The organism is Azospira restricta (assembly GCF_016858125.1).
GTDB lineage: Bacteria > Pseudomonadota > Gammaproteobacteria > Burkholderiales > Rhodocyclaceae > Proximibacter > Proximibacter restrictus.
Genome location: NZ_CP064781.1, coordinates 1663785 through 1774454 on the forward strand (window position 1 = coordinate 1663785; position 110670 = coordinate 1774454).

Here is a 110670-nt window from a genome sequence, read left to right on the forward strand (position 1 = left end):
TCGCCGATCCAGGAGGGGGCGACGATCAGGGCTTTCATCGGGCGGGGGCGGGGCGGTGCGACGTCAATGCAAACGGCCGCCCGTGGGCGGCCGCGCGGGGCTCAGTGATGGCCCTTGGGCAGTTCGCCCTTGAACACGTAACGGGCGCTGCAGTACGGGCAGGTGACTTCGCCGTTGTGCGTCACGTCGAGGAAGACGCGCGGGTGCCGCGACCACAGCGGTGCGTTCGGCTGCGGGCAGTGCAGCGGCAGGTCCTGGGCGGTGACTTCGACGGTGGTTTGCTGCTTCTCGGACATTCCCTTATCTCCCTGGGCGTTGCTCAAACGTAGGCCAGCCAGTCGGCGTATTCGGGCAGGCGGCCGTTCACCAGGTCGAAGAAGCGGGCCTGCAGCTTGGTCGTGATCGGGCCGCGCTTGCCTTCGCCGATGACGCGGTTGTCGAGTTCGCGGATCGGCGTCACTTCTGCGGCGGTGCCGGTGAAGAAGGCCTCGTCGGCGATGTAGATGTCGTCGCGCGTGATCGGCCTGGAGACGACCTGGTAGCCGAGGTCGGCGGCGAGCTTCATCACCGTCTCGCGGGTGATGCCGCACAGGCCGGAGGTGATCTGCGGTTCGTAGATGGTGCCGTTCTTGATCACGAACAGGTTCTCGCCGGCGCCTTCGGCGACGAAGCCCATGGTGTCGAGCAGCAGCGCCTCGTCGTAGCCGTCCTGCGTCGCTTCGAGGTTGGCGAGGATCGAGTTGGCGTAGGTGGTGGCGACCTTGGCGCGCGGCATCGTCACGTTCACGTGGTGGCGGGCGAAGGACGCGGTCTTGACGCGGATGCCCTTCTCCAGGCCTTCCTCGCCGAGGTAGGCGCCCCACGGCCAGGCGGCGATGGCGACGTGCACCTTGGCGCCGCGCGGCGAGACGCCCATCTTCTCCGAGCCGTAGAAGGCGATCGGGCGCAGGTAGCAGGATTCCAGCTTGTTCGCGCGCACGACTTCCTTCTGCGCTTCCGCCAGCTGTTCGCGGCTGAACGGGATCTGCATCATGTAGATGTGCGCCGAGTTGAACAGGCGGTCGGTGTGCTCCTTGAGGCGGAAGATCGCCGTGCCCTTGTCGGTCTTGTAGGCGCGGACGCCCTCGAAGACGGACAGGCCGTAGTGCAGCGAGTGCGTCAGCACGTGCGTGGTCGCCTCGCGCCAGGGCACCAGTTCGCCATCCATCCAGATGAAGCCGTCGCGGTCGGACATCGACATGATCTTGTCTCCTGTGATTCTGTTGCCAGAGGTCAATCGAAAGGGTCGATTTTAGCCGATTTCGCCCCCTTCCGTCGTGCCGCCGCCGGTCGGCGGCTGACGCGGTTTTGTCTTGCCGGCGCGGAATCCGGGCTTGCAGGCGGTAAAATGCCGGTTTTGCTTCCGCCCCGTTTGCCATGTCCAACGCCGCCATCTGGAAACCCAACGTCACCGTCGCCGCCGTCATCGAGCGCGACGGCCGCTTCCTGCTGGTCGAGGAAGCGACCGACGACGGCCTGCGTTTCAACCAGCCGGCCGGCCACCTCGAATGCCGCGAGGCGCTGGTCGACGCCGTCGTCCGCGAGGCGCTCGAGGAAACCGGCTACCACTTCGTGCCGCGCTTCCTGGTCGGCGTCTACAGCTGGCGCAACGAGGCCAGGGACGTCACCTACCTGCGCTTCGCCTTCGGCGGCGAGATCGTCGGCCACGAACCGGAGCGCCGGCTGGACGAAGGCATCGTCGCCGCGCGCTGGCTGACGCCGGAGGAAATCCGCGCCTCGGCCGACCGCCACCGCAGCCCGTTGATCGTGCGCTGCGTCGACGACTGGCTGGCCGGTCGGCGCTATCCGCTGGAACTGCTGACGCACTACGGATGAGGCGCGCGGCGCTGCTCTGCGGCCTCGCGCTGGTCTGCGCCGCCGCCGGCGCGCAGGAGAAGGTCGAGGTCTGCTACAACTACGGCTGCCTGAACACGGCGACCGTCAAGTTCGGCAAGCGCCAGCTGGCGGAAGTGCGCGACCTGCTCGACGACGCGGTCGATGCCGCGCACGAACGCGCGCTGGTCGGCGTCGCGATCGGCCGCCTGCTCGGCTGGGCCGGCCGGCAGTCGCCGATCCATGCCGACCGCGGCGGCAACTACGCCGACGACGGGGCGTATGGCCGCATGGACTGCATCGACCACGCGACGACGACCACGCGCCTGCTGCAGATGCTCGAGCGGCGCGGCTGGCTGCGCTGGCACCACGTGCGCGAACCCGAGGTGCGCACGCGGCTGGTCATCTTCGACCACTGGTCGGCGGTGATCGAGGAAGCGCCGAAGGCGCCGTACCGCGATGCGCATCCGCTGTCGCGGGCGCGCTACGCGGTCGATAGCTGGTTTTACGATAACGGCCTGCCGGCGGTGGTGATGCCGCTGGATGCCTGGATGGATTGGGAGGGACCCCGTGTCGAATGAAAACAATACCGTCGTCGTCGGCCTGTCCGGCGGCGTCGATTCGTCGGTGGCGGCGCTGCTGCTGAAACAGCAGGGCTACAAGGTCGTCGGCCTGTTCATGAAGAACTGGGAGGACGACGACAGCGACGAGTACTGCTCGTCGCGCCAGGACCTGGTCGACGTGATGAGCGTCGCCGACAAGATCGGCATCGACGTCGAGGTGGTGAACTTCGCGAAGGAGTACAAGGAGCGCGTCTTCGCCGAGTTCCTCAAGGAATACCAGGCCGGCCGCACGCCGAACCCGGACGTGCTGTGCAACTCGGAGATCAAGTTCCGCGCCTTCCTCGACCACGCGCTGAAGATGGGCGCGGCGAAGATCGCCACCGGCCACTATGCCGGCGTACGCGAGGTGGCCTCGCCCTCCGGAGTCGGCGTCGAGTACCAGCTCTTGAAGGCCGAGGACGGCACCAAGGACCAGAGCTACTTCCTGCACCGGCTGAACCAGGCGCAGCTCGCCAAGACGATCTTCCCGCTGGCCGAGCTGTACAAGCGCGACGTGCGCAAGATCGCCCTTGATGCCGGACTGCACGTCGCCGCGAAGAAGGACTCGACCGGCATCTGCTTCATCGGCGAGCGGCCGTTCAAGGATTTCCTGATGCGCTACCTGCCGCCGCAGAAGGGCGAGATCCGCGAGCTCGACTCCGGGCGCGTGCTCGGCGAGCACGACGGCATGACCTATCACACCATCGGCCAGCGCAAGGGGCTGCTGATCGGCGGCGTCAAGGGCGGCAAGGGCGCCGATTCCGGCGAGCACGACGCCTGGTTCGTCGCGAAGAAGGATGTCGCCGCCAACGTGCTCTACGTCGTGCAGGGGCACGACCACCCGGCGCTGCTCTCCGACACGCTGGTCGCCGCCGACCTGTCCTGGGTGTCCGGCCGGGCGCCGCATACGCACTGGGTCTATTGCGCGAAGACGCGCTACCGCCAGGAAGATGCCGCCTGCGAGGTCGAGCAGGTCGACGGCGAGCGCTGCGAGATCCGCTTCGCCGCGCCGCAGTGGGCGGTGACGCCGGGGCAGTCGGTGGTGCTCTACGAATCCCGCGTCTGCCTCGGCGGCGGCGTCATCCAGTAATTCCGTGTCCGCCGCTCCCGCCGAAACTACGGAAACCGCCGTCGCGCCGGCGCGCCTGCACCGGGCAGTGCGCGCGGTGCTGTGGAGCGTCGTCGTCGCCGCCGTCGGCTACCTCGGCCTGTCGCTGTGGGCCGGCTGGCGCGAGGTCGTCGCCGCCGTCGTCCAGGTCGGGCCGTGGGTGCTGCTCGGCCTCTTGGCGCTGTCGCTGGCCAACTACCTGCTGCGCTTCGTGCGCTGGGGGCGCTACCTGACGCTGCTCGATGCGCCGGTGCCGTGGCGCGTGAATCTCGACGCCTACTTCGCCGGCTTCGCGCTGACCACCAGCCCGGGCAAGCTCGGCGAGACGCTGCGCTCGGTGCTGCTGAAGCCGCACGGCGTACCGCCGGCGGCAAGCCTCGCCGCCTTCTTCGCCGAACGGGCCAGCGACCTCCTTTCCATCCTCGTGCTGGCCGCGATCGGCCTGTGGTCGTACGCGCCGGCGCGGCCGGTGGTCGGCTTCGCGCTCGCCTTCGTCGCCGTCGCGCTGCTGCTCGTGCAATGGACCGCGCTGATCGCAGCCGTCGACCGCTGGGCGCTGGCGAGGGCCGGGCAGGGCGCGCGCTGGGCGAAGCTGCTGTCGCAGCTGTGCGAGATCGTGCTGCACTTCCGCCGCTGCTTCTCGCTGCCGGCGCTCTCCATGGGGCTCGGCCTCGGCGTCGTCGCCTGGTTGGCCGAGGGCGTCGGCTTCTGGTGGCTGCTCGCCGCACTCGGCCATCCGCTCGACCTCTCCACCGCGGTCTTCGTCTACGCCTTCGCGATGCTGATCGGCGGCCTCTCCTTCCTGCCCGGCGGGCTGGGCAGCAGCGAGGCGGTGATGATCGCGCTGCTCTCGCTGCACGGCCTGCCGGAGGCGAGCGCGGTGACGGCGACGCTGATCTGCCGGCTGGCGACGCTGTGGTTCGCGGTCGCACTCGGCGCGCTGTTCATGCTGCGGGTGCGCAAGTGAGCGCCGCGCAGGCGTCCGCCTGGGGCAACCTCGGCTGGCCGCCGGCGGCGGAAATCCGCCGCGTCGACACGCGCGACGCCGACCTGCCGGCGGTCGCCGGCACGCTGCTGCCCTACGGCAACGGCCGCAGCTACGGCGACAGCTGCCTCAACCCCGGCGGCACGCTGCTGGCGACGCGCGGGCTCGACCGCTTCATCGCCTTCGACGCCGACACCGGGGTGCTCGCCTGCGAGGCCGGTGTGCTGCTCGCCGAGATCCTCGACCTGGTGGTGCCGCGCGGCTGGTTCCTGCCGGTGACGCCGGGCACCCGCTACGTCACCGTCGCCGGCGCCATCGCCAACGACGTGCACGGCAAGAACCACCATGCCGGCGGCGCCTTCGGCGCGCATGTGCGTTCGTTCGAGCTCTTGCGCTCGGACGGTTCGCGCCGGCGCTGCTCGCCCGCGGAAAACGCCGACTGGTTTGCGGCGACCGTCGGCGGCCTCGGCCTGACCGGCCTCGTCACGCAGGCCGAGCTGCAGCTGAAGCGCATCGCCGGCAATGCGATCGCCGTGCGCAACGTGCGCTTTTCCGGCCTCGACGAGTTCTTCGCGCTGAATGCCGAGGCCGAGCGCGAGCACGAATACGCGGTGGCCTGGATCGACTGCCTGGCGAAGACGCCGCGCGGCGTGCTGATGGGCGGCGACCATGCCGACGCCGACCTGCCGGCGCCGCGCGGCGGCAGGAACGTACCGCTGACGCCGCCGCTGTCGCTGATCAACCACGCCAGCCTCGCCGCCTTCAACGCCGCCTATTACGGCAAGCCGTGGCCGGCGGCGCAGACGGTGCATTACCGGCCGTACTTCTACCCGCTCGATGCGGTCGGCCACTGGAACCGGATCTACGGGCCGCGCGGCTTCTACCAGTACCAGTCGGTGGTGCCGCCGGCGGCGGCGCGCGCGGCGACCGGCGAGATGCTGGCGGCGATCGCAGGGAGCGGCCAGGGGTCCTTCCTCGCCGTGCTGAAGAACTTCGGCGCGCGGTCCTCGTCCGGCCTGCTCTCGTTCCCGATGGCCGGGACCACGCTGGCGCTCGACTTCCCCAACCACGGCGCGGCGACGCTCGACCTGTTCGCGCGCCTCGACGCGATCGTGCGTGCCGCCGGCGGCCGCCTCTACCCGGCCAAGGATGCGCGCATGCCGGCGGCGATGTTCCGCGCCGGCTATCCGCGGCTGGCCGAATTCACGTCCTACGTCGACCCGAAGTTCTCGTCCGGCTTCTGGCGGCGCGTCATGGAGAACAACTAGAAAATGCAGAAGATCCTGATCGTCGGCGCCGCCTCGGCCATCGCCGAAGCGGCGGCCCGCCAGTGGGCCGGCCGCGGCGCCGCGCTGTTCCTCGTCGCGCGCAATGCGGCGAAGCTCGAGGCGATCGCCGCCGACCTCAAGGTGCGCGGCGCGGCGGCGGTGTCCACCCACGTCATGGACGCCACCGACACCGCCGCGCACGCGGCGATGCTCGATGCCGCGCTCGCCGCCCTCGGCGGCCTCGACGTGGCGCTGATCGCGCACGGCACGCTGCCCGACCAGAAGGCCTGCGAGGCCTCGGTCGAGCTGACGCTGAGGGAGATCGACAACAACGGCCTGTCGGTGATCGCGCTGGCGACGCGGCTGGCCAACCTGCTCGAGGCGCAGGGCCGCGGCACGATCGCAGTGATCGGCTCGGTCGCCGGCGATCGCGGCCGGCAGAGCAACTACGTCTATGGCGCCGCCAAGGGACTGGTCGCGCGCTTCTTCGAGGGACTGCGCAACCGGCTGGCGAAGGCGGGCGTGCAGGTGCTGACGGTGAAGCCCGGCTTCGTCGATACGCCGATGACCGCGGCCTTCCCGAAGGGCGCGTTGTGGGCGCAGCCGGAACAGGTCGCGCGCGGCATCGTCGCCGCCATCGACCGCCGCAAGGACGAGGTCTACCTGCCCGGCTTCTGGCGGCTGATCATGCTGGTCATCCGCCACATCCCGGAGCGGATCTTCAAGCGCCTGTCGCTGTAAGCGGCACGCCGCCGCGTTCGTCGTTGGCGGCGACGCCGAGGCGGCGCACCAGCTGGCCGAGCTCGCCGTCGCGCATCGGGCGGCCGGTGAGGTAGCCCTGGACGACGTCGCAGCGCTCGCGGCGCAGGAATTCGAGCTGGAAGTCGTGCTCGACGCCCTCGGCGACCGTCGCCAGGTTCAGGCTGCGCGCCAGCCCGATGATCGCGCGCACGATCGCGCCGTTGTCCTGCCCGCCATCGAGGTCGTCGATGAACGAGCGGTCGATCTTCAGCTTGTCCACCGGCAGCCGGCGCAGGTAGCTGAGCGAGGAATAGCCGGTGCCGAAGTCGTCGATCGAGATCTGTACGCCGATCGCGCGCAGCTCCTGCAGGCGCTCGATCGCCGCCGACGCCTTCATGATCACCGACTCGGTGATCTCCAGCTCGATGCAGTGCGCCGGTACGCCCGAGGCGCGGATCGTGTCGCCGACCGCGGCGGCGAAGCCGGGGTGCTCCAGCTGGCGCACCGAGATGTTGATCGCCATCTTCGGCGGCGCCTCGCCGGCGGCGATCAGCCGCGCCATCGTCGCGCAGGCTTCCTTCAGCACCCATTCGCCGACCTCGACGATGGCGCCGCATTCCTCGGCCAGCGGGATGAAGCGGGTCGGCGCGACGGCGCCGTGCGCCGGCCGCGTCCAGCGCACCAGCGCCTCGACGCCGACCAGCTCGCCGCTGGCGATGTCGAACTGCGGCTGGTATTCGAGGAACAGCTCCTTCTGCAGCACCGCGTCGCGCAGCAGCGCCTCCAGCATCAGCCGTTCGCGCGCCTGCTCGGTCAGCTCCGGCTGGTAGAAGTGGTAGCCCTTGCGCCCCTGCGCCTTGGCCTGGTACATCGCGGCGTCGGCGTTGCGCAGCAGCGTGTCGCCGTCGCGGCCGTCGGCCGGGAACAGCGCGATGCCGATGCTGGCCGAGATCAGCAGCTCGTGCTCCTCGACCATGTAGCTGCGCGACAGCGTATTGACGATCTTGCGCGCGACGCCGGCGGCGTCCGGTGCCGTCGACGAGGGCTCGAGGATGACCACGAACTCGTCGCCGCCGAGGCGGGCGACGGTGTCGGTGGCGCGCACGGTGCCGTCGAGGAGGCGCGCGACCATCACCAGCAGCTGGTCGCCGACGGCGTGGCCGAGGGTGTCGTTCACGTGCTTGAAGTTGTCGAGGTCGATGAACAGCAGCGCCCCCTGCAGCGGCGCGTCGGCGCAGCGCTGGAGCGTCTGCGCCAGGCGCGCGGTGAGCAGCGTGCGGTTGGGCAGGCCGGTCAGCGGGTCGTGGTGGGCCAGGTACTCGAGCTGGCGCTGCGAGGCGCGCACCTCCGAAATGTCGGCGAAAACGCCGACGTAGTGGGTCAGTTCCCCCTGGCCGTTGCGGATCGCCGAGATGCTCAGCCATTCCGGGTATTCCTCGCCGTCCTTGCGCCGGTTCCAGATCTCGCCGCGCCAGTTGCCGCTCTGCTCGATCGTCCGCCACATCTGGCCGTAGAACTCATCGTCGTGGCGCCCCGACTTCAGCACCGCAGGCGTCCTGCCCAGCACCTCGGCCTCGCTGTAGCCGGTGATTTCCTGGAAGGCGCGGTTGACGGCGAGGATGCGGCGCTCGGCATCGGTCACGGTGATCCCCTCGCCCGAGCTCTCGAACACCTTCGACGACAGGCGCAGCTTCTCCTGCGCGCGCTCCAGCTCCTCGATGTGGTGGGTGAGCTGGGCGTTGGCCTCGCTCAGCTGCTGCGTGCGTTCCTCGACGCGCGATTCCAGCGTGCGGTTGGCGTCCTCGAGCGCCGCCTTCTGCTGCGTGATCAGCCGGTCGGCCTTGCGCACCGAGAAGAACAGCAGCAGGTAAATCGCCAGCGTCGGCAGCGCGACGTTCATGATCACCAGGCGCTGCGTGTCCTCCATCTGGTGGATCAGCGCGGTGACGTCGCTGTAGATCTCGACGACGCCCTCGATGCCGAAACGGGGATTGCGTACCGGCACGTAGGTGGACAGCAGGTCGCGGTCCTCGATCACACCCTCGAAGGCGTCGAAACTGTCGCGGTGCGTCAGCTCGCTGATCGTGTCGCCCTGGCGCGCGCTGCGGAAGCCGGCATTCGCCGAATGGTCGGCGCCGATCTGGCGGGCGTCGGAGGAGAAAATCACGCGGCCGGCGAGGTCGTAGATCTTCACCTTGGCGATCGTCGTGCCGGCGGCGAAGGCGGCGATCTCGCGCTGGATCGCCGCGGTGCGCGGATCGGCGCGCAGCGCTTCGGCCGGCAGTTCGCCCGCCGTCATCATGAAGTCGCGGTGGCGGGGCCAGACGACGTTGCCGAGCAGCTGCGTCGACACGGCGTTCTGCGTCTCCGCCGCCGTCTGCAGCACGCCGGCGTTGTGCTTGCCGAAGACCCAGGTCATCAGCAGCGCGGCGACGGTCAGGCAGGCCAGGCTGACCAGCGCGAAGTGGCGGGTGAGGGCGATGCGCCGGGGCGGCGTACGTCGGGCAAGGTCGAGTCCGTGGGTCGTCATGATGTTGTGCTTATTGGGGACAACGGAACTTCGTCGATGTCGGCGGGCTAGGTCAATGCCATAAATCAAAAACCTTACAACTTTTGTGGTTATTGCGCCGAAGGCATGAAAAAAGCCGCCCGCGGGCGGCTTGGTCGTCGGCCGGAGCGGCTCAGGCCTGCGGCACCGTTTCCGCGAAGGACGGACGCTGCAACAGCTTGTCGTACAGCCGGGCGAGGTTGGGGTGGGTTTCCTGCCAGCCGATGTCGGCGAAGCGGAAGGCCAGGTAGCCGAGCGCGGTGCCGACGGCGATATCGGCCAGCGAGAAATGGGTGCCCATGCAGTGGGCGTTCTCGCCGAGCTCCTCGGCCATGAATTCGAGACCCTTCACGATCTTGCCGCGCTGGCGCTCGACGGTGGCCTTGTCCTGCAGCTTGGCCGGGCGCTTGCCCTCGAGGAAGGCGGCCGAGGCGGCGTCGCAGATGCCGTCGGCCAGCGCCTCCCAGCGCTTGACCAGGATGCGCTCGCGGTTCGGCGCCGGCATCAGCTTGTTGTTCGGGGTGACGTTGTCGAGGTACTCGACGATCACGCGCGAGTCGAAAAGCACCGTCTCGTCATCGAGGATGAGCACCGGAATCTTGCCCAGCGGATTGTAGTTGGCTACCTGACTGTCGGCATTCCACGGCGAGTCGAGTTCGAAGTCATACTCGATCTTCTTTTCGGCCAGGACGATGCGTGCCTTGCGCACGTATGGACTGGTCAATGATCCGATCAGTTTCATCTAGTTCTCGTACGGTGTTGGGAGGCGAATTATAGCATCGCCCCCGGGGGCGGTTTGCGGCCGCATTTCAGGGAGCGGTAAAATGGCGCCCTTCTCGCAACAGGATGTTCCCCATGTCTTTCACGATGCTTACGGCGCTTTCGCCGCTGGACGGGCGCTATGCGTCCAAGGTCGACGCGCTGCGTCCGCAATTCTCGGAATACGGCCTGATCCGCCGCCGCCTGCAGGTGGAGATCGAGTGGCTGAAGGCGCTCGCCGCCGAGCCGCACTTCGCCGAGATCCCGGCCTTCTCGCCGGCGACCGTCGCCGCGCTCGACGCGCTGGTCGCCAACTTCCAGCCGGAGCACGCGGCCGAGGTGAAGGACATCGAGGCCGTCACCAACCACGACGTCAAGGCGCTCGAATACTGGATCAAGAAGAAGCTCGCCGACAACGCCGAGGTGATGCAGGTCTCCGAGTTCATCCACTTCGCCTGCACCTCGGAGGACATCAACAACCTGTCGCACGCGCTGATGCTCAAGGCGGCGCGCGAGGAAGCGCTGCTGCCGACGCTGGACAAGGTCATCGCCCGCCTGCGCGAACTGGCGCACCAGCTGGCCGAGGTGCCGATGATGAGCCGCACGCACGGCCAGCCGGCGACGCCGACGACGATGGGCAAGGAAATGGCCAACGCCGTCTATCGCCTGACCCGCGCCCGCGAGCGCATCGCCGCGGTCAGCCTGCTCGGCAAGATCAACGGCGCCGTCGGCAACTACAACGCGCACCTCGCCGCCTACCCCGGCTACGACTGGGAAGGCTTCGCCAGGCGCTTCGTCGAATCGCTCGGGCTGGAGTTCAACCCCTACACCATCCAGATCGAACCGCACGACGCGATGGCCGAGCTGTTCGACGCCTTCGCCCGCGCCAACACGATCCTGATCGACCTCGACCGCGACGTCTGGGGCTACATCTCGCTCGGCTTCTTCAAGCAGAAGGTCAAGGCCGGCGAGATCGGCTCGTCGACGATGCCGCACAAGGTCAACCCGATCGACTTCGAGAACTCGGAAGGCAACCTCGGCCTCGCCAACGCGGTGTTGAAGCACCTCGCCGAGAAGCTGCCGATCTCGCGCTGGCAGCGCGACCTGACCGACTCGACGGTGCTGCGCAACATGGGCGTCGGCCTCGGCTACGCGCTGCTCGGCTACGACTCGCTGCTGCGCGGCCTCGGCAAGCTCGAAGCCAACGCCCAGTGCATGCTGGACGACCTCGACGCCAACTGGGAGCTGCTCGCCGAGCCGATCCAGACGGTGATGCGCCGCTACGGCATCGCCAACCCCTACGAGAAGCTGAAGGAACTCACGCGCGGCCAGCGCGTCTCGCGCGAGGGCATGCAGGCCTTCGTCGCCGGGCTGGAGATTCCGGAAGCGGCCAAGGCCGAACTGCTCAAGCTGACGCCGTGGGACTACACCGGCAAGGCCGCGGAACTGGCCAAGCGCATCTGAGGGGAACCGACATGTCGCAATTCCAGGCCAACCTGAAGAAGCTGCCGGGCATCTCGCACCTGGCGGCGCTGAACCTGCTCGACGCCGCCGGCAACGTCGTCGCCACGATCGAGAACAAGGCCGGCAGCCAGGGCTCGCTGTCGGTCTACAACCACCTCGGCCAGACCTACGGCGCGATCACGCCGGACGCGGCGAAGAAGGGGCTCGAACTCTACGCCGAGCACACCGAGGACGCGCGCCTGCATCCGGGCAAGCACCCGAACATCGACCGGCTGTTCGAGGTCGCCGAGCAGAAGGCGACGCTGCGCGTGAAGCACGTTTTCGCGGTCTGATCGGCCGCAGGCAGGAGAAAGCCCCCGGCGCTCGCGGTGCCGGGGGCTTTCTTTTTCTCGGGTTAGTCGCCGTTACACGCCTGCTGACAAGCCATAATCGGCCGATCTGGTGAGGGGCTGGAGGCGGAGTCCGGCGTAAAGGGGACGGTCGGAGATTCGAAAAGCGGATGGTCAACGGTTGAAACCACCATCCTGCGCGGCTTTTCGCGTAGGTCCGGTGGAATGATGGGTCGCGCTAGTATTTATCAATTTCCAACGTCTTGTTGCAATGCTGCCCGGCTCCATACAGATCGGGGAAGAGAGTAATGTGGTTGATGTTCATCTTGTTGAGTGTCCTTAGGCACTCACCACGCTCTTTTTCCGGGAAAACCAATTTTAATAGCACGCCTGATCTATCACCGGAAAAATGCTGTTGAATCCAGCCGTCGACGGTCATGCCTAGCGGCGCTCGGGTAAAAAGGCCGCTTTGGCTTACCAATCGCGCATTTTCATCTTGGTGCGGTCGGACTACTTCAAGTAGCGGAGGTCGTCCCTCGCCTTTATGCGCCTCTCGAAGCTCCTGATTCTTCTTAGTGCTGGGATTCAGGGCCCAGACCGCACGTTTTCCTGAAGTAGGCTTCTGAGGCTTCTCGAATGCAAAGTACAGCGCTACGAAAGGTGACTCAGTCCAATCCAAGAGAGGGGTAGCTAGCCCATGATGTTGCCCAAGAGCCCACCATTCGTTTTCGTCCTCAATGCGCGAAGGGTTGGCACCTCGACGGCCCCGCACGGCATATTTAAAGTTATGCAAATGAGATGTTGCAAGCCGCGGGCGGTGGGAGGGGGGTTTTGCTCGAAGGAGGCGATCTAGGCTTGACTCTAACCTCCATGCAGAGTCGCGCTGACCTCTCCACACGTAGTGAGCGTAGTCAAGCATCTCTTGGCGAACATAGTCATGGAAGTACTTCCATGACGAGAATTCCACCTCCCAGAGGCCATCACCTATATGTTGTTCTATCCAGCGTGGAGTTTTAGACATACGTATCCCGATTGCGAGTCAAAAATTATAGGGGCCAGACTCGGAATTTCGCACTACGCCGCCACCGGAGCACCAACTGCCGGACTTTTGAGTCGAGCCTAGACTGCCCGCTTGTCGATCACCCGCCGCGCCTTCCCCTCCGGCCGCGGCAGATGCCCCGGGTCGAGGATGCTGACGCGCGTGGTGACGCCGAGCCAGCCCTTGATCTCGTGCTGCAGGCCCTTCGCCGTTGCCTGCTTCATCTCGCCGCTGGCGTGCGCGAATTCCGGCTTCACCTCGACCAGCACCTCCATCTGGTCGAGCGGTCCCTCGCGGAAGACTTCGAGCAGGTAGTGGCCGGAGAGCTGCGGCTGCTTCAGGATCAGTTCCTCGATGTGGCCGGGGAAGAGGTTCACGCCGCGGATGATCAGCATGTCGTCGGAACGCGCGGCGACCTTGCTCATGCGGCGGAACGCGCGCGCCGTCGGCGGCAGCAGGCGGGCGAGGTCGCGCGTGCGGTAGCGGATCACCGGCAGCGCTTCCTTGGTCAGCGAGGTGAACACCAGCTCGCCGGCCTCGCCGTCGGGCAGCACCCGGCCACTTTCCGGGTCGATGATCTCGGGGTAGAAGTGGTCCTCCCAGATCACCGGGCCGTCCTTCGCTTCGATGCACTCGCAGGCGACGCCCGGGCCGACCACTTCCGAGAGGCCGTAGAGGTCCATCGCGTCGATGCCCAGGCGCGTCTGGATCTCGCTGCGCATGCCTTCGCCCCACGGTTCGGCGCCGAAGCAGCCGAGGCGCAGGCTGCACGCCGCCGGGTCGAGGCCCTGGCGGACGAATTCGTCGGCGACGTTGAGCGCATACGACGGGGTGGCGACGATCATCGTCGGCTTGAAGTCGCGGATCAGCTGCACCTGCTTCGCGGTCTGCCCGCCACCCATCGGGATCACCGTGCAGCCGAGGCGCTCGGCGCCGTAATGGACGCCGAAGCCGCCGGTAAAGAGGCCGTAGGCGTGGGCGATCTGCACGATGTCGTCGGGGCCGGCGCCGGCGGCCCGGAGGGAACGGGCCATGACGCCGGCCCACATGTCGAGGTCGTTCCTCGTGTAGCCGACGACCGTCTGCTTGCCGGTGGTGCCGCTGGAGGCGTGGATGCGCACGACCTCCTTCAGCGGCACCGCGAACATCCCGTAGGGGTAGTGGTCGCGCAGGTCCTGCTTGGTCGTGAACGGGAAGCGGGCGAGGTCGGCGAGCGTCTTCAGGTCGTCGGGATGCACGCCGGCGGCGTCGAACTTGGCGCGGTAGGCCGGGACCTTGGCGTAGGCGTGCGCCAGCGTCTGCTTCAGCCGCGCCGTCTGCAGCGCGACGATCTCGTCGCGGCTGGCGCGCTCGATGGGTTCAAGTGTCGTGTTCGGACCGGCCGTCATGCAGGGCTCCCGCAAATCCGGGCAAGACCTTGCCCGCGAAAGGGGTAATCCTAGCCGCTGGCGCCGGCGCGGTGTTTGAGGCGGATCAAGTCGCGAAAACGACGAAGGCGGGCAGTGGGAGCTGCCCGCCTTCGCGGCATGCCGGGAGTCGGGGGGCGGATCAGACCACCGCGCCGTCCTCGTTGGCGCCCTCGACCTGCTTCTTCGGCTTGACGAACTGCTCGCGCGAGACGCCCAGCCACATCACCAGCGGCGCCGCGACCAGCACCGACGAGTAGATGCCGAAGCAGATGCCGATGGTCAGCGCCAGCGCGAAGTAGTACAGCGTCTCGCCGCCGAAGATCAGCATCGACAGCACCATCATCTGCGTCGAGCCGTGCGTGATGATGGTGCGGCTGATCGTGCTGGTGATCGCGTGGTCGAGCACCTGCGGCGTGGACAGGCCGCGCACCTTCCTGAAGGTCTCGCGGACGCGGTCGAAGACGACCACCGATTCGTTCACCGAGTAGCCGAGCACGGCCAGTACCGCCGCCAGCACCGACAGCGAGAACTCCCACTGGAAGAAGGCGAAGAAGCCGAGGATGATGATCACGTCGTGCAGGTTGGCGATGATCGCCGATACCGAGAAGCGCCATTCGAAGCGGAAGGCGAGGTAGATCATGATGCCGACGATGACCAGCAGCAGCGCCAGCGCGCCGTTCTCGGCGAGCTCCTTGCCGACCTGCGGGCCGACGAACTCGACGCGCGACAGCGTCGCCCCCGGCGCGCCCTCGTTGAGCGCGGCCATCACCGCCTCGCCCATGCGCGCGGTGTTCTGCTCGGCCTTCAGCGGCAGCCGGATCAGCACGTCGCGCGAGGAGCCGAAGTTCTGCACCGCGAAGTCGCTGTGCCCGGCCTTGCCGAGCGCGCCGCGGATCTTGCCGAGGTCGGCCGCCTGCTGGTAGCTGACCTCGATCAGCGTGCCGCCGGTGAATTCGACCGACAGGTGCAGGCCGCGCGTGGCGAGGAAGAACACCGCCAGCAGGAAGGTGAGCAACGAAATGACGTTGAACACCAGCGCATGGCGCATGAAGGGGATGTCTTTACGGATGCGGAAGAATTCCATGGTGCGTTCCCCTTATTGGCCGGCAGCGGCGGCTGCGCTGTTGCCGGGTTTCCAGACCTGGCCGATGGCCAGCGAGGCGAGCTTCTTGCGGCGGCCGTAGATCAGGTTCACCAGCGCGCGCGAGACGACCACCGCCGAGAAGATCGAGGTCAGGATGCCGAGGCAGTGCACCACCGCGAAGCCGCGCACCGGGCCGGAGCCGAAGATCAGCAGCGCCAGGCCGGCGATCAGCGTCGTGATGTTCGAGTCGAGGATGGTGTCGAAGGCGCGCTCGTAGCCGGCGGCGATCGCCGCCTGCGGCGTCGCGCCGTTCCTCAGCTCCTCGCGGATGCGCTCGTTGATCAGCACGTTGGCGTCGATCGCCATGCCCAGCGTCAGCGCGATCGCGGCGATGCCGGGCAGCGTCAGCGTCGCCTGCAGCATCGACAGCAGCGCGACCAGGAAGAGCAGGTTGGCCGACAGCGCGACCACCGAGATGAAGCCGAACAGCATGTAGTAGGCGATCATGAAGGCGGCGATCGCGGCGAAGCCCCACAGCGTCGAATCGAAGCCCTTCTTGATGTTCTCGGCGCCGAGCGACGGACCGATCGTGCGTTCCTCGATGATCTCCATCGGTGCGGCGAGCGAACCCGCGCGCAGCAGCAGCGCGGTGTCGTTGGCCTCGACCGTGCTCATGCGGCCGGAGATCTGCACGCGGCCGCCGCCGATCTCGGTGCGGATCACCGGCGCGGTGATGACCTCGCCCTTGCCCTTCTCGATCAGCAGGATCGCCATCCGCTTGCCGACGCTCTCGCGCGTGATGTCCTTGAAGATGCGGGCGCCGGCGGAGTCGAGCGTCAGGTGCACGGCCGGCTCCTGCGTCTGGCTGTCGAAGCCGGGCTGGGCGTCGGTGAGGCGGTCGCCGGTCAGCACCACCTGCTTCTTGACCAGGAGCGGCGCGCCGCCGCGCTCGACGTAGAGCTCGGTGCCGAACGGCACCTGGCCGGCCTGCGCCGCTTCCAGCGCGCCCGGGGTGTCGTCGACCATGCGGATCTCGAGGGTGGCGGTGCGGCCGAGGATGTCCTTGGCCTTGGCCGTGTCCTGCACGCCGGGCAGCTGCACGACGATGCGGTCGGCGCCCTGCTGCTGGATCACCGGCTCGGCGACGCCGAGTTCGTTGATCCGGTTGTGCAGCGTGGTGATGTTCTGCTTGAGCGCGAATTCCTGGATGCGCTTGATCGCCTCCGGCTTCAGCGTCGCCACCAGGCGCAGCTCGCCGCCGTCGCCCTGCTCGGTCAGCTGCAGGTCGGGCTGGTTGTCGGTCAGTACGTTGCGGCCCTTGTCGCGGATGTCCGCCTCGCGGAAACGGATGGTGATGCGGTCGCCGTCGCGGCTGATGCCGGCGTGGCGGACGTTCTTGTCGCGGAACAGCGTGCGCAGGTCGGCGGCGGTGGCGTCGAGGCGCTTGACGGTGGCGCCCTTCATGTCCACCTGCAGCAGGAAGTGCACGCCGCCGCGCAGGTCGAGGCCGAGGTACATCGGCAGCGCGCCCATCCCGGTCAGCCACTTCGGCGACGCCGACAGCAGGTTCAGCGCGACCACGTACTGCGGATCCTGCGCGTCCGGGTTGAACTGCTTCTCGAGCGCGTCCTTGGCCTGCAGCTGCGTATCGGTGTCCTTCAGGCGGACCTTGACGCCGTTGGTGTCGAGGAAGAGGCCGTCGTGCGCCACCCCGGCGCCCTTCAGCGTCGTCTCGACGCGTTCGAGCGTCCTGGTGTCGACCTTGATCGTGGCCTTGACGCTGGATACCTGGACGGCGGGAGATTCGCCGAAGAAGTTCGGCAGCGTGTAGATGAAGCCGATCACCAGGGCCACGGCCACGGTGATGTACTTCCAGAGCGGGTATCGGTTCATGGTGGCGAGTCGAGAGTGACGGGCGGCGCGGCGGACGGCCCCGGAGGCGGCGGACGGCCCCCGGTTGCCGGCATCCGACGCGGGGGGTTACAGGCTTTTCAGCGTGCCCTTGGGCAGCACCAGCGCGATCGCCGGCTTCTGCACCTGGATTTCGACGCCTTCGGCGATCTCGACGGCGACGTAGCTTTCGCCGATCTTGACGACGCGGCCGGCGATACCGCCGCCGGTGACGACCTCGTCGCCCTTGGCCAGCGCGTCGAGCATCGCCTGGTGTTCCTTGGCGCGCTTCTGCTGCGGCCGGATCATCAGGAACCAGAGCACGACGAACATCAGGACGATGGGCAGGAACTGCATCATGCTGCCGGCGGCGTCGGGGGCGCCGGCAGCGGCCTGGGCGTATGCGGAGCTAATCAGCACGGGTGTCTCCTAATTCAAGATTTGGGGGGCGTTGCAAAGCCGGGGATTGTACCACCTCAGCCCGGCCGGCCGTCCCGCGTCCGGTCGGCGCGGAAGCGGGCGGCGTGCGCCGCCAGCGTGCCGCTTTCGATCGCCGCGCGCAGCTCGCGCATCAGCGTCTGGTAGTAGTGCAGGTTGTGGATGGTGTTCAGCATGCTGCCGAGGATCTCGCCGGCGCGGAACAGGTGGTGCAGGTAGGCGCGGCTGAAGTTCGTGCAGGTGTAGCAGGTGCAGGATTCGTCGAGCGGCCGGGTGTCGTGGCGGTGCGCGGCGTTCTTGATCTTGAGGTCGCCGTAGCGGGTGAACAGGTGGCCGTTGCGCGCGTTGCGCGTCGGCATCACGCAGTCGAACATGTCGATGCCGGCCTGCACTGCGTTCACCAGGTCCTCCGGGGTGCCGACCCCCATCAGGTAGCGCGGCTTCCCCGTCGGCAGGCGCGGCGCGGTGTGCGCGAGGATGCGCGCCATGTCGTCCTTCGGCTCGCCGACCGAGAGGCCGCCGATGGCCATGCCGTCGAAGCCGATCGCATCGAGCCCGGCCAGCGACTCGTCGCGCAGGTCCTCGTACATGCCGCCCTGGACGATGCCGAACAGCGCGTTGCCGTTTTCCAGCCGGTCGTGCTCGTCGCGCGAGCGCTGCGCCCAGCGCATGCTCAAGCGCATCGACTTCGCCGCCTCGTCGCGGGTGGCCGGGTAGGGCGTGCATTCGTCGAAGATCATGACGATGTCGGAGTTCAGCGCGTGCTGGATGCGCATCGACTCCTCCGGCGTCAGGAACAGCTTGGCGCCGTCGATCGGCGACGAGAACTTGACGCCTTCCTCGGTGATCTTGCGCAGCTCGCCGAGCGAGAAGACCTGGAAGCCGCCGGAGTCGGTCAGGATCGGCTTGTCCCAGCCCATGAACTTGTGCAGCCCGCCGAACTCGCGGATCACCTCGAGCCCCGGGCGCAGCCACAGGTGGAAGGTGTTGCCGAGGCAGATCTGGGCGCCGATCTCGGCGAGGCCCTGCGGCGTCATCGCCTTCACCGTGCCGTAGGTGCCGACCGGCATGAACACCGGCGTGTCGACGACGCCGTGGGCGAGCGTCAGGCGGCCGCGGCGGGCGGCGCCGTCGGTGGCGAGCAGTTCGTATTTCATCGTTGTCTTTCCAGGAGCATCGCGTCGCCGTAGCTGAAGAAGCGGTAGCGTTCGGCGACCGCGTGGGCGTAGGCGGCGCGGATGGTGTCGAGGCCGGCGAAGGCCGAGACCAGCATCAGCAGCGTCGATTTCGGCAGGTGGAAGTTGGTGATCAGCCGGTCGACGACGCGGAATGCGTAGCCGGGCGTGATGAAGATCTCGGTCTCGGCGGCGCCGGCCTTCAGCTCGCCCGACTGCGCCGCCGATTCCAGCGCGCGCAGCGAGGTGGTGCCGACGGCGACGACGCGGCCGCCGCGCGCGCGCGTCGCGGCGATGGCGTCCACCGTGGTTTGCGGGATCTCGAAGCGTTCCGAATGCATGCGGTGCTCGGCGATGTTGTTCACGCGCACCGGCAGGAAGGTGCCGGCGCCGACGTGCAGCGTCAGCCAGGCCTGCGCGATGCCCTGCTCGCGCAGCCGGGCGAGCATCGGCTCGTCGAAGTGCAGGCCGGCGGTCGGCGCGGCGACGGCGCCGGGTTCGCGCGCGAACACCGTCTGGTAGCGCGACTCGTCCTCGCTGCCGGCGGCGTGCGTGATGTACGGCGGCAGCGGCAGGCGGCCGTGCGCCTCGGTCAGCTGCCAGAAGTCGCCGCCCTCCGGCAGCTCGAGCGCGAAGAATTCGTCGCCGGCGCCGGCGCGGCCGGTGACGGTGACCTCGAAGGCGTCGGCCAGGCGCAGCCGCGTTCCCGGCTTCGGCGACTTGCTGGCGCGCACCTGCGCCAGCGCGTGGCGGGCGTCGACGATGCGCTCGACCAGCACCTCGACCTGGCCGCCCGAGTCCTTCTGCCCGAACAGCCGGGCGCGGATGACGCGGGTGTCGTTGAACACGAGCAGGTCGCCCGGCGCCAGCAGCGACGGCAGATCGGCGAAGCGCAGGTCGGTAAGCCGCGCGCCGGCGACGTGCAGCAGCCGGCTGCCGCTGCGTTCGGCGGCGGGATGCTGCGCGATCAGCTCGGGCGGCAGCGGGAAATCGAAGTCGTCGACGGTCAGCATGATGACGTTCGCCAGGGCGTTCCGGCTTGTCCGGGGCCGGTGAATCGGGGATAATCCGCGCTCCTCAGGCCTGCATCCAGCAGGCCCGGGCCGGGATGGCGGAATCGGTAGACGCAGCGGATTCAAAATCCGCCGCCGAAAGGCGTAAGGGTTCGAGTCCCTTTCCCGGCACCACGAGCAGCGAAAAGCGCGGAAGTATACCATGCCCGACCCGCTTCCCCCGGCTGCGGCGCCCGCCGTCAGGCCCTCGCCGCGGCAAGCCTGGTGGCTCGCGCTGCGCCCGAAAACCCTCTCCGTCTCGATCGCCCCGGTCCTCGTCGGCAGCGCGCTGGCGTTCGCCGAAACGGCTGCCTGGCTGGCCTGGCCGGCACTGCTCGCGGCGCTGTCGGCGGTGCTCATCCAGATCGGCACCAACCTCTACAACGACGTCGCCGACTTCGAGCGCGGCGCCGACACGCCCGACCGCCTCGGCCCGCCGCGGGCGACCGCGATGGGCTGGCTGCCGGGCGCGGCGGTGCGCCGCGCCGCCTGGCTGGCCTTCGCGCTGGCCTTCCTGCTCGGCGTCGCGCTGGTCGTCCGCGGCGGCTGGCCGATCGTCGCCATCGGCCTCGCCTCGCTCGCCGCCGGCTGGGCCTATACCGGCGGCCCGCGGCCGATCGCCTACACGCCGTTCGGGGAGGGCTTCGTGCTCGCCTTCTTCGGGTTGGCCGCGGTCGGCGGCAGCTACTACCTGCAGACGCTGTCGCTGTCGCCGGCGGCGCTGGTCGCCGCGCTGATGCTCGGCGCCTTCGCGGCGGCGGTGATCAGCGTCAACAACACGCGCGACCTCGCCACCGACGCGCGCGCCGGCAAGCGCACGCTGGCCGTGCATCTCGGGCGGGTGGGGATGAACCGGGTGTTCGCGGCGGAGCTGGCGCTGCCTTTCCTGCTGCTGCCGCTGCTGGCGGCACTGAGCGGCCGCGGCGCCTGGCTGGCGCTGCCCGGCCTGGCGGTGCTGCCGGCGTTCCGTCTGTGCCGCCGCTTCCGCGGCGAGCCGCCGGGGCCCGGCTTCAACGCGCTGCTGGCGGCGACGGCCTGCCTGCAGGCTATCTTCGCCGGACTACTCGGTCTCGGTCTGGTGCTCTGAGACGGCGTGCTTGTTGAACCACGCCAGCTTGCTCTGCAGGCTGACGACGGTGCCGATGATGATCAGCGCCGGCGGCCGGATGCCGGCTTCGGCGATGCGTTCGGCGAGCGTGCCGAGGTCGGCGGTGACGACGCGCTGGCGGCGCGAGGTGCCGTGCTGGACGACCGCCGCCGGATGGCTGGCCGGCAGGCCGTGCGCCATCAGCTGCTGGCAAATCTCGCCGGCGCCACCGATCCCCATGTAGAAGACGACGGTCTGTCCCGGCCGTGCCAGCGCGTGCCAGTCCAGGTTGATGCTGCCGTCCTTGAGGTGGCCGGTGGCGAAGACGCAGATCTGCGAATGGTCGCGGTGCGTCAGCGGAATGCCGGCGTAGGAGCCGCAGCCGGAGGCGGCGGTGACGCCGGGGACGACCTCGAACGGAATGCCGTTCTCGGCCAGCGTCTCGATCTCCTCGCCGCCGCGGCCGAAGATGAACGGGTCGCCACCCTTCAGGCGGACGACGCGCTTGCCCTGCTTGGCCAGGCGGACCAGCAGGTCGTTGATCTCTTCCTGCGGCAGCGTGTGGTTCGAGGCCTCCTTGCCGGCATAAATTTTCTCCGCGTCGGGGCGGGCGAGGTCGAGGACGCCTTCGGCGCCGAGATGGTCATAAACGATGACGTCGGCGGCGCCGACCAGGCGGGCGGCCTTCAGGGTCATCAGCTCGGGGTCGCCGGGGCCGCTGCCGACGAGATAGACGGTACCGGGGGTGCAACTGGGACGGGGCTGGTTCATGGGGTGTCTTCGTGGGTTGCGGCAAGGGCCGGGCGCAAGGATAAGTGCCCGCCGTGCAATCGTTCAATGGGCTTCGTTTGGGGCTGCGTTCGATGCCCAGCACTTTAGTAATAACCTTGCTAAGAATAGTTGATTTGAGTCAAAGATTGGGGGGATCAAGAGGAGCACATTTACGACCAGCGTTGGTGTCCGATTGCGACCGTGCGCGCCGCTTTTCAATAAGAGGAGAGGAAATATGAAGAAACTCGTACGCAACACCCTGATGCTGGCTGCCCTGCCGCTGGCTGTTTCCGCTGCATTCACCGGCTCCGCCGCCGCCCAGACGCCGAACCTGTCGGCCGAGGACAAGGCCGAGGCCGGCAAGCTGTACTTCGAGCGCTGCGCCGGCTGCCACGGCATGCTGCGCAAGGGCGCCACCGGCAAGAACCTGGAGCCGGCCAACACCGCCAAGCTCGGCACCTCCCGCCTGGAAAAGATTCTCTCCTACGGCACCGAAGGCGGCATGCCGAACTTCGACGACATCCTGTCGAAGAAGCAGATCTCGAACCTCGCCGCCTATCTGCAAATGCCGGCCGAAGCGCCGCCCGAGTACGGCCTGAAGCAGATGAAGGCCGACTGGAAGCTGGTCGTGCCGGTCAAGGATCGCCCGACGAAGAAGATGAACAACGTGAACATCGAGAACGTGTTCTCGGTGACGCTGCGTGACTCCGGCGAAGTGGCGCTGATCGACGGCGACACCAAGCAGATCTGGGGCATCGTGAAGACCGGCTACGCCGTCCACATCTCCCGCGTTTCGGCTTCCGGTCGCTACATGCACGTCATCGGCCGCGACGGTCGCTATGACCTGATCGACATGTGGACCGAGAAGCCCACCACCGTTGCCACGATGAAGTCGGGCTACGAGGCGCGCTCGATCGACACGTCGAAGTACAAGGGCTTCGAAGACAAGTACGCCATCGTTGGCGCCTACTGGCCGCCCCACTACGCCGTTCTGGATGGCGAAACGCTCGAGCCGCTGAAGGTCGTGTCGACCCGTGGCCAGACCGTCGATGGCGAATACCACCCCGAGCCGCGCGTCGCATCGATCGTGGCCTCGCACGACAAGCCCGAGTGGGTCGTCAACGTCAAGGAAACCGGCATGATCAAGCTGGTTGACTACTCGGACCTCGCCAACCTGAAGGAAACGACGATCAACTCCGCCAAGTTCCTGCACGACGGCGGCTGGGATTCGTCGAAGCGCTACTTCCTGGTTGCCGCCAACGCGTCGAACAAGATCGCCGCGGTCGACACCAAGACCGGCAAGCTCGCCGCGCTGGTTGACACCGCCAAGATCCCGCACCCGGGCCGTGGCGCCAACATCAACCATCCGAAGTACGGCAAGGTCTGGGCGACCTCGCACCTCGGCGCCGACGTGATCACCTTCATCGGTACCGATCCGGAAGGCAACAAGGACTACGCCTGGAAGGTCGTTCAGGAAGTGAAGAACCACGGCGCGAACTCGCTGTTCGTCAAGTCGCATCCGAAGTCCAAGAACATCTGGGCGGATGCCCCGCTGAACCCGGATCCCAAGCTGGCCGGCTCGGTCACGGTGTACACCATCGCCGACCTCGCCAACCCCGATCCGAAGCCGGAAGTGATCGACATCGCCGCCGCTGCCAACCTGGGCAAGACCAAGGGTCTGCAGCGCGTCGTGCATGGCGAGTACAACAAGGACGGCGACGAGATCTGGTTCTCCGTCTGGACCGGCAACAAGACCGAGCCGTCGGCGATCGTCGTGATGGACGACAAGACCCGCAAGGTCAAGACCGTGATCAAGGACAAGCGCCTCGTCACGCCGACCGGCAAGTTCAACGTCTACAACACCCAGCACGACATCTACTGATCGTCGGGTCGTTCGCAGCGTTCGACTGCACCCCCGAAAACCGGGAGCTTCGGCTCCCGGTTTTTTATTTGAACAAGCCCCTATAATTCCCGGTCGAAGGATCATTCCACCCGAGTGAAAGGAACGACCATGCGCCGGCTGTCGATCGCCCTGCTGTTCGCGCTTCCGTTCGGGACCGCGACCGCCGAAACGGTCGAAGTCCGCATCGAGAAGTACAAGTTCGTGCCGGAGGAGATCAAGATCAAAGCCGGCGACACGGTGGTCTGGAAGAGTTACGAGAAGCGCGGCTACCACACCGTGTGGTTCAAGGAGCGGGGACTCCCCGAATCCGAGCCGATGTTCCCGGACGAGAGCTGGCAGATGAAATTCGAAACCCAGGGCGAGCACCCCTATGTGTGCGGTCCGCACCCGGAAATGACCGGGCGCGTGATCGTCGAGTGACGGAAGCAGATGAAGCGAGTCGTTTGTGTTTTCCTGGCGGCGCTGTCGGTCGGCGCCGCCGCGGTGCCGGCCGCCGAGCCGACGCCCGAGCGCGCCCGCGAGCTGGTGCGCATGGTCCGCCAGGACTGCGGTTCCTGCCACGGCATGACGCTGAACGGCGGCCTCGGCCCGGCGCTCACCGCCGCGGCGCTGAAGGCGCGCGACGTGCCGAAGGCGGCGCTGGTCGCCACCATCGTCGGCGGCCGCCCGGGCACGCCGATGCCGCCGTGGCACCGCTTCCTCAGCGAGCCGGAGGCGGAATGGATCGTCGACCGGCTGATCGAGGGCTTCCCCGAGCAGTGACCGCGCGCTGATCCAGCCTGCGCCAAAACCCGCCCCCCAAGCGCGCTGTTTCGTAATGCGCGAAGCGCATTGCTGAGGCACGGCGGCGGTTTTTTTCCTTCCGATCGCAGCGCCGCGGGAACTATTTTCCGCGGATTTGACGGTCGTCAAATTTGCCCGCCGACAAACCGCGAATCTGCGTCGATATGTCGCAGGGGCGCGGCTTTTGCGCGCACTAGAATCCGTTCCTGATTTCTCTCGGCGAACTTTCTGGCGCGTATCGGCGATGCTTCGACACTATCCGGCCCGGCTCTCGCGAGCCCTCGTCCTCTTCCTCTCCGGCATGCTCCTGTCGCTCGGCGCGGGCGCCGCCGAGCAGCCCGTCCGCCCCTTCGTCGCCGGCACGCTGCAGAAGATCGTCGCCGAGCGCCAGGGCAAGCCCTTCATCCTCGCGCTGTGGTCGGTCTCGTGCACGCACTGCCCGGAGGAGCTGAAGACCCTCGCTCGCCTGAAGCAGGCGAACCCGGCGCTCGACGTCGTGCTGGTGTCGACCGACGACGCCGACGAGTCGCCGCGCGTGCGCGAACTCGCGCAGCGCTTCGGGCTGGCGGCGGTGCCGCAGTGGGTGTTCGCCGATCCGGCACCGGAGCGCCTGCGCTTCGAGATCGACCGCCGCTGGTACGGCGAGCTGCCGCGTACGCTGTTCTTCGACCGCCAGCACAGGGTCGAGGCGGTGTCGGGCCTGGTGCCGCCCGAGCGCCTGGCACGCTGGATTGCGGAGCACGTGCGGTGAGCGCTGCGGCCGAGCGCGTCGCGGCGCCTGCCTACTACGCGCCGCCGGCGCCGCCGGCCGCCGGCTGGCGGCGAGGCGCCGCCGCGACGGCGGTGCTCGCGCTGCACGCGCTGCTGCTGGCGGTGCTCGCCGCCGCGGCGCTGCGCCCGGACCTGCCGGCGCCGGTGCAGGCGCTCGCCGTGCGCCTGATCGAGCCGGCGCCGCCGACGCCGGCCCGGGTCGAACCGCCGAAGCCGCTGCCGCCCAAGGCCGCGCCGAAGCCGATCGCGCCGCCGCCGGTGCTCGCCGCGGCGGCAAGCGCGCCGGCCGCGCCGGCAAGCTTCGCCGTCGCCCCGCAGCCGGAACCGGTCGCCGCGGCGCCGGTGGCCGCGCCGGCGCCGCAGCCGATCACCGCGGCCCGCTTCGACGCCGATTACCTGCAGAACCCGAAGCCCGTCTATCCGCCGCTGTCCCGCCGCCAGGGCGAGGAGGGCAAGGTCGTGCTGCGCGTCGCGGTCAGCCGCGACGGCCGGCCGCTGGCGGTCGAGATCAGGCAGTCGAGCGGCTTCCCCCGCCTCGACGACGCGGCGAAGCGCGCCGTCGAAGGCTGGCGCTTCGTCCCCGCCCGCCAGGGCGAACAGGCCATCGAATCGTCGGTGCTGGTGCCGCTGAACTTCACCTTGAGCCACTAAAGGAAACGCACATGAAAATGGAAATCGGACTGGCGCACTTCTGGGCGCAGGGCGATGCGGTGACGCATTTCGCCGCGATCGTGCTGCTCGCGCTCTCGCTCGTCAGCTGGACGGTGATCGCCGGCAAGCTGCATGCGCTGTGGCTGGCGCGCCGCTGCCACGCGAAGGCGCTCGCCGCCTTCTGGGGCGCCGAGTCGCTGCCGGCGGCGATCGACGCGATCCGCGCCGGCGACCGGACCGGCGTCCTCGCCGGGCTGGCCGTCGCCGGCGCCAATGCCGCCGAACTGCACCGCCAGCACGCCGCGCGCGGCATCGGCGCCGGCGTCTCGGCGAGCGAATTCGTCACCCGCGCCGTGCGTTGCCAGATCGTCGAGGCGCAGGCCAAGATCGAGTCGGGGCTGACCTTCCTCGCCTCGGTCGGCTCGACCGCGCCCTTCATCGGCCTGTTCGGCACCGTCTGGGGCATCTACCACGCGCTGGTCGGCCTCTCCGGCGCGACGCAGGTGGTCCTCGACAAGGTCGCCGGCCCGGTCGGCGAGGCGCTGATCATGACCGCCGCCGGCCTCTTCGTCGCCATTCCCGCGGTGCTCGCCTACAACGCCTTCACCCGCGCCAACCGGCTGACGCTGGCGCGGCTCGACGGTTTCGCGCACGACCTGCACGCCTACCTGACCACCGGCCTGCGCGGCCGCCCCGGCGACAAGCTGGTCGACCTCGCCGCCGCGCGCTCGGCGAAGTCGGCGTAAGGAGGCGGCGATGTCCTTCGGTTCCTTCGACGGCGGCGGCACGGCGCAGCCGATGGCCGAGATCAACACGACGCCGCTGGTCGACGTGATGCTCGTGCTGCTGGTCATCTTCATCATCACCGCGCCGCTGTTCCAGCAGGCGGTGCCGGTCGATCTGCCGCAGGTGGCGGCGACCAAGCTCGACGACAGGCCGCGGCTGATCGCGGTGGCGATCGACGGCGACGGCAAGGTCTTCGTCGATGGCGTCGTGCAGCACCGCAGCGCGCTGCCCGAGGTGTTCGCCGCGGCGCTGGTCAATGGCCGCGACCCCGAGCTGCACCTGCGCGCCGACCGCGGCACGCGCTACGAGCGCGTCACCGAAGTGCTCGCCGACGCGCAGCGGGCGGGGATCGTGAAGATCGCCTTCGTCACCGAGCCGGCGCGCTAGTCCGGGCGCCGGCAACAACCGAATCAACCGAAAGAAACGAGAAGAGCATGAATCAAAACCCTCCCGGCGGCCTGCGGCCGCTCGCCCTCATCCTCGCCGCGCTGTCGCTTCCTGCCGTGCCGGCGTCCGCCAGCGAGCGTGAGCTGTCCGAGATCACGATCGAGAATACCCGGCCGACGGTGGCCGCCGGCAGCCCGGCGCCGCAGGCCGAGGTGAGCGGCGAGCAGGTGCGCGAATTCAACGCGGTCAACGTCGAGGATGCGGTGAAGTACCTGCCCAGCCTGCAGATCCGCAAGCGCTTCATCGGCGACCGCAACGCGATCGTCGCCTCGCGCACCGCCGGCACCGTGCAGAGCGCACGTTCGCTGGTCTATGCCGACGGCCTGCTGCTGTCGAACCTGCTCGGCAACAGCTGGGGCTTCGCGCCGCGCTGGAACATCGTCGGCACCGAGGAAATCGACACCGTCAACGTCCTCTACGGGCCGTACTCGGCAACGCTGCCGGGAAACTCCGCCGGCGCGACGATCCTGATGACGACGAAGCGGCCGCAGCAGCCCGAGCTGCACGCGCGCGCGCAGGCCTTCCGCTCGCACTTCAAGCTCTACGGCACCGACGAGACCTTCGACGGCCATCAGGAGCAGGCCAGCGCCGGCGCCCGCTTCGGTAATCTGACCGTCTCTCTGTTCGGCAACCACCTCGACAGCAAGGGGCAGCCGATGAGCTTCGGCACCGCGACGCGCGATCCCGGCGTCGGCGGCACCGCGGTCACCGGCTACCACCGCGACAAGGACCCGACCGGCGCCGACCGCGTGATCGTCAGCGCCTACGGCATGGACCACACGATCCAGGACGTCGGCAAGCTGCGCCTGGCCTACGATTTCAGCCGCGATACCCGGCTGGCGCTGACGCTCGCCGAATGGCGCAACGATTCCGCCACCTCGGTCGACAACTACCTGCGCAACGCGGCGACCGGTGCCGCGGTCAGCAGCGGCAACATCCTCGTCGACGGCGTCCGCTACAAGCTGAGCGCTGCGCATTTCGCGCCCGGCAGCAGCGACACCGTGAACCGCCTCTACGGCGTCAGCTTCGACAGCCAGCTCTCGCCCGACTGGCGCCTCGAAGCCGCGGGCTCGATCTACCGCACGCCGACCGACGTCTCGCGTTCCGCCAGCAGCGCGACCTCCGCCGGCGGGTCGGTGACCCTAGGCGACGGCACCGGTTGGCGCAACCTCGACCTGCGCGCGGTATGGAAGCCGCAGCGCGGCCAGGCCGGACACACCGTGACCTTCGGCGTCCACCGCGACGATTACGAGTACCTGAGCCGGACGTACAACGCGACCAGCTGGCGAGACGAGGACACGCGGACGACGCTCACCGGCCGCAACGAAGGCAGGACGCAGACCGACGCCGTCTATGTCCAGGACGAGTGGAAGTTCGCGCCGCGCTGGCTGCTCACCGCGGGCGTCCGCCAGGAACGCTGGCAGGCCGTCGACGGCAGCATCTATTCGACGGCGCTCGGCAACAACCGCTTCGCCGAGCGCGAGGAGAAGGCCACCTCGCCCAAGCTGTCGCTGGCCTACGACCTCTCCGGCGACTGGCTGCTGCGCGCTTCGTTCGGCAAGGCCTACCGCTTTCCGACGGTGACCGAGCTGTTCCAGACCGAAAAGCAGGGTGCGACGACGCGCATCAGCGATCCGTCGCTGCAGCCGGAGAAGATCGTCGCCAGCGAGCTCGCCGCCGAAGGCAGCGCGCTCGGCGGCAGCCTGCGCGCGGCGTGGTTCCAGGAAACGATCCGCGACGCGCTGTACAGCTTCACCGACTACACCAACACGACGCGCAACCAGAACGTCGACAAGCTGCGCGCGCGCGGCGTCGAGCTCGCCTACCAGGCGCCGGGCGTGCTGCGCGGGCTCGATCTCGGCGGCAGCGTCACCTACGTGCATTCGCGCGTCCTCGAAAACGACCGCGATCCGGCCTCGGTCGGAAAACGCATGATCCGCGTCCCCGACTGGCGCGCGACGCTGTTCGCCAGCTACCATTTCGACGAGAAGTGGACCGGCTTCGTCGGCGTCAAGTACAGCGGCACGCAGTACAACAACACGAACAACTCCGACACCCATGCCGACCGGTACGGCGGCAACAGCAAGTTCCTCACCGTCGACGCCAAGCTCAGCTACCGCATCGCCAGGCAGGTCGCCGCCGCTGTCGGCGTCGACAACCTGGGCAACGACAAGCACTACGCCTTCCACCCCTATCCGCAGCGCACCTACCATGCCGAAGTCCGTTTCGATCTGTGAGCGCGGCCGGCGTCTGCTCGCCGCGCTGCTGGCGGCGGCGCTGCTGCCAGCAGCAGCGGCTGCCGCCGACGCGATGCCGGCGATGAAGAAGGCGGCGCGCCCCGAGCTCGGCACCTCCGCGGCATTCGCGCCGGACGGCACGCTGTACGCAGTGGCGAAACAGGGCGAACACGTCGTCCTCTACCGCAGCGCCGACGAGGGCGCCAGCTGGTCGGCGCCGGCGCTCGTCAATGCGCAGCCGGAAGCGATCGCCGCCGACGGCGAGGGCCGCCCGAAGCTGGCGTTCGCCGCCGACGGCGCGCTGCTGGTGTCGTGGACGCGGCCGCTGGGCAAACCCTACAGCGGCGAAATCCGCCTCGCCCGCGCCGCCGACGGCGATACGTTCTTGCCACCGATCTCCGTCCATCGCGACCGCGCCGAGATCACGCACCGCTTCGAGTCGCTGCTGGTTGTCCCCGACGGCCGGGTCGTCGTCGCCTGGATCGACAAGCGCGACCTGGAGGCGGCGAAGGCCGCCGCCACCGCCTACCGCGGCGCCGCGGTCTACGCGGCGGTCTCGGCCGACGGCGGGAAGAGCTTCCAGCCGGAGACGAAGCTGGCCGACCATTCGTGCGAGTGCTGCCGCATCGCCGCCGCCGTCGACCGCGACGGGACGCCGCTGTTCATGTGGCGGCACGTCTTCGCCCCGAACGAGCGCGACCACGCGCTGGTCCGGCTCGCCGCCGGCACGCCGTCGCCGCAGCGGGTCACCTTCGACCGCTGGCGGCTCGACGGCTGCCCGCACCACGGCCCGTCGCTGGCGGTCGATGCCGCCGGCCGGCGGCACGCGGTGTGGTTCAACCAGATCGACGGCGAAGGCCAGGTGTCCTACGGCCGCCTGCCGGCAGCCGGGGAGGCGGCGGTGTCCGGGCAGCGCCGCGTCGGCGGCGCCGGTGCCGCGCATGCCGACCTCGCCGTCGCCGGCACGCAGGTCGGCATCGTCTGGAAGGAGTTCGACGGCGAGCGGACGCGCTTGCGGGCCGAGATCTCGGCGGACGGCGGCGCCAGCTTCCGTCCGCTCGAACTGGCCGTCAGCGAAGGTGCCTCCGACCAGCCGCGCGCGCTGCACCGCGGCGGCGAACTGTTCGCCTTCTGGCGCACCGAGCGCGAGGGGATGCGCCTCTTCCCGCTGCGCTGAAGGCCGGGCGGCCGGCGCCCGCTAGCCCTCGATCTCGAAGCGGAACGGCGCGGCGACCAGCGCCCCCGCCGTTTCCACGATCACCGTCGCTTCCCACTGCATCCTGCCGGTGATGCACACCGGCAGGTTGGCCTGGCCGACGAAGCGGCCGTCGCCCATCGGCTGCAGCTGCGGCCGGTTGAATCCCATCTTCATGTCGACGCCGGCGAAGTCGATCTCCACCTTGCGCACCTCGCTGCCGCTGCTCACCGCCAGCAGCTTCAGCGGCTTCAGCGCCGGGATCGGGCGCGGATCGATCGCCACCTCGACGCGGCCGCCGCCGGGCAGTTCGATCGCGCACGGCGTCTTGCCGAGGTCGCAGTCCGACAGCGGCAGCGCGACGTCGCTCTTCGGCGTCAGCAGCGGCGCCAGCCGGTAGCCGGCGAAGCCCAGTCCCGCGAGTGCGGCGAGCACGAGCAGGTCGACGAGCAGCTTGCTGCGGGCGGGTCTTGCGGAAGGGGCGGTGTCGTTCATCTGGGGCGGCGGAGGGGCGGTTCGCGGTGCTGCGGCCGGGATTGGCTGGTCATTGTAGTGCAGCGCGTCCAGTCGGCATTCTGTTGTCTTGTTTGGCCGTCAAACTTGACCTGAATCAAAGTGTGGGTATCTCCCAATCCGGATCATGTGCGACATATTGCCGCAGGAGCCTCCGCCGCCTATGGCAATCCGGCCAGCAAGCCCTACCAATAAGATGGGAGAGTCAACAATGATGAAGACCCGTATGAAGCAAGCCGTATCCATGCTGCTCGCAGCTGGCGTCGGCTTCGCAGCGTCCGGCGCCGCGTACTCTGCAGAATCCCTGCAGGACGTGATGAAGCGCCGCAACCTGTCGCAGCAGGATCTGCTCGCGGCGGCCAAGACCTACGTTCCGACCGGCAAGCGCGACGAATTCGTCGTCTTCAGCTCCGGCGGCCAGTCGGGTCAGGTGATCGTGTATGGCATCCCGTCGATGCGCATCCTCAAGTACATCGGCGTGTTCACGCCGGAACCCTGGCAGGGCTACGGCTTCGACGCCAACTCCAAGGCCGTCCTCGACCAGGGCAAGATCGACGGCAAGGAAATCACCTGGGGCGACACGCACCACCCGGCGATCTCGGAAACCGACGGCAAGTACGACGGCCAGTTCCTGTTCATCAACGACAAGGCCAACCCGCGCCTCGCCGTGATCGACCTGCGCGACTTCGAGACCAAGCAGATCGTGGTCAACCCGATCTACAAGTCCGAGCACGGCGGCGCCTTCGTCACGCCGAACACCGAATACGTCATCGAGGCCGCGCAGTATGCGTCGCCGCTGGCCAACAAGAAGTTCGAGCCGCTCGAGGAGTTCAACGAGAAGTACCGCGGCGGCGTCACCTACTGGAAGTTCGACCGCAAGGAAGGCCGCCTCGATCCGAAGCAGTCGTTCTCGCTCGAACTGCCGCCGTACTCGCAGGACCTGTCCGACGCCGGCAAGGGCCCGTCGAACGGCTGGTCGTTCACCAACTCGTTCTGCACCGAGCGCTACGTCGGCGGCATCGAGAAGGGCCGTCCGCCGTACGAAGCCGGCTGCTCGGCGAAGGACACCGACTACCTGCACGTCGTGAACTGGAAGAAGGCCGCCGAGCTGGTCGCCGCCGGCAAGGCGAAGAAGATCAACGGCCACAACGTGCTGCCGATGGAAGTCTCGATCAAGGAAGGCATCCTCTTCCTCGTTCCCGAGCCGAAGTCGCCGCACGGCGTCGACGTCACCCCGGACGGCAAGTTCATCACCGTCTCCGGCAAGCTCGACACGCACGTCTCGGTCTACTCGTTCGAGAAGATCCAGGCCGCGATCCAGGCCGGCAAGTTCGAGTCCAAGGACCCGTACGGCATCCCGGTGATCGGCATGAAGGATGCGCTGCACGCGCAGGTCCAGCTCGGCCTCGGCCCGCTGCACACCCAGTACGACGCCAAGCAGTGCGTGGCCTACACCTCGCTCTACGTCGACTCGCAGGTCGTCAAGTGGAACTACTGCGAAGGCAAGGTCCTCGACAAGATCTCGGTGCACTACAACATCGGCCACCTGATGGCGATGGAAGGTGACTCGGTCGATCCGAAGGGCCGCTACCTGGTCGCGCTGAACAAGCTGGCGATCGACCGCTTCGTCCCGGTCGGCCCGCTGCATCCGCAGAACCACCAGCTGATCGACATCAGCAACGACAAGATGCAGCTCCTCTACGACATGCCGCTGCCGCTCGGCGAGCCGCACTACGCCGTCGCCATCGAGGCCAGCAAGCTGAAGCCGGGCGTCCGCTACAAGGTCGGCACCGACTCGCGCACCGACAAGCCGCATCCGGGCATGGTCCGCGCGGGTGAGGAGCGCACCGAGAAGAAGGGCAACAAGATCACGGTCTACGGCACGCTGATCCGCTCGCACATCACGCCGGAAACGATCGAGGCGGACGTCGGCGACGAAGTCACGGTGCACCTGACCAACCTCGAGCGCGCCCAGGACGAGACGCACGGCTTCACCGTGTCGACCTACAACGTGCATGCCTCGGTCGAGCCGGGCAAGACGGTCACCGTCAAGTTCAAGGCCGACAAGGAAGGCGTCTATCCGTACTACTGCACGGAGTTCTGCTCGGCGCTGCACCTCGAGATGCAGGGCTACCTGCTGGTCAAGCCGAAGGGCTGGAAGCCGACCAAGACCGCCGGTGCCGAGAAGGCCGTCTATTCGGAAGACGACTACAAGAAGCAGCTGAAGAAGGTCGCCGACACGCAGGCCGTCATCGACCAGGTCGTCGGCTACATCACCAGCGTCAACTTCAAGGACTTCCCGGATGTCGTGGCGATGGTGGACGACGCCACCGACCAGCTGAACAAGATCAAGGACGCCAAGCAGAAGCACGAGGAAGCCGCCAAGAAGAAGGACTGGAACCAGGCGACCCTGTGGGCCGAGCAGGTCTGGCAGTACCAGGTCAAGGCCGCCGACCTCGGTCTGCGCGCGAAGACCTACCTGGAGCAGAACGGCGCCAAGAAGGTCAAGTAAGACCGACTTGATCTGAAGCAAGGCCAACCCGCGGGGAGCAGCGCTAGTCTGCTCCCCGTTTTCTTGTGAGAAAGGAATACCCATGAAAAAACTGATGGCATTCGCCGCCCTCGCCGCTGTCGTCGCCGTGCCCGCATTCGCCGCCGACGGCGCCAAGCTGTACACCGAAAAGACCTGCAACGCCTGCCACGGCCCGGAGGGCAAGAAGCCGCTGATGCCGAACTATCCGAAGCTGGCCGGGCAGAACGCCGCCTACGCCGAGCAGCAGATGAAGGACATCAAGAGCGGCGCGCGCAACAACGGCCAGACCGCCGCGATGAAAGGCGTCATGCACCTCGTCAACGACGAGGAGATCAAGGCGATCGCCGACTACCTGTCGAAGCTCAAGCCCTGAGCCCGGCCGCGGGCGGGCTTCGCTCCGCCCGCCCCGTTGATTCACGTCAAATACACCATTCGTCGTGCCTGCTAACGTAGCACCGCGTGACTAATTACCAACCAGGGGGTTGTCTGATGAAGAAGCTGATCATTGCCGCGTCGCTGTCGATCTTCGCGCTCGGCATTGCCCATGCCGCGCCGCCGGCGCCGAAGAAGGAAGGCATCGAAGGCAAGGACTACAAGTGGAACGCCCAGGAGGGCGAAAAGGTCGAGGCGCTGCAGAAGAAGGGCGACAAGAAGAACGGCCAGGAAGCCTACGAGGTCTGCGGCGCCTGCCACCTGCCGTCCGGCGCCGGCCGTCCCGACGGCACCTTCCCGCAGCTCGCCGGCCAGCACACCACCGTGCTGATCAAGCAGATGGCCGACATCCGCGCCGGCCTGCGCGACAACCCGACGATGTACCCGTTCGCCGCGACGCTGACCGATCCGCAGGAGCTGGCCGACGTCGCCGCCTACATCGAGGGCCTGTGCATCCCGGTCGAGCACGGCAAGTACGAGGGCGCCGACGCGTCGCTGCAGGTCGCCAAGGGCAAGGATCTCTACGAGAAGCAGTGCCTCGAGTGCCACGGCAAGAACGGCGAGGGCAACAAGGAGAAGTTCTACCCGGTGATCGCCGGCCAGCACTACAAGTACCTGCTGCGCCAGATGACCGAGATCCGCGACGGGCATCGCCGCAACGCCAACCCGGACATGGTCAAGGTCATCAAGCCCTACACCAACGAGCAGCTGGTGGCGATCTCCGCCTACCAGGCCAGCCTGACGATGCCGGGCTCGATGTGCAAGCCGAAGGCCGCCGCGCCGGCGAAGAAGAAGTAAGTTCCGCCTGCGGCACACGGAAAGCCCGCCATTCCCGGATGGCGGGCTTTACTCCCGAGGCTGTATCAGCAATTAAGCATATGCTGTGAGCGCGACCGCAGGCAGCGCGCTCCTGCAGGTTCCCCCAAGCCGGCCCGACCGATGGCCGCAGTCCCTGCACCCGGCAGCAACGCAACGAGGACAGCACCATGAGCGCAGCACCCAACAAACAGAACCTGATCGTCGCCGCCCTCTCGCTCTTCGCGCTGGCGATGATCGTCGCCGCCTACTTCTCGCCGATCTGGTGGGTCTCGCTGACCGCGCCGAACTACCCGCAGGACGCCTTCCCCGACGGCATCCGCATCCACTTCCACTTCGACGGCGTCTACAACGGCTGCAAGGCCGCGGCCAAGGGCTCGCGGATGGCGACCGAGATCATCGAGAAGGACATCGACCACACCACCGAGCGCTACAACCCGATCACCGACGCCAAGCAGGACGTCAACAAGGGCGCGCAGGGCCTCGACTGCGTGCACGAAATGAACACCATCAACCACTACGTCGGCATGTTCCCGATCGCCACCGGGGCGCCGGTCGAGAAGCCGCTGGCCAAGTTCTTCTTCGCCTTCTTCGCGGTGATGCTGCTCGCCTTCGCGATCCCGAAGAAGAAGCCGCGCCTCGCGCTGCTCGCCGCCGGCTTCACCGCGGTCGCCGCCTGGATGCTGGTCAACCAGTACGGCATGGGCGCGCTGGACAAGCACGTCGCCGACTACGTCAAGGAAACCGGCACCTTCTTCAAGGAGCCGGAGAAGATCGCCGTCTGGGGCGACAACGTGCGCAACATCACGCACCTGGTGATCGCCGGCCTGATCGTCGCCATGCTGGTCGTCGTCGCCGGCGTCGCCAAGCTGCGCCAGTTCACGCTGCTGCTGGCGCTGGTGCCGGCCATGCTGCCGGTCTTCTTCGTCGTCACCTACGCCGGCTGGCTGTGGTTCTTCGGCCACAACCTGCACCCCTGGGGCGCGTTCACGGTGAAGCCGTTCATGCCGACGGTGTTCGGCGAAGGCAAGGTCGCGCAGTTCTCGACCTTCTCCTACCCGTACTGGGGCTACGGCCTGCTGGTGCTGGCGATGCTCGCGCTGCTCTTCGCCGTGCTGATCCGCCGCAAGCAGATCCGGGAGGGCGCGGTCGAATAGAATACGGGCCTTTCGACCTCCGCACGGCTCCATGAAATTCGCCGCCTCGCTTCCCTCGCTTTCCCTGCGCGGTGCCGCCCTCGCGCTGTCGCTGGCTGCCGGCGTCGCCGCCGGCGCCGCGCTGATCGACGATGACCCGGCGCCGGTCCGGGGTGGGCAGGGCATGGGCCAGCCCGCCAACTGGGGCAGCGCCGACCAGGCGACGCCGCGTCCGGCGGCGCCCCACCGCGGTGACATCCCCTGGTTCCAGGACCTGGTCGACCGCGCTCCCGCCGGTTCGGTGCTGAAGCCGCCGGCCGGCACCTACGCCGGCCCGGTGGTGATCGACAAGCCGCTCACCATCGACGGCGGCAACGGCGTCGTCATCGACGGCGGCGGCAAGGGCACGGTGCTGGTCATGGAAGGCGGCGAATCGACGCTGCGCGACATCCGCCTGACCAACTCCGGCGCCTCGCACGACAGCGACGACGCCTGTCTCAACCTGCGCAAGCACAACAACACGGTCGAGCGGGTGACGATCGACAACTGCCTGTTCGGCATCGACTTGAAGCTCGCCAACGGCAACGTCGTCCGCGACAACCGCATCTCCTCGAAACCCTTCGACCTCGGTACCCGCGGCGATGCGCTGCGCCTCTGGTACAGCAGCAACAACCGCATCGAGGGCAACCAGATCGTCGATTCGCGCGACATGGTCGCCTGGTACTCGAACGACAACCTCTACCTGAACAACGTCGGCCGCCGCAGCCGCTACTCGATCCACTTCATGTTCGCCGCGCGCAACATCGTCGAGGGCAACCGCTTCTACGACAACGCCGTCGGCGTCTACGTCATGTACTCCGGCGGCGGCGCCATCCGCAACAACGTCTTCTCGCACGCCACCGGCGCCACCGGCATGGCGATCGGCTTCAAGGAAGCCTCCGACGTCGTCGTCGAGGGCAACGAGATCATCTACTGCGGCACCGGCATCACCAGCGACATCTCGCCGTTCGAGCCGGGCAGCACGCTGGTCATCCGCAACAACCGCATCGCCTTCAACGTCATCGGCATCCGCTTCGTTTCCGACCGCGAAGGGCACGTCATCGAGGGCAACAGCTTCGAGGGCAACATGAGCCACGTCGCCGTCGACGGCGCCGCCGGCGCGATGAGCAACCGCTGGCGCGGCAACTACTGGGACGACTACCAGGGCTTCGACCGCAACCGCGACAATGTCGGCGACCGCGCGCACGAGCACTACGCCTACGCCGACCAGATCTGGATGGAATTCCCCGCGGCGCGCTTCTTCCGCAACTCGCCGGTGCTCGAGTCGCTCGACTTCCTCGAGCGGCTGGCGCCGTTCTCGACGCCGACGCTGATCCTGCGCGACGAGGCGCCGATCTTCAACAAGCCGGCCGGAGCCAAATCATGAGCGAGCTGCCCGAACGCAGCGACGACGAGGAACTGCAGCCGCCGCCCGGCGCGCAGCGGCCGAAAGCGCCGGTCAGGAAGGAGGCGGCTCGGCGCCGCTTCATCCGTACCGCCGCGCTCGCCTGCGGCGTCGTCGGCGTCTCGCTGGCTGGCTGGATTCCGGTGGCGAGCGCGCAGAAGACGCGGCTGCGCCCGCCCGGCGCGCTCGAGGAGCACGACTTCCTGTCCTCCTGCATCAAGTGCGGGCAGTGCGTGCAGGTCTGCCCGGTGGCGGCGATCAAGCTCGGCGATCTCGACGAGGGCTTCGGCATCGGCGTCCCCTACATCGACGCGCGCAACCAGGCCTGCGACTTCTCGTGCGACGCGGTGCAGTGCATCCTCGCCTGCCCGACCGGCGCGCTGACCTACAAGAAGCCGGAATTCGCGCAGAAGCGCGCCGGCATGAAGCTGTCCCGCGATCCGGTGCTGAAGGCCAAGGCCAAGGACGCCGAGCCGACGCTGAACCTCAAGGAGCGCATCGGCGTCGCCCGCCTGGCGCATCCCGAGGCCTGCCTCGCGGTGCAGGGCAAGGGCTTCAAGGGGCAGGCGCGCGGCGCGAACTTCAAGGGCACGATGCGCTACATGGAGGTCGACCGCTGGAAGCCGGTGCCGGTCAGGGACCATCCCTACGAGCGCGCGGTCTGCGACCTCTGCGTCAGCGAATGCCCGATCCAGGACGCGATCAAGCTCGAGGAATTCACCGGCGCGGACGGCAGCAAGCGCCATCGCCCGGTGGTGCTCGAACAATGCGTCGGCTGCGGCGTCTGCGAGATGATCTGCCCGGTCGAGCCGGCGGCGATCGTCGTCGACGAGCGCCAGGAATGGAAAGCCTGAGATGGCCTCGATGAGCGAACGCATCCGGGTGATGCTCGGCGCCGAGCCGCAGAAGCCGGCCGTGATCAGCCCGGAAGCGCGCGAGTGGCACGCCATGAAGCGCGTGAACAAGGAAGACTTCCTGGCGATGAAGGAGCACGCGCGCCAGCACGGCGTCGTCTCGCACAAGTGGCGCAACCGCCGCTGGGCGGTGCTGCTCTTCTGCAACCTCTTGTTCACCTTCTCCTTCTGGCTCGACATCCAGCTGCTCGAAGGCGCGCTGACCGCCTCGCGCTTCGCCGGCTTCCACCTGATCGACCTCAATTCCGCGCTGCAGGTGATGCTCGCGCACAAGCACATCATCGTGAACCTGTTCATCGGCACGGCGACGGTGTTCTTCCTGTGGGTGCTGCTCGGCGGCCGCTCGTTCTGCTCCTGGGTCTGCCCCTACCACCTGGTCGCCGAATGGTTCGAGTGGCTGCACCTGAAGCTGGTCGACAAGAAGCTGGTCAGCGACCACCAGTTCCACCGCGGCGCGCGCACGCTGTTCTGGCTGCTCTTCTCGGCGCTGGCACTGGTCACCGGCTACACCCTCTTCGAGACGCTGTCGCCGACCGGCATCCTGTCGCGGGCGCTGATCTACGGCCCGTCGCTGGCGCTCGGCTGGGTCCTGCTGCTGCTGATGTTCGAGGTCTTCTACTCGCGCCGCGCCTGGTGCCGCTACGTCTGCCCGATCGGACTGACCTATGGTATGGTGGGCACCCTTTCGCCGGTGCGCGTCATGTACCGCCTCGAGCACTGCTTCCACGAGGGCGACTGCAAGAAGGTCTGCCTCGTCCCGCACGTGCTCGACATGGTGGTCAAGGGCCGCGCCGAGCACACCGAAGTGCCGGTCGGCCCGGACTGCACGCGCTGCGGCCTGTGCGTGGACGTCTGCCCCTCGGGCGCGCTGCAGTTCGACGTCAAGGGCCTCAGCCGCATGCTCTGAGCGTCGCGGCCTTACTGAACGAACAAGCCATGATCCGTTTCCAAGGCGTCACCAAGCTCTTCAAGCGCCACCGCGTGCTCGACGGCATTGACCTCGGCATCGAACTGGGCGAGCGCATCGCGCTGATCGGTTCCAACGGCGCCGGCAAGACCACGCTGATCCGCTGCCTGCTCGGCGAATACACGCACGGCGGCGAGGTCACGATCGCCGGCGGCAGCCCGCGCCGCGAGCGCACCGCGGTGCTCGGCAAGATCGGCTTCGTGCCGCAGCTGCCGCCGCCCTTGAAGATGCCGGTCGGCCAGCTGGTCGACTTCGCCGCTTCGCTGTGCGGCACCGACCCCCGGCGCATGCACGAGATCGCCGCGCGCCTCGGCCTCGACATGCAGGACATCCTCGCCCGCCCGTTCAACCGCCTGTCCGGCGGCATGAAGCAGAAGCTCCTGATCGCCGTTGCACTGGGCCGCGACGCGAAGGTGCTGGTGATGGACGAGCCGGCCGCCAACCTCGACCCGGAGGCGCGCCACATCTTCTTCCAGCTCCTCGCCGAGCGGCTCGAGGACACGACGATGCTGATCTCCAGCCACCGCCTCGACGAGGTGGCGCCGCTGGTCAATCGCGTGATCGAGATGGACATGGGCAGGGTCGTCCTCGACGACCGCGTCGCCGACGACACCGGGCTGGCCTCGATGTACAACGTGCACCTGTCGCTGACCCGCGCCGACGCCGCGATCGCCAAGGCGCTCGCCGGCTGGTCCTTCGCCGACCGCCGCGACGGCATCGACTGGCACGGCCAGGTGCCCGGGCCGGACCGCCTGCGCTTCCTCGGCATGATCTCGCGCTACGTCGGCCTCGTCGCGCGCATCGAGATGGCCGAGATTCCCGACGACCTGGTGCTGCAATGAGCATAGCCCGACGGAAATTCGTCGCCGCGCTGCCGGCGCTCGCCGCCGGCCCGTATCTGGGCACCCTTCTCGCCGGCTGCAGCAGCGAGCCGCTGACCGGCCCCGCCGAGATCAAGTGGGACCGCGACACCTGCGAGCGCTGCAGCATGGTGATCAGCGAGCGTCCCTACGCCGTCCAGATTCGCGACCCGATGAAGAAGGTGCACAAGTTCGACGACTTCGGCTGCGCCGTCGTCTGGAAAGAGCACCAGACCTTCAGCGATGCCGAGATCGAATTCTGGGCCGTCGACGCGCGCGCCGAACCGGCCGGCAGCAAGTGGCTCGACGCGCGCCAGGCTGCCTATCTCGGCGGCAAGCATTCGCCGATGGGTTACGGCTTCGTTGCCGTCGCCGCCGGCGCGGCCGCCGCCGTGCCGTTCGCCGAGGCGCGCAAGGCGGTGCTGGCCAAGGGCAAGTAGCCGCGGAACAGAGACAGGATCAACCGCATGAAACACCTCTGGCTCACCGCCAAACTGGACATCGTCGAATCGCTCAGGGCGCGCTGGTTCCTGATCTACAGCGTCGTCTTCGGCGGCATCGTCGCGCTGCTCTTCGCCTTCGGCCTGACCGAATCGCGCGTGCTCGGCTTCATCGGCCTGTCCCGGCTGCTGGTCACCTATATCCAGCTGACGATGGCGATCCTGCCGATCTTCGTGCTGATCACCACCGTCCGCTCGGTCGCCGGCGACCGCGAGGCGGGCGTCTTCGAATACCTGCTCTCCTTGCCGGTCGGCCTCGCTGCGTGGTTCTGGGGCAAGATCGTCGGCCGCTACGTGACCATCTTCCTGCCGGTCTTCGTCGCCATGGCGGGCGCCGTGCTGTGGGCGCTGGTGCAGGGGATCGAGGTGCCGTGGGGCATGTTCGTCTACTACACCGGGCTGCTCGCGGCGATGGGCTGGTGCTTCCTCGGCATCGGCATGCTGGTGTCCACGCTGGCGCGCTCGACCGACGTCGCGCAGGGCTCGGCCTTCATGGTCTGGCTGGCGATGCTGCTGTTCCTCGACCTGATCCTGCTCGGCGTGATGATCCAGGGCCGCGTCTCGCCGGAACTCGCGGTCACGCTGGCGCTGGCCAACCCGCTGCAGGTCTTCCGCACCGCCGCGCTGGCGCTGTTCGACCCGCAGCTGATCGTGCTCGGCCCGTCGGCCTACGTCATCCTCGACCTCTTCGGCGTCGCCGGCTTCAAGGCCTACGCGCTCGCCTACCCGGTCGCGCTCGGCACGCTCGCCGCCGCGATCGGCTTCTTCACCTTCAAGAAGAGCGACCTGCCATGATGCTATCGCGCCGTCTGCTCCTTTCCCTCGCACTGCTGCTGCCGCTGCCGGCGCTGGCCGAGCTGCCCTCGGCGGCGCCGCTGTTCGCCGCCGCCGCCGTCGACGCCGACAACAAGCCGGTCGCGCTCGAGACGCTGCGCGGCAAGCCGCTGGTGATCAACTTCTGGGCGCGCTGGTGCGGCCCGTGCCGCAAGGAAATCCCCGACCTCGTCGAGATGCACGCCAGGTACAAGGGCAAGGGCCTGGTCATCGTCGGGCTGGCCGTCGAGGACGCCGACAGCCGCGAGGCGGTGCGCGACTTCGCCAAGGCCTACGAGGTCGACTACCGCGTGCTGCTCGCCGGCGTCGGCAAGGGCGTCGAGCTGATGAAGGCGCTCGGCAACGACAAGGCCGGCCTGCCGTTCACCGTCGTCATCGACCGCCACGGGAAAATGACGGTCAAGAAGCTGGGGGCGATGTCGAAAGCCGAGATGGAAGCGGCGATCAAGCAGATTCTTTGACGTAAACCAAACCTTCTTCCCGCGAGACAGCGCATCCTTCGCGCTACACTGAAACCTGTTCACGGGATTGCCATGCGCCGCACCTTCGCCTTCCTCGCCGCGACCCTCGCCGCCGTCCTCCTCGCCGCCTGTGCCGGCCAGCCGCTCAAGGGTACCGGCGACCTCGGCCTGGTCATCGAGCGCGCCAGCGGCCACCTGACGCTGGTCAACACCACGACGAAGAGCGCCTACGCGCGCATCGAAGGCCTCGGCGACCTCTCGCACGCCTCCGCCGTCTATTCGCGCGACGGCCGCTACGCCTACATCTTCGGCCGCGACGGCGGGTTGACCAAGGTCGACCTGCTCGAGGCGCGCATCGTCAAGCGCGTGATCCAGGCCGGCAACGCCATCGGCGGCTCGATCTCGCAGGACGGGCGCATCGTCGTCGCGCAGAACTACACGCCGGGCGGCATCAAGGCCTTCGACGCGGAGACGCTGGAGCTGCTGTCCGAGGTGCCGGCCGAGTACGCGCCGGGCAAGTTCTCCAAGGTCGTCGGGCTGGCCGACGCGCAGGGCGGCAAGTTCGCCTACGCGCTGTTCGAGGGCGGAGAGATCTGGGTCACCGACTTCGCCAACCCGCGCGCGCCGAAGACGCAGCGCTTCCCCGCCGGCAGCCAGCCCTACGACGGCCTGGTGACCCCGGGCGGCCGCCACTTCCTGGCCGGCCTCTACGGCGAGGACGGCATTGCGCTGCTCGACCTGTGGCAGCCGGAGCAGGGCTCGCGGAAGATCCTCTCCGGCTACGGCCGCGGCGAGGAGAAGCTGCCGGTCTACAAGATGCCGCACCTGCGCGGCTGGGCGGTCGCGCAGGGCAAGGCCTACCTGCCGGCGATCGGCCGCCACGAGGTGCTGGTCGTCGACGCGACGAGCTGGCAGGAAGTCGGCCGCATCCCGGTCAAGGGCCAGCCGGTGTTCGTCATGGCGCGCCCCGACGGCCGCCAGGTGTGGGTCAACTTCTCGTTCCCCGACTACTCCGAGGTGCAGGTCATCGACACGCTCAGCGGCCGCGTGGTGAAGACGCTCGCGCCGGGCAAGGCCGTGCTGCACATGGAATTCACGCCGCGCGGCGAGCACGTCTGGCTCTCCGCGCGCGACGACAACAAGGTCGTCGTCTACGACACGGCCAGCTTCGAGAAGCTGACCGAGCTGCCGGCGCAGGCGCCGTCCGGCATCTTCTTCACCAGCCGCGCCGCGCGCATCGGCCTGTGAGCGCCATGGACCACACGCTCGACGCCAACCCGCAGGCGCTGGACTTCCGGCTGCTCAACGATTTCCAGCGCGACTTCCCGCTGTGCCCGGCGCCCTTCGCCGAGCTCGCCGCGCGCCTCGGCGTCGCCGAAACGGTAGTCATCCGCCACCTCGAGGAACTGCGCCGCGTCGGCAAGATCGCGCGCGTCGGCCCGGTGTTCGCGCCCAAGCGCATCGGCGCCTCGACGCTCGCCGCGATGGCGGTGCCGCCGGAGAAGCTGGAGGCGGTGGCCGAGGCGGTCAACCGCTTCCCCGAGGTGAACCACAACTACGAGCGCGAGCACCGCTTCAACCTCTGGTTCGTCGTCACCGCCGGCTCCGAAGGCCGGCTGCAGGCGGCGCTCGGCGCGATCGAGCAGAGCGCCGGCTACCCGGTGCTGCGCCTGCCGCTGGAGCAGGAATTCCACATCGACCTCGGCTTCTGCCTGAACGGCGGCGACAAGAAGCGGCCGGCGGTGGTCGCCCAGTCCTTCGCCGCGCCGCGCCCGCTGGAAGAGCTCGAGCGCCGGCTGGTGATGGCGCTGCAGGAAGGGCTGCCCTTCTTCATCCGCCCCTTCCAGGTGCTCGCCGCGCGCGTCGGCTGCGAGGAGATCGAGGTGCTCGAACGCATCCGCCGCTGGTGCGCGGAGGGCATCATCAAGCGCTTCGGCGTCGTCGTCCGCCACCACGAGCTCGGCTTCAAGGCCAACGCGATGCTGGTGCACGACATCCCCGACGGCGAGGTCGAGCGCGTCGGCAACGCGCTGGCGCAGGCCGACGGCGTCACCCTCTGCTACCGCCGCCCGCGCGTGCTGCCGGACTGGCCGTACAACCTGTTCTGCATGATCCACGGCCAGGCGCGCGACGAGGTCGAGGCGCGCATCGCCGCGCTGCGCGAGGAGCTCGGGCTGGAACGGTACGCCCACGAAACCCTGTTCTCGCTGACCCGCTTCAAGCAGACCGGGGCGCGCTATGCGTGAGGCCGCGCCCGCCATCGACGCCGTCGACCGCCGCATCATCGACGCGCTGCAGGGCGGCTTCCCGATCTGCGAGCGCCCCTACGCGGCCGCCGCCGAGGCCCTCGGCATCGCCGAGGACGAACTGCTGGCCCGCCTGCAATCCATGCTCGAACGGAAAGTGCTCACTCGCTTCGGGCCGATGTTCCAGATCGAGCGCATGGGCGGCGCCTTCGTGCTCGCCGCGCTGGCCGTGCCCGAGGCCGACTGGGCGCGGGTGAACGACGCGGTCAACGCGCTGCCGGAAGTCGCCCACAATTACCGCCGCGAGAGCGACCTCAATACGCCGCTGAACATGTGGTTCGTGCTCGCCACCGAAACGAAGGAAGGGATCGCCGCCGCCATCGACGAGATCGAGGCGGCGACCGGCCTCCCGGTCTATGCCTTCCCCAAGCTCAAGGAATTCTTCGTCGAGATGAAGCTCGCCGTGAGGAGCGCCGCATGAGCGCCGACGACGCAAGCGAACAACTCGACCGCCGCCTGATCGTCGCCACCCAGGCCGGCCTGCCGCTGGTGCCGCGCCCCTACCACGCGCTCGCCGAACAGCTCGGCGTCAGCGCCGGGGAGGTCATGGCGCGGCTGAACGCGATGCTCGAACGCGGCACCATCCGCCGCATCGGCGCCGTGCCCAACCACTACGCGATCGGCTACACCGCCAACGGCATGAGCGTCTGGGACGTCCCCGACGAGCGTGTCGAGGAACTCGGCGCGCGCATCGGCGCGCTCGACTTCGTCACCCATGCCTACCACCGGCCGCGCGCGCTGCCGCTCTGGCCCTACAACCTGTTCGCGATGGTGCATGGCAGCTCGCGCGAGGAAGTGCTCACCAAGGTGGCGCAGATCCGCGAGCTGCTCGGCGCCGACTGCCGCGCCAGCGACGTCCTCTTCTCGACGCAGATCCTCAAGAAGACCGGCCTGCGCATCGCCGGCTGAGATACCCCCAACCCAGGAACAACCATGGAAAGATGGATCACCCGCAGCGTCGCGCTGCTCTGCGCCGCCGGCGGCCTCGGCCTGTTCTGGGCCTTCGGCGCGTTCACCGCGATCCCGGTGCGCGACGGGCGCCTCCTCGCGATGAGCGGCATCGAACTGCAGCTCGCCGGCATCCCGCTGGTCGCCGGCGGCCTCGTCGCCTGGGGCGCGCTGCACCTGTTCGCGCTCGCCGACCGCGAGCCGGCGCCGGGCGCCTACCGCCTCCTGCGCCTGGTCTATTTCGGTGCGCTGCTCGCCGCCGCGGTCGCCGGCGCCGTCTGGTCGACCGGCCGCGTGCTCGCCTCGTGACGCCGGTGCCGCGCAGCAAGCGTGGCCTCGGCGCCTCCCCGGTCGCTAGCCGCCGAGGCCGCCGCCGCGTACGGCGCGGCCCATGAACGCCGGATCGGCGACGCAGTCCTCGATGGATTCTCCCGGCGCCCCGCCGGCGGCCAGCTGGCCGCACATCGCCCGCTTGTAGTGCGCCTTCGCGGCGCAGGCCGACGGGAAGCGGCGGGCCAGGTGCTCGCCGATGCAGTCGGCGGCGGCGATCTCGTCGTCGGTCTGCAGCGCGAGCAGGCAATAGTCGGCGATCCACTGCACGACCTCGCCCGGCAGGTCACAGCCCGGCTCGGGCGTCTCCGACCGGGCCGGCGTGCCGGCGAGCAGCGCGGTGCAGGCGGCGATCCGGATGGCGCGCGCCATCGGCGTCGAGACGGCGCGCGCGGGGCCGGGTTTCCGCCGCTCGCCGGCGCTCATGGCGTCGGGGAATGCGGCGTGGGGTTGCCAGCGGCCGCCTTCATTCGAACACGGGGCGGAAGAAGCTGCGCTCGTAGCTGACGATGCAGCGCGTCTCCTCGGCGTACCTGAACGCGGCCTGACATTCCGGGTCGGCGAGCGACCGGGTCCGGTACTCCTCGTAGGCCGCCAGGCTCGGGAACGTAAACATCGCCAGCGCGACGTTGTTGGCGCCCTCGGCGGGCAGGAAGTAGCCGTGGTGCGTGCCGCCGAACTTCTCGACGAGCGGAATCCAGGTCCTGCCGTAGTGCTCGAACTCCGCGAGCTTGTACGGATCGACGATGTAGCGCAGATAGCAGGTGATCATGAGTCCTCCCGACGGGTTCGTGTTCGCTGGCGGCGCGGCGGGAACGGAAGCGCGGCGGCGCGCAACGTCGCCCGTCCGGGCCGAGCTTATCTATCGATTCGGCGTACCGCTTGATTGTCGCCTGTAGCGGCTTCAGTTTAAGGCTTTGGCGTGTCGGCTTGGGACGGGGGGATTCAACCCCTGCGCCGACGCCAACGGCACGGCCATTGCAATCACGCAGCTGGGAGGGCGGTGCGGTTATTGGCTCTCTTTTCTCTTGTCTGTAGCCACCCAGATAACCCAAGCAGCGATCTCGAAAAAGACGCCGAATATCGCTACGCCGTACGCTACGTTCGACCACGCAAACGAGTAGAAGAAGAAAGCCAACAAGAAGCAGACGGCGGCGCCAATGTGCATGGGTTGATGCGCTCTAACGTTCAACATCACAGGCCTGCGCGGCTTTTCGCGCAGGTCAGGTGCATTGCAGCGCGTGCTCATCGAGAGACGGCTACGACGCCGGCTTCGCTGACCGACAGAGAGGTTGTTAACTCCAGAACGTCAATTGACTCTCGCAGTTCGGGCGGCAATGGCGGAAGCGGGCTAGCCGCGCGAACTAGACCAAGAGCCGCTATATCAAGCGACGAATTGCCAGAAGATTTGAGGACACCAACTTCCCCTACTTGTCCGTTTGCCTTTACAACAACGCGAAGTGACACAGTGCCGCTCTGATGCACAGGGAACGTGCGAGTGCTAACCGCTTGTTCGATCTGCCTTGCTGCCGACTCAATGTATGACCGAACGATCGGAACCTCGGCTACCGGCCGATACGTGGATGTACTGGTTCGGATGTGGAATGCTCCCCACGCAATCAGTGTAACAACGGCGAGCAGTAGCCCGACCGACACCCATTTCGCCGCCTTCGCCTTTTGTCGCTCCTCTCGTTGCCATTCATCCACCATCACTCGGAGAAGTTGCAACGCTCGGATGCCAGTCCTGCGGCTCACGGCGGCTTGAACAATTTCATTCACGTCCGAATCAGTCTGCGCCATATTGCGATGCCCAACGTGTAGCTAACCGGCCTGCGCGGCTTTTCGCGCAGGTCCGGTTGAGCGTAGGGTTGGAGATCATGGCTTGGGACAGTCCTCGCCGCCGCGACCGGGCGAGCGAGTGTAAGTGGTCCAGCCATCGTTTCCCCGGACGCGAAGAGTTTCCGACGAGATGACTTGGTAGCTTTCATCGCCAACTATGGGCGTGTTGGGGCGATACGAACCCGGCTTGAAGCAGCCACCAGGGCCGCAAAATGACACCGAGTAAAGGCTGCCTTCTGCCGGGGCGATTGCGAGACCAAAGTTATCACTTGGGTCGGTCTTCCAGAATCCCGCTAGAGGATGTGATGCGGATGGTATAGCTGTCTTCTCCGCGATGCGTTCCGGATCGTGCGTTGGATCGTTGCCTGATTTGATGGCGATTAACGTGGCCGCAATAGTAACGATCCCGACTATGGGCAAGAGCGTAGTAACCGCCGCAACTCCTCTAGCCCCATACTTGAACAGCCTATGGCCAGTGTATGTTGCGGCGCTTCTCCATACCGGAATAACAGCAGCCAGCGTATAGATGGCTACGAGCGCGACAGCAATGTAGAAGGCGATTAGCCCGATGTGATTGATGACCCACCAAGCGCCGACTGAGAGCAGGACATTTCCCCCAACCACCGGGACGGCCCAGCCCAGCCAAAATGTCTTACTCAGCGGGAAACGACCTTGCCAAAACTGCGCTAGGCGCGTCATTGTCATGATCTCCAACGTGCAAAGTAAATGGCGTGCCGCTTGCGGCACGTCCAAGCGCCTGAAAGGCGCGGTTTGACTGGAATGTTAGACATCGATTTTGAAGCGGTTATCGAAGTTCATTTGTTTCAGAACGGCCAATGCCTCATTGATTTCGTCAGGGGCTACGGACGAAACATCAAGCGCGTAGGTTTTTGCCGTTGACTGAATGTGCACCGAATTGCCTTGCCATCGGACTGCGACAAGAAAGCATGGAGTGTCAGCGCTTGAGGATTTGTCGTTGACTGAAACCCCGCGTTCGGTGGGTGGAAGTAAATGCTCGAACTTTGGTGTTCTGAGTAAGGTGAGGCTCGTTGCGGCATGCGGCCCCAAACCGAAGGAGACAATCAAGTCGTCGCCAGTTTCAGCCGTGATGAAGGGTACGTGCTCGGTCATGATGTCTAACGTGAAGGTAACCGGCAACCGCGCGAGGCGGTCCGTTCGGAGAGGCGCCCCGCTTTCGGTTGTCCGGTTGACTGATGGGATGGACTCCCCCGTCTTTTCAGCGCCCAATGGACGCAACCGGTGCTCACGTGGGGACGGGGTATCGGTCTTCGACGAGAGGAGTCCGAAATGCATGCTACTACCGTTGCAGTTGACCTGGCCAAGAGTGTATTCCAAATCGCCGTGGCCGATGACAAATGGAAGGTTGTCGAGCAGCACCGACTGACCCGGACGCAGTTCGAACATTGGTTCCAGAACCGCTCTATCGGCTTAGTGATCATGGAAGCCTGCGGCTCGGCGCACCACTGGGGGCGTTGGCTCAATGCTTTGGGCATCGAGGTGAAGCTGCTTCCTGCCGCCTATATTCGCGCCTACGTGAAGCGCAACAAGACCGATGCCGCCGACGCCTGCGCACTGCTCGAAGCGGCACGCTGCGCGGACATTGTTCCAGTGCAGGTCAAGAGCGTCGAGCAGCAGGCCTTGCAGGGGCTGCATCGCATTCGCTCGCGCTGGATGACCACCCGCACTTCCCGCATCAATACCCTGCGCGGCTTCTGCCGCGAGTTTGGCCTGGTCGTGCCGACTGGCGCGCGTACCGGCATCGAAGCGATGAGCCGGGGATTGGCCGATCCGAAGTCGGCTGTTCCGCTGTTGATCCGCGAATCGATGAAGCTGCTGATCGAAGAAATCCGTCTGCTGGAACTGCGTATCGCCCAACTGGAAAAGGAGCTGGCTTCGCTGGCTCGGCAAAGTCCGGCCTGCACCGAGTTGCTCACTATTCCCGGCATCGGCCTATTGACCGCCACAGCGATGGTTGCTGCTACGGGCGGCAGTGTCAGCCATTTCAAGGATGCCCGGCACTTCGCCAGCTGGTTCGGCCTGACGCCGAAGGAGTATTCATCGGGAAACAGCCGCAAGTTGGGCCGCATCTCAAAGCGGGGCGATCGCTACCTGCGCATGTTGCTCACGCACGGCGCCCGAGCATTGCTGCGGGCTGCCGAACTGGCACGACGAGCCGGACGACAACTGGATGGACTGCGAACTTGGGCCACTGAAGTTCAGGCGCGTACGCACCACAACAAGGCTGCGTGTGCCCTGGCCAACAAGTTGGCCAGGGTTTGTTATGCGGTCCTCAGGGACCATACGGCCTACGGAAATCCTCAGCCGCGCCAGGAGAAGAAACTGACCCGCACAGCATTTGCGATTGCTGCCTGAAAGGAGAAACCGTGTTCCTGCTTCACCCCCACCTGCGTTTGCTTTGAGACTGATCGCCCATCATGGCTATCGGGTTCGCACCCACACGGATTGACGCCGATAACTCTTCCGGCAGCTTGCGTGCCGCTTGGAACGATTGGCGCACCGTGGGCAGATTCCATGTCGGCACGGGCCAACGAGAGCCCACTATCGATGCCGGATATACGACTGCATGCGCTTCCCCGTGGCCACGCCTATCGATCAGTTTCCTTGTGTTCCGGGGGAGTCCATATACGCCATGTTAGGTTTTGGTTTCCTTGGGAAACGAGAGACTAATCATGTGGCACCAATGATTTACCAATGCATGCAAAACAGTAGCCACATATTCCTTAGATTCGTTTTGATAAACCACAGGAGGAAACCAGTCAGTCAGGCCTCCCATGCCATGGGGCTTCACCATTTTTGCGTATTCGACTGCACGCTCGATTGCTCCTTTTTCTAGGGCATCGAGGCACTTGCTCAAGTCAGCATCTACATCACCACGATGCTCGGTTATGAACTTGATAAGAGCTCGGGTGGCGTCGATTTGCATTCGAGTGTGATGGCTCATGCTTCAAAACCTAACGTGCAAAGTAAATGGCGTGCCGCTTGCGGCACGTCCAAGCGCCCGCAGGGCGCGGTTTGACTGGGATGTTAGCCATTGGGCTATTGTGGGCGGCAATTGAAGCGTGCATGTATTCCCCCTCCACTCTCTGCGTATCCAATGCTATTAGGCACGAGATCGTAGCCATGTGCACAGATGCCACGTGCGCGAGCTTCACTTGCGAATACCTTCTCTAGTGCTGCTGGGACATCAGTTGAGAATTGATTCAGATGTGACCGGGTTGTGAAAAGCGAGTACTGGGTATGACCTGCCCGGCGATTTTCGGACCAGCTGAAACTTGAGAAGATGGCTTCCTTGAAGAAAGGGAGTCATGAGAAAGAGCCGATTTACGGAAGCGCAGACCGTCGCGATCCTGCGTGAAGCGGACAAGAGTTCGGTTGCCGAAGTAGCGAAGAAACACGGCATCAGCGAACAAACGATCTACAGCTGGCGGCAGCGCTTCGGTTCGATGAATGCCGATGAAGTGAAACGGCTGCGGCAGCTTGAGCAGGAAAATGCCCGGCTGAAGAAGCTGCTGGCCGAACGTGATCTCGAAGTCGAGATCATGAAGGAGATCAACGCAAAAAAATGGTGAGCGCACCCGCCCGGCGCCGGCAGGCAGAGTACGCCAAGGGGCGTGGCCTGTCGGAGCGGAAAGCGTGTGCGCTGACCCGTACGGCGAGATCGGCGCTCCGTTACGAATCACGCATGCAGAAGAAGGACGCACCGGCACTGGCGGCCATGCGCATCCTATCGGCACAGTACCCACGATACGGCTACCGGCGCATTCAGGTCTTTCTCGAACGCCAGGGGCAGCGGATGAGTACTGACCGGGCTTGGCGCCTGTGGCGCAAGGCAGGGTTGCAGGTGCCGCGGAAGCGGCCAAGAAAGCGGATTGCGCTGTCTCGCCCCCGGCCGCAAGCGCCGCTTGCAGCCGGGCAGGTATGGGCTTACGACTTCGTATTCGACGCCTGCGCCAACGGTCAGCAGCTGAAGTGTCTGACAGTCGTCGATGAATACACGCGAGAGAGCCTGGCGATCGATGTCGCCGGTTCGATTCGTTCCGGGAGAGTGATCGAGGTGCTGTCACAACTCATCAGCACGCACGGTGCGCCCAAGATTCTGCGCTCGGACAACGGCCCCGAATTCGTTTCCCGGGCGCTGCTGCGCTGGGCGGCCAACGAGAATCTCGACATGGCACTGATCGACCCCGGCAAGCCGTGGCAGAACGGTATGGCAGAAAGCTTCAACGGCAAGTTCCGGGATGAATGCCTGTCGATGGAGTGGTTCAGGAACCGAACGGAAGCCAAGGTCGTAATCGATCAATGGCGTCAGCATTACAATGAAATCCGTCCGCATTCGAGCCTGGGCAACCAGACTCCGGCGGCATTCAAGAAGCAGTGTCTTTCAACCACCAAACCGGGAGCCATTTTCCAGGAATGAGTGGCCCGAAGAATTCAGGCAGGTCACCAGCGTAGGCGGGTAAAACAGACCGACCCACGGTGCGTGAATGGCCCGCGTGCCGTGGAACGCAAGCCCCCATGCGGACGTGGAAACTGCCACGAACGTATGGTGAATTCTGTGTTGCCGTGAGCATGGCTGGGGTTTGCAGGCTAACTATTAGTAGACGGCATATTTGACGTATACCCTGCCGCCTCGCCGCCTATTCTGGCGTGGGGTATTGCTTCAAGTCTCTGTTTCAATTTCGAAAACTCCATTCTGTTGTGCCCGAAAGCGGGATAGGCGGCGCGCAAACCCGGCGTGGTCGGAGGAAAGGCGGCAAATCTGCCGTCTACTCAGCCGCCGGCGGCGGTGCGGGATTCCGGCATTGCGTGGCAACGACCTTGCCATAAGCATCGGCTGCATATACTGTATAAATCATCAGTATTCATGCCACGGAGGATTGCGTCATGAATCCACAGCAGCCTGTGTCCCTGATTCAGCGCGTGCGGGACGTCATCCGCTATAAGCACTACAGCTTACGGACGGAGCGTGCCTATGTCGAGTGGGTAAGGCGTTTCGTCCGCTTTCATGGCTTGCGGCATCCGCGCGAGATGGGGGCGCCGGAAGTGCGGGCTTTCCTGGAGCATCTGGCGAGCGAGCTGCAGGTGGCCGCGGGAACGCACCAGCAGGCCCTTTCGGCCTTGCTCTTCCTCTATGGCGAGGTGCTCGGCATCGAGTTGCCGTGGCTCGCGGAACTGGAGCGCCCGAAGAAGCCGAAACGCCTGCCGGTGGTGCTTGCGCATGGCGAGGTGGAGCGCTTGCTCGGGGCGCTCTCGGGAACGCACGCGTTGATGGGGCAGCTCCTGTACGGAACGGGGATGCGCCTGATGGAGTGCGTGCGCCTGCGCGTCAAGGATGTCGATTTCGAGCGCGGCGAGATTTTCGTGCGCGATGGCAAGGGCGGCAAGGATCGGGTGACGGTGCTGCCGTCCTCGCTGGTGTCGCCGCTGCAGTCGCATCTGGCGCGTGTGCGGCGTCTGTGGGAAGGGGACCGCGAGGCGGGGCGGGAAGGCGTGTGGATGCCGGAGGCGTTGGCGCGCAAGTATCCCGGGGCCTCGCGCGAGTGGGGGTGGTTCTGGGTTTTTCCGGCGCGCGAACTGTCGGTCGATCCCCGTTCGCGCGTCGAGCGCCGCCATCACACGCACGAGCAGGCCTTGCAGCGCGCGATCAAGCGGGCGCTCGTCGATGCCGGCATCGCCAAGCCGGCGACGACGCATACGCTGCGCCATTCGTTCGCGACGCACCTGCTGCAGTCGGGCTACGACATCCGCACCGTGCAGGAACTGCTCGGCCATTCCGAGGTGAAGACGACGATGATCTATACCCACGTGCTCAACCGAGGCGGGCGTGGGGTGGTGAGCCCGATCGACCGCCTGGCGGCAGCCGGTTAGCGGGCGAGTCCCGCGGCGAGCCGCTTCGCCAGGATGCAAGGGCGCATGAAAAAGGCCGGCTTGTCGCCGGCCTTGCCGTTTCTGGCTGGAGGGGGTCAGCTGGCTTCCGCCACCCGCTTGCCGATATGCGCCAGCGCTTCTTCCACCTGGTCCACCAGGATCAGGCAGAGGTCGCCGGAGCCGAGGCGTTCGAGCGCGGTGTCGATGGCGACGAACTCGCCCTTGATCTCGTCCACCGAGCCGGTGCGTCGGGCGCCGGCGAGCCCGGCGCGGAGCAGGGCGATCGTCTCGCCCTCGTCGCGGCCGCGCATGCAGGCGTCCTCGTAGAGGATCACTTCGTCGAAGGCGTCGCCGAGCGTCTGCGTCTGCTGGCGGATGTCCTCGTCGCGGCGGTCGCCGGCGGCGGAGATCACCACCGAGCGGCGCTTCGCCGGCATCGTCTCGATCGCCTTGACCAGCGCCTGGATCGCGTCCGGGTTGTGGCCGTAGTCGGCGATCAGCGTCGCGCCCTTGTAGCCGAAGACGTTGAAGCGGCCGGGTGCGGTCGAGGCGTCGGCGACGAAGGAGCCGAGGCCGGCGCGGATGCTTTCCCAGTCCATGTCCAGCGCCCAGGCGGCGGCCGTGGCGGCCATCGCGTTCTCGACCTGGAAGCCGATCGTGCCGTTGCGGGTGAGCGGGATCGCTTCCAGCGGCACGCGGTGTTCGATGTTGCCCTGCGCGGCGACGATGGCGCCGTTGTCGACGTAGACGATGCGCTTGCCTTGCGCGCGGTGGCGCGACATCACCGGGTGGTTGCGGTCCGGTGCGAAGAAGATCACCGCGCCGGGGCAGTGGCTGGCCATCTTGGCGACCATCGGGTCGGCGGCGTTCAACACCGCGTAGCCGGTTTCGGCGACGTTGTCGACGATCACGCGCTTGACCACGGCGAGGTCGTCGACGGTGGTGATGAAGTTGAGCCCGAGGTGGTCGCCGACGCCGACGTTGGTGACCACGGCGACGTCGCACTTGTCGAAGCCCAGGCCCTCGCGCAGCATGCCGCCGCGCGCGCATTCGAGCACCGCCGCGTCGACGTCGGGGTGCAGCAGCACATTCCTCGCGCTCTTCGGGCCGGAGCAGTCGCCGGTGTCGATGCGGCGGCGCTCGACGTAGACGCCGTCGGTGCCGGTGAAGCCGACGCGCAGCCCGCTCACCGTCAGCAGGTGCGCGATCAGGCGGGTCGTCGTCGTCTTGCCGTTGGTGCCGGTCACTGCGACGACCGGGATGCGGCCGTCCTCGGCCGGGTCGTCGTACATCATGTTGACGATCGCCTCGCCGATCGGCCGGCCTTTGCCGAACGACGGCGTCAGGTGCATGCGCAGGCCGGGTGCGGCGTTCACCTCGACGATGCCGCCGCCCTGCGCTTCCAGCGGTTCCTGCACGGTCTGGCAGACGACGTCGATGCCGGCGATGTCCAGCCCGACGGTCTGCGCCGCGGCCACCGCGCAGGCGGCGAGCTCGGGGTGCACCTCGTCGGTGACGTCGGTGGCGGTGCCGCCGGTCGACAGGTTGGCGTTGTTCCTGAGCATCACGCGCTCGCCCTTGGCCGGCACCGTTTCCGGCGTGTAGCCCTTCTTCGCCAGGTGGGCGATGGCGATGTCGTCGAAGCGGATCTTGGTCAGCGACGATTCGTGGCCGACGCCGCGGCGCGGGTCGGCGTTGACGATGTCGACCAGTTCCTTGATGTTGTGCTGGCCGTCGCCGATCACCTGCGCCGGGTCGCGGCGGGCGGCGGCGACCAGCTGCTTGCCGACCACCAGGAAGCGGAAGTCGTGCCCCGGCAGGTAGCGCTCGACGAGGATGTGGCGGCGGTGCTCGCGCGCCGACTCGTAGGCCTTCATCACGTCCTCGCGCGTGCTGACGTTCACGGTGATGCCCTTGCCCTGGTTGCCGTCCTGCGGCTTGACCACCACCGGGCCGCCGATCTCCTGCGCAGCGGCCCAGGCGTCCTCGGCGTCCTCGACCGGGCGGCCGAGCGGTACCGGCACGCCGGCGGCGTGCAAGAGCTTCTTGGTCAGCTCCTTGTCCTGAGCGATCGATTCGGCGATGGCGCTGGAGAGGTCGGTCTCGGCGGCCTGGATGCGGCGCTGCTTGCTGCCCCAGCCGAACTGCACCAGGCTGCCCTCGGTCAGCCGGCGGTAGGGGATGCCGCGGGCGACCGCGGCCTGCACGATGGCGCCGGTCGAGGGGCCGAGGCGGATGTCGCCGTCGAGGTCCTTCAGGCGGAAGAGGGCGTCGTCGAGGTCGAAGGGCGTGTCGTCGAGCGCGGCGCGGATCAGCGCCTCGGCCAGCTCGAAGGCCAGCCGGCCGACCGGCTCCTCGCTGTATTCGACGACCACCTGGTAGGTGCCGGCCTCGACCGTCTCCTTGGTCAGGCTGAAGCTGACGGTGCAGCCGACGCTGACCTGCAGCCCGAGCGCCGCCGCTTCCTGCACGTGCGCCAGCGAGATCGGCCGGCCGCCGGACGGCGGCTGCAGGTCGATCGCCGGGAAGCGCGCGCGCAGCCGGGTTTCGAAGCCGGGCAGCCCGGCGATGTCGCGTTCGGTTTCGGTGCAGGCGACGATGCATTCGATCGCCGTATGCCGGCTCCACAGGTTCGGGCCGCGCAGGGCCCGGGTGCGGGAAACTTCCATTTGGGGTCTCGTCCTTGGTTTTCCGTTCGGGCTCAGGCGGCGGCCTCGGCCTCGTCGATCTCGTAGGTGCTGATGCCGGTGCGCAGCAGTTCGGGCGACAGGTCGAGCGCCCAGGCCGCGGCGACTGCGGCGAGCAGGTTTTCGACCTCGTGCGCGGCGCAGCCGGCCGGCGTGCCGATGAAGGCGACGGTCTCGATCAGCGGCTCCTCGTCCTCGCCGATCGCCAGCGTCAGGTAGCCGTCGCGCACGTAGACGCTGCGGCCTTCCTGCTTGCGGTGCGCGGCGAGCGCCGGGGTGTCGGGGTCGAGCGCGTAGTAGATCACTTCGCCGTCGGACAGCTCGGCCATCTCGACGACGCGTTCGTCGGCGGCGTTGAGCACCGCGGCGCCGCCGTCGAGGACGACGTCGACCTGCGTGCGCAGCGCCTTCCACAGCTGGTCGAGGTCGCGCACGTCGTAGTCGGCGGCGAGCCCCTCGACGTCGATCAGGTTGGTGACGATGCCGACCTGGCAGCGGTCGTAGGCCAGCCCCTCGCCGAGGATCGTCGCCGGGCCGTTCTCGAACACCGCGGCCTCGACGGCGCGTGCCATCAGCACGCGGCGCGCGGCCTGCCAGTGCGCGCAGTCCTTCTTCTCGACGTGGCGGCGGCCGAGGAAGAGGCCCTCGCTGGTCGCCGCGCCGACCTGCTTGCCGGTGATCTGCAAGAGGTGGCGCAGGATGCGCGCGACCGAGGTCTTGCCGCGCGAGCCGGTGATGCCGACCACCGGGATGCGGCCGGTCGTGCCCTTCGGGAAGAGGTGCTCGACGATCGCCTTGCCCACCGGACGCGGCTTGCCGACGCCGGGCTTCAGGTGCATCAACAGGCTCGGGCCGGCGTTCACCTCGACGATGGCGCCGCCCTGGTCGGCGAGCGGCTTCGAGATGTCCTCGGCGACGAGGTCGATGCCGGCGATGTCCAGCCCGACGATGCGCGCGGCCAGCGAGACGAGATGCGCGGTGTCCGGGTGCACTTCGTCGGTGACGTCGAATTCGTGGTTGGCGTTGCGCTGGATCAGCACCTCGCGGCCGGCGGCCGGCACCGCGTCGCCGGTCAGGCCCTGGCGCTCGAGTTCGATGCGCGCCGCGGAGTCGATGCGGATCACCGACAGCGGGTGGTTCTCGGTCGGCCCGCGGCGCGGGTCGCTGTTGATCTGCAGCTCGATCAGCTCGCGCACCGTCGACTTGCCGTCGCCGCTGACCTTGACCATGTCGCCGCGGTTGGCGGCGACCAGCTTGCCGCCGATCACCAGCAGGCGGTGCTCGGTGCCCGGGATCGAGCGCTCGACGAGCACGCCGGAACCTTCGTCGACGGCGACCGAATAGGCCTTCTCGATCTCCTCGCGCGTCTTCAGGTCGATGAACACGCCGCGGCCGTGGTTGCCGTCGACCGGCTTGACGACGACCGGCAGGCCGATGTCCTGCGCCGCGTCCCAGGCGTCCTCCGGGCTGTCGACCTCGCGCCCTTCCGGCACCGGCACGCCGCAGGACTGCAGCAGCGACTTGGTCAGGTCCTTGTCGCGCGAGATGCCCTCGGCGATGGCGCTGGTGCGGTCGGTCTCGGCGGTCCAGATGCGGCGCATCGCGGCGCCGTAGCCGATCTGCACCAGGTTGCCGTCCTCCAGCAGGCGGATCGCCGGGATGTCGCGGTCGTCGGCGGCATCGACGATGCTGGCGGTGGAGGGGCCGAGGCACAGCGAATCGACCATGTCGGTCAGCTTGTCGACGCTGGCGGCGACGTCGAACGGGCGGTCCTCCATCGCCGCCATGATCAGCTCGCGCGCCTCATGCAGCGCGGTGCGCGTGACGTCCTCCTGCCAGGCGCGGATGGCGACCTTGTAGACGCCGCGCTCCGAGGTCTCGCGCGCGCGGCCGAAGCCGCCGGGGAGCCCTGCCAGGTTCTGCAGCTCGAGCGTGACGTGCTCGAGGATGTGCGCCGGCCAGGTGCCTTCCTCGACCCGCTTGAGGAAGCCGCCGCGCTCCTCGTACGAGCAGCGGTGCTCGATCAGGGACGGCAGCATCGCCTTCAGCCGCTCGTAGTAGCCGGGAATCTTGTTCGACGGGAAGTCCTCGAGCTCGCCGATGTCCACCCACGCCTCCAGCACCGGGCGGTAGGTCCACACGTTGGGGCCGCGCAGCGGCACGATCTTGCGGAAGATGATGTCTTTTTTGCTCATGGGGGCGGGAAGCCTTGTCGGGTTGTGGCAGCGAATAAATGTGTCGAATAACGCGGTAGCGGCGCCAAAGTTTACGTTCGCCGGCTACAGGAAGCGGTCGAGGATCTTGCGGCTGCCGCGGTCGAGCGCGGTCAGGTCGCGCACCAGGTACTGGATGCCGTGCGTGTCGGCGATCAGCAGCCGTTCGCGGCCCAGCCGGCGGATGTCCTCCTCGCCCTTCAGCACCAGCTTCGCGTCGCCGCGGTCGGTCTCGATGTCCCAGGTGCTCGGGCAGGCGAAGCTGGAGACGCCGCGGATGCGCCGGATCTCGGGGACGAACTCGCGGCTTTCCAGCTCCCCGCGGATCAGCGCGGCGACGTCGCCGGGCAGCTGCTCGAGGCGGTCGATCCAGAGCAGCTCGTGGCCCTCGACGCTGACCAGCGCGATGCCGTCGTCGGGGGCGCCGATCGGGAAGGCGCGCACCGGCACGACGGCCTCGTGCGTGGTGCCGTCGGCGCCGGTGAACACCAGCCGGCCGAAGGGGTTGCGGATCAGTCGGAAGTTGGCGGAGCTCATGCGTGTTCCTTCGCCGGCGCATCGAAGCGCGGCAGCTGCTCTTCGGCGTCGACGTTCCTCGCCTGCGCCATGTACAGCCGGTAATAGTGGCCTTCGAGCGCCATCAGCTGGTCGTGGCTGCCGACCTCGACGATCTTGCCGCGGTCGAGCACCACCAGCCGGTTGGCCTGGCGCAGCGTGGACAGGCGGTGCGCGATGGCGATCGTGGTGCGGCCGTGCACCAGGTTGTCGAGCGCCTTCTGGATTTCCTTCTCGGTGGTCGTGTCGACCGACGAGGTGGCCTCGTCGAGGATCAGGATGCGCGGGTCGATCAGCAGCGCGCGGGCGATCGAGATGCGCTGGCGTTCGCCGCCGGACAGCGCCTGGCCGCGCTCGCCGACCAGCGAGTCGTAGCCGTGCGGCAGGCGCAGGATGAACTCGTGCGCGTTGGCGGCGCGGGCGGCGGCGACGATCTCCTCGCGCGTCGCGTCGGGCTTGCCGTAGGCGATGTTCTCGGCGATCGTGCCGAAGAACAGGAAGGGCTCCTGCAGCACCAGGCCGATGTTGCGGCGGTACTCGGCGACCGGCACCGAGCGGATGTCGATGCCGTCGATCAGGATGGCGCCCTCGGCGACGTCGTAGAAGCGGCAGATCAGGTTCACCAGCGTCGACTTGCCGGAGCCGGAGTGGCCGACCAGACCGATCATCTCGCCCGGCTGGATGGTCAGGCTCATGTCGCGGGTGACCGCGCGCGTGCCGTGGCGGAAGCCGATCTGGCGAAGTTCGATGCGCCCCTTGACCGCCGGCAGGTGCACCGGGTTCTGCGGCTCGGGTACCGAGGAGACGTGGTCGAGGATGTCGAAGATGCGCTTGGCGCCGGCGGCGGCCTTCTGCGTCACCGAGACGATGCGGCTCATCGAGTCGAGCCGCGTGTAGAAGCGGCTGATGTAGGCGAGGAAGGCGGTCAGCACGCCGACCGTGATCTGGTCGCGCGACACCTGCCAGATGCCGAAGGCCCAGACGACCAGGAGGCCGATCTCGGTGAGCAGCGTCACCGTCGGCGTGAACAGCGACCAGACGCGGTTCACCCGGTCGTTCACCTGCAGGTTGTGCTGGTTCGCCGCGCGGAAGCGCTCGACCTCGCGCTTTTCCTGCGCGAAGGCCTTGACCACGCGGATGCCGGGGATGGTGTCGGCGAGCACGTTGGTGACTTCCGCCCAGATGCGGTCGACCTTCTCGAAGCCGGTGCGCAGCCGGTCGCGGACGACGTGGATCATCCATGCGATCAGCGGCAGCGGCAGCAGCGTCACCAGCGCCAGCCACGGGTTGATCGAGACCAGGATGACCGCGGTCATCGTGATCATCAGCACGTCGGTGGCGAAGTCGAGCAGGTGCAGCGAGATGAAGATGTTGATGCGGTCGGTTTCCGAGCCGATGCGCGCCATCAGGTCGCCGGTGCGCTTGCCGCCGAAGTATTCCTGCGACAGCGCGAGCAGGTGCTCGTAGGTGGTCGTGCGCAGGTCGGCGCCCATGCGCTCGGAGACCAGCGCCAGGATGTAGGTGCGCGCCCAGCCCAGCCCCCAGGCCACCAGCGCCGAGCCGAGCAGGCCGCCGAGGTAGAGGACGACCAGGTCGCGGTCGATCGGCTGCCCGTTCTGGTACGGGATCAGCACGTTGTCCATCAGCGGCATCGACATGTACGGCGCGACCAGCGTCGCCGCGGTCGACGCCAGCGTCAGCAGGAAGCCGGCGAGCAGCCGCCAGCGGTAGGGGTGGGCGAAGCGCCACAGGCGGAACAGCACCCAGGTCGAGGGCGGCGTCTGCAGCTCGCGCACGCAGATCGGGCATTCGTCCTCGCCCGGCGGCAGCGGCGCCTTGCAGCGCGGGCAGACGGCCTCCTCCTCGACCTCCGGCGGAAGGCCGGTGACGAGGGTCTGCAGCTGCTGCTCGAAGGCGGCGACGACGCGCAGCGCGGCGAGGTTCTCGCCGAGCGTGAAGCGCCAGCAGGCCAGCCGCCCGCTGCCATCGAGCAGCTCCAGCGTGCCGACGCCGGCGTGGTCGTGGTGCTGCAGCGCGAGGCCGGCGGCGAGCGACCATTCCTCGCAGGTGCTGGCGCCCGGGGCGCAGGCGAATAGGCGGCGGTCGCTGACGGCGACCAGGCCGGTGGCGAAGTGCAGGCGCGCATCGAGGTCGGTTTCGAGCCAGGCGAGCAGCGTCTCGCCGGCGGCGAGGCGCGGCGCGAGCAGCGCCTGCCAGCGCGCGGGCAGGCTGCTCGCGGGGGTTGCCGCGGCAGCCGGCGGGGTGGAGCGGGTGTCGGTCATCAGACGATTCTTTTATGTCCGGGCGGGCCGGCCGTCCTTGTTTCTGTGGGGAATCATCGCAAAAGTATACGCCGAAGTCCCCGGCGCCGCAGCGTTGCATCCTGCAGCGGTGCGGCTTTGCGGGGCGGTCGGGCCGCGCCGGCGCCGCGAAATGGCGCCGCCGGAACGAAAAGCGCGGCCGGCGTGGGAAAATAGCGCCCCGCGAGCCGTTCGCCAGGGAGAAACCGCAATGACCGAAATCGAAGAACTGAAGGTGCGCACGCGCATCGCCGACGCCGAGCTGCAGCTGATCGAGCGCCTGCGCTGGGGGATCGCCGTCCTCTCGGCGATGTATCTGGAAGCCGCGATCTTCCACGACTGGACCTGGCCGGCGGTGATCGGGATCGGCGTGCTGGCGGGCGCCAATTACTGGCACCGCAAGCGCTACGACGCGGCCTGGGACGCCTACGAGAAGGCCTCCGGCACCGGCAAGTTCGCGGCGCCGACGCCGGGGCAATGAGCGCCGGCGCGCCCGCCCGCGGGCCGGCGGAATCCCGCTGAGATGGCGGCGGCCCTCGTCTTCCTCGCCGGCAGCACACTGCTCGCGTGGTTTTCGCGCAAGCCGCTGCGCCGGCCGGGCAGCCACGGCTTCTACCGCTTCTTCGCCTGGGAGTGCATCCTCGCGCTGGCGGTGGTGAACCACACGCCGTGGGGCTCGGCGCGGCTGTCACCGCTGCAGCTGGTGTCGTGGACGCTGCTCGCGGCCAGCGTCGGCCTCGTCGCCGTCGGCGCGGCGACGCTGCTCCGCCGCGGCGGCGCCGACACCGCCCGCGACGACGCCGCGCTCTACGCCTGGGAGAAGACCGGGACGCTGGTCACCGGCGGCATCTTCGCCTACATCCGCCACCCGATGTACGCCTCGCTGCTGGCGCTGACCTGGGGCTTCTTCTTCCAGCTGCCGAACTGGCCGGCGGCCGGCATCGCCGTTGCCGGCAGCGTTCTCCTCTACGTCACCGCGCGCCGCGACGAGCAGGAGTGCCGCGCCCACTTCGGCGCGGCGTACGACGCCTACCGGCAGCGCACGCGGATGTTCGTTCCCTTCCTGTTCTGATCCTGCCGTCGCGCTACTCGGCGACGACCGCGGTGCCGCTCGCCGACACCATCAGCATGCCGTTCCGCTCGCCCATCACCTCGTAGTCGAGGTCGATACCGACGACGGCGTTGGCGCCGGTCTCCTGCGCCCGTTCGGCCAGCTCCTTCAGCGCGATGTCGCGGGCGCGCTGCAGTTCCTTCTCGTAGGTGCCGGAACGACCGCCGACCAGGTCGCGGATGCCGGCGAACAGGTCCTTGAAGATGTTCGCGCCGAGGATCGCCTCGCCGGCGACGACGCCGCAGTAGCGCACGATGCGCTTGCCTTCGATGGTCGGGGTGGTGGTCAGCAGCATGGGAGGCTCCTTTCGCGATGCGCGTTGGTCGTGCCGCCGATTATGTCCGGAAGCGGCCGGGTCGATGTTTTTATTGCGGATTTTGTAGTTGTCTGGCAACCTTATAACACGATCTATCCTGCCCGTTTTTACGCCCGACCGACCATGAAAAAAATCCGCAGCCTGCTCGTCGCCAACCGTTCCGAGATCGCCATCCGCGTGCTCCGCGCCGCGTCCGAGATGGGCATCCGCACTGTCGCCATCTTCTCCAACGAGGATCGCTTCGCGCTGCACCGTTTCAAGGCCGACGAATCCTACCTGGTCGGCGCCGGCAAGAAACCGATCCAGGCCTACCTCGACATCGACGACATCATCCGCATCGCCAAGGAGGCCGGGGTCGACGCGATCCACCCGGGCTACGGCTTCCTCTCCGAGAATCCGGATTTCGCCGACGCCTGCGCCGCCGCCGGCATCGCCTTCATCGGGCCGAAGGGCGACGTCATGCGCACGCTCGGCAACAAGGTCTCGGCGCGTGAACTGGCCGAACAGGCCGGGGTGCCGGTGGTGCCGGCGACCGGCGCGCTGCCGCACGACCTGGACAAGGCGAAGAAGCTGGCCGCCGAGGTCGGCTACCCGCTGATGCTGAAGGCGAGCTGGGGCGGCGGCGGCCGCGGCATGCGCGTGATCGAGAGCGAGGCCGAGCTCGGGCCGCTGATGGAAGTGGCGCGGCGCGAGGCGCTGGCCGCCTTCGGCAACGACGAGGTCTATCTGGAAAAACTGGTGCGCCGCGCCCGCCACGTCGAAGTGCAGGTGCTCGGCGACACGCACGGCCGGCGCGTGCACCTGTTCGAGCGCGACTGCTCGGTGCAGCGGCGCAACCAGAAAGTCGTCGAGCGCGCGCCGGCGCCCTACCTCGACGAGGCGACGCGCGCCGAGCTGTGTGCCTCGGCGCTGAAGCTCGCCGACGCGGCGAACTACACGCACGCCGGCACCGTCGAGTTCCTGATGGATGCAGACACCGGCCGCTTCTACTTCATCGAGGTGAACCCGCGCATCCAGGTCGAGCACACCGTCACCGAGCAGGTCACCGGCGTCGACATCGTCAAGGCGCAGATCCGCATCACCGAGGGCGCGAAGATCGGCGACGAGGATTCCTACGTGCCGCGGCAGCAGGACATCGCCTTGAAGGGCCACGCGCTGCAGTGCCGCGTCACCACCGAGGACCCGGAGAACGCGTTCACGCCGGACTACGGCAAGATCGCCGTGTACCGCTCCGCCGCCGGCTTCGGCATCCGGCTCGACGCCGGCACCGCCTACTCCGGCGCGGTGATCACGCCGTACTACGACTCGCTGCTGGTGAAAGTCACCGCCTGGGGCCACACCGCCGACGAGGCGGCGGCGCGCATGGACCGGGCGCTGCGCGAATTCCGCGTGCGCGGGCTGACCACCAACCTGCAGTTCCTGGAAAACGTCATCGCCCACCCGCAATTCCGCTCGGGCGAGTGCATCACCCGCTTCATCGACGAGACGCCGGAGCTGTTCCAGTTCCAGAAGCGGCGCGACCGCGCCACCCGCCTCTTGAAGTTCCTCGGCGAAGTGGCGGTGAACGGCAACCCGGAGATGAAGGGCAGGAAGCTGCCCGAGCTGCCGTTCTCGCGGCCGATCAAGCCGGACTTCAGCCTCGCCGCGCCGATTCCGAAAGGCTCCCGCGACCGGCTGCAGGAGCTCGGCGCCGCGAAATTCTCGCAGTGGATGAAGGCGCAGCCGCAGGTGCTGCTGACCGACACGACGATGCGCGACGCGCACCAGTCGCTGTTCGCGACGCGCATGCGCAGCGACGACATGCTGGCCATCGCGCCGTACTACGCGCGCCTGGCGCCGCAGCTCTTCTCGCTCGAATGCTGGGGCGGCGCCACCTTCGACGTGGCGCTGCGCTTCCTCAAGGAAGACCCGTGGGCGCGCCTCGCGCGGCTGCGCGAAGCGGTGCCGAACGTGCTCTTCCAGATGCTCTTGCGCGCCTCGAACGCCGTCGGCTACACCAACTACAGCGACAACGTCGTCCGCTACTTCGTGCAGCAGGCGGCGAAGGAGGGCATCGACGTCTTCCGCGTCTTCGACTCGCTGAACTGGGTCGACAACATGCGCGTCGCGATGGACGCGGTGATCGAGACCGGCGCCTTGTGCGAAGGCACCATCTGCTACACCGGCGACCTGTTCGACGCGAAGCGGCCGAAGTACAGCCTGAAGTACTACGTCGACCTGGCCAGGCAGCTGGAGAAGGCCGGCGCCCACATCATCGGCATCAAGGACATGGCCGGCGTCTGCAAGCCTCGCGCCGCGCGCGAGCTGGTCAGGGCGCTGAAGCAGGAGGTCGGCCTGCCGCTGCACTTCCACACGCACGACACCAGCGGCATCGCCGCCGCCTCGGTGTTGGCCGCGGTCGAGGCCGGAGTCGATGCCGTCGACGGCGCGCTCGACGCGATGAGCGGGCTCACCTCGCAGCCCAACCTCGGCTCGATCGCCGCCGCCCTGCAAGGCTCCGAGCGCGACCCCGGCGTCGACCTGCCGGCGCTGGAGGCGCTGTCGCACTACTGGGAAGGCGTGCGCCGCTACTACGCGCCGTTCGAGGCCGACATCCGCTCGGGAACGTCGGACGTCTACAACCACGAGATGCCCGGCGGCCAATACACCAACCTGCGCGAGCAGGCGCGCGCGATGGGCCTGGAGCACCGCTGGCCGGAAGTGTCGAAGGCCTACGCCGACGTGAACATCCTGTTCGGCGACATCGTCAAGGTCACGCCGACCTCGAAGGTGGTCGGCGACATGGCGCTGTTCATGGTCGCCAACGACCTGAAGCCGGCCGACGTCGCCAACCCCGAGCGCGAGATCGCCTTCCCCGAGTCGGTGATCTCGCTGTTCAAGGGCGAGCTCGGCTTCCCGGCCGACGGCTTCCCGAAGGACCTGGAGAAGAAGGTGCTCAAGGGTGAGGCGCCGCTCGCCGGCCGCGCCGGCGACTTCCTGCCGGAAGTGGATCTCGAAGCGAAGCGGCGCGAGGCGGAAGCTGCGATCGGCCGCCAGTTGAGCGACACCGACCTCGCCTCCTACCTGATGTACCCGAAGGTCTTCCGCGACTACGCCGAGCACCGCCGCCAGTACGGCGACGTCTCGCTGCTGCCGACCTCGCCGTTCTTCTACGGGCTGCGCGACCGCGAGGAGATCGCCGTCGACATCGACAAGGGCAAGACGCTGATCATCCGCCAGACCGGCCGTTCGGACACCGCCGACGAGGAGGGCAAGGTCAAGGTCTTCTTCGAGCTGAACGGCCAGCCGCGCACGGTGCGCGTGCCGAAGGCCGGCGCCGCCGCCGGCCGCGGCCGGCCGAAGGCCGACGAGGGCAACGCCGGCCACGTCGGCGCACCGATGCCGGGCAGCGTCGTCACCGTCGCGGTGAAGGCCGGGCAGAAGGTCCGGAAGGGCGACCCGCTGCTGTCGATCGAGGCGATGAAGATGGAGACGATGCTGACCGCCGAGCGCGACGCGACGGTGCGCGCGCTGCACGTGAAGCCGGGCGAGGCGGTGAACGCGAAGGACCTGCTGCTTGAGATTGATTGACGCACGCGTCACAATCCGGGCACAAAACAACGCGAGGAGGCGTGGATGGGAACCTTCAGAGAGCTTTACGACTGGAACGAGCGCACCTTCTGGAATTCGCTGAGCAAGAAACTGTCGAGCTTCCTGCTGCTGTTCGTCATCGACCTCGGCTACCTCTACATCTACCTCGGCCAGAAGAGCTACATCAACGCGCAGCTCGCCGCCGGCGGCGTCCCCGCCGAACTGGCGGCGCGCATCAACGGTTCGCTCGACGGCGGACTGACGGTGCTGCTGTCGCTGACCGCGTTCGCGCTGGCGTGGAACGTCGGCCAGGTGCTCTACCTGCGCCACCTGATCCTGCGCCCGGTGCGCTCGGTGATCGACACCTTCAGGAAGATCGCCGCCGGCGCCGGCGACTTCTCGCACGACATGCAGCCGATGTCGCACGACGAGTTCCGCGAGCTGGCCGAGAGCTACAACCAGTTCGCCGAGAAGATGCGGCAGATCATCAGCGAGATCCGCAAGGCGAGCATCGAGATCGCGCGCGAGGCGGTGCAGGTCAAGGCGCGCGTCGACGAGACCGGCAAGCGCGCGCGTCAGCAGGGCGAGATGACCGAGCTGGTGTTCACCGCCAGCACCGAGGCGACGCAGGCGATCGACGAGGTTTCGCGCAGCACGCAGGTGATCTCCGACTCGACCCACACCAACCTCGAGAGCGCCCGCGTCTCGCTGCGCGAGATGCAGGAGATCTCGAGCAAGATCAACACCGTCGGCGAGAAGGTGCTGCGCTTCAACCAGACCGTCGACGACCTCTCGCAGCGCTCGGCGTCGATCAACCAGATCGCCGCGCTGATCCGCGAGGTCGCCGACCAGACCAACCTGCTGGCGCTGAACGCGGCGATCGAGGCGGCGCGCGCCGGCGAGGCCGGCCGCGGCTTCGCGGTCGTCGCCGACGAGGTCAGGAAGCTGGCCGAGCGCGTCACCGTGGCCTCGACCGAGATCACCGGCAACATCGAAAAGATGCTGTCGCTGGTCGGCAGCACGCGCGCCGAGAACGTCGAGATCAACGCCGACGTGCAGCAGACGCGCGAGGTCGTCGGCCGCTCGGCCGAGCACTTCGAGACGATGGTGGTCGACTTCGAGCGCACCGGCGAGCAGCTGCTGCACATCGCCAGCGCGATGGAGGAGCTGTCCTCGACCAACGGCCAGGTGCACGAGAACGTCAGCCACATCCACCAGCTGTCCGGCGAGGTCGCCCGCTACATGGCCGACTCCGAGGAGCGCACCAACGGGCTGGCGAAGGCCACCGAGGGCGTGCAGGAGCTGGTCTCGCGCTTCAAGATCGGGCACGGCGCCTTCGACCTCGCCGTCGACAAGTCGCGCGTGCTGCGCGACGCGATCCAGGCGCAGCTGGAGGAGATGCAGCGCGCCGGCATCGACGTCTTCGACCGCAACTACCAGCCCTTCGGCAACTGCAAGCCGCCCAAGTACAAGGTCGGCTGGGGCGACGAATACACGCGGCGCTGCCAGCAGTTCCTCGAAACCTGCCTGGCCGCGGTGCCCGGCTGCGCCTACGCGGTGGCGGTGAACACCGACGGCTACCTGTCGGCGCACAACCTCAAGTTCTCCAAGCCGCTGACCGGCGACCAGGCCGTCGACCTGGTCGGCAACCGCACCTGTCGCAAGTTCGAGAACCCGGGCGAGCTGCGCGCGGCGAAGAACACGCAGCCGGTGCTGGTGCGCACCTACGTCCGCGACACCGGCGAGCTGCTCTGCGACATCGCGCTGCCGATCCACATCGGCGGCCGGCTGTGGGGCAACGTCCGCGTCGGCTGCGTGTCGGAGGCGCTGCTGGAGGGCTGAGCGGGGCGCCGGCCGCCGCCGGCCGGCGATCCCGTCCGGGTTGATCCACGTCAAGGCCGGGGGGCGGCGGCTGACTTCTAATACGCCTACGCCAATCAAGGCTTTCCCCGATGGTCCGCTGATGTTTCGTATATCCCAGTACATGGCCGAGATCGCGTCGCCGACGCCGCTCGGGCCGAAGCGCAATCCGCCGGGTCCGGTGGTGATCTGGAATCTGATCCGCCGCTGCAACCTGACCTGCAAGCACTGCTACTCGATCTCCGCCGACAAGGATTTCCCCGGCGAACTGACGACCGACGAGATCTACGGCGTGATGGACGACCTCAAGGCCTTCCGCGTGCCGGTGCTGATCCTCTCCGGCGGCGAGCCGCTCTTGCGTCCGGACATCTTCGACATCGCCAAACGCGCCAAGGCCAAGGGCTTCTACGTCGGCCTGTCGTCGAACGGCACGCTGATCGACGATGCGAACATCGACCGCATCGCCGAATGCAACTTCGACTACGTCGGCGTCTCGCTCGACGGCATCAAGGAGACGCACGACAGGTTCCGCCGCATGGACGGTGCCTTCGAGGCGTCGCTCGCCGGCATCCGCCGCTGCCGCGACCTCGGGCTGAAGATCGGCGTCCGCTTCACGATGACGCAGGACAACGCGCACGACCTGCCGGGCCTGCTCAAGCTGGTCGAGGACGAAGGCATCGACCGCTTCTACTTCTCGCACCTGAACTACGCCGGCCGCGGCAACAAGAACCGCAAGGACGACGCCCGCCACCAGCTGACGCGCTGGGCGATGGACCTGCTCTTCGACACCTGCTGGGAGTACCAGCAGCGCGGCCTCGCCAAGGAATTCACCACCGGCAACAACGACGCCGACGGCGTCTATTTCCTGCACTGGGTGCAGCGGCGCTTCCCGGAGCGCGCCGCGCACGTGGAGGCCAAGCTGCGCCAGTGGGGCGGCAACTCGTCGGGGGTGAACGTCGCCAACATCGACAACCTCGGCAACGTGCACCCGGACACCATGTGGTGGCACCACACGCTCGGCAACGTCCGCCAGCGGCCGTTCTCGCAGATCTGGCCGGATGTCTCCGACCCGCTGATGGCCGGGCTGAAGCAGCACCCGCGCGCGGTCAAGGGCCGCTGCGGCGAATGCCGGTACCTCGAGATCTGCAACGGCAATACGCGCGTGCGCGCGCAGCAGCTGACCGGAGACCCGTGGGCCGAGGATCCCGGCTGCTACCTCGCCGACGACGAGATCGGCGTCGTCTCGTCGGGCGAACGCCTGACCGTCACCCCCTATACGAGAATCAACAGGAGCGCCTGATGAACTGGGAGCAACTGGCCCGCCGCTGGCTGCCGGCGGCCTATCTGGCCGTCTTTCTTTCCGGCCTGGCCTCGTTCGCCGAAGCGAACGATGCGCAAGCGCTGTACAAGGAACACTGCCTGGCCTGCCACGGCGAGAACCGCCTCGGCGGCGTCGGACCGGCGCTGTTGCCGGAGAACCTGGAGCGGTTGAGGAAGCCGGAAGCGGCCAAGGTCATCCGCGACAGCCGGCCGGCGACGCAGATGCCGGCCTTCGCCGACAAGCTCAGCGCCGAGCAGATCCAGGCGCTGACCGACTTCATCTACACCAAGGTGACGCCGGCGCCGGTCTGGGGCGAGGCCGAGATCAAGGCCTCGCAGGTCGTCGACCAGGCCGCGCTCGACCTGCCGCACCAGCCGTCGGCGGCGTTGACGGGCGCCGACCCGATGAACCTGTTCATCGTCGTCGAGACCGGCGACCACCACGTGTCGGTGCTCGACGGCGACAAGCTCGAGCGCCTGCACCGCTTCCCCAGCCGCTACGCGCTGCACGGCGGCCCGAAGTACTCGCCGGACGGGCGCTTCGTCTACTTCGCGTCGCGCGACGGCTGGATCACCAAATACGACCTGTGGAACCTGAAGGTCGTCGCCGAGATCCGCGCCGGGCTGAACACGCGCAACGCCGCGGTGTCGGGCGACGGCAAGTGGGTGATGGTCGCCAACTACCTGCCGCACACGCTGGTCGTGCTCGATGCGAAGGACCTGTCGCTGACCAAGATCATCCCGGTGGTCAACGCCAAGGGCGACAAGACCTCGCGCGTCTCCGCGGTCTACGACGCCTCGCCGCGGAAGAGCTTCGTCGCCGCGCTGAAGGACGTGCCCGAGGTCTGGGAGATCAGCTACGACCCGCAGGCCGAGCCGGTCGCCGAAGGCCTGGTGCACGACTTCCAGTACAAGGAGGGCGACTTCAAGCCGGGCTTCTTCTACCCGCGCCGCACGCTGTTGAAGGACTACCTCGACGACTTCTTCTTCACCCAGAGCTACGACGAGATCCTCGGCGCTTCGCGCTCGGCGACCAAGGGCCAGGTGATCTACCTCGACGGCCGCAAGAAGGTCGCCGACCTCGACCTGCCGGGCATGCCGCACCTCGGCTCGGGCATCACCTGGAAGTGGACCGACCCGGCCGGCAAGGAGCGCACGGTGATGGCCTCGCCGAACCTGAACGAGGGCCTGATCACGGTGATCGACCTGAAGACCTTCGAGAACGTGAAGCAGATCCCGACGCGCGGCCCCGGCTTCTTCATGCGCAGCCACGAGAACAGCCGCTACGCCTTCACCGACTCGATGATGAGCAAGGAGCACAAGAACAAGCTGCAGGTGATCGACAAGCAGACGCTGGCGATGGTCAAGGAGATCGAGGCGCCGGCCGGGCAGACGCTGGCCCACGTCGAGTTCACCCGGGACGGTCGCTACGCGCTGGCCAGCCTGTGGGAACAGGACGGCGCGCTGGTGGTGATCGACATGCAGACGCTGGCCGAGGTGAAGCGCATCCCGGCGAAGAAGCCGGTCGGCAAGTACAACGTCTGGAACAAGATCACGCGCTCGGAAGGCACCAGCCACTGAGTCACGGACGACGCGACGAACCCCGCGGGGCGGATCGGGTGTTACGATCCGCCCTGTTTTTTTGCCCCCGACGGATTCTCGATGGCGCGCATCATCCTGCTCAACAAGCCCTACGGCTACCTCAGCCAGTTCACGCCGGAAGGCCGCTGGCAGGGGCTGAAGGCGCTGCTGCCGGTGCCCGGCGTCTATGTCGCCGGGCGGCTCGACGCCGACAGCGAGGGCCTGCTGCTGCTCACCGACGACGGCAGCCTGCAGGCGCGCGTCGCCGATCCGAAGCACAAGCTGGCGAAGACTTACTGGGTACAGGTCGAGGGTGAGCCGGACGAGGCGGCGCTGGAACAGTTGCGTTGCGGCGTGCGCTACGCCGACTTCACGACCCAGCCCTGCGCCGTGCGCCGCATTCCCGAGCCGGAGAACCTGTGGCCGCGCGAGCCGCCGATCCGCTTCCGCCAGTCGATCCCGACCGCCTGGCTGGAGATCGTGCTGCGCGAAGGCAAGAACCGGCAGCTGCGGCGGATGACCGCGCACGTCGGCTTTCCCACGCTGCGCCTGATCCGCTATGCTGTCGGCGCTGCGACCCTGGAGGGACTGGCGCCGGGCGACTGGCGCGAGTTCGGGGGCGGCTACGCCGAGCTGGCGGGCCGTGGGGTCCGGCGATAACTCATAGCAAAGGAAAGGGATCACCGATGAAGACATTCCCGATGCTCGTCGCCGCGGCCTTCGCGGTCGTCTCCTTCGGCGCGCTGGCGGTGCCGAAGGCGGCCGAGACGCCGGACGGCGCGGTCGTGCCCGGTGCCGCCAACGCGCCGGCGCCGAAGCTTGCCGCCAAGAAGGCGGCGAAGAAACCGGCGAAGAAGCCGGTCGTGAAGAAGGCCAAGAAGAAGATGTGATTTTCCCGGTCGCCACCGGAAAGGCAGGGGGCCTCCCTGCCTTTTTCGTTGCCGGCCGACGTCCGAGAGGTTGTCGATGTTCCGAGTTTTCCTGATCGCCGCCGCGCTGCTCGCCGGCCCGGCCGCCGCCGAGCTGCCGCGGGTCGCGCTGACCGCCGGCTTCCACCGCATCGAGGCCGAGGTCGCGGCGACGCCGGACGCGCGCGCGCAGGGGCTGATGCACCGCCGCGCGCTGGCGCCGAACCAGGGAATGATCTTCGTCTTCCCGGCGACGGCGACGCACTGCTTCTGGATGCGCAACACGCCGCTGCCGCTGTCGATCGCCTTCCTCGACGAAAGCGGGCGGATCATCAATGTCGACGAGATGGCGCCGCTGACCGAGAACAATCACTGCCCGCAGCGGCCGGCGCGCTTCGCGCTGGAAATGAACGCCGGCTGGTTCGCCGCCAAGGGGCTGACGACGGGCGCCGCGATCGGCGGCATCGACCGGCTGCCGCCGGGCCGCTGAGCGGGGCGTCGCGATGTCCGGCTGGCAGTGCCGCCCGCGCGGCGGCATCGCGCCTGCGCTGCGCGACTGGCTGTGCGAGCCGGGCTCGCTGACCGCGCGCCTGAAGCGCCGCGGCGCCTTCCGCATCGAACTCCTGCGCCAGGAACTGCGCCACGCCAACGCCGACGAATGCGCGGCGCTCGGCATCCGTCCGCGCACGCCGTGCTGGGTGCGCGAAGTGGCGCTGTACTGCGACGCGCAGCCGGCGATCTTCGCCCACACCGTGCTGCCGGCGGCGCCGCAGGGCGTGCTCGGCCGCTGGTTCGCGCGCCTCGGCACGCGTTCGCTCGGCTCGCTGCTGTTCGCGCATCCCGGCTTCGTCCGCGGCGGGCTGGCCTTCGCCCGGATCGACGCGCGCCATCCGCTGTTCGCGGCGGCCGTCGCCGCGCTCGGCCGGCCGCCGGCGGGCTTTCACGCGCGCCGTTGCACGCACCGCTTCGGCCGGCAGACGGTGCTTGTCACCGAAGTCTTTTCGCCGCGACTCGGCAGCCGGTAAGCGTGCAGGGGGCCGCGGATGCCCGAGGGAGAGCATCCGCGGACGGCTCGCGCGGATGGTCGCGACTCACGGCGCGCCACCCGCTTCGAGCTGGTGCGGCCGCGGCTCAGTGCGCGCGGCCGGCGTCGTCGACGACGCGCAGGCGAACGCCGCCGCTGCGCGCCAGCGCGGCGAGCGGGTCGGTCAGCGGCAGCAGCTTGCCCTGCCGCGCCGGCACCGCGATCTCGTCGCAGCCGGTCTCCTCGGCGATGCGTGCCAGTTCGCGCGCGAGCGGTCCGAGCGCGAACACCGTGCGCACGACGATGCCGGCGGCGCGCAGCGGCGCGGCGACCTCGTCCATCGCGGCGGCGGCGCCGGCGGCGAGGAAGTCGGCAACCTCGGCGCGCGTGCGCAGGCGCAGCACGTCGGCGCGCACCTCGTCGTCGCCGACGCAGGCGAGCACGACCTCGACCCGGCGTCCGCGCGCCGCCTCGGCGAGCGCGTAGCGCACGCCGTTCTCGCCGCGGCTGCCGAAGGCGACCGGGACCAGCACGCGCAGCGCGGGCAGTGCCGGCGGGTATTCCTGCTTCTCGTTCATCCTCGACCTCCTTGCCGGTGCGTGGAAATGGAAAGGGCGGCGCCGCGGCGTCGCTCAGTGCAGGTAATAGAAGAGCAGGTAGGCGAGCAGCATCAGCATCGTCCACAGCGCCATGGCGCCGGTCGGGCGGCTGCGCAGGAGCAGTCCGCCGGGGCGCCGCTGACGTTCGATGTCGCTGCCGACGGCGCTGCCGACCTCGCGCAGCGCCTGCCGCAGGCCGTCGCCGAGGCCGCGCAGCAGGCGGCCGCCGGCGCGGCAGAGGCCGGCCAGCGCGACGCGGTACACCCAGTCGACGTCGAGCGTGATCGTCAGCGTCCGCTTCAGCCAGGGCAGCATCACGAAGAAGGCGAGCCCGGAGAAGAGCAAGAGCTGCAGCTGCGTCAGCACGTGCGCGCCGGTGTAGGGGACGTAGTCGACGGCGTACGGGAGCAGCGCGTAGAGCGGCTCCGGCCAGACGCCGAGCGCGATGCAGATGAACGAGAAGGCGATCATCGCCCAGCGCATCGACGCCGGCGGGTCGGCCGGGCGCAGGCCGGAGTCCTTCTGGAAGAAGACGAACCACGGGAACTTGATGCCGGCGTGCAGGAAGACGCCGGCCGAGGCGGCGGCGAGCGCCAGCCAGACCCACAGCAGCTGGCCGTCGATCGCCGCCTGCGTCACCATCGACTTGGAGATGAAGCCCGAGGTGAGCGGGAACGAGGAAATCGCCAGCGCGCCGATGCTGCCGCAGATCGTCGTCACCGGCATGCTGTGGAACAGCCCGCCCAGCTCCGAGCACTTGCGGCGGCCGGTGGCGGCGAGCACGGCGCCGGCCGACATCAGCAGCAGCGCCTTGTAGACGATGTGCGAGAAGGCGTGCGCGGCGGCGCCGTTGAGCGCCATCTCGGTGCCGATGCCGATGCCGGCGACCATGAAGCCGACCTGGTTCACGATCGAGTAGGCGAGGATGCGCCGCATGTCGTTCTCGAGCAGCGCATAGACGATGCCGTAGAAGATCATGAACAGGCCGATCCAGATCAGGAATTCGGTGCCGGGGAAGCCGCGCAGCAGCACGTAGACCGCGGTCTTGGTGGTGAACGCCGAGAGGAAGACGCTGCCGCTCCACGAGGCTTCCGGGTAGGCGTCGGGCAGCCAGGCCGACAGCGGCGGCGCGCCGGCGTTGATCAGGAAGCCGATCAGGATCAGCCAGTGCGCCACCGAATCCGGCGCCATGCGCGTGAAGGTCGCGTCGCCGGTGTCGAGCAGGTGGCCGGCGACGCCGGCGAAGAGGAGGACGCCGCCGAGCAGGTGGATGGCGACGTAACGGCGGCTGGCGGCGAACGCCCCGCTCGTGCCGCCGGCCCACAGCACCAGCGTCGAGCCGACCGCCATCAGTTCCCAGCAGACGAAGACGGTGACGAGGTCGCCGGCGAGGGTGACGCCGACCGCCGAGCCGGCATAGACGAAGGCCGCCGGAATCTCCAGCCGGCTCTTCTGGCCGAGCGCGAAGAGGCCGCCGCCGAGCGCCATCAACAGGAAGATCGTCGCGAACAGGCGGGAGAGCTTGTCCACGGCCAGCGGCGCCAGCTCGTAGCCGAGCCAGTGCGCGCTCCACAGCGTGCCCTCCGGCAGCCGCCACAGGCAATAGAGCGCCAGCAGCGGCAGGCCGAGGATCGCCGCGCTGCGCGCGTTGCCCTTCAGGAAGGGCAGCAGGAAGGCGCCGAGGACGAGGACCAGGCCGGGGTGGAAGAAGAGATCAGCCATGCTCGTCCTCCGCCTTGCCGTAGTAGCTGTCGGGGCGCTTGAGCAGCAGGCCGAGCGCTTTGGCGCCGACGATCATCGCCGCGCAGGCGGCGAAGCCGTACCAGGCGTGGAAGCCGAACAGCGCCTCGACCGCGAAGTGCGGGTGCAGGTGCACGAAGGGTTCGGCGATCACCGTCAGCGCCAGCACGGCGAGGAAGCCGCGCCACAGCGTCTTCACGTTCTCCGGGCGGTCGAGCCAGTGGCTCCGCAGCGTCTCTTTGTCCATCAGGAAGCTCCGAGCATCTGCCGCGCCAGCGCCAGCGGCACGTCCGGCCAGAAGAAGAGGGCGATCGTGGCGGCCGCGGTCAGCGTCAGCGCGATCACCGCCGGCAGCGGCGCCTCGCCGTGCGGATGGGCCTCGGCGTCGGCCGGCAGCGGCCGGAAGAAGGCGCGCCAGACGATGGGCAGGAAGTAGCCGGCGTTCAGCAGCGTGCTGGCGGCGATCACGGCCAGCGCCAGCCAGTGTTCGCCGGCCATCGCGCCGGAGACCATGAACCACTTGGAGACGAAGCCGGCCGCCGGCGGCAGGCCGATCATCGACAGCGCGCCGATGGCGAAGGCGCCCATCGTCCACGGCATGCGCCGGCCGATGCCGTCGAGCTGGCTGACCTCGGTCTTGTGCGCGGCGGTGTAGATCGATCCGGCGGCGAAGAACAGCGTGATCTTGCCGAGCGCGTGCGCGGCGACGTGCAGCGCGGCGCCGACCAGCGACAGCGGCGCCAGCACGGCGGCGGCGAGCACCACGTAGGAGAGCTGGCTGATCGTCGAGTAGGCCAGCCGGCGCTTCAGGTTGTCGGCCGAGAGCGCGACCACCGAGGCGGCGACGATGGTAAAGCCGGCGACGCCGGCGAGCCAGGCGGTGTGGCCGGCGAGCGCGTCCGGACCGAAGACGAAGACGGCCACCTTCAGCACCGAGAAGACGCCGGCCTTGACCACCGCCACCGCGTGCAGCAGCGCGGAGACCGGCGTCGGCGCCACCATCGCGGCGGGCAGCCAGCGGTGGAAGGGCATCAGCGCCGCCTTGCCGATGCCGAACATGTAGAGCACGAGCAGCCCGCTGACGGCAGCGCCGGAAACGTCGGCGGGCAGGATGCCGCCCGGGCGGAAGTCGGTGGTGCCGGCGAGGTGCCAGGTGAAGATCAGCGCCGGCAAGAGGAACATCACCGAGGTGCCGATCAGCACGCCGAGGTAGACGCGGCCGCCCTGCCTCGCCTTGTCGCTGCCGTGGTGCGTGACCAGCGGGTAGGTGATCAGCGTCAGCAGCTCGTAGAAGACGAAGAGCGTGAACACGTTGCCGGCGAAGGCGATGCCGATCGCCGCGCACAGCGCCAGCGCGAAGCAGACGTAGAAGCGTGTCTGGTGCGCCTCGTCGTTGCCGCGCATGTAGCCGATCGAGTACAGCGAATTGACGATCCACAGCCCGGAGGCGACCAGCGCGAAGAGCATGCCGAGCGGCTCGACGCGGAAGGCGAGGGCCAGCCCGGGCAGCACCTCGAACAGCGTCAGCTGCGGCCGCTCGCCGGCGAGCACGCCGGGCAGCAGCGCGAGCACGCAGGCGAAGAGGACGGCGGCGGTGGTCAGTGTCACGCCCTCGCGCAGGTTCGGCGTACGGTACGCGGCGGCGATGCCGGCGGCACCCAGCGCGGGCACGCCGAGGCCGGCGAGGATCAGGGCGCCGCTCATCGCTGCATCCCCAGCAGTTGCGCGGCGGCGGCGCCGGCCGAGCCGACGGTGAACGAGGTGTCGAGGCCGAAATACACCGTCGCCGCGACCAGCAGCCCGGCCGGGATCTGCAGCGACAGCGGGATCCTGCGCGCCGTCGCCAGGTCGGCGCGCGGCTCGCGGAAGCAGGCGATCTCGACGAAACGCCAGACATAGACGACGGCCAGCAGCGAGCTGGCGACGATCGCCATCACCAGCCACCACTGGCCCTGTTCGAGGGCCGCCAGCACCAGGTACCACTTGCTGACGAAGCCGGCGGTGCCCGGCACGCCGATCAGCGACAGGCCGCCGAGGACGATGCCGAAGGTCGTCACCGGCATCGCCTTGCCGATGCCGGCGAGCCGCGACAGGTGGGTGCCGCCGGCGACGACGACCAGGCAGCCGGCGAGCATGAACAGCGCCGCCTTGGTCAGGCCGTGGTTGAACAGGTGCACGACGGTCGCGGTCAGCCCGCTCTCGGAGCCGAAGGAGAGGCCGAGCGTGATGTAGCCGATCTGGGCGACGCTGGAATAGGCGAAGACGCGCTTCAGGTCGTCCTGGAAGACGGCCATCGCCGAGGCGACGAACATCGCCGCCAGCGACAGCAGCAGCATGATCTCCGGCAGCGGCAGGTGGTCGAAGACCAGGCTCTCGCCGAAGACCGAGAAGTAGAAGCGCAAGAGCACGTAGACCGAGACCTTGGTCGCCGTCGCCGCGAGGAAGGCCGACACCGCCGACGGCGCGTAGGTGTAGGCGTTCGGCAGCCACTGGTGCAGCGGGAACAGCGCCAGCTTCAGGCAGATGCCGACGGTGAGGAAGGCGAGCGCGGCGAGCACCGGCCGGGTGCCGGCGACCTGCGGCAGGCGGGCGCCGATGTCGGCGAGGTTCAGCGTGCCGGTCGACAGGTAGAGCAGGCCGACGCCGATGACGATGAAGGTGGCGCCGATGGTGCCCATGATCAGGTACTGGTAGGCGGCGACCAGCGCGCGCCGGTCGCGGCCGAGCGCGATCAGCACGTAGGTCGACAGCGACGACACTTCGAGGAAGACGAAGACGTTGAAGGCGTCGCCGGTGATCGTGATGCCCAAGAGGCCGGTCAGGCACAGCGCGAACATCGCGTAGAACAGGTAGTGCTGCTCCTTCGGGATCTCGCGCGCGACGCTCTGCCGGCAGTAGGGCAGGACGACCGCGGCCATGCCCGAGACGAGCACCAGCACGAAGGCGGACAGGCGGTCGACGCGCAGCTCGATGCCCCACGGCGCCGGCCAGCTGCCGATCGCATAGGAGACGACGGCGCCGGCGCCGGTCTGCTGCCAGAGACCGAGCGCGACGGCGAAGGCCGCCCAGGCGACGGCGGTGACCAGCACGAAGGCGGCGTTGCCGCTGCGCATGAGGACGGCGACCGGCGCCGCCAGCAGCGGCAGCACGACCTGGAGTGCCGGCAGATGCGCCGGCAGGTGGGCGGCGAGGCTCATCGCGCGTCCGCCGCGTGGTCGGCGAGGTCGGCAGCCAGGATCTCGTCCTCCTCGATGCTGCCGTAGGTCTCGCGGATGCGCACGACCAGCGCCAGCCCGAGCGCCAGCGTGGCGACGCCGACGACGATGGCGGTCAGGATCAGCACGTGCGGCAGCGGGCTGGAATAGACCTTGAAGCCCTCGGCGAGGATCGGCGCGGTGCCGCCGATCAGCTTGCCCGGCGCGATGTAGAGCAGGTACACCGAGGTCTGGAAGATGCCCAGCCCGACCAGCTTCTTGATCAGGTTGCCGCGGGCGATGACGATGAACAGCCCGGCGACCATCAGGAAGATCGTCACCCAGTAGCTGAAGTGGCTGGCCAGGCTCATGCGTCCTCCGCGGCCTCGTCGCGGCCGCGCGCCGCGAACATGTAGAAGATCTTCAGCATGACGCCGGAGACGGTGACGGCGACGCCGACCTCGACCCAGAAGATGCCGCGCTGCTGCCCGTACACCGGGTCGCCGCTGAGCACGAAGTAGTCGAGGAAGTTGCCGCCGAGCAGCAGGCCGGCGATGCCGACGCCGGCGTAGATCAGCACGCCGGCGGCGAGCATGGTCTCGACCAGCGGCTCGGGGACGATGCGCCGCGTCGCGGCGAGGCCGAAGATCAGCGCGTGCAGCACGACCGCGGCGGCGGCGATGACGCCGGCCTGGAAGCCGCCGCCGGGGCCGAAGTCGCCGTGGAACTGGACGTACAGCGCGAAGAGCAGGATGAACGGGATCAGCAGCTTGGCGATCACGCGCAGCACGAGGTCGTTCTTCATCGTGCGCTCCGGTCCTGGTCGGCGTCGGCGGCGTCGCGCTTCTTGCGCCGGCGCAGCAGCGCGATGACGCCGGCGCCGGCGGTGAACACCACGGTCGTCTCGCCGAGCGTGTCGTAGCCGCGGTAGCTGGCGAGCACGGCGGTGACGACGTTGGGGACGCCGGTCTCCTCCAGTACCGCGTTCAGGTAGCGCGGCTCGACGTGCGTGCGGATCGGCGACTGCGGGTCGGAGAAGGCGGGCAGGCCGAGCGTGCCGTAGACCAGCACGGCGCCGGTGCCGGCGGCGACCGCGAGCGGCAGCCACGGGCGCTGCGCCGGCTTCGCCTCCTCCGCCTTGCACAGGTGCAGCGCGCCGAGCAGCAGCACCGTGGACACGCCGGCGCCGACCGCGGCCTCGGTCATCGCCACGTCGACGGCGTCGAGCGCGACGAGCACGGTGGCCATCAGGAAGCTGTAGATGCCGCCGAGGACGACGACCGCGAACAGGTTGCGGCTGCGCGCCAGGATGAGCACGGTGGCGACCATCGTCGCCAGCAGCACGTTGATGATCAGGGTTTCGATGATGCGTCCTCCCGCTCGGCGAGGCGCGGCGCCAGGCCGCGCAGCAGCGCTGCGCGCGCCAGCGCGTGGCTGGCGGCCGGGCTGGCGAAGAAGATCAGCAGGCCGATCATCAGCAGCTTGGCGGCGACCAGCGTGAAGCCTGCCTGCAGCATCAGGCCGAGCAGGATCAGGCCGGCGCCGAGCGTCTCGACGACGCTGGCGGCGTGCATGCGGGTGTAGAAGTCGGGCATGCGGACGAGGCCGATGCCGCCGACGATGCAGAAAAAGCCGCCAGCGCAGAGGAGGGTCCAGCTGGCGAGGTCGAGCAGGAAGGTCATCGCCGGGCCTTCCCCTCGGCCCCGCCGGCGTCGGCATCGCCCGGTCCGTCGCCGGGGTCGCCGAGGTCGCCCTGGCGGAAGAACTTGAGCACGGCGATGACGCCGATCACGTTGAGCAGGCCGTAGACCAGCGCCAGGTCGAGGAACTCGGGGCGGCCGCCGAGGAAGCCGAGCACCGCCAGCAGCAGCATCGCGCAGGTGCCGATGGTGTTGGCCGCCTGCAGGCGATCGAACACCGACGGGCCGAGCGCGGCACGGACCAGCGCCAGCAGCAGCGTGGCGAGCAGCGCGAGGCCGGCGGCGGCGAACATCAGCGGCCCTCCAGCGCCGCCACGCGGCGGTCCATCTCGCTGCCGGCCAGCCCGGCGGCGCCGTCGCGCGTCAGCGCGTGTACCAGGAATTCGCCGGCTGCGACCTCGACGGCGATGGTGCCCGGCGTCAGCGTGATCGAGTTGGCGTGGATGACCAGCCCGAGGTCGCTCCGCTGCAGCGGCGCGAAGCGGGCGAGCGTCGGCGAGATCGGCAGCGCCGGGTCGAGGATGCGCTTGGTCACGTCCCACGCCGACTTGACGATCTCCTTCAGCAGCCACGGCCAGTAGGTGAGCAGCGCCGGCAGCGCGAGATGCGCCGGGTGGCCCTCGCGGTCGATCACCGCCATGCGCCGGGCGAAGGCGATCACCGCCAGCGTCGACGCGGCGCCGGCGCCCAGCAGGAAGCCGGTGAAATAGCCCGACAGCAGGAGCCAGAAGGCGTAGAGGGCGGCGAAGGCGCTCAGGAAGTGAAGCACGGCAGCTTGTCTCGAGTATTGGGTGTCGTCGCGGGCGCTTCGTCCCGCTGCGGCCGCAGGGGCCGTAGTGGCAAATGTTAGGGAACTGGCCGGCGCCTGGATATTCGGGCTCCTGCGTACGGAAAGCGCGGCGGCCGACGGCCGGCGCGCCGGTGCCGCAGGCGAGCAGCAACGGCGGCTTCCGCGTGGCATACGGGAAACGCGTACGGACGCGGGCCAATTCCGCTGCGCCGCCGGCGCGCGCACAATGGCGGTGTTTCCGCTTACGGGGTTCCTCCAGCGTGGCCAATCCTGCGCGCCGTGCCGCGTACTTCGACCATCTCCTGCTGCTCGTCGGCTACGTGCTGCTCGACTGGGCGAGCTACATCCATCCGCTGTACGGGCTGAACATCACGCCGTGGAGCCCGGCGCCGGCGCTCGGCGTATTCTTCCTCGCCCGCCACGGCGGGCGCGCGGCGCCGACGCTGTGGCTGGCGATCCTCGCCGCCGACGTCTGGGTGCGCCAGCTGCCGGCCTCGCTGCCGGCCACCGCCGTCCTCGCCGCGGTGCTGATGCTCGGCTACTGGGGCATCGCCGAACTGCTGCTGCGGCGCGTCGGCGGCGTCGTCTTCGCCGACCGCCGCGGCATGCTCGCGTGGGGGGCGATCATCGCGCTCGGCACGCTGCTCAACAGTGCGTTGTTCGTCTCGCTGCTCGCGCTCGTCGGCCTGATCCCGGAGGGCGGCTGGCCGGCGGCGGCGCTGCGCTACTGGGTCGGCGACGCCGTCGGCCTGCTGGTGGCGATGCCGGCGCTGTGGATGCTGCTCGATGCCGGCGGCCGCGCGCAGCTGGCGGCAGCGATCCGCTCGCGCACGGCGATCGGCTACCTGGCGGCGATCCCGCCGTGCCTGTGGGTCGCCTTCGGCCTCGGCGCCGAGGCCGAGTTCAAGTACTTCTACGTGCTCTTCCTGCCGCTCGCCTGGGCGGCGGCGACGCAGGGCCTGGCCGGCGCGATGCTGGCGGCGGCGCTGCTGCAGGTGGGGATCATCCTCGGCGTCGAGTGGCTCGGCTACTCGGCGATCAGCGTCGTCGAGGTGCAGGTGCTGGCGGCGGTGCTGGCGCTGTCCGGCTTCTTCCTCGGCGTCATCGTCGACGAGAAGGAACGGCTCAGCCAGGAACTGCGGCAGACGCTGCGGCTGGCCGCCGCCGGCGAGATGGCCGGCGCGCTGGCGCACGAGCTGAACCAGCCGCTGACGGCGCTCACCGCCTACGGCGCCGCCTGCGAGGCGCTGCTTGCCGGCGGCGACCCGGCCCGGCTGCGCGACGTGGTCGGCCGCATGGTCGCCGAATCGGCGCGTGCGGCCGAGGTGCTGCGGCGGCTGCGCGACTTCTTCCGTACCGGCGCCACGCAGCTCGAGCGGGTGGCGCTCGACGCGCTGCTGGCGCCGGTCGTCGCCGCCTTCGCCGGCAAGGCGGCGAGCGCCGGCGTGGACTTCGTCGCCGATGCCGGCGGCGGCTGCGCGCTGCTCGCCGACCGCCTGCAGCTCGAGGTGGTGCTGCGCAACCTGCTGGCCAACGCTTTCGATGCGGTCGAGGCGCAGCCGGCCGGCCGGCGCCGCGTCGCCCTGCGCGTCGCCGTCGCCGACGATGCCGTGACCGTCAGCGTCGAGGACAGCGGACCGGGCCTGTCGGAAGCGCAGGTCGCGCGCCTGTTCGAGGCCTTCCAGTCGTCGAAGTCGCGCGGACTCGGGCTGGGGCTGGTGATCAGCCGCGCCATCGTCGACAGCCACGGCGGCCGGCTGTGGGCGGAGGCGGGGCCGGGCGGCGTTTTCCGGCTGCAACTGCCGGTGGAGGGCGAGGCGAATGAAGCATGAGGGGCTGACCGTATTCATCGTCGAGGACGATCAGTCGGTGCGCGATGCGCTGGGCCTGCTGCTCGGCCTGCAGGGCTATCCGGTGCTGCTCTTCGCCGGCGCCGAGAGCCTGCTCGAGGCCTACAGCCCGGCGTGGCGCGGTTGCCTGCTGATCGACATCCGCATGCCGGGGATCAGCGGCCTGGAACTGCAGCGGCGGCTGCTCGACAAGGGGTGCACGATGCCGGCGATCGTGATGACCGGTCACGGCGACGTCGAATCGGCGCGCGAGGCCTTCCGTGCGCGCGCCATCGATTTCCTCGAGAAGCCGGTGGACCACGGCCGCCTGCTGGCGGCGATCGACGAGGCCTTCGCGCAGCAGGCCGCCGTGCGCGGCGCCGCGGCGGCGCAGGCGCAGCTCGGCGAGCTGATGGCGCGGCTGACGCCGCGCGAGGCGGAGGTGATGAAGCTGGTCGTCGCCGGCCGCCACAACCGCGAGATCGCCGAACTGCTCGGCATCAGCGCGCGCACGATCGAGGTGCACAAGGCGCGGCTGATGGCCAAGCTGCAGGTGCGCAGCGTGCCCGATCTCGTCCGCCTGTGCCTGTCCTCGTCCGGCGGCGCCGGCGGCCTGCCGGGCGACTGAGGTTCAGCCCGGCAGCACGATGTCGGCGGTGCCGGGGCAGATCCGGCGCGGACATTCGCGCGTCGAGTCGATGCAGCCGCCGTCGGCATAGACCCCCTGCGGATCGCGGTAGCGCAGCATCGCGGCGAGGATCGCCGCGCTCGCCTCGGGATCGGCGAGGCTCTGCCGCACGCGCGCCTCGACCACCGTCTCGTCGATCTGCAGCTCGCCGTCGTCGTCGCGGCGGGCGGCGTGGCGCCAGTGATAGACCTCGATGCACTTGCCGGCCAGCGTGTAGGGCCGGTCGCGCTGCCAGAAGTTGCTGAACAGCCCGCCGCCCAGGTAGATCACCCACGACCCCTCGTAGCCCGGCGCGTCCGACGAATGCGCGTCGGGGTTGCGGAACCAGACGCGGTCGCCCGGCACGTAGTAGCGCGCCGGCAGCGGCGTCGCCATCGAGCCGTATTCGTGGAGGAAGGTGTCGTGGAAACGGCCGGACATGATCGCCCGCGTTTCCCATTGCCGCTGCAGCTGCCGCAGCAGCACCGGGTTGAATTCCTGCAGCGCCTCGGCGATACCGAGCAGGATCACGTACTCGGTGGCGCGGTAGCAGGAGAAGGCGTAGCACTTGCCGCTCACGTCCGGCTGCGTCGCCTTCCGCAGCGACGGGATCAACGGCTGGCCGGGAAGCAGCGTGAAGCCGGTGTCCTCGCGGTAGGTCCAGCAGCAGGCCGGGCGCTCGATGCCGCGCGGGTCGAAGCAGAGCGCGGTCTTCGCCGCGGCGGCGGCGATGTTGCGGCGGATGCCGACGGCGGCGGCGAATTCGGCGTGGCTCGGGTAGGCGAACTCCTGCGGCGAGGCGAGCAGCGCGACGACGATCTCGCGCTCGAGCGGGTCGGCGTCGGTGCCGTCGCCGGCAGCCAGCCGTTCCGCCAGCTGCAGCGTGTCGTGTCCCGGCAGCAGCGCGTGCGCGGCGTCGGCGGCGAGGCGGCAGGCGATGGCGTCGCCGTCGTCGTGCAGCTCGGCGAAGCGCTCGATGCCGAGGCGCTGCAGCCGCGCGCGCAATGCCGCCGCGCCGGCGCCGGGGCGTTCGCCACCGGCGCGCCCGATGCGCAGCCCGCGCACCCCGCTGTTCTGTGCGGCACCGCCGCTGCCTCCCGCATTGCCCAAGTCGCGCATGGCTTCCTCCTCCCGTGGTGATACCGGCATGCGATGTTCTTCTTGTTTTCATCGCATGTTAACACGCTGGGAATTGTCTGTGCCTGTCCGGAGAACTCGCTCGGCGGCTGCCGGCGGCCTTGCGTGCAGTGCGGAAAAGTGCCTGCCGGAACGCGGTCGGGTGGGCCGGCGACATGCGCGCGGCAGGGAGGGGGTGTCACGAATTCGTCAAAAATCCGAAAAATCAACTAGCAACTTGATCAATATACGGTGACTAATTGTTCAACTTGCCGGTCATTTTGATCAAATTCCCGGGTTTAGTTTAACCGGCCCTTCACCCATCATTTGCCAACTCAAAAGACCGTATTTGGTGCATTGCAACAAATACTCAGGAGACAAGCTGGCAATGCGCAAGCGGCATCGACCGCCGGTCGCGAAGCCGGTTGCATGTGCCGAAAGTGGAGACAGCGCCTGGCCATCGCCCGGAGCTTCCCCATTTACTCGCGGTCGCGCCTTTCCCGTCCAATGAGTTCGCTGTTCGCCGTCGTCCCGGCCTGGCCGGCGCCGCGGCGGCAGCGCGGGGGTTTGCGTCGGCCCGGCAGCGTCCGGGTCCGGCGAAGTAGTTGAAGTTTCGATGCAATTTTCCAAAGGAGGAGTCATGCGAGCATTTGCTGGTGTAGTCGGAGTGGTGGCGGGTCTGTCGATGCTGTGCGCGGGAACCGCGCAGGCACGCGACTGGAACGTGATCAAGGATTCGGGAACGATCGTCGCCGCCACCGAAGGGGCGTTCTATCCGTTCAATTACTTCGAAGGGCCGAAGCTGACCGGCTTCGAGGTCGAGCTGGCCGAAGCGGTCGCCGCCAAACTCGGGCTGAAGCTGGAGTGGCGCGTGGTCTCGTTCGACGCGCAGCTGGCCTCGATCCGCCAGGACCGCTTCGATTTCGCGATCGCCCCGCACGGCCATACCGAAGAGCGCGCCAAGTCGGTCGATTTCGCCAATCCGCACTACTGCACCGGCGGCCAGATCGCCGCCGCCAAGGACGGTCCGCTGACCATCGACGCGCTGAAGGGCAAGCTGGTCGGCGTGCAGCTGGCCACCAGCTACTACGAGAACGCCAAGAAGATCCCCGGCGTGCAGGAGATCAAGACCTACAAGGCCGACCCGGAAGCCTTCTCGGCGCTGAAGTCGAAGAAGGTCGACGCGTGGATCTCGGACAAGTGGCTGATCAAGTCGACGCTCGAGAAGAACGCCGATTCGGGCGTCGTCACCGGCGAGCAGGTGTTCGTCGAGCGCGTCTCGATGATCCTGCGCAAGAACAACAAGGACCTGAAGGACCAGCTCAACCGCGGCCTCGCCGAAATCGTCAAGGACGGCACCTACGCCAACCTGTCGCAGAAGTACTTCAAGACCGACATTTCCTGCCGGTAAGCGATCGAGGCGCTTGCAATGAACTGGACCAAAAAACATCCCGCCTGGGCGATGTTTGCGGCGATGATCGGCCTGCTGCTGTTCCTCTGGGGGATGGCGCTTCCGCTGTCCGCCGCGCCCGATCCGATCGGGCCGGCGGCCAAGCAGTTCGCCGAAGGCGCCCGCGTCACCGTGCTGCTGACGCTGATCTCCGGATCGGTCGGGGTGGTGCTCGGGGTACTCGCCGGGCTCGGCAAGCTGTCGTCGTTCGCACCGCTGCGGCTGCTCTGCGATTTCTACGTCTGGCTGATCCGCGGCACGCCGCTGCTGCTGCAAATCCTCTTCGTCTGGCTGGCCGTTCCGCAGATCCTGCCGGAGTCGATGCAGATCTCGGATTTCGCCTGCGCCGCGATCGCGCTGGCGCTGAACATCGGTGCCTACAACACCGAATGCGTCCGCGCCGGCATCCTCGCCGTCCCGCACGGGCAGGTGGAGGCGGCGCGCGCGCTGGGGCTGACGCCGTATCAGGGCTTCATGGACATCGTGCTGCCGCAGAGCATGCGCGTCGCGCTGCCGGCGCTCGCCAACAACCTCGCCTCGCTGGTCAAGGACTCGTCGCTGGCGTACGCGATCAGCGTCGTCGAGCTGACCATGGTGGGCTACCGGGTGCAGGCCGAAAGCTACCAGCCGATCCCGGTATTCCTGACCGTCGCCGCCATCTACCTGATCCTGACGACGGCATTCACGACGCTGACGACCGCGCTGGAAAGCCAGCTCGACGTCGGCCGCAAGCGCTGAGGGAGGACACGCGATGAGCAATACCGCAGCCAAGACCGTCACCCTGGTGCAGCCGGACAGCGCCAGGCCGATCATCAAGGCCACCTGCGTCGACAAGCACTTCGGCGCCTTCCACGCGCTGAAGAGCGTCTCGGCGAACTTCTACGAAGGGCAGGTGACGGCGATCATCGGCCCGTCGGGGTCGGGCAAGTCGACCTTCCTGCGCACGCTGAACCGCCTCGAGACGCACGACTCCGGAACCATCGAGGTCGACGGCATCGAGCTCAACGACGACCTGAAGAACCTCGACGCCATCCGGCGCGAGGTCGGCATGGTCTTCCAGAGCTTCAACCTGTTCTCGCACCTGTCGATCCTGCAGAACGTCACGCTGGCGCCGATGCGCGTGCGCAAGATGCCGAAGGCGCAGGCCGAGGCGAAGGCGCTGGCGCTGCTCGAACGGGTCGGGCTGAAGAACCAGGCGCACAAGTATCCGGTGCAGCTCTCCGGCGGCCAGCAGCAGCGCGTGGCGATCGCCCGCGCGCTGGCGATGGACCCGAAGGTGCTGCTGTTCGACGAGCCGACCTCGGCGCTCGATCCGGAGATGGTCAACGAAGTCCTCGCGGTGATGCGCGAACTGGCGCACACCGGCATCACGATGCTGGTGGTGACGCACGAGATGGGCTTTGCCCGCGAAGTCGCCGACCGCGTGATCTTCTTCGACCACGGCGTGATCCTCGAGGACACGACGCCGGCGGAGTTCTTCGCCAACCCGACGCACGAGCGGGCCAAGGCCTTCCTGTCCCAGGTCCGGCACGGCTTCTGAAACCCGCGGCGGATGCCGCGATTACCCATGTTTCCGTCCCGGCACGGGGGTGCCGGGCGGGCTGATTCAACCCAGGAGGAGCTCTATGAAACACAAACAAATCGTCGCCGCCTTCATCGCGGCCGGACTCGGCTGTTCGTCGTTGGCCTTCGCCGCCGGCGAAGCCGACCGCATCGCGCAGCTGGAAAAGCAGCTGAAGATGATGCAGGAGCAGATCGAGGCGCTGAAGTCCACCAAGGCCTCGTCGCAGGACGTCAAGGACCTGAAGGACCAGGTCGATGCGCAGAGCAAGGAAGTCGTCGTCGCCGGCGACATCCCGGGCTCGTTCCGCATCCCGAACACCGATACCTCGATCCGCCTGTACGGCATCGCCGAACTGAACTACGTCAAGGAATTCAAGGGCGACAACCGCAACTCCGACTACGCCAGCTACCTGCCGAGCGTGCCGCTGGACGGCACGACCGGCGGGCGTCGCCGCAGCGGCGAGAGCTACATGCATGCGCGCACCTCGCGCATCGGCATCGAGGGCGCGATGCCCAGCCCCTACGGCCAGCTCGGCGTCAAGGTCGAAGGCGACTTCAACAACAACCGCGGCGGCAGCAACGGCAGCGTGGTCGGCGGACCGGACGGCGCCGCCGGCTATACCAACGGCTACCAGTTCCGCCTGCGCCATGCCTACCTGACGATGGGGCCGTGGCTGTTCGGCCAGACCTGGGGCACCTTCATGGACGTCGACAACGCGCCGGAGACGATCGACTTCAACGGCCCGAACGGCAACACGACGATCCGCCAGCCGATGGTCCGCTACACCTACCAGACGCCGCAGTACGGCAACTTCATCGCCGCGCTGGAGAACTCGACCAGCTACGTGCTCGATCCGACCGGCGGCGGCCAGGGCGGCGTCTACACCATCGGCGAGGCGTCGGCGAAGAATCCGGACCTCGTGCTGCGCTGGGACAAGCCCTTCACCTGGGGCGCGGTCAGCCTCGGCCTGGTGTCGCATGAACTGCGCCTGGACGACGGCGACACCGGCAACGTCGACGACACGCGCCGCGGCTACGGCGTGCGCGCCAGCGGCAGCATCAAGGCCTGGGGCAACGACACCTTCTTCTGGAACGTCACCGCGGGCGACGGCATCGGCCGCTACATGAACGGCATCGAGGGCGCCGGCTACGACACCGTCCGCCAGCGCATCGTGCTCGAGCGCGCGGTCGGCCTGACGCTCGGCTACCAGCACCGCTTCAACGACCAGTGGCGCATGAACGTCGTCTATGGCGGCCAGCGTTCGCGCGACGGCGAGTACCGCGACTGGGCCATCGCCAACGGCCTCCATTCCGGCGCGACCGCCGGCCAGTGGGCTCTGAACAAGCGCCTCGACCAGCTTCACGTCGGCGCCATCTGGGCACCGATGAAGGCGACCGCCGCCGGCGGCACGCCGCCGGTCGAGATCGGCGTCGAGTACATGTACGGCCGCCGCGAGACGATCGCCGGCGAGCACGGCGACATGTCGCGCCTGAACTTCCTGGCCCGCTACAACTTCAACTGATCGGGCCGACCGGCCCTGCGTGCGGGCGGCGGTGGCAGCGCCGCCGTCCGCCCCCGATTGCGGCGCTGCCTCCGGGCGCGCCGCATTTTTCTTTTGGACAATCATGCCCGCCGACTTCTTCGCCACCGTCGCCCTGTTGCTGATCCTGCTCGATCCGCTCGGCAACATCCCGCTGCTGATTTCGCTGCTGAAGCCGCTGCCCGCGGCGCGCCGGCAGCGCGCGATCCTGCGCGAGAGCCTGATCGCCGGGGCGGTGCTGGTGCTCTTCGTCTTCGTCGGCGACTGGGTGCTGGCGGCGCTGCGCCTGTCCGAATCGGCGCTGGAGATTTCCGGCGGCCTGATCCTGTTCCTGATCGCGCTGGGCATGGTCTTCCCGCGCGGCAACGCCGCCGAGGGCGACCCCGAATTCTCCGGCGAGCCGCTGATCGTGCCGATCGCGATTCCGATGATCGCCGGCCCGGCGGCGCTCGCCACCGTGCTGCTCGCCGCGCGCCAGGCCGAGCAGCCCTACTCGCTGGTCGCCGCGATCTGCGTCGCGGTGGTGCTCAACACGCTGATCCTGCTCGCCGCCGGCCGCCTCGCGCGCCTCTTCGGCAAGGCCGGCCTGGCCGCGATGGAGCGGCTGATGGGCCTGGCGCTGACGGCGATGGCGGTGCAGATGCTGATCTCCGGCATCAAGGGCGCCTTCCTGACCGGGACCATGCCATGAGCCGCAGCCTCGCCAACGCGCTGATGCTGCTCATCGCGCTGATCTGGGGAACGACCTTCGTCGCCCAGCAGCTGGGCATGGACCACGTCGGGCCGCTGACCTACACCGGTGCGCGCTTCCTGCTCGGCGCCGCCTTCATCCTGCCGCTGGCGCTGCGCGAATACGCGCGGCTGACGCAGCGCGGGGTCGTCATCGAGGCGCGCGACTGGCTCGGCTGGTGCGGCCTCGGCCTGCTGCTGTTCCTCGGCGCGGTGCTGCAGCAGTACGGCGTCGCCATGACCTCGGTCAGCAACGCCGGCTTCCTCACCGCGCTCTACGTGCCGCTGGTGCCGATCCTGGCCTGGCTGGTCGGCCACGAACGGCCGCACCCGGCGGTCTGGCTGGCGGCCGCGACCTGTTTCGTCGGCACCTTCCTGCTCGGCGGCGGCCGTTTCGACGCCTTCAACATCGGCGACTTCTGGGTCATCCTGAGCACGCTGTTCTGGGCCGCGCACGTCCTCTACGTCGGCCGTCTGGCTGCCGGCAAGGGCACGCCGATCCTCGTCGCGCTGACCCAGTTCGTCGTCTGCGGCGCGCTCGCCAGCGTGCTCGCGCTGTGGCAGGAGCCGGTCACGCTGGCCGGGCTCGGCGCCGGCTTGCCGGCCATCCTCTACGGCGGCCTGCTCTCGGTCGGCATCGGCTTCACGCTGCAGGTCGTCGCGCAGCGGCATACGAAGCCGGCCGACGCCGCCATCCTGCTCAGTTCGGAAATCCTCTTCGCCGCCATCGCCGGCGCGCTGTATCTGGGCGAACGCCTGTCCGGCATCCAGCTCGCCGGCGGCGCGCTGATCTTCGCGGCGATGGTCGGCGTGCAGCTGGCGCCGCTGTTCGCCAGGCCCGCCGCCGAGGCTGCCTGAGCGAAGCGCAGAGCGCTTCGCGAAGAAGTGCTCCCGGGGTGCGCCTGAGCGATGTGCGCTGCACATCGTGAAGAAGTCCTCCCGGGGTGCGCCTGAGCGCCCCGGCCGGGCCGCTCAGGTCCGGTAGGTCGCCAGGTGGATGCTGGTCTCGGAGGTGTGGATGCCGCGGATCAGCCGGATCCGCTCGAGCACCGACGACAGTTCGTTGAGATTCTCCGCGCGCAGCTCGGCGAGCAGGTCCCAACGGCCGTTGGTGTCGTGCAGCGCGGCGACGCCGGGTTCGCCGAGCAGGCTGGCGATCACCGCCCGCGTCTCGTTGCCCTCGACGACGATGCTCATCCAGGCGCAGATCTCGTTCGGTTGCGAGTCCGGGCGCAGGCGCACCGTGTAGCCGACGATGACCCCCTCGTCCTCGAGCCGGGTGATGCGGTTGGTGACGGTGCCGCGCGACACCTTCAGGCGGTGCGCGAGCGTCGCGACGCTGGTGCGCGCGTTGGTCCGCAGCAGGCTGATCAGCTGTTGGTCCAGGGCGTCCATTTTGACACTCCGATAAAACGACCTATCAATTTGATTTGATTTTCGCCAAAACGTCAAATTTTGTGTCGTTCTGTTTGGCGGGCGCTTCTCCGATAATTTTTCCATCCCACCAAGGAAAGCCACGAGGAGATAAAAAGTGCAAACCACCCACCGCATCACCACCCGTTTTCTGAGCGCCGAGCGCGCCGCCGAGATGGTCGCCGAGAAGGGCCTGGCCGAATGCCTGCGCGGCATCGCCGACTACATCCACGCCGACTTCCTGCGCTGGAACGATTTCGAGAAGACGGCCCGCGTCGCCAACCATTCCCGGGATGGCGTCATCGAGCTGATGCCGATCTCGGACGCCGACCTGTACTCGTTCAAGTACGTGAACGGGCACCCGAAGAACCACCGTTTCGGCCTGTCCACGGTGATGGCCTTCGGCGTGCTGGCCGACGTCGATACCGGCGCGCCGACGCTGGTCAGCGAGCTGACGCTGACCACCGCGCTGCGCACCGCCGCGATGTCGGCGGTCGCCGCCCGCGCGCTGGCCCGCCCGGACAGCCGGCGCATGGCGCTGATCGGCAACGGCGCGCAGAGCGAGTTCCAGGCGCTGGCCTTCGCCGAGCTGCTCGGCATCGAGGAATTCCACCTCTACGACACCGACCCGGCGGCGACCGACAAGCTGCTCGCCAACCTCGCCCGCCTGGGCCTCTCCGCCCGCCGCTTCGCCAGCGCGCGTGAGGCGGTCAAGGGTTGCGACATCGTCACCACGGTGACCGCGGACAAGACCAACGCGACGATCCTGACCCCGGACATGGTCGAGCCCGGCATGCACATCAACGGCGTCGGCGGCGACTGCCCGGGCAAGACCGAGCTGCACCCGGAGGTGCTGCGCATGGGCCCGGTGTTCTGCGAGTTCGAGCCGCAGTCGCGGATCGAGGGCGACATGCAGCAGATGCCGGCCGACTTCCCGGTGGTCGAGCTGTGGCGGGTGCTCGCCGGCGAGGCGCCGGGCCGCCGCGCGGCGGCCGACGTGACCATCTTCGACTCGGTCGGCTTCGCGCTGGAAGACTACTCGGCGCTGCGCTTCATGCGCGACACCGCGGTCGAACTCGGCCGCGACGAGGAGATCTCGCTGATTCCGGCGCTGGCCGACCCGAAGAACCTGTTCGGCTTCCTGCCGGAGACCGTCGGCGCCCGCGCGCTGGCGTGCGCCGCCTGAGCGGCGACGCGATGGAGTTCAAGGACAGCGGCGGCATGCGACCGGCCAGCATCATCGGCGCGCCGACCGACATCGGCGCCGGCACCCGCGGCGCCAGCATGGGGCCGGAGGCGCTGTGCGTCGCCGGCCTGGTCGAGGCGGTCGCCCGCTACGGCTGCGACGTGAAGGATTGCGGTAACGTCGCCGGCCCGGCCAACCCCGGGCTGCCGGCGGTCGACGGCTTCCGCCACCTGCGCGAGGTGGTGCAGTGGAACCGGGCGCTCAACGCCGCCGTCTACGCCGAGCTGGTCGACGGCCGGCTGCCGATCATGATCGGCGGCGACCACTGCCTGGCGATCGGCTCGATCAGCGCCGTCGCCCGCCACTGCCGCGAGCAGGGGAAGACGCTGCGCATCCTGTGGCTCGACGCCCACGCCGACTTCAACACCGCGGCGCTGACGCCGACCGGCAACATCCACGGCATGCCGGTATCGACGCTGTGCGGCTACGGCCCGCGCGAGCTGGTCGAGATCGGCGGCTGCGTGCCGGCGATCCGTCCCGACCAGATCCGCCAGATCGGCATCCGCAGCGTGGACGAGGGCGAGAAGCGCTTCCTGCGCGAGGTCGGCATCGAGGTCTTCGACATGCGCTACATCGACGAGGTCGGCATGCGCCGCACGCTCGAACTGGCGCTCGCCGGGATGGACGAAAGCACCCACCTGCACGTCAGCTTCGACGTCGACTTCCTCGACCCGGAGATCGCGCCCGGCGTCGGCACCACCGTCCGCGGCGGGCCGACCTACCGCGAGGCGCAGCTGTGCATGGAGATGGTCGCCGACACCGGCCGCCTCGGCTCGCTCGACATCGTCGAGCTCAACCCCGCGCTCGACCACCGCAACATGACCGCCGAGCTCGCCGTCGACCTGGTCGAGAGCCTGTTCGGCAAGAGCACGCTGCTGCGCATGTACCAGCCCTGAACGCCGCTGCCGCGCGCGCCTGCCGGGCCGGGGAGCGGAACGCCGCCCCCGGCCCGTTGCACATCCAGAAAACAAAAAATCCCGGAGACGAACCATGCCTTTCCTGCTCAGCATCAAGGCCCGCCTGCTCGCGCTGGTCGGCTGCCTCCTCCTGCTCACCGTCGTCGCCGGCGGCCTGGGCCTCTACGGCATGCGCGACACGCTGCTCGGCATGGACCGCATCTACCAGGGCCGCCTGATCCCGATGCGCAACCTGAAGGCGATCGGGGACGCCTACGCGCTGTGCATCGACACCGCCGCCAAGGTCGCCGCCGGCGACATCGGCCCCGGCGACGCGCTGCCGATGATCCTGCAGGCGGAAAACGTCGTCGACAGCACCTGGAAGGTGTACCGGCCGGCCGTCGCCGACGACGAGGAAAGGCAGCTGGCGGCGGAGGTCGAGCTGCCGCTGCAGCAGGGGCAGGCGGCGCTGCAGCGGCTGAAGCAGCTGCTCTCGGGCGGCGAAGCGGCGGCGCTCGGCGCCTTCGCCGCCGGCGAGTTCCGCAGCGCCATCGAGCAGGCGGCCGAGCAGGTCAACCGCCTGGTCGAGCTGCAGATCGACCTCGCCAAGCGCGAGTTCGACGCCGCCGGCGCCCAGTACCGGCTGCTGCGCAACCTGCTGCTCGGCGCGCTCGCCGTCGGCGCCGGCGGCGGCCTGCTGTGCGCGCTGGTCCTGATCCGCCGCTCGGTGCTGCGGCCGCTCGCCGACGCCGGCCGCGTGCTCGCCGCGATCGCCGCCGGCGACCTGACGCCGGAGATCCGGATCGGCTGCGACGACGAAGTCGGCCGCCTGCTGCGCTCGATGGCGCGGATGCGCGACGAGCTGCGCGACGTGGTGCGGCTGATCCAGGCCGACGCCGAACGGCTGGCGGATGCCGGCGGGGCGCTGGCCGCCGCCTCGGCGCGGCTGGCGTCCGCCAGCCGGCAGCAGATGGAAGAGTCCTCGGCGATGGCCGCGGCGACGCAGCAGGTGACGGTGAGCATCGACCAGGTCGCCGGCAACGCGGCGCAGGCGCACGCCACCGCCTGCCGCTCGGGCGGTATCGCCGAGGACGGCGGCCAGGTCATCGGCCGGCTGGTCGCCGGCATCGAGGCGGTCGCCGAGCGCACGCAGGACGCCGCGGCCACCGTGCGCGACCTCGGCCGCATGTCGACCGACATCAGCGCCATCGTCGCGGTGATCCGCGAGATCGCCGAGCAGACCAACCTGCTCGCGCTCAACGCCGCGATCGAGGCCGCCCGCGCCGGCGAACTCGGGCGCGGCTTTGCCGTCGTCGCCGACGAGGTCAGGAAGCTCGCCGAGCGCACGACCCAGTCGACCGCCGAAATCGGCCGCATCGTCCACCGCGTCGTCGAGCGCACCGACGCCGCGGTGCAGAGCATGGCGCACCAGGTCGAGCACGTCGGCGAAAACACCCGCCTCGCGCTCGCCGCCGGCGACGCCGTGCGCGACATCAACGCCGGCTCGCAGCGGGTGGTGGCGACGGTGAACGACATTTCCGACGCGCTGCGCGAGCAGTCGCAGGCGAGCAACGACATCGCCCGCCACATCGAACGGATCGCCGCGATGAGCCAGGACAACCACGCCGCCGTCGAGCAGTCCGCCCGCGCCGCCGGCGAACTGCAGGCGCTGTCGGCGTCGATGACCGCGCTGGCGGGGCGGTTTCGGTGTTGAGGGGGAGCTGGTCAGGCGGGTGTAAGGAATGCCGCTTGTTTGTCGGGCGAAGCGGACCTGCTGTTGATGCGGTAGGTCGTCTGCTACTGACTATCCCAGGTTGCCGGTAGCGTCTCGGAAAAACGGATGTTCAACGTTCGGGGTGGCCAGCCGGCGGAGGCTGAAGGCCGGATCGAACCAGCAAGCGCAGCTTGCAGGGGATCCGGTTGTCCGTAGGCTTGGGCGTCACAACTTGAGTTCAGAGAGCGACTCGCGCTTTAGGCCAGAAGCACTCACGATTGCGGAAAGGAATGCGTAGGTTTCTGTTCGCCCCATATTCGTGATCATCCAGTGATCGCCAATGGAACGGGAAAGTTTCTCGGTTAAATGCGGCGATGCGATGTAGAGGGTGTCGCGGTCACGGGAGATGTACCGGCGTGACTTATGAGGGCTGGCCATGAAACGCCTGTCATCGACGGCAGCCACCTTTTCCAGTATGTCCGGGTACCACTGCTTTAGATCGAGGAGAAGACCCTCGATCAAGTCTGGCAGGGCAAAGTGGTTTTGAACTTCAACTACCGTCTTTCTTCGCTCGGTGTCGTAGTACCGAATCGCGTGCTTGTACGGACGAGACATCAAATGCGTGTAGATGCGGGGACGGGTGCGAGTCATCTTCACCTCCAATGGATGGGGCCTGATAGGGCTGCGGAATACGGAACGTGACGCCCAACGTGGAAGTGAGTGTCCCGCGCAGCTTTTCGCGCAGCGCTCGACCGCCGGGTTCGGCCTATGCGGGCTACAGAGGCGCGCGCGCTTTGACAATTTCAATGAGTTCGTCAAGCGATAGCGGCTTATCTCTCTTGCGATGAACCATTCTGTGACAGTTGGAGCAAAGCACAGTCATGTCTTTCGCAGGATCGATGGCTGTTGGCTCGATGTACGTTGATATTGGCACCAGGTGATGCACCTCGATGTAGTCCTTTCCGCACTCGCCATAAGCGTCAGCAAAATTGAAGCCGCAGGCTTTGCACGAGGTGCCGTGAAGTTTGATTGCTGAGGCTCGAAGCTGCGGGTTTCTTTCATAGAACGCTACGAGCCGAGTAGTCTTGCCACCTTCTTCCAGTTGTTCTTCGAGAGCGAGGGAGGCGAGGTCTGCGGCGACCTGTTCTTCGATAGTGGCAGAGTGATCAACGAGGCCAAGGGATTTAGCTCTTTCTTCGCCTATTGGGGTAATGACCCAATATCCATGACCTGCACTTGGGCCAACTCCAGCTCGATACAGCAACCCGTGGTTTGCGAGATGGAGCCGAGCGAATTGAACTCGGTTGGCCCATTTGCTTACGGAGTTACGATACCTCTGGGTCCGTTCTTCGTGGGTTAGCTCGGGATGAAGCTGCGCGAGCTGCTCGTATGCAGCCGCCGCCAATACTCGCTTCTCTGGCCGAGAAGCGATCAGGCTGAGCAACTCGCGTTGAATGGTATCGTCGTCGGGAATAGCCATGGACTAAGAGGCTGAGCCTAGGTTGGATGCCATACTTTCCGGATAAGCTGGCGGAGCGCCATACAAACTGGAAAAGGTGGCGTCCTGAATTCCTTCAACGAAACGCATTGCCATCGGATTTTCTCTCGTAGGGCTGGCTTGTCAGGTAGGTGAATGCGGCTTTCTACTATCGGCAAGCTGGCGTAGGTGTTTCAGCGGAAAAGGGGCCAAGTCCCTTTCTTGTCGCTCCAGCATCCGGTCGGCAAGCTCGGGCAGTGTGAAGACTTCGTCGTCGGAGCGGTTCGCGACGCAGGTCAGCACATCCGGATTGTGGCCGCGCAGGGAGAAACCGGCCTGCTTGGTCGAGGCTTCCGCCATTCCGCTCATCGCTGCTTTCCTTCCAGTCGCCGCGCGCCCGCGTCCGCCAGCAGCAGTTTCATCTGCTGGATGGCAGTTTGGTTCAGCAGTTTCAGCCGTTCGGCCTGCGCCAGCCCCTGATGGATGAAATGGGCGTTCAGCGTTTCCAGGTTGGCCAGGCATACCAGTTGCGAGGCATTGGCTTCGTCGCGGATATTGCCCTTGCTGCCAGGGTTCTCGTCGCGCCACTGTTTCGCGGTTTTGCCGAACAGCGCCATGTTCAACAAGTCTGCCTCGCTGGCGTAAATGAGGTTGATCTGCTGCGGCGTCAGTTGCGGCGGAATCAGGTGAGTTTTGATGGCATCGGTGTGGATGCGGTAGTTGATCCTGGTCAGGTTGCGGCGGATGTCCCAGCCCAGTTGCTGGTATTCCGTCTCTTTCAGGCGCTGGAATTCCTTGATCAGGTAGAGCTTGAATTCGACCGACACCCACGAGGCGAACTCGAAGGCGATGTCCTTGTGGGCGTAGGTGCCGCCGTAGCGGCCAGCCCTGGAATTGATGCCGATGGCGCTGGTGGCCTCAATCCAGCGTTTGGGGGTTAGGGTGAAGCTATTCAGGCCGGCCTGCATCCTAATCCCGTCGAATTCGACGGGATTGAAATCCGGGTTGTTGAGCTGTTCCCAGATGCCCAGAAACTCCAGTGTGTTCCGGTTACGCAACCAGTTACGGATAAGGTCGTCGGTGTGGTCGCTGTTCTTGTAACGGGCAATGTCCGTGAGAGAAATATAGTCGTCGGCGCCGCCGGAAATGACGGTGACGGACGTGCCTTTCACGTCGATCTTGGCCATGTTCAATCTCCCTCCAAAGCCACCAGCTCAATTGCCGTCATCGGTGGGTAGGTCTTCGTCGGCATGAAGAACTCGTGCTTGCCCGGATGGGCGAAGAGCACCCCTGGAAATTGTCCTTGCCGAGGCGGCTCCTCTCCGCGAAGGTCGCCGGTGAGGATTCCCGGCAAGTTCGCCCGGCACTCGGCAATGTCGTCCTGCAACAGATCGATGCCGTGGATGCACTTCGGCGCGGGCAGCGCATACGCATTATGGCATTGTGCCAAATGCCTTTGCGCGGCTCTATGCAATTCGGATTCAGGATGGCAGCGAGTTGTTACAAATTGGCCGGACCCGACGTCGCGCCTGATCTTGCCGATCGCCTGCCTTTACCGCCCGCCCCTCACTCCGGCCGGTCCAGCTTCTTCGACAGCAGCACCGTCGAGAAGGTATCGAGCACGCCCTTGATGCTGCGGATCTTGTCGATCGACGCGTCGAGTTCCTCGGTCGAGTCGGTCGTCAGCATCGCGCACAGGTCGTAGCGGCCGCTGATCGAGTGCAGCTTGTTGATCTGGTGCAGCTTCTTCAGCGCGCGCACGACGTCGCGCTCGTCCTTCGATTCGCTCGAGATCAGCACCATCGCGTGGATTCCCGGCGCGCTGCGCGTGCTGGCGACGCTGATCGTGTAGCCGCTGATCGCCCCCGAATCCTCCAGCGCCTTCAGCCGCAGCTGCACCGTGCTGCGCGCGACGCCGAGCGCCTTGGCGAGCTTCACCACGGGCAGGCGGGCATTGACCTTGAACAGGTCGATCAACTGGCGGTCCAGGCTGTCGAGGGCGGGCGGCATCGGCGGTTCGTTCAAAGTGACTCAATGGCGAACATTATGACTGAAAAATCGACATTCGTTCAGTCAGTTTGCCTGTAGTGCGCGGCCTTCGCCGGCTCCTAAACTGCGCTCCATTCCTCTCGCACCGCGGCTTTCCGGGGCGCGACACAACGCCAACAGCAAAGGAGCCGAGCCATGCTCATCAACAAGGTCGAATTCAATCCGCAGAACAAGCTGCTCACCCGCGAGGCGCTGGAGGCCTACGACCCGGCGTCGGAGTCGTGGCAGAAGCAGTTCGCCCGCCGCTATACGCACCACTCGGAACTGATGAACGTGCTCGCCGGGGTCGAGGACGTCAATGAAACGGTCTACAGCAAGTTCGCGGTGTCGATCACGCCATACATGGCGCAGCTGATGGACAAGGACGACCCGGAGTGCCCGATCCGCAAGCAGTACATGCCGACCTTCGCCGAGGAGACCAAGCCCGGCTTCCACACGATGCTCGACGAACTGGGCGAAGAGGGCGACACCATCCCGGGCACCAGCGTCGTGCACCGCTACCCGCGCCGCGTGCTGTTCCTGGTCTCCAACACCTGCGCCGTGCTCTGCCGCTTCTGTACCCGCAAGCGCATGGTCGCGCAGCCCGACGGCTCGGTGCACAAGGACGAGATCGAGCGTTCGATCGACTACATCGCCGGCAACACCGAAATCGAGGACGTGCTGCTCTCCGGCGGCGACCCGCTGACCTTCACCGACGAGCGCCTCGACTACATCCTCGGCCAGATTCGCGAGCGCGCGCCGCACGTGCGCTTCCTGCGCATGGGCTCGCGCATGGTCGTGCAGCTGCCGACGCGGATCACGCCGGAGCTGTGCGCCGTGCTCGAGAAGCACCGCGTGCAGATGGTGAACATCCACATCAACCACCCGAAGGAGATCACGCCACTCTTGCGCGAGCGGGTCAAGATGATCCAGAAGGCCGGCATCATGATGGGCCTGCAGACGGTCTGCCTGAAGGGCGTGAACGACGACGTCGCGGTGCTGCGCGAGCTGTTCATGCAGAGCATCGAGATGGGCGTCCGCCCGTACTACGTCTACTCGACCGACATGGTCGAGGGCGCGCACCACTTCATCGTCCCGCACCACCGCATGCTCGAGCTGTACGAAGGCCTGCGCGGCTGGATCAGCGGCCCGGCGGTGCCGACCTTCGTCGTCGATGGCATGGGCGGGCTGGGCAAGCTGCCGATCATCCCGACCTACGTTAAGGAAGAGATCCGCGCCGACGGCCAGGGCACGACGATCAAGTGCCGCAACTACAAGGGCATGACCGTCGAGATGCCGGGCCTCGGCCTCGACTTCCGCGTGCCGTCGCAGAGCCACGGCTGAGCGCGCGGCTGACCGTTTTCCCTCTCTCCCAGTGTGAGTTCCGGGCGGCGCGCGTCGCCGCCCCCTTTTTTTTTTGCGACGGATAAAGACATGAAGCGAGACTTCAAGCACGGTTCGCCCTACGGCACGCACCGCGTGCTCGAGCCGAAGGGCGTGCTGCCCCAGCCCGCCTGGAAGATCGACAACACGATGACGATCTACGACAACGAGATCCTGATCGACGTGCTGGCGCTGAACATCGACGCCGCGAGCTTCACCCAGATCAAGCAGGAAGCCGGCGGCGACGAGGCCCGCGTGCGCGAGATCATCCTCGGCATCGTCGACCAGCGCGGCAAGCACCACAACCCGGTGACCGGCTCGGGCGGCATGCTGATCGGCACCGTGAAGGAGGTCGGCCCGGCGCTTTCCGGCAAGACCGGGCTCAAGGTCGGCGACCGGATCGCGACGCTGGTGTCGCTGTCGCTGACGCCGCTGAAGATCGACGAGATCAGGGCGGTGCATCTGGACAAGGACCAGGTCGACATCGTCGGCCAGGCGATCCTGTTCGAGAGCGGCCTCTACGCCAGGTTGCCGGACGACATCGACGAGAAGATGGCGCTGGCCATCCTCGACGTCGCCGGCGCGCCGGCGCAGACCGCCCGCCTGGTGCAGGCCGGCGACACCGTCGTCGTCATCGGCGGCGGCGGCAAGTCGGGAACGCTCTGCGTCTATGAAGCGAAGAAGCGCGTCGGCCCCTGCGGCAAGGTGATCGGCGTCTCGCCGTTCGCCAAGGATTGCCGGCGCATGCAGGAACTCGGCTGGGCCGACGTGACGCTGCAGGTCGACGCGACCGACGCGGTGGCGCTGATGAACGCCGTGTCGGAAGCGACGGACGGCCGGATGGCCGACGTCACGATCAACTGCGTGAACATCCCGAACACCGAGATGGGCTCGATCCTGGCGACGCGCGACCGCGGCCGGATCTACTTCTTCTCGATGGCCACCAGCTTCACCGCCGCCGCGCTCGGCGCCGAAGGCGTCGGCAAGGACGTCGAGATGATCGTCGGCAACGGCTACGCCAGCGACCACGCCGAGTTCGCGCTGCACCTGCTGCGCGAGTCGCCGACGCTGCGCCGGCTGTTCGAAACGCTCTACGTGTGAGCCGGAGCATGCGCAGCAGCGCCCTGTGGCAGAGCCTCCGCGACCGCGGCATGAGCACGCTGGCGGTGATGGGGATGACCAAGAACACCGGCAAGACGGTGTGCCTGAACCATCTGCTGGCGCAGGCGAAACTGCACGACACCGCGGTCGGCATCACCTCGATCGGCCGCGACGGCGAGGAGCGCGACCAGGTCTTCGCTATCCCCAAGCCGCCGGTGCTGGTCTGGCCCGGCTGCCTGGTGGCGACGGCGCGCGACACGCTGCTGCGCGCCAAGGTGCGCTGGAAACAGATCGGCGCCACCGGCATCGACAGCCCGATGGGCGAGATCGTCATCGTCCGTGCGCAGGAGCGTGGCGAGATGGAGATTGCCGGCGCCTCGCGCAGCCACGACCAGCATCGCGTGATCGCGCTGCTCAAGCAGTGCGGCGCGGCGCTGGTCATCCTCGACGGCGCGCTCGGGCGCAGCCACCACGCGTCGCCGGCGATCGCCGACGGCGTCGTGCTGGCGACCGGCGCGGCAGTGAACGGTGGCGGCGGCGGCATCGGCGACGTGCTGAAGAAGACGCGCGACCGCCTGGCCATCCTCGGCATCGCCGAAGCCGAGCCCGCGCTGGCCGCGCAGGTGCAATCCGTGTTCGAGCGCGGCGGCGTCGGCGTCTGGAACGCCGACGGCTCCTGCCTGCTCGACGCGCGCATCGCCACGCTGAACGCCGCGTCGACCCTGCTGACGCTGCCGGCGGAAAGCGTCGCCACGATCGCCGTCTCCGGCGCCGTCGGCCGCGCGCTGTGGCAGGCGCTGTCGGCGCTGCTGGCCAAGCATCCCGGCCTGACCGTCGTCGTTGCCGACGGTACCAAGCTGTTCGTCGACGCCACCGACCTGGCGCTGTTCGCCCGCGCCGGCGGCCGCCTGTGTGCGCTGCGCGGCATCCGGCTGGCCGGCATCGCGCTCAACCCCTTTTCTCCGTTCGGCGGCAGTTTCGACGCCGAGGAATTCTTCGCCGCCGCGCGCGGCGCTTTTCCCGAGCACGTCGTCAGCGACGTCGTGCTCGCGGAATCCACCCCGCTTGAAGGAGCTTTGCCATGACCCAACTGACGATCGATCAGGCGCAGATCGACCGCGCCCGCGCTGCGGCGGGCAAGATCGCGCGCCGCGTCTTCGACGACATGAACCGCTTCACGACGACCACCGTCGAGCGCGCGACGCTGCGCCTGTTCGGCGTGGACGGCGTCGACGAAAACCAGGTGCCGCTGCCGAACCGCCTCGTGTCGCATCTGCAGGAGCACGAGCTGCTGCAGCACGGCGCCGCCACGATCGTCGCCGGCGCGATGCACGAGCACGGCCTGTCCGCGCAGCAGGTGGCCGCGGCCGTCGCCGGCGGCAAGCTGACCCTCAGCCGGCCGCAGGACGAAGCCGCCGCGCGCCGCAGCGCCGAAGCACAGGCGGCGGCGATGTGCCGGCACATCGCCCGCCAGCGCGAGACGCGCGCGCAGCAGATCGACCGCCTCGGCGAAGGCAAGGCGCCGTGGCTGTACCTGATCGTCGCCACCGGCAACATCTTCGAGGACATCGTCCAGGCCCGCGCCGCCGCCGAACAGGGGGCCGACATCGTCGCGGTGATCCGCTCGACCGGCCAGAGCCTGCTCGACTACGTGCCCTACGGCGCGACGACCGAGGGCTTCGGCGGCACCTACGCGACGCAGGAGAACTTCAAACTGATGCGCGCCGCGCTCGACGAGGTCGGGCAGAAAGTCGGCCGCTACATCCGCCTGACCAACTACTGCTCCGGCCTGTGCATGCCCGAGATCGCGGCGATGGGCGCGATGGAGCGGCTGGACATGATGCTCAACGATTCGATGTACGGAATCATCTTCCGCGACATCAACATGAAGCGCACCTTCATCGACCAGTTCTTCTCGCGCATGGTCAACGCCTACGCCGGCATCATCATCAACACCGGCGAGGACAACTACCTGACCACGGCGGATGCCTACGACGCCGCGCACACGGTGCTCGCCTCGCAGCTGATCAACGAGCAGTTCGCCTACATCTCCGGCCTGAAGCCGGAACAGATGGGCCTCGGCCATGCCTTCGAGATCAACCCGGAACTGGAGAACGGCTTCCTGTGGGAGATCGCGCATGCGCAGCTGGTGCGCCAGGTGTTCCCGGAGGCGTCGCTGAAGTACATGCCGCCGACCAAGCACATGACCGGCAACATCTTCAAGGGCCACATCCAGGATGCGCTGTTCAACGTCGTCAGCGTGCTGACGCAGCAGAACATCCACCTGCTCGGGATGATGACCGAAGCCATCCATACGCCGTTCATCCAGGATCGCTTCCTGGCGGTGCAGAACGCCAAGTACGTGTTCGGCACGATGCGCGACCTGCACGCCGAGGTCGAGTTCAGGAAGGGCGGCAGGATCGAGCGGCGGGCGCAGGAAGTGCTCGCCGAAACCGAAAGCATCCTCGCCGAGATCGAGCGGATCGGCCTGCCGGCAGCGATCGCCAAGGGCACCTTCGCCGACATCTCGCGCACGATGGAAGGCGGCAAGGGCCTCGACGGCGTGATCGCGAAATCGGCCGATTACTACAACCCGTTCCCGGCGCTGATGCTGAAGTGATTTTGGGAGGAGAGAGATGAGCGAACAACACGTTGAAAAGTGGGTGAAGGCCTACGGCGACACGATGGACGACGGCCGCGTGCAGCTGTCGTTCACGCTGCCGGTGCCGCTCGACGAGAACGCCAAGGAGGCGGCGCGACAGATGGCGCTGGCGATGGGGCTCGAGGAACCGTCGGTCGTCCATTCCGAGGACATGGGGCAGGGCTTCTCGTTCTACGTCGTCTACGGACAGTGCCGGCACCGCGTCGACATGGGCCGGATCAAGGTCGCCAAGCCCGAGTTCGAGGTGCTCGACAAGGACGCGATCAACGAACTGATCAAGGCCAAGATGGGGCGCAAGCTGGTCGTCGTCGGCGCCTGCATCGAGACCGACGCACACACCGTCGGCATCGACGCGATCATGAACATGAAGGGCTACAACGGGCACAAGGGGCTGGAGAGCTACCACGAGGTGCGTGCCATCAACATGGGCGCGCAGGTCGATTCGGAAGTGCTGGTGGCCAGGGCGATCGAGGAGCAGGCCGACGTCATCCTCGTCTCGCAGGTGGTGACGCAGAAGAACATCCACCTCGACAACCTGACCCGGCTCTCCGACATCCTCGAGGCGGAAGGGCTGCGCGAGCGGGTCATCCTCGTCGTCGGCGGCCCGCGCATCTCGCACGAGCTGGCCAAGGAGCTCGGCTACGACGCCGGCTTCGGGCCGAAGTCCTACGCCGAGGACGTCGCCTCGTTCGCCATCCACGAATGGATCAACAGAAAGGCCGCCTGACATGACTACCGAAATCACCAGCCTGATCCGTCTGCGCATGGGGTCGCACGACGCCCACTACGCCGGCGAGCTCGTCGACGGCGCCAGGATGCTGCAGCTCTTCGGCGACGTCGCCACCGAGCTGCTGATCCGCAGCGACGGCGATGAGGGCCTGTTCGTCGCCTACGACCAGGTCGAGTTCCTGGCGCCGGTGCACGCCGGCGATTACATCGAGGCGCGCGGCCGCATCGTGGCCATGGGCCGGACCTCGCGCAGGATGGAGTTCGAGGCGCGCAAGGTGATCAGCCCGGCCCGCATCCCGGGGCAGGTCTCGGCCGCCGACGTGCTCGCCGAGCCGGTCGTCGTCTGCCGCGCTTCCGGCACCTGCGTCGTGCCGGCCGACTGCCAGCGCGGCCAGCAGGGCTGACGTACATGGACAAGCTGATCATCACCGCCGCGCTGACCGGTGCCGAGGTGACGCGCGAGCAGCAGCCGGCGCTGCCGGTCACGCCCGAGGAGATCGGCATCGCCGCCGCCGAATGCGCCGCCGCCGGCGCGGCCATCGTGCATGTGCATGCGCGCCACGCCGACGGCCGCCCGACGCAGGACCGCGAGGTCTACCGGCGCATCATCGACGCGGTGAAGGCGCGCTGCGACGTGATCGTCCAGGTGTCGACCGGCGGCGCCGTCGGCATGACGCCGGCCGAGCGGCTGGCGCCGGTGACGCTGCGCCCGGAGATGGCGACGCTGTCGATGGGCAGCGTCAATTTCGGCGACGAGGTGTTCGTGAACGCGCCGGCCGACATGGCGGGCTTCGCCCGCACGCTGGCCGAATACGGCGTCAAGCCGGAGTTCGAGGTCTTCGACAGCGGCATGCTGACGACGCTGTCGCACTGGCTGCAGCGCGGGCTGGTCGCGGCGCCGGCGCACGTCGACTTCGTGCTCGGCATCCCCGGCGCGATGGCCGGCACGCCGGAGGCGCTGATGTTCCTGCGCTCGCAGCTGCCGGCCGGCGCCACCTGGAGCGTCGCCGGCATCGGCGCCGCGCAGCTGCCGCTGGCGGCGCTGGCGATCGTCCTCGGCGGCCACGTGCGCGTCGGCTTCGAGGACAACATCTACTACCGCAAGGGCGAGTTGGCGACGAGCAACGCGCAGCTGGTCGCGCGCGTCGCCGCGCTCAGCCGCACGCTCGAGCGGCCGCTGGCGACGCCGGCCGAGGCCCGCCGGCTGCTCGGCCTGGCCTGAGGCTGGGAAGGCGGGACGGCGATGCGCGGCGGCGCCGTCCGCTGGCGACCGCGCCGTGTTCGCCGCAGGCGGTGGCGTCAGACGCTCAGCGTGGTCGTTCCGACGAGGCGGGCGTAGCCGCCGACGACGATGCCGGCGAGCGTCCCGCCGCTCCGTTCGACGCTCGCCGAGAGGCGCGAGGCGCGTCCCATCTGCGACCCCTGCGCGAACACGTAGCGGTCGCCGTAGCGCTCGCCGCGCGGGTCGGCATGGCGGCTCAGGTAGCAGGCCAGCGCGCCGGCGGCACTGCCGGTCGCGGACTCCTCGTCGATCCCGAACAGCGGTGCGAAGTTGCGGCAGGCCGCCGTGTACGGCGCTCCCGGCGCGGCCGGCGCGAAGACGTGGGCACCGATTGCCCCGGCCTCGCGGCAGTAGGCGGCGAGCGCCGCCAGGTCCGGCTGCACGCGGGCGAGGCAGGCCTCGTCGGCGACCGGCACCAGGATGTCGGCAAGCCCGGTGGACACGATCTGCACCGGCAGGCCGGTCGCGCGGATGGCGGCGACGTCGATGCCGAGGAGCTTCGCCAGCGGCGCCGCCGCCAGTTCCTGCCCGAAGCGCGGCAGCGTCTGGTTCATCAGCACCTCGCCGTCGGCGGCGAGGCGTACGCGCAGCCGGCCGGCGCGCGTGCCCTGCACCAGTTCGGCCGCGCGCAGCCGGCCGCGCGCGGCGAGCAGGGCGAACGCGGCGACGGTGGCGTGGCCGCAGTAATCGATCTCGCGGGTCGGCGTGAAAAAGCGCATCGCCACGTCGACCGCCGGATCCGGAACGACGAACGCCGTTTCGGAGAACGCCAGCGCGGCGGCGATGGCCTGCATCTGCCGGTCGTCGAGGCCGGCGGCATCGACCACGACGCCGGCGGTGTTGCCGCCGCCGCCGTGCAGCGTGAAGGCGTCGACCACGAAGGCCTCGACCGGCACCGGCCGTTCGGCCGCGGGTGGGGTGGGGGGCGCCGGGGGCATGCTGTCTCCTGGGGGGCGTAGTCGGCGCCCGTCATCCGTCGACGGCTGTCGTCAGAGCGCGTTGCCGCGCACCATCGCCATGATCCGGCCGGCGTCGAGGCCCGCCGCCTGCTGCTGGATCTGCGGCAGGTACTGCGCCTGCAGCTGCCTGGCCGGGCCGAGCAGGTTCTGGAAGCTGTCCTGCAGCAGCTGCGTGCTCATCTGCCGGTTGCCGGCGTAGTAGCGCTTGGCGACCTGGCCGAGGGCGTAGGTGGTGGCGAACGAGAAGGCGATGCCGGTGGCGGCGCGGCCGAGGCCGCCGACGGTCTTGCCGGCGACCTTGCCGAGCAGGCCGCCGAGCAGCTTGCGGCCGAACTGTTCGAGGTACTGCGAGGTCAGGCCGACGCCGACGGTGGCCAGGAATTCCTTGATGTGCCCCTGGTCGAGCTCGTGCCCGTAGGCCTTGCCGATGCGATAGACCAGCTTCACCTGCAGCGGGATGATCGCCACCGAGGCCCAGGATTGCGGCAGCAGTTCGAGGGCGCCGTTCAGGATGGCGTGCTTGAGGATGCTGCGGTCGAGCTCGGCTTCATCGACGCGCGGCGCGGCCGCCGGGGCGGTTGCGGCCGCCGCCGGTGCGGCGGCGGGCAGCGTCAGTTCGGCGGCGAGTGCGTCCGCCTGGCGCTCGCTCGCGCTGCTCTGCGCATCGCCTTCGAGGCCGAGGCGCGCCTTCAGCTCGCCGAGGAAACGCTTCTCGGCGTCGCCCTGGCGGCCGTCGGCGTCGCAGACGCAGACCGCCATCTCGTAGGCGAACTGGCGCTGGCCGAGCTCGGGCAGCGCCGCTGCGGCGTCGGCCAGCCCGATGCGCTTGAACAGCACGTCCTGGTACAGGCGCGGCAGGTCGGGGGCGTCGGCGCCGAGCGACTCGGCGAAGCGGCGGATGTGCTCGCGCTCGCGGTCGTCGTTGGCGCCGTCGGCGAAGGCGGCGAGCAGGCTGATGGTCAGGATGGCGTTGTCCGGGGTCATGGCGTCTCCTTGTTCGGCAGTCGGATCGGCGATCCGCCGGCGATTCTCGCGCGGCCGGCGGCGCCCTCGCGTACCGGTTTGTAACCGTGGCGGAGCGCCAGCAAAAAGGGCATCCCGTGCGGGATGCCCTGTGCCGGCCTGCGGTTCCGTTCGGTGCTCAGGCGTACCTCAAGGGCACTTCCTCGTAATGCGCAAGCGCATTACTCAGGCGAAGTTCTTCGCCGCGAAGTCCCAGTTCACGAGGTTGTTGAGGAAGGTCTCGACGAACTTCGGGCGCAGGTTGCGGTAGTCGATGTAGTAGGCGTGCTCCCAGACGTCGATGCACAGCAGCGCCTTGTCGCCGGTGGTCAGCGGGGTGCCGGCGGCGCCCATGTTGACGATGTCGACCGAGCCGTCGGCCTTCTTCACCAGCCAGGTCCAGCCCGAGCCGAAGTTGCCGACCGCCGAGGCCTGGAAGGCCTTCTTGAACTCGTCGAGCGAGCCCCACTTCTTGTCGATCGCCGCCGCCAGCGCGCCGCTCGGGGCGCCGCCGCCGTTCGGCTTCATGCAGTTCCAGAAGAAGCTGTGGTTCCAGACCTGCGCCGCATTGTTGTACACGCCGCCGGCCGGGGCCTTCTTGACGATCGCTTCGAGGTCGAGGTTCTCGTATTCGGTGCCCTTGATCAGGTTGTTCAGGTTCGTCACGTAGGCCTGATGGTGCTTGGCGTAGTGGTACTCGAAGGTTTCCTTGCTCATGTGCGGCGCCAGGGCGTCCATCGCGTAGGGCAGCGGAGGCAGTTGGTGTTCCATGCTTTTCTCTCTCAGGGTTAGGGTTTGTGCGGGTGTTATTGCTTTGCCGCCGGATTATACGGCGGAAGCCATGCTCCCGTCGTAGCGCCGCGCGCCGTTCAGGCGTCCGCCGCCGGCAGCAGTTCCGCCGCCGCGTCGGCCGCCGTGACTTCGGCGTCGAGCCGGCCACGCGCCAGATAGACATGGATCGCCTGCCTTGGTTCCATCGTCGCCGCGTCGCGCACGATGGCGCCGGTCGCGTCCTGCACCAGCGCGTAGCCGCGGCCGAGCACCGCCTGCGGGTTGAGATGGGCGAGGCTGTCGGCCAGCCGCGCGACGCGGGCGCCGTGCGCCGCGTGCTGGCGCTGCCAGGCGTTGTCGAGGCGCGTCGCGAGCAGGTCGAAGCGGCGGCCGAGCTGTTGCGGGTTCGGCCGGGCGAGTGCGAGGCGGTGGCCGACGGCGGCGAGGCGGGCGCCGGCGGCGGCCTGCTGGCGGTCGGCGGCGGCGTTCAGCCGGTGCGCCAGGTGGGCGAGCGCGGTGCGCTGCTGCGCCAGCCGTTCGGCCGGGTGCGTCAGCCGGCGGGCGAGGACGTCCACGCGCTGCGCGCGCTGCTCGATGTCGCGCATCGCCTGCCGGCGCAGTTGCCGGCGCAGCTCGTCGAGCCGCGCGAGCAGGCGCTCGCGTTCCGGGGCGACGATCTCGGCGGCGGCGGTCGGCGTCGGTGCGCGCAGGTCGGCGGCGAAGTCGGCGATCGTGAAGTCGGTCTCGTGGCCGACGCCGGACACCACCGGCACCGGGCAGGCGCGGATGGCACGGGCCAGCGCCTCGTCGTTGAAGGCCCACAGGTCCTCGATGCTGCCGCCGCCACGGCAGACGATGAGCACGTCGGCGAGGCCGCTGTCGCCGGCCTGGCGGACCGCAGCGGCGATCTGCGCGCCGGCGCCGTCGCCCTGCACCGGCGTCGGGAAGATGGTCACCGCGACCTGCGGCGCGCGCCGGCGCAGCGTCGTCAGCACGTCGCGCAGCGCCGCCGCCTGCAGCGAGGTGACGATGCCTATCCGCCGCGGAAAGAACGGAAGCGGGCGCTTGCCCTCGGCGGCAAAGAGGCCCTCGGCTTCGAGCTTCGCCTTCAGCTTCTGGAACTGCTCGAAGAGGTTGCCGACGCCGGCGCGGCGCATCGTCTCGACGTTCAGCTGGAACTCGCCGCGCGCCTCGTAGAGCGTGACCAGCACGCGCGCCTCGACGTGCTGGCCGTTGGCCAGCCGCCAGCCGAGCAGCTGGTTGCGGCCGCGGAACATCACGCAGCGCACCTGCGCGGCTTCGTCCTTGAGCGTGAAATAGGCGTGGCCGGAGGCGGCGACGGTCAGGTTGGAAATCTCGCCGGCCACCCAGCACAGCGGGAAGCCGCTCTCCAGGCGCTCGCGGACGAGACGGTTAAGCGCCGCAACGCTCAGCGGGGAAAAAGGGGCTGCATCGGCCATGCCTGCATTCTATCCGATGCTGATATGCACATCCCGTGCGGCTTTCTGGGCGGTTGTCGGCGCGGCCGCCGCCCGGCGCCTCGGTTTGTGTGTAAGTGCATGAAAAATAAAGATTTGTTTCCTCGCCTTTTTTCTGTGCAAAGTAAGAAAAAGCCTTGCGGCAAGGCCATTTAGACAATCTTGTGACAATCAATCCACATACTTATCCACAGTTTTTGTGGATAAGCCGGCGACGGCGCCTCCGGCGCGCCGGCAGGCGAGCGGCCACTCCGGTGAAGCCCTTGATCTCGGCTAAACATTAGAATATGCTTATATACATGAAAAGACATCTACTGCTCCTCCTTGCCCTGCTTCCCTCGTTGCTGCCGGCGCCGGCAGCCGCCGACGAGCCGCTCGCGACCGCCGTCGTCCGCCCGCGGTCGGTCGCCGCCGGACTGGCGGCCGAGGGGGTGGTCGAAGCCCTGTCGCAGGCGACGGTCGCCGCGCAGGTGGCCGGCCGCATCGTCGACATGCGCGCCGACGCCGGCCAGCAGGTGCGCAAGGGCGAGGTGCTGCTGCGCATCGATGCGCGCGAGGCCGCCGAGGCGGCCGCCGCGGCGCGCTCGCAGCTGGCGGTGGCGCAGGCGCAGTTCGAGCGCAGCCGGCAGCTGCGGCAGCAGAACTTCATCAGCCAGGCCGGCTTCGACAAGGCCCGGGCCGACTACGACGCGGCGCGCGCCGCGGCGGCGCAGGCCGGTGTCGGCCTCGGCCATGCGACGGTGACGGCGCCGATCGCCGGCGTCGTCGCCCGCCGCCACGCCGAGGCCGGCGAGATGGCGGCGCTCGGCCGGCCGCTGCTGACGCTCTACGATCCGTCGGGGCTGCGCGTCGTCGCCAGCATTCCGCAGCAGCGCCTGCGCGAGGCGCGCGCCGCGACCCGGGCGCGCATCGAGTTTCCCGAGCTGGGCCGGGTCGTCGAGGCGGCGTCGGTACAGCTGCTGCCGGCGGCGGATGCAGCGACGCACGTGACGCCGGTCCGCCTCAACCTGCCGCCGAACATCGACGGGC

At 68.0% G+C, this 110670-nt stretch carries 114 protein-coding genes, 1 tRNA gene and 1 pseudogene (2 of these 116 running past the window's edge); 67 read left to right on the forward strand and 49 right to left on the reverse strand.

What is annotated here, in order from left to right:
- The 3 genes from waaF to IWH25_RS08155 all read right to left on the reverse strand — a co-directional run.
- Positions 1-38: the 5' end (the start) of a lipopolysaccharide heptosyltransferase II gene (waaF, locus tag IWH25_RS08145; RefSeq protein WP_203388811.1), read on the reverse strand. It extends 955 nt beyond the left edge of the window; 38 of the gene's 993 nt are visible here — the first part of the coding sequence; the start codon lies at positions 36-38; its stop codon lies off the left edge, out of view.
- 63 nt (positions 39-101) lie between these two features.
- Positions 102-296, reverse strand: a complete 195-nt coding sequence (locus IWH25_RS08150) for a zinc-finger domain-containing protein (protein WP_203388812.1) — start codon at positions 294-296, stop codon at positions 102-104.
- A gap of 23 nt (positions 297-319) precedes the next feature.
- Positions 320-1240 carry a branched-chain amino acid transaminase gene (locus tag IWH25_RS08155; protein WP_203388813.1) on the reverse strand — a complete coding sequence of 307 codons (921 nt, stop codon included), beginning with the start codon at positions 1238-1240 and terminating at the stop codon, positions 320-322.
- Positions 1241-1416: 176 nt separating this feature from the next.
- On the opposite strand from IWH25_RS08155, the gene IWH25_RS08160 reads away from it, so the two are divergent.
- From IWH25_RS08160 to IWH25_RS08185, 6 genes are read left to right on the forward strand one after another with little or no spacing between them, the layout of a single operon-like run.
- Positions 1417-1875, forward strand: coding sequence for an NUDIX hydrolase (locus IWH25_RS08160; RefSeq protein ID WP_203388814.1), 459 nt, complete (start codon positions 1417-1419; stop codon positions 1873-1875).
- Positions 1872-2453, forward strand: coding sequence for a hypothetical protein (locus IWH25_RS08165; RefSeq protein WP_203388815.1), 582 nt, complete (start codon positions 1872-1874; stop codon positions 2451-2453). The genes IWH25_RS08160 and IWH25_RS08165 overlap by 4 nt, the downstream gene beginning before the upstream one ends.
- Positions 2443-3564, forward strand: coding sequence for a tRNA 2-thiouridine(34) synthase MnmA (gene mnmA, locus IWH25_RS08170; protein ID WP_238999039.1), 1122 nt, complete (start codon positions 2443-2445; stop codon positions 3562-3564). Before IWH25_RS08165 ends, mnmA begins: the two co-directional genes overlap by 11 nt.
- A 4-nt stretch (positions 3565-3568) precedes the next feature.
- Positions 3569-4549 carry a lysylphosphatidylglycerol synthase transmembrane domain-containing protein gene (locus tag IWH25_RS08175; RefSeq protein WP_203388817.1) on the forward strand — a complete coding sequence of 327 codons (981 nt, stop codon included), beginning with the start codon at positions 3569-3571 and terminating at the stop codon, positions 4547-4549.
- On the forward strand, positions 4546-5835 hold the full coding sequence (locus IWH25_RS08180) for an FAD-binding oxidoreductase (protein ID WP_203388818.1): 1290 nt from the start codon (positions 4546-4548) through the stop codon (positions 5833-5835). The genes IWH25_RS08175 and IWH25_RS08180 overlap by 4 nt, the downstream gene beginning before the upstream one ends.
- Positions 5836-5838: 3 nt before the next feature.
- The gene (locus IWH25_RS08185; RefSeq protein ID WP_203388819.1) at positions 5839-6576 is read left to right on the forward strand and encodes an SDR family oxidoreductase; all 738 of its coding nucleotides are present in this window, start codon (positions 5839-5841) and stop codon (positions 6574-6576) included.
- Here IWH25_RS08185 and IWH25_RS08190 read toward each other — a convergent pair.
- Both IWH25_RS08190 and IWH25_RS08195 read right to left on the reverse strand, forming a co-directional pair.
- Complete coding sequence (locus IWH25_RS08190) at positions 6557-9106, reverse strand: putative bifunctional diguanylate cyclase/phosphodiesterase (protein WP_203388820.1); 2550 nt, start codon at positions 9104-9106, stop codon at positions 6557-6559. The genes IWH25_RS08185 and IWH25_RS08190 overlap by 20 nt on opposite strands.
- A gap of 151 nt (positions 9107-9257) precedes the next feature.
- Positions 9258-9866: a glutathione S-transferase gene (locus IWH25_RS08195; RefSeq protein ID WP_203388821.1), complete on the reverse strand. Its 609-nt coding sequence runs from the start codon at positions 9864-9866 to the stop codon at positions 9258-9260.
- A 113-nt stretch (positions 9867-9979) separates the two neighbouring features.
- Between IWH25_RS08195 and purB the strand changes: the two genes are divergently transcribed.
- Both purB and IWH25_RS08205 read left to right on the forward strand, forming a co-directional pair.
- Entirely contained in the window at positions 9980-11347 is a 1368-nt protein-coding gene (purB, locus tag IWH25_RS08200) for an adenylosuccinate lyase (protein WP_376990744.1), read from the forward strand.
- Positions 11348-11358: 11 nt separating this feature from the next.
- On the forward strand, positions 11359-11679 hold the full coding sequence (locus tag IWH25_RS08205) for a DUF2322 family protein (RefSeq protein ID WP_203388823.1): 321 nt from the start codon (positions 11359-11361) through the stop codon (positions 11677-11679).
- Between the two features lie 235 nt (positions 11680-11914).
- Here the strand turns inward: IWH25_RS08205 and IWH25_RS19040 are convergent, their stop codons facing one another.
- From IWH25_RS19040 to queA, 8 genes and pseudogenes are all read right to left on the reverse strand, one after another.
- Positions 11915-12115 (reverse strand): hypothetical protein, encoded by a 201-nt coding sequence (locus IWH25_RS19040; protein ID WP_238999040.1) that lies wholly within the window; start codon positions 12113-12115, stop codon positions 11915-11917.
- Between the two features lie 189 nt (positions 12116-12304).
- Positions 12305-12697: pseudogene (locus tag IWH25_RS19300) on the reverse strand (FRG domain-containing protein); the annotation flags it as partial.
- 98 nt (positions 12698-12795) lie between these two features.
- Positions 12796-14103, reverse strand: a complete 1308-nt coding sequence (paaK, locus tag IWH25_RS08215; protein WP_203388825.1) for a phenylacetate--CoA ligase PaaK — start codon at positions 14101-14103, stop codon at positions 12796-12798.
- A 160-nt stretch (positions 14104-14263) separates the two neighbouring features.
- Entirely contained in the window at positions 14264-15208 is a 945-nt protein-coding gene (gene secF, locus IWH25_RS08220) for a protein translocase subunit SecF (protein ID WP_203388826.1), read from the reverse strand.
- Between the two features lie 12 nt (positions 15209-15220).
- Positions 15221-17101: a protein translocase subunit SecD gene (gene secD / locus IWH25_RS08225; protein ID WP_203388827.1), complete on the reverse strand. Its 1881-nt coding sequence runs from the start codon at positions 17099-17101 to the stop codon at positions 15221-15223.
- Positions 17102-17188: 87 nt separating this feature from the next.
- Positions 17189-17518, reverse strand: coding sequence for a preprotein translocase subunit YajC (gene yajC, locus IWH25_RS08230; protein ID WP_203388828.1), 330 nt, complete (start codon positions 17516-17518; stop codon positions 17189-17191).
- A 56-nt stretch (positions 17519-17574) separates the two neighbouring features.
- Positions 17575-18693, reverse strand: coding sequence for a tRNA guanosine(34) transglycosylase Tgt (tgt, locus tag IWH25_RS08235; RefSeq protein ID WP_203388829.1), 1119 nt, complete (start codon positions 18691-18693; stop codon positions 17575-17577).
- Positions 18690-19727 carry a tRNA preQ1(34) S-adenosylmethionine ribosyltransferase-isomerase QueA gene (gene queA / locus IWH25_RS08240; RefSeq protein WP_203389192.1) on the reverse strand — a complete coding sequence of 346 codons (1038 nt, stop codon included), beginning with the start codon at positions 19725-19727 and terminating at the stop codon, positions 18690-18692. Before queA ends, tgt begins: the two co-directional genes overlap by 4 nt.
- A gap of 86 nt (positions 19728-19813) precedes the next feature.
- Here queA and IWH25_RS08245 point away from each other — a divergent pair.
- Positions 19814-19898, forward strand: a tRNA-Leu gene (locus IWH25_RS08245).
- A gap of 28 nt (positions 19899-19926) precedes the next feature.
- A complete protein-coding gene (locus tag IWH25_RS08250) occupies positions 19927-20850 on the forward strand; it encodes a 1,4-dihydroxy-2-naphthoate polyprenyltransferase (protein WP_203388830.1) in 924 nt (307 codons plus the stop codon).
- Here IWH25_RS08250 and cobA read toward each other — a convergent pair.
- Positions 20824-21621, reverse strand: coding sequence for a uroporphyrinogen-III C-methyltransferase (gene cobA, locus IWH25_RS08255; RefSeq protein WP_203388831.1), 798 nt, complete (start codon positions 21619-21621; stop codon positions 20824-20826). The two genes, IWH25_RS08250 and cobA, sit on opposite strands and share 27 nt — an antisense overlap.
- Before the next feature lie 235 nt (positions 21622-21856).
- Between cobA and IWH25_RS08260 the strand changes: the two genes are divergently transcribed.
- The 9 genes from IWH25_RS08260 (at position 21857) to IWH25_RS08300 (ending at position 30376) form a co-directional block, all read left to right on the forward strand.
- A complete protein-coding gene (locus IWH25_RS08260) occupies positions 21857-23503 on the forward strand; it encodes a cytochrome D1 domain-containing protein (RefSeq protein WP_203388832.1) in 1647 nt (548 codons plus the stop codon).
- Positions 23504-23617: 114 nt separating this feature from the next.
- Positions 23618-23944 carry a plastocyanin/azurin family copper-binding protein gene (locus IWH25_RS08265; protein ID WP_238999041.1) on the forward strand — a complete coding sequence of 109 codons (327 nt, stop codon included), beginning with the start codon at positions 23618-23620 and terminating at the stop codon, positions 23942-23944.
- A 9-nt stretch (positions 23945-23953) separates the two neighbouring features.
- Positions 23954-24286, forward strand: a complete 333-nt coding sequence (locus IWH25_RS08270) for a c-type cytochrome (protein WP_203388833.1) — start codon at positions 23954-23956, stop codon at positions 24284-24286.
- 265 nt (positions 24287-24551) lie between these two features.
- Positions 24552-25058 carry a TlpA disulfide reductase family protein gene (locus IWH25_RS08275; RefSeq protein ID WP_203388834.1) on the forward strand — a complete coding sequence of 169 codons (507 nt, stop codon included), beginning with the start codon at positions 24552-24554 and terminating at the stop codon, positions 25056-25058.
- Complete coding sequence (locus tag IWH25_RS08280; protein WP_238999042.1) at positions 25055-25729, forward strand: energy transducer TonB; 675 nt, start codon at positions 25055-25057, stop codon at positions 25727-25729. Before IWH25_RS08275 ends, IWH25_RS08280 begins: the two co-directional genes overlap by 4 nt.
- An 11-nt stretch (positions 25730-25740) precedes the next feature.
- Positions 25741-26475 (forward strand): MotA/TolQ/ExbB proton channel family protein, encoded by a 735-nt coding sequence (locus IWH25_RS19200; protein ID WP_203388835.1) that lies wholly within the window; start codon positions 25741-25743, stop codon positions 26473-26475.
- A gap of 10 nt (positions 26476-26485) precedes the next feature.
- Entirely contained in the window at positions 26486-26902 is a 417-nt protein-coding gene (locus IWH25_RS08290; protein WP_203388836.1) for an ExbD/TolR family protein, read from the forward strand.
- A 47-nt stretch (positions 26903-26949) separates the two neighbouring features.
- Positions 26950-29199 carry a TonB-dependent receptor gene (locus IWH25_RS08295; protein ID WP_203388837.1) on the forward strand — a complete coding sequence of 750 codons (2250 nt, stop codon included), beginning with the start codon at positions 26950-26952 and terminating at the stop codon, positions 29197-29199.
- Positions 29174-30376, forward strand: coding sequence for a sialidase/neuraminidase family protein (locus IWH25_RS08300; protein ID WP_203388838.1), 1203 nt, complete (start codon positions 29174-29176; stop codon positions 30374-30376). The genes IWH25_RS08295 and IWH25_RS08300 overlap by 26 nt, the downstream gene beginning before the upstream one ends.
- 21 nt (positions 30377-30397) lie before the next feature.
- Here IWH25_RS08300 and IWH25_RS08305 read toward each other — a convergent pair whose 3' ends face one another.
- Positions 30398-30889 (reverse strand): hypothetical protein, encoded by a 492-nt coding sequence (locus IWH25_RS08305; protein ID WP_203388839.1) that lies wholly within the window; start codon positions 30887-30889, stop codon positions 30398-30400.
- Between the two features lie 229 nt (positions 30890-31118).
- Between IWH25_RS08305 and nosZ the strand changes: the two genes are divergently transcribed.
- The 16 genes from nosZ to IWH25_RS08385 all read left to right on the forward strand — a co-directional run bounded on the left by nosZ (position 31119) and on the right by IWH25_RS08385 (position 45367).
- The gene (gene nosZ / locus IWH25_RS08310; RefSeq protein WP_238999043.1) at positions 31119-33419 is read left to right on the forward strand and encodes a Sec-dependent nitrous-oxide reductase; all 2301 of its coding nucleotides are present in this window, start codon (positions 31119-31121) and stop codon (positions 33417-33419) included.
- Positions 33420-33501: 82 nt separating this feature from the next.
- A complete protein-coding gene (locus IWH25_RS08315) occupies positions 33502-33813 on the forward strand; it encodes a c-type cytochrome (protein ID WP_203388840.1) in 312 nt (103 codons plus the stop codon).
- Between the two features lie 116 nt (positions 33814-33929).
- Positions 33930-34670 carry a c-type cytochrome gene (locus IWH25_RS08320; protein WP_203388841.1) on the forward strand — a complete coding sequence of 247 codons (741 nt, stop codon included), beginning with the start codon at positions 33930-33932 and terminating at the stop codon, positions 34668-34670.
- Positions 34671-34858: 188 nt separating this feature from the next.
- Complete coding sequence (locus tag IWH25_RS08325; RefSeq protein WP_203388842.1) at positions 34859-35845, forward strand: hypothetical protein; 987 nt, start codon at positions 34859-34861, stop codon at positions 35843-35845.
- Between the two features lie 31 nt (positions 35846-35876).
- Complete coding sequence (nosD, locus tag IWH25_RS08330; RefSeq protein WP_203388843.1) at positions 35877-37250, forward strand: nitrous oxide reductase family maturation protein NosD; 1374 nt, start codon at positions 35877-35879, stop codon at positions 37248-37250.
- Entirely contained in the window at positions 37247-38122 is an 876-nt protein-coding gene (locus IWH25_RS08335; RefSeq protein WP_203388844.1) for a 4Fe-4S dicluster domain-containing protein, read from the forward strand. The genes nosD and IWH25_RS08335 overlap by 4 nt, the downstream gene beginning before the upstream one ends.
- 10 nt (positions 38123-38132) lie before the next feature.
- Positions 38133-39089: a NapH/MauN family ferredoxin-type protein gene (locus IWH25_RS08340; RefSeq protein ID WP_238999044.1), complete on the forward strand. Its 957-nt coding sequence runs from the start codon at positions 38133-38135 to the stop codon at positions 39087-39089.
- 29 nt (positions 39090-39118) lie between these two features.
- Positions 39119-39991, forward strand: coding sequence for an ABC transporter ATP-binding protein (locus tag IWH25_RS08345; RefSeq protein WP_203388846.1), 873 nt, complete (start codon positions 39119-39121; stop codon positions 39989-39991).
- On the forward strand, positions 39988-40449 hold the full coding sequence (locus IWH25_RS08350; protein ID WP_238999045.1) for a protein NosL: 462 nt from the start codon (positions 39988-39990) through the stop codon (positions 40447-40449). Before IWH25_RS08345 ends, IWH25_RS08350 begins: the two co-directional genes overlap by 4 nt.
- A gap of 27 nt (positions 40450-40476) precedes the next feature.
- A complete protein-coding gene (locus IWH25_RS08355; RefSeq protein ID WP_203388847.1) occupies positions 40477-41304 on the forward strand; it encodes an ABC transporter permease in 828 nt (275 codons plus the stop codon).
- Positions 41301-41804 (forward strand): TlpA disulfide reductase family protein, encoded by a 504-nt coding sequence (locus IWH25_RS08360; RefSeq protein ID WP_238999046.1) that lies wholly within the window; start codon positions 41301-41303, stop codon positions 41802-41804. The genes IWH25_RS08355 and IWH25_RS08360 overlap by 4 nt, the downstream gene beginning before the upstream one ends.
- Before the next feature lie 72 nt (positions 41805-41876).
- Complete coding sequence (locus tag IWH25_RS08365; RefSeq protein WP_203388848.1) at positions 41877-43052, forward strand: cytochrome D1 domain-containing protein; 1176 nt, start codon at positions 41877-41879, stop codon at positions 43050-43052.
- Between the two features lie 5 nt (positions 43053-43057).
- Positions 43058-44050, forward strand: coding sequence for a siroheme decarboxylase subunit beta (gene ahbB / locus IWH25_RS08370; protein WP_203389198.1), 993 nt, complete (start codon positions 43058-43060; stop codon positions 44048-44050).
- Positions 44043-44531 carry an Lrp/AsnC family transcriptional regulator gene (locus IWH25_RS08375; RefSeq protein ID WP_203388849.1) on the forward strand — a complete coding sequence of 163 codons (489 nt, stop codon included), beginning with the start codon at positions 44043-44045 and terminating at the stop codon, positions 44529-44531. Before ahbB (IWH25_RS08370) ends, IWH25_RS08375 begins: the two co-directional genes overlap by 8 nt.
- Positions 44528-45019, forward strand: a complete 492-nt coding sequence (ahbB, locus tag IWH25_RS08380) for a siroheme decarboxylase subunit beta (RefSeq protein ID WP_203388850.1) — start codon at positions 44528-44530, stop codon at positions 45017-45019. The genes IWH25_RS08375 and ahbB (IWH25_RS08380) overlap by 4 nt, the downstream gene beginning before the upstream one ends.
- 24 nt (positions 45020-45043) lie before the next feature.
- Positions 45044-45367 carry a hypothetical protein gene (locus IWH25_RS08385; protein WP_203388851.1) on the forward strand — a complete coding sequence of 108 codons (324 nt, stop codon included), beginning with the start codon at positions 45044-45046 and terminating at the stop codon, positions 45365-45367.
- A gap of 45 nt (positions 45368-45412) precedes the next feature.
- Here IWH25_RS08385 and IWH25_RS08390 read toward each other — a convergent pair whose 3' ends face one another.
- The 5 genes from IWH25_RS08390 to IWH25_RS08410 all read right to left on the reverse strand — a co-directional run bounded on the left by IWH25_RS08390 (position 45413) and on the right by IWH25_RS08410 (position 48358).
- Positions 45413-45814 (reverse strand): hypothetical protein, encoded by a 402-nt coding sequence (locus IWH25_RS08390; RefSeq protein WP_203388852.1) that lies wholly within the window; start codon positions 45812-45814, stop codon positions 45413-45415.
- A gap of 40 nt (positions 45815-45854) precedes the next feature.
- A complete protein-coding gene (locus IWH25_RS08395) occupies positions 45855-46160 on the reverse strand; it encodes an NIPSNAP family protein (protein WP_203388853.1) in 306 nt (101 codons plus the stop codon).
- 473 nt (positions 46161-46633) lie between these two features.
- Positions 46634-47188 carry an energy transducer TonB gene (locus tag IWH25_RS19305; RefSeq protein ID WP_203388854.1) on the reverse strand — a complete coding sequence of 185 codons (555 nt, stop codon included), beginning with the start codon at positions 47186-47188 and terminating at the stop codon, positions 46634-46636.
- Positions 47189-47263: 75 nt separating this feature from the next.
- Positions 47264-47926: a hypothetical protein gene (locus tag IWH25_RS08405; protein ID WP_203388855.1), complete on the reverse strand. Its 663-nt coding sequence runs from the start codon at positions 47924-47926 to the stop codon at positions 47264-47266.
- 84 nt (positions 47927-48010) lie between these two features.
- Positions 48011-48358, reverse strand: a complete 348-nt coding sequence (locus IWH25_RS08410) for a hypothetical protein (protein WP_203388856.1) — start codon at positions 48356-48358, stop codon at positions 48011-48013.
- A gap of 177 nt (positions 48359-48535) precedes the next feature.
- Between IWH25_RS08410 and IWH25_RS08415 the strand changes: the two genes are divergently transcribed.
- On the forward strand, positions 48536-49621 hold the full coding sequence (locus tag IWH25_RS08415; RefSeq protein WP_203388857.1) for an IS110 family RNA-guided transposase: 1086 nt from the start codon (positions 48536-48538) through the stop codon (positions 49619-49621).
- 280 nt (positions 49622-49901) lie between these two features.
- On the opposite strand, the gene IWH25_RS08420 is transcribed toward IWH25_RS08415, so the two are convergent.
- Positions 49902-50210 (reverse strand): hypothetical protein, encoded by a 309-nt coding sequence (locus IWH25_RS08420; RefSeq protein WP_203388858.1) that lies wholly within the window; start codon positions 50208-50210, stop codon positions 49902-49904.
- A 364-nt stretch (positions 50211-50574) separates the two neighbouring features.
- On the opposite strand from IWH25_RS08420, the gene IWH25_RS08425 reads away from it, so the two are divergent.
- Together IWH25_RS08425 and IWH25_RS08430 are read left to right on the forward strand one after the other, a co-directional pair.
- Positions 50575-51686 (forward strand): IS3 family transposase gene (locus IWH25_RS08425; RefSeq protein ID WP_203386070.1). Its coding sequence is split into 2 segments (ribosomal slippage): positions 50575-50833 and positions 50833-51686, totalling 1113 coding nucleotides; the frame shifts between segments, so codons are not numbered across the junction.
- A 467-nt stretch (positions 51687-52153) separates the two neighbouring features.
- Positions 52154-53137: an integron integrase gene (locus IWH25_RS08430; RefSeq protein WP_203388859.1), complete on the forward strand. Its 984-nt coding sequence runs from the start codon at positions 52154-52156 to the stop codon at positions 53135-53137.
- A 95-nt stretch (positions 53138-53232) separates the two neighbouring features.
- On the opposite strand, the gene cphA is transcribed toward IWH25_RS08430, so the two are convergent.
- The 4 genes from cphA to IWH25_RS08450 all read right to left on the reverse strand — a co-directional run bounded on the left by cphA (position 53233) and on the right by IWH25_RS08450 (position 60874).
- Positions 53233-55806 (reverse strand): cyanophycin synthetase, encoded by a 2574-nt coding sequence (gene cphA / locus IWH25_RS08435; RefSeq protein WP_203388860.1) that lies wholly within the window; start codon positions 55804-55806, stop codon positions 53233-53235.
- A gap of 32 nt (positions 55807-55838) precedes the next feature.
- Positions 55839-58019 (reverse strand): cyanophycin synthetase, encoded by a 2181-nt coding sequence (locus tag IWH25_RS08440; RefSeq protein WP_203388861.1) that lies wholly within the window; start codon positions 58017-58019, stop codon positions 55839-55841.
- 84 nt (positions 58020-58103) lie between these two features.
- On the reverse strand, positions 58104-58574 hold the full coding sequence (locus IWH25_RS08445; protein WP_203388862.1) for a cyanophycin metabolism-associated DUF1854 family protein: 471 nt from the start codon (positions 58572-58574) through the stop codon (positions 58104-58106).
- A complete protein-coding gene (locus IWH25_RS08450; RefSeq protein WP_203388863.1) occupies positions 58571-60874 on the reverse strand; it encodes a cyanophycin metabolism-associated ABC transporter in 2304 nt (767 codons plus the stop codon). The genes IWH25_RS08445 and IWH25_RS08450 overlap by 4 nt, the downstream gene beginning before the upstream one ends.
- A 229-nt stretch (positions 60875-61103) precedes the next feature.
- Between IWH25_RS08450 and IWH25_RS08455 the strand changes: the two genes are divergently transcribed.
- Positions 61104-61373 (forward strand): hypothetical protein, encoded by a 270-nt coding sequence (locus IWH25_RS08455; protein ID WP_203388864.1) that lies wholly within the window; start codon positions 61104-61106, stop codon positions 61371-61373.
- A 42-nt stretch (positions 61374-61415) separates the two neighbouring features.
- Positions 61416-61964, forward strand: coding sequence for a methyltransferase family protein (locus tag IWH25_RS08460; protein ID WP_203388865.1), 549 nt, complete (start codon positions 61416-61418; stop codon positions 61962-61964).
- Positions 61965-61977: 13 nt separating this feature from the next.
- Here the strand turns inward: IWH25_RS08460 and IWH25_RS08465 are convergent, their stop codons facing one another.
- On the reverse strand, positions 61978-62298 hold the full coding sequence (locus IWH25_RS08465; protein WP_203388866.1) for a heavy metal-binding domain-containing protein: 321 nt from the start codon (positions 62296-62298) through the stop codon (positions 61978-61980).
- Positions 62299-62442: 144 nt separating this feature from the next.
- Between IWH25_RS08465 and IWH25_RS08470 the strand changes: the two genes are divergently transcribed.
- The 8 genes from IWH25_RS08470 to IWH25_RS08505 all read left to right on the forward strand — a co-directional run bounded on the left by IWH25_RS08470 (position 62443) and on the right by IWH25_RS08505 (position 72583).
- Complete coding sequence (locus IWH25_RS08470; protein ID WP_203388867.1) at positions 62443-65889, forward strand: pyruvate carboxylase; 3447 nt, start codon at positions 62443-62445, stop codon at positions 65887-65889.
- A gap of 45 nt (positions 65890-65934) precedes the next feature.
- Complete coding sequence (locus tag IWH25_RS08475; RefSeq protein ID WP_203388868.1) at positions 65935-67731, forward strand: methyl-accepting chemotaxis protein; 1797 nt, start codon at positions 65935-65937, stop codon at positions 67729-67731.
- Positions 67732-67852: 121 nt separating this feature from the next.
- Positions 67853-69049, forward strand: coding sequence for a heme d1 biosynthesis radical SAM protein NirJ (gene nirJ / locus IWH25_RS08480; RefSeq protein WP_203388869.1), 1197 nt, complete (start codon positions 67853-67855; stop codon positions 69047-69049).
- Positions 69049-70650 carry a nitrite reductase gene (locus tag IWH25_RS08485; protein WP_203388870.1) on the forward strand — a complete coding sequence of 534 codons (1602 nt, stop codon included), beginning with the start codon at positions 69049-69051 and terminating at the stop codon, positions 70648-70650. The genes nirJ and IWH25_RS08485 overlap by 1 nt, the downstream gene beginning before the upstream one ends.
- Positions 70651-70731: 81 nt before the next feature.
- Positions 70732-71310, forward strand: a complete 579-nt coding sequence (locus IWH25_RS08490) for a pseudouridine synthase (protein ID WP_203388871.1) — start codon at positions 70732-70734, stop codon at positions 71308-71310.
- 26 nt (positions 71311-71336) lie between these two features.
- Positions 71337-71540: a hypothetical protein gene (locus IWH25_RS08495; protein WP_203388872.1), complete on the forward strand. Its 204-nt coding sequence runs from the start codon at positions 71337-71339 to the stop codon at positions 71538-71540.
- Between the two features lie 76 nt (positions 71541-71616).
- Positions 71617-72048 (forward strand): DUF192 domain-containing protein, encoded by a 432-nt coding sequence (locus tag IWH25_RS08500; RefSeq protein ID WP_203388873.1) that lies wholly within the window; start codon positions 71617-71619, stop codon positions 72046-72048.
- Positions 72049-72061: 13 nt separating this feature from the next.
- On the forward strand, positions 72062-72583 hold the full coding sequence (locus tag IWH25_RS08505) for a chorismate--pyruvate lyase family protein (protein ID WP_203388874.1): 522 nt from the start codon (positions 72062-72064) through the stop codon (positions 72581-72583).
- A gap of 106 nt (positions 72584-72689) precedes the next feature.
- Here the strand turns inward: IWH25_RS08505 and IWH25_RS08510 are convergent, their stop codons facing one another.
- Genes IWH25_RS08510 through IWH25_RS08560 form a run of 11 tightly spaced genes read right to left on the reverse strand, consistent with a single transcriptional unit; the run spans position 72690 to position 80584 of the window.
- A complete protein-coding gene (locus IWH25_RS08510) occupies positions 72690-73160 on the reverse strand; it encodes a universal stress protein (RefSeq protein WP_203388875.1) in 471 nt (156 codons plus the stop codon).
- A 54-nt stretch (positions 73161-73214) separates the two neighbouring features.
- Positions 73215-74903 (reverse strand): Na(+)/H(+) antiporter subunit D, encoded by a 1689-nt coding sequence (locus tag IWH25_RS08515; RefSeq protein ID WP_203388876.1) that lies wholly within the window; start codon positions 74901-74903, stop codon positions 73215-73217.
- On the reverse strand, positions 74896-75168 hold the full coding sequence (locus IWH25_RS08520; protein ID WP_203388877.1) for a hypothetical protein: 273 nt from the start codon (positions 75166-75168) through the stop codon (positions 74896-74898). The genes IWH25_RS08515 and IWH25_RS08520 overlap by 8 nt, the downstream gene beginning before the upstream one ends.
- Positions 75168-76625, reverse strand: a complete 1458-nt coding sequence (locus IWH25_RS08525; protein WP_203388878.1) for a proton-conducting transporter transmembrane domain-containing protein — start codon at positions 76623-76625, stop codon at positions 75168-75170. The genes IWH25_RS08520 and IWH25_RS08525 overlap by 1 nt, the downstream gene beginning before the upstream one ends.
- Positions 76622-78118, reverse strand: a complete 1497-nt coding sequence (locus tag IWH25_RS08530) for a monovalent cation/H+ antiporter subunit D family protein (protein WP_203388879.1) — start codon at positions 78116-78118, stop codon at positions 76622-76624. Before IWH25_RS08530 ends, IWH25_RS08525 begins: the two co-directional genes overlap by 4 nt.
- Positions 78115-78486, reverse strand: a complete 372-nt coding sequence (locus IWH25_RS08535) for a cation:proton antiporter subunit C (RefSeq protein WP_203388880.1) — start codon at positions 78484-78486, stop codon at positions 78115-78117. Before IWH25_RS08535 ends, IWH25_RS08530 begins: the two co-directional genes overlap by 4 nt.
- A complete protein-coding gene (locus IWH25_RS08540) occupies positions 78483-78920 on the reverse strand; it encodes a Na(+)/H(+) antiporter subunit B (protein WP_203388881.1) in 438 nt (145 codons plus the stop codon). Before IWH25_RS08540 ends, IWH25_RS08535 begins: the two co-directional genes overlap by 4 nt.
- A complete protein-coding gene (locus IWH25_RS08545; protein WP_203388882.1) occupies positions 78917-79459 on the reverse strand; it encodes a DUF4040 domain-containing protein in 543 nt (180 codons plus the stop codon). Before IWH25_RS08545 ends, IWH25_RS08540 begins: the two co-directional genes overlap by 4 nt.
- A gap of 8 nt (positions 79460-79467) precedes the next feature.
- On the reverse strand, positions 79468-79797 hold the full coding sequence (mnhG, locus tag IWH25_RS08550) for a monovalent cation/H(+) antiporter subunit G (protein ID WP_203388883.1): 330 nt from the start codon (positions 79795-79797) through the stop codon (positions 79468-79470).
- On the reverse strand, positions 79794-80108 hold the full coding sequence (locus IWH25_RS08555) for an MrpF/PhaF family protein (RefSeq protein ID WP_203388884.1): 315 nt from the start codon (positions 80106-80108) through the stop codon (positions 79794-79796). Before IWH25_RS08555 ends, mnhG begins: the two co-directional genes overlap by 4 nt.
- Positions 80108-80584: a Na+/H+ antiporter subunit E gene (locus IWH25_RS08560; protein WP_203388885.1), complete on the reverse strand. Its 477-nt coding sequence runs from the start codon at positions 80582-80584 to the stop codon at positions 80108-80110. Before IWH25_RS08560 ends, IWH25_RS08555 begins: the two co-directional genes overlap by 1 nt.
- Positions 80585-80865: 281 nt before the next feature.
- On the opposite strand from IWH25_RS08560, the gene IWH25_RS08565 reads away from it, so the two are divergent.
- A complete protein-coding gene (locus IWH25_RS08565; RefSeq protein WP_203388886.1) occupies positions 80866-82437 on the forward strand; it encodes a sensor histidine kinase in 1572 nt (523 codons plus the stop codon).
- The gene (locus IWH25_RS08570) at positions 82427-83062 is read left to right on the forward strand and encodes a response regulator transcription factor (protein WP_203388887.1); all 636 of its coding nucleotides are present in this window, start codon (positions 82427-82429) and stop codon (positions 83060-83062) included. Before IWH25_RS08565 ends, IWH25_RS08570 begins: the two co-directional genes overlap by 11 nt.
- Positions 83063-83065: 3 nt before the next feature.
- Here the strand turns inward: IWH25_RS08570 and IWH25_RS08575 are convergent, their stop codons facing one another.
- Positions 83066-84220: a hypothetical protein gene (locus IWH25_RS08575; protein ID WP_203388888.1), complete on the reverse strand. Its 1155-nt coding sequence runs from the start codon at positions 84218-84220 to the stop codon at positions 83066-83068.
- Between the two features lie 637 nt (positions 84221-84857).
- Here IWH25_RS08575 and IWH25_RS08580 point away from each other — a divergent pair.
- The 6 genes from IWH25_RS08580 to IWH25_RS08605 all read left to right on the forward strand — a co-directional run bounded on the left by IWH25_RS08580 (position 84858) and on the right by IWH25_RS08605 (position 90358).
- Positions 84858-85628: an ABC transporter substrate-binding protein gene (locus IWH25_RS08580; protein ID WP_203388889.1), complete on the forward strand. Its 771-nt coding sequence runs from the start codon at positions 84858-84860 to the stop codon at positions 85626-85628.
- An 18-nt stretch (positions 85629-85646) separates the two neighbouring features.
- The gene (locus IWH25_RS08585) at positions 85647-86405 is read left to right on the forward strand and encodes an amino acid ABC transporter permease (RefSeq protein ID WP_203388890.1); all 759 of its coding nucleotides are present in this window, start codon (positions 85647-85649) and stop codon (positions 86403-86405) included.
- Positions 86406-86475: 70 nt separating this feature from the next.
- Positions 86476-87207 (forward strand): amino acid ABC transporter ATP-binding protein, encoded by a 732-nt coding sequence (locus IWH25_RS08590; protein WP_238999072.1) that lies wholly within the window; start codon positions 86476-86478, stop codon positions 87205-87207.
- An 85-nt stretch (positions 87208-87292) separates the two neighbouring features.
- Positions 87293-88753: a DcaP family trimeric outer membrane transporter gene (locus IWH25_RS08595; RefSeq protein WP_203388892.1), complete on the forward strand. Its 1461-nt coding sequence runs from the start codon at positions 87293-87295 to the stop codon at positions 88751-88753.
- A gap of 103 nt (positions 88754-88856) precedes the next feature.
- Positions 88857-89462, forward strand: a complete 606-nt coding sequence (locus IWH25_RS08600) for a MarC family protein (RefSeq protein WP_203388893.1) — start codon at positions 88857-88859, stop codon at positions 89460-89462.
- Complete coding sequence (locus IWH25_RS08605) at positions 89459-90358, forward strand: DMT family transporter (RefSeq protein WP_203388894.1); 900 nt, start codon at positions 89459-89461, stop codon at positions 90356-90358. Before IWH25_RS08600 ends, IWH25_RS08605 begins: the two co-directional genes overlap by 4 nt.
- Before the next feature lie 114 nt (positions 90359-90472).
- Here the strand turns inward: IWH25_RS08605 and IWH25_RS08610 are convergent, their stop codons facing one another.
- A complete protein-coding gene (locus tag IWH25_RS08610; RefSeq protein ID WP_203388895.1) occupies positions 90473-90895 on the reverse strand; it encodes an Lrp/AsnC family transcriptional regulator in 423 nt (140 codons plus the stop codon).
- A 136-nt stretch (positions 90896-91031) separates the two neighbouring features.
- On the opposite strand from IWH25_RS08610, the gene IWH25_RS08615 reads away from it, so the two are divergent.
- From IWH25_RS08615 to IWH25_RS08625, 3 genes are all read left to right on the forward strand, one after another.
- Positions 91032-92099 carry an ornithine cyclodeaminase gene (locus IWH25_RS08615; protein ID WP_203388896.1) on the forward strand — a complete coding sequence of 356 codons (1068 nt, stop codon included), beginning with the start codon at positions 91032-91034 and terminating at the stop codon, positions 92097-92099.
- 35 nt (positions 92100-92134) lie between these two features.
- Positions 92135-93055, forward strand: coding sequence for an arginase (rocF, locus tag IWH25_RS08620; RefSeq protein ID WP_203389199.1), 921 nt, complete (start codon positions 92135-92137; stop codon positions 93053-93055).
- A gap of 94 nt (positions 93056-93149) precedes the next feature.
- Complete coding sequence (locus IWH25_RS08625) at positions 93150-94769, forward strand: HAMP domain-containing methyl-accepting chemotaxis protein (protein WP_203388897.1); 1620 nt, start codon at positions 93150-93152, stop codon at positions 94767-94769.
- Between the two features lie 225 nt (positions 94770-94994).
- On the opposite strand, the gene IWH25_RS08630 is transcribed toward IWH25_RS08625, so the two are convergent.
- From IWH25_RS08630 to IWH25_RS08655, 6 genes are all read right to left on the reverse strand, one after another.
- Positions 94995-95420, reverse strand: coding sequence for a hypothetical protein (locus tag IWH25_RS08630; RefSeq protein ID WP_203388898.1), 426 nt, complete (start codon positions 95418-95420; stop codon positions 94995-94997).
- A gap of 124 nt (positions 95421-95544) precedes the next feature.
- Entirely contained in the window at positions 95545-96249 is a 705-nt protein-coding gene (locus IWH25_RS08635) for a winged helix-turn-helix domain-containing protein (RefSeq protein ID WP_203388899.1), read from the reverse strand.
- Between the two features lie 141 nt (positions 96250-96390).
- Positions 96391-96615, reverse strand: coding sequence for a hypothetical protein (locus IWH25_RS08640; RefSeq protein WP_203388900.1), 225 nt, complete (start codon positions 96613-96615; stop codon positions 96391-96393).
- Entirely contained in the window at positions 96612-97433 is an 822-nt protein-coding gene (locus IWH25_RS08645; RefSeq protein ID WP_203388901.1) for a KilA-N domain-containing protein, read from the reverse strand. Before IWH25_RS08645 ends, IWH25_RS08640 begins: the two co-directional genes overlap by 4 nt.
- Positions 97434-97435: 2 nt before the next feature.
- Positions 97436-97696, reverse strand: a complete 261-nt coding sequence (locus tag IWH25_RS08650) for a hypothetical protein (protein WP_203388902.1) — start codon at positions 97694-97696, stop codon at positions 97436-97438.
- Positions 97697-97812: 116 nt separating this feature from the next.
- Positions 97813-98256: an Lrp/AsnC family transcriptional regulator gene (locus tag IWH25_RS08655; RefSeq protein ID WP_203388903.1), complete on the reverse strand. Its 444-nt coding sequence runs from the start codon at positions 98254-98256 to the stop codon at positions 97813-97815.
- Positions 98257-98430: 174 nt separating this feature from the next.
- On the opposite strand from IWH25_RS08655, the gene IWH25_RS08660 reads away from it, so the two are divergent.
- The 7 genes from IWH25_RS08660 (at position 98431) to kce (ending at position 105371) form a co-directional block, all read left to right on the forward strand.
- Positions 98431-99618 (forward strand): KamA family radical SAM protein, encoded by a 1188-nt coding sequence (locus IWH25_RS08660; RefSeq protein ID WP_203388904.1) that lies wholly within the window; start codon positions 98431-98433, stop codon positions 99616-99618.
- A 90-nt stretch (positions 99619-99708) separates the two neighbouring features.
- Positions 99709-100758, forward strand: coding sequence for an L-erythro-3,5-diaminohexanoate dehydrogenase (kdd, locus tag IWH25_RS08665; RefSeq protein ID WP_203388905.1), 1050 nt, complete (start codon positions 99709-99711; stop codon positions 100756-100758).
- A gap of 8 nt (positions 100759-100766) precedes the next feature.
- Positions 100767-101843: a lysine 5,6-aminomutase reactivase subunit KamB gene (gene kamB, locus IWH25_RS08670; protein ID WP_203388906.1), complete on the forward strand. Its 1077-nt coding sequence runs from the start codon at positions 100767-100769 to the stop codon at positions 101841-101843.
- Positions 101840-103378 (forward strand): lysine 5,6-aminomutase subunit alpha, encoded by a 1539-nt coding sequence (kamD, locus tag IWH25_RS08675; protein WP_203388907.1) that lies wholly within the window; start codon positions 101840-101842, stop codon positions 103376-103378. Before kamB ends, kamD begins: the two co-directional genes overlap by 4 nt.
- A 16-nt stretch (positions 103379-103394) precedes the next feature.
- Entirely contained in the window at positions 103395-104147 is a 753-nt protein-coding gene (gene kamE / locus IWH25_RS08680; RefSeq protein WP_203388908.1) for a lysine 5,6-aminomutase subunit beta, read from the forward strand.
- Position 104148: 1 nt separating this feature from the next.
- Positions 104149-104553 (forward strand): 3-aminobutyryl-CoA ammonia lyase, encoded by a 405-nt coding sequence (gene kal / locus IWH25_RS08685; RefSeq protein ID WP_203388909.1) that lies wholly within the window; start codon positions 104149-104151, stop codon positions 104551-104553.
- A 5-nt stretch (positions 104554-104558) separates the two neighbouring features.
- Positions 104559-105371 (forward strand): 3-keto-5-aminohexanoate cleavage enzyme, encoded by an 813-nt coding sequence (gene kce, locus IWH25_RS08690; RefSeq protein ID WP_203388910.1) that lies wholly within the window; start codon positions 104559-104561, stop codon positions 105369-105371.
- A gap of 77 nt (positions 105372-105448) precedes the next feature.
- On the opposite strand, the gene IWH25_RS08695 is transcribed toward kce, so the two are convergent.
- From IWH25_RS08695 to xseA, 4 genes are all read right to left on the reverse strand, one after another.
- The gene (locus IWH25_RS08695; protein WP_203388911.1) at positions 105449-106369 is read right to left on the reverse strand and encodes a PhzF family phenazine biosynthesis protein; all 921 of its coding nucleotides are present in this window, start codon (positions 106367-106369) and stop codon (positions 105449-105451) included.
- Between the two features lie 51 nt (positions 106370-106420).
- Positions 106421-107374 (reverse strand): YcjF family protein, encoded by a 954-nt coding sequence (locus tag IWH25_RS08700; RefSeq protein ID WP_203388912.1) that lies wholly within the window; start codon positions 107372-107374, stop codon positions 106421-106423.
- 204 nt (positions 107375-107578) lie between these two features.
- Positions 107579-108163, reverse strand: a complete 585-nt coding sequence (locus IWH25_RS08705; protein ID WP_203388913.1) for a superoxide dismutase — start codon at positions 108161-108163, stop codon at positions 107579-107581.
- Between the two features lie 98 nt (positions 108164-108261).
- On the reverse strand, positions 108262-109623 hold the full coding sequence (xseA, locus tag IWH25_RS08710) for an exodeoxyribonuclease VII large subunit (RefSeq protein WP_203388914.1): 1362 nt from the start codon (positions 109621-109623) through the stop codon (positions 108262-108264).
- A gap of 317 nt (positions 109624-109940) precedes the next feature.
- On the opposite strand from xseA, the gene IWH25_RS08715 reads away from it, so the two are divergent.
- On the forward strand, positions 109941-110670 hold the 5' portion of the coding sequence (locus IWH25_RS08715) for an efflux RND transporter periplasmic adaptor subunit (RefSeq protein ID WP_203388915.1). The gene runs 260 nt beyond the window's last position; only the first 730 of its 990 coding nucleotides appear in the window; the start codon lies at positions 109941-109943; the stop codon falls past the right edge of the window.

Excerpts from the sequence above, each read along its gene's own strand:
- IWH25_RS08150 (WP_203388812.1), bottom strand. The coding sequence starts at position 296 with ATGTCCGAGAAGCAGCAAACCACCGTCGAAGTCACCGCCCAGGACCTG.
- IWH25_RS08155 (WP_203388813.1), bottom strand. The coding sequence starts at position 1,240 with ATGTCGATGTCCGACCGCGACGGCTTCATCTGGATGGATGGCGAACTG.
- IWH25_RS08160 (WP_203388814.1), top strand. The coding sequence starts at position 1,417 with ATGTCCAACGCCGCCATCTGGAAACCCAACGTCACCGTCGCCGCCGTC.
- IWH25_RS08165 (WP_203388815.1), top strand. The coding sequence starts at position 1,872 with ATGAGGCGCGCGGCGCTGCTCTGCGGCCTCGCGCTGGTCTGCGCCGCC.
- IWH25_RS08185 (WP_203388819.1), top strand. The coding sequence starts at position 5,839 with ATGCAGAAGATCCTGATCGTCGGCGCCGCCTCGGCCATCGCCGAAGCG.
- IWH25_RS08190 (WP_203388820.1), bottom strand. The coding sequence starts at position 9,106 with ATGACGACCCACGGACTCGACCTTGCCCGACGTACGCCGCCCCGGCGC.
- IWH25_RS08195 (WP_203388821.1), bottom strand. The coding sequence starts at position 9,866 with ATGAAACTGATCGGATCATTGACCAGTCCATACGTGCGCAAGGCACGC.
- purB (WP_376990744.1), top strand. The coding sequence starts at position 9,980 with ATGTCTTTCACGATGCTTACGGCGCTTTCGCCGCTGGACGGGCGCTAT.
- IWH25_RS08205 (WP_203388823.1), top strand. The coding sequence starts at position 11,359 with ATGTCGCAATTCCAGGCCAACCTGAAGAAGCTGCCGGGCATCTCGCAC.
- IWH25_RS19040 (WP_238999040.1), bottom strand. The coding sequence starts at position 12,115 with ATGACCGTCGACGGCTGGATTCAACAGCATTTTTCCGGTGATAGATCA.
- paaK (WP_203388825.1), bottom strand. The coding sequence starts at position 14,103 with ATGACGGCCGGTCCGAACACGACACTTGAACCCATCGAGCGCGCCAGC.
- secF (WP_203388826.1), bottom strand. The coding sequence starts at position 15,208 with ATGGAATTCTTCCGCATCCGTAAAGACATCCCCTTCATGCGCCATGCG.
- secD (WP_203388827.1), bottom strand. The coding sequence starts at position 17,101 with ATGAACCGATACCCGCTCTGGAAGTACATCACCGTGGCCGTGGCCCTG.
- tgt (WP_203388829.1), bottom strand. The coding sequence starts at position 18,693 with ATGAAATACGAACTGCTCGCCACCGACGGCGCCGCCCGCCGCGGCCGC.
- IWH25_RS08250 (WP_203388830.1), top strand. The coding sequence starts at position 19,927 with ATGCCCGACCCGCTTCCCCCGGCTGCGGCGCCCGCCGTCAGGCCCTCG.
- cobA (WP_203388831.1), bottom strand. The coding sequence starts at position 21,621 with ATGAACCAGCCCCGTCCCAGTTGCACCCCCGGTACCGTCTATCTCGTC.
- IWH25_RS08260 (WP_203388832.1), top strand. The coding sequence starts at position 21,857 with ATGAAGAAACTCGTACGCAACACCCTGATGCTGGCTGCCCTGCCGCTG.
- IWH25_RS08270 (WP_203388833.1), top strand. The coding sequence starts at position 23,954 with ATGAAGCGAGTCGTTTGTGTTTTCCTGGCGGCGCTGTCGGTCGGCGCC.
- IWH25_RS08275 (WP_203388834.1), top strand. The coding sequence starts at position 24,552 with ATGCTTCGACACTATCCGGCCCGGCTCTCGCGAGCCCTCGTCCTCTTC.
- IWH25_RS19200 (WP_203388835.1), top strand. The coding sequence starts at position 25,741 with ATGAAAATGGAAATCGGACTGGCGCACTTCTGGGCGCAGGGCGATGCG.
- IWH25_RS08290 (WP_203388836.1), top strand. The coding sequence starts at position 26,486 with ATGTCCTTCGGTTCCTTCGACGGCGGCGGCACGGCGCAGCCGATGGCC.
- IWH25_RS08295 (WP_203388837.1), top strand. The coding sequence starts at position 26,950 with ATGAATCAAAACCCTCCCGGCGGCCTGCGGCCGCTCGCCCTCATCCTC.
- IWH25_RS08300 (WP_203388838.1), top strand. The coding sequence starts at position 29,174 with ATGCCGAAGTCCGTTTCGATCTGTGAGCGCGGCCGGCGTCTGCTCGCC.
- IWH25_RS08305 (WP_203388839.1), bottom strand. The coding sequence starts at position 30,889 with ATGAACGACACCGCCCCTTCCGCAAGACCCGCCCGCAGCAAGCTGCTC.
- nosZ (WP_238999043.1), top strand. The coding sequence starts at position 31,119 with ATGATGAAGACCCGTATGAAGCAAGCCGTATCCATGCTGCTCGCAGCT.
- IWH25_RS08315 (WP_203388840.1), top strand. The coding sequence starts at position 33,502 with ATGAAAAAACTGATGGCATTCGCCGCCCTCGCCGCTGTCGTCGCCGTG.
- IWH25_RS08320 (WP_203388841.1), top strand. The coding sequence starts at position 33,930 with ATGAAGAAGCTGATCATTGCCGCGTCGCTGTCGATCTTCGCGCTCGGC.
- IWH25_RS08325 (WP_203388842.1), top strand. The coding sequence starts at position 34,859 with ATGAGCGCAGCACCCAACAAACAGAACCTGATCGTCGCCGCCCTCTCG.
- nosD (WP_203388843.1), top strand. The coding sequence starts at position 35,877 with ATGAAATTCGCCGCCTCGCTTCCCTCGCTTTCCCTGCGCGGTGCCGCC.
- IWH25_RS08335 (WP_203388844.1), top strand. The coding sequence starts at position 37,247 with ATGAGCGAGCTGCCCGAACGCAGCGACGACGAGGAACTGCAGCCGCCG.
- IWH25_RS08340 (WP_238999044.1), top strand. The coding sequence starts at position 38,133 with ATGAGCGAACGCATCCGGGTGATGCTCGGCGCCGAGCCGCAGAAGCCG.
- IWH25_RS08345 (WP_203388846.1), top strand. The coding sequence starts at position 39,119 with ATGATCCGTTTCCAAGGCGTCACCAAGCTCTTCAAGCGCCACCGCGTG.
- IWH25_RS08350 (WP_238999045.1), top strand. The coding sequence starts at position 39,988 with ATGAGCATAGCCCGACGGAAATTCGTCGCCGCGCTGCCGGCGCTCGCC.
- IWH25_RS08355 (WP_203388847.1), top strand. The coding sequence starts at position 40,477 with ATGAAACACCTCTGGCTCACCGCCAAACTGGACATCGTCGAATCGCTC.
- IWH25_RS08360 (WP_238999046.1), top strand. The coding sequence starts at position 41,301 with ATGATGCTATCGCGCCGTCTGCTCCTTTCCCTCGCACTGCTGCTGCCG.
- IWH25_RS08365 (WP_203388848.1), top strand. The coding sequence starts at position 41,877 with ATGCGCCGCACCTTCGCCTTCCTCGCCGCGACCCTCGCCGCCGTCCTC.
- ahbB (WP_203389198.1), top strand. The coding sequence starts at position 43,058 with ATGGACCACACGCTCGACGCCAACCCGCAGGCGCTGGACTTCCGGCTG.
- IWH25_RS08375 (WP_203388849.1), top strand. The coding sequence starts at position 44,043 with ATGCGTGAGGCCGCGCCCGCCATCGACGCCGTCGACCGCCGCATCATC.
- ahbB (WP_203388850.1), top strand. The coding sequence starts at position 44,528 with ATGAGCGCCGACGACGCAAGCGAACAACTCGACCGCCGCCTGATCGTC.
- IWH25_RS08385 (WP_203388851.1), top strand. The coding sequence starts at position 45,044 with ATGGAAAGATGGATCACCCGCAGCGTCGCGCTGCTCTGCGCCGCCGGC.
- IWH25_RS08390 (WP_203388852.1), bottom strand. The coding sequence starts at position 45,814 with ATGAGCGCCGGCGAGCGGCGGAAACCCGGCCCCGCGCGCGCCGTCTCG.
- IWH25_RS08395 (WP_203388853.1), bottom strand. The coding sequence starts at position 46,160 with ATGATCACCTGCTATCTGCGCTACATCGTCGATCCGTACAAGCTCGCG.
- IWH25_RS19305 (WP_203388854.1), bottom strand. The coding sequence starts at position 47,188 with ATGGCGCAGACTGATTCGGACGTGAATGAAATTGTTCAAGCCGCCGTG.
- IWH25_RS08405 (WP_203388855.1), bottom strand. The coding sequence starts at position 47,926 with ATGACGCGCCTAGCGCAGTTTTGGCAAGGTCGTTTCCCGCTGAGTAAG.
- IWH25_RS08410 (WP_203388856.1), bottom strand. The coding sequence starts at position 48,358 with ATGACCGAGCACGTACCCTTCATCACGGCTGAAACTGGCGACGACTTG.
- IWH25_RS08415 (WP_203388857.1), top strand. The coding sequence starts at position 48,536 with ATGCATGCTACTACCGTTGCAGTTGACCTGGCCAAGAGTGTATTCCAA.
- IWH25_RS08420 (WP_203388858.1), bottom strand. The coding sequence starts at position 50,210 with ATGAGCCATCACACTCGAATGCAAATCGACGCCACCCGAGCTCTTATC.
- IWH25_RS08430 (WP_203388859.1), top strand. The coding sequence starts at position 52,154 with ATGAATCCACAGCAGCCTGTGTCCCTGATTCAGCGCGTGCGGGACGTC.
- cphA (WP_203388860.1), bottom strand. The coding sequence starts at position 55,806 with ATGGAAGTTTCCCGCACCCGGGCCCTGCGCGGCCCGAACCTGTGGAGC.
- IWH25_RS08440 (WP_203388861.1), bottom strand. The coding sequence starts at position 58,019 with ATGAGCAAAAAAGACATCATCTTCCGCAAGATCGTGCCGCTGCGCGGC.
- IWH25_RS08445 (WP_203388862.1), bottom strand. The coding sequence starts at position 58,574 with ATGAGCTCCGCCAACTTCCGACTGATCCGCAACCCCTTCGGCCGGCTG.
- IWH25_RS08450 (WP_203388863.1), bottom strand. The coding sequence starts at position 60,874 with ATGACCGACACCCGCTCCACCCCGCCGGCTGCCGCGGCAACCCCCGCG.
- IWH25_RS08455 (WP_203388864.1), top strand. The coding sequence starts at position 61,104 with ATGACCGAAATCGAAGAACTGAAGGTGCGCACGCGCATCGCCGACGCC.
- IWH25_RS08460 (WP_203388865.1), top strand. The coding sequence starts at position 61,416 with ATGGCGGCGGCCCTCGTCTTCCTCGCCGGCAGCACACTGCTCGCGTGG.
- IWH25_RS08465 (WP_203388866.1), bottom strand. The coding sequence starts at position 62,298 with ATGCTGCTGACCACCACCCCGACCATCGAAGGCAAGCGCATCGTGCGC.
- IWH25_RS08470 (WP_203388867.1), top strand. The coding sequence starts at position 62,443 with ATGAAAAAAATCCGCAGCCTGCTCGTCGCCAACCGTTCCGAGATCGCC.
- IWH25_RS08475 (WP_203388868.1), top strand. The coding sequence starts at position 65,935 with ATGGGAACCTTCAGAGAGCTTTACGACTGGAACGAGCGCACCTTCTGG.
- nirJ (WP_203388869.1), top strand. The coding sequence starts at position 67,853 with ATGTTTCGTATATCCCAGTACATGGCCGAGATCGCGTCGCCGACGCCG.
- IWH25_RS08485 (WP_203388870.1), top strand. The coding sequence starts at position 69,049 with ATGAACTGGGAGCAACTGGCCCGCCGCTGGCTGCCGGCGGCCTATCTG.
- IWH25_RS08490 (WP_203388871.1), top strand. The coding sequence starts at position 70,732 with ATGGCGCGCATCATCCTGCTCAACAAGCCCTACGGCTACCTCAGCCAG.
- IWH25_RS08495 (WP_203388872.1), top strand. The coding sequence starts at position 71,337 with ATGAAGACATTCCCGATGCTCGTCGCCGCGGCCTTCGCGGTCGTCTCC.
- IWH25_RS08500 (WP_203388873.1), top strand. The coding sequence starts at position 71,617 with ATGTTCCGAGTTTTCCTGATCGCCGCCGCGCTGCTCGCCGGCCCGGCC.
- IWH25_RS08505 (WP_203388874.1), top strand. The coding sequence starts at position 72,062 with ATGTCCGGCTGGCAGTGCCGCCCGCGCGGCGGCATCGCGCCTGCGCTG.
- IWH25_RS08510 (WP_203388875.1), bottom strand. The coding sequence starts at position 73,160 with ATGAACGAGAAGCAGGAATACCCGCCGGCACTGCCCGCGCTGCGCGTG.
- IWH25_RS08515 (WP_203388876.1), bottom strand. The coding sequence starts at position 74,903 with ATGGCTGATCTCTTCTTCCACCCCGGCCTGGTCCTCGTCCTCGGCGCC.
- IWH25_RS08520 (WP_203388877.1), bottom strand. The coding sequence starts at position 75,168 with ATGGACAAAGAGACGCTGCGGAGCCACTGGCTCGACCGCCCGGAGAAC.
- IWH25_RS08525 (WP_203388878.1), bottom strand. The coding sequence starts at position 76,625 with ATGAGCGGCGCCCTGATCCTCGCCGGCCTCGGCGTGCCCGCGCTGGGT.
- IWH25_RS08530 (WP_203388879.1), bottom strand. The coding sequence starts at position 78,118 with ATGAGCCTCGCCGCCCACCTGCCGGCGCATCTGCCGGCACTCCAGGTC.
- IWH25_RS08535 (WP_203388880.1), bottom strand. The coding sequence starts at position 78,486 with ATGAGCCTGGCCAGCCACTTCAGCTACTGGGTGACGATCTTCCTGATG.
- IWH25_RS08540 (WP_203388881.1), bottom strand. The coding sequence starts at position 78,920 with ATGAAGAACGACCTCGTGCTGCGCGTGATCGCCAAGCTGCTGATCCCG.
- mnhG (WP_203388883.1), bottom strand. The coding sequence starts at position 79,797 with ATGACCTTCCTGCTCGACCTCGCCAGCTGGACCCTCCTCTGCGCTGGC.
- IWH25_RS08555 (WP_203388884.1), bottom strand. The coding sequence starts at position 80,108 with ATGTTCGCCGCCGCCGGCCTCGCGCTGCTCGCCACGCTGCTGCTGGCG.
- IWH25_RS08570 (WP_203388887.1), top strand. The coding sequence starts at position 82,427 with ATGAAGCATGAGGGGCTGACCGTATTCATCGTCGAGGACGATCAGTCG.
- IWH25_RS08575 (WP_203388888.1), bottom strand. The coding sequence starts at position 84,220 with ATGCGCGACTTGGGCAATGCGGGAGGCAGCGGCGGTGCCGCACAGAAC.
- IWH25_RS08580 (WP_203388889.1), top strand. The coding sequence starts at position 84,858 with ATGCGAGCATTTGCTGGTGTAGTCGGAGTGGTGGCGGGTCTGTCGATG.
- IWH25_RS08585 (WP_203388890.1), top strand. The coding sequence starts at position 85,647 with ATGAACTGGACCAAAAAACATCCCGCCTGGGCGATGTTTGCGGCGATG.
- IWH25_RS08595 (WP_203388892.1), top strand. The coding sequence starts at position 87,293 with ATGAAACACAAACAAATCGTCGCCGCCTTCATCGCGGCCGGACTCGGC.
- IWH25_RS08600 (WP_203388893.1), top strand. The coding sequence starts at position 88,857 with ATGCCCGCCGACTTCTTCGCCACCGTCGCCCTGTTGCTGATCCTGCTC.
- IWH25_RS08605 (WP_203388894.1), top strand. The coding sequence starts at position 89,459 with ATGAGCCGCAGCCTCGCCAACGCGCTGATGCTGCTCATCGCGCTGATC.
- IWH25_RS08610 (WP_203388895.1), bottom strand. The coding sequence starts at position 90,895 with ATGGACGCCCTGGACCAACAGCTGATCAGCCTGCTGCGGACCAACGCG.
- rocF (WP_203389199.1), top strand. The coding sequence starts at position 92,135 with ATGCGACCGGCCAGCATCATCGGCGCGCCGACCGACATCGGCGCCGGC.
- IWH25_RS08625 (WP_203388897.1), top strand. The coding sequence starts at position 93,150 with ATGCCTTTCCTGCTCAGCATCAAGGCCCGCCTGCTCGCGCTGGTCGGC.
- IWH25_RS08630 (WP_203388898.1), bottom strand. The coding sequence starts at position 95,420 with ATGACTCGCACCCGTCCCCGCATCTACACGCATTTGATGTCTCGTCCG.
- IWH25_RS08635 (WP_203388899.1), bottom strand. The coding sequence starts at position 96,249 with ATGGCTATTCCCGACGACGATACCATTCAACGCGAGTTGCTCAGCCTG.
- IWH25_RS08640 (WP_203388900.1), bottom strand. The coding sequence starts at position 96,615 with ATGAGCGGAATGGCGGAAGCCTCGACCAAGCAGGCCGGTTTCTCCCTG.
- IWH25_RS08645 (WP_203388901.1), bottom strand. The coding sequence starts at position 97,433 with ATGGCCAAGATCGACGTGAAAGGCACGTCCGTCACCGTCATTTCCGGC.
- IWH25_RS08655 (WP_203388903.1), bottom strand. The coding sequence starts at position 98,256 with ATGCCGCCCGCCCTCGACAGCCTGGACCGCCAGTTGATCGACCTGTTC.
- IWH25_RS08660 (WP_203388904.1), top strand. The coding sequence starts at position 98,431 with ATGCTCATCAACAAGGTCGAATTCAATCCGCAGAACAAGCTGCTCACC.
- kdd (WP_203388905.1), top strand. The coding sequence starts at position 99,709 with ATGAAGCGAGACTTCAAGCACGGTTCGCCCTACGGCACGCACCGCGTG.
- kamB (WP_203388906.1), top strand. The coding sequence starts at position 100,767 with ATGCGCAGCAGCGCCCTGTGGCAGAGCCTCCGCGACCGCGGCATGAGC.
- kamD (WP_203388907.1), top strand. The coding sequence starts at position 101,840 with ATGACCCAACTGACGATCGATCAGGCGCAGATCGACCGCGCCCGCGCT.
- kamE (WP_203388908.1), top strand. The coding sequence starts at position 103,395 with ATGAGCGAACAACACGTTGAAAAGTGGGTGAAGGCCTACGGCGACACG.
- kal (WP_203388909.1), top strand. The coding sequence starts at position 104,149 with ATGACTACCGAAATCACCAGCCTGATCCGTCTGCGCATGGGGTCGCAC.
- kce (WP_203388910.1), top strand. The coding sequence starts at position 104,559 with ATGGACAAGCTGATCATCACCGCCGCGCTGACCGGTGCCGAGGTGACG.
- IWH25_RS08695 (WP_203388911.1), bottom strand. The coding sequence starts at position 106,369 with ATGCCCCCGGCGCCCCCCACCCCACCCGCGGCCGAACGGCCGGTGCCG.
- IWH25_RS08700 (WP_203388912.1), bottom strand. The coding sequence starts at position 107,374 with ATGACCCCGGACAACGCCATCCTGACCATCAGCCTGCTCGCCGCCTTC.
- IWH25_RS08705 (WP_203388913.1), bottom strand. The coding sequence starts at position 108,163 with ATGGAACACCAACTGCCTCCGCTGCCCTACGCGATGGACGCCCTGGCG.
- xseA (WP_203388914.1), bottom strand. The coding sequence starts at position 109,623 with ATGGCCGATGCAGCCCCTTTTTCCCCGCTGAGCGTTGCGGCGCTTAAC.